The 115343-nt window shown below is 71.5% G+C and carries 85 protein-coding genes (2 of these 85 running past the window's edge); 46 read left to right on the forward strand and 39 right to left on the reverse strand.

The features are described 5' to 3' along the window. From R3E98_08725 to R3E98_08815, 19 genes are all read left to right on the forward strand, one after another. Positions 1 to 1774 carry the end of a 2-oxoacid:acceptor oxidoreductase family protein gene (locus R3E98_08725; GenBank protein ID MEZ4423479.1) on the forward strand. Its footprint begins 3335 nt before the window's first position, so only the last 1774 of its 5109 coding nucleotides appear in the window; its start codon lies off the left edge, out of view; its stop codon occupies positions 1772 to 1774. A gap of 90 nt (positions 1775 to 1864) precedes the next feature. After that, complete coding sequence (rsxC, locus tag R3E98_08730; protein ID MEZ4423480.1) at positions 1865 to 3193, forward strand: electron transport complex subunit RsxC; 1329 nt, start codon at positions 1865 to 1867, stop codon at positions 3191 to 3193. Beyond that, positions 3190 to 4191 carry an RnfABCDGE type electron transport complex subunit D gene (locus R3E98_08735; GenBank protein MEZ4423481.1) on the forward strand — a complete coding sequence of 334 codons (1002 nt, stop codon included), beginning with the start codon at positions 3190 to 3192 and terminating at the stop codon, positions 4189 to 4191. Before rsxC ends, R3E98_08735 begins: the two co-directional genes overlap by 4 nt. Continuing rightward, on the forward strand, positions 4188 to 4949 hold the full coding sequence (locus tag R3E98_08740; GenBank protein ID MEZ4423482.1) for an FMN-binding protein: 762 nt from the start codon (positions 4188 to 4190) through the stop codon (positions 4947 to 4949). The genes R3E98_08735 and R3E98_08740 overlap by 4 nt, the downstream gene beginning before the upstream one ends. Continuing rightward, complete coding sequence (gene rsxE / locus R3E98_08745) at positions 4946 to 5614, forward strand: electron transport complex subunit RsxE (GenBank protein ID MEZ4423483.1); 669 nt, start codon at positions 4946 to 4948, stop codon at positions 5612 to 5614. Before R3E98_08740 ends, rsxE begins: the two co-directional genes overlap by 4 nt. After that, complete coding sequence (locus R3E98_08750; GenBank protein ID MEZ4423484.1) at positions 5614 to 6189, forward strand: Rnf-Nqr domain containing protein; 576 nt, start codon at positions 5614 to 5616, stop codon at positions 6187 to 6189. The genes rsxE and R3E98_08750 overlap by 1 nt, the downstream gene beginning before the upstream one ends. A 16-nt stretch (positions 6190 to 6205) precedes the next feature. After that, the gene (locus R3E98_08755; GenBank protein ID MEZ4423485.1) at positions 6206 to 6334 is read left to right on the forward strand and encodes a hypothetical protein; all 129 of its coding nucleotides are present in this window, start codon (positions 6206 to 6208) and stop codon (positions 6332 to 6334) included. Then, positions 6327 to 7322: an FAD:protein FMN transferase gene (locus R3E98_08760; GenBank protein ID MEZ4423486.1), complete on the forward strand. Its 996-nt coding sequence runs from the start codon at positions 6327 to 6329 to the stop codon at positions 7320 to 7322. The genes R3E98_08755 and R3E98_08760 overlap by 8 nt, the downstream gene beginning before the upstream one ends. 9 nt (positions 7323 to 7331) lie before the next feature. Continuing rightward, entirely contained in the window at positions 7332 to 7532 is a 201-nt protein-coding gene (locus R3E98_08765) for a hypothetical protein (GenBank protein MEZ4423487.1), read from the forward strand. Next, on the forward strand, positions 7529 to 7924 hold the full coding sequence (locus R3E98_08770; protein ID MEZ4423488.1) for a hypothetical protein: 396 nt from the start codon (positions 7529 to 7531) through the stop codon (positions 7922 to 7924). The genes R3E98_08765 and R3E98_08770 overlap by 4 nt, the downstream gene beginning before the upstream one ends. A gap of 282 nt (positions 7925 to 8206) precedes the next feature. Continuing rightward, positions 8207 to 8758: a hypothetical protein gene (locus R3E98_08775; GenBank protein MEZ4423489.1), complete on the forward strand. Its 552-nt coding sequence runs from the start codon at positions 8207 to 8209 to the stop codon at positions 8756 to 8758. Between the two features lie 150 nt (positions 8759 to 8908). After that, complete coding sequence (locus R3E98_08780) at positions 8909 to 9634, forward strand: sigma-70 family RNA polymerase sigma factor (protein ID MEZ4423490.1); 726 nt, start codon at positions 8909 to 8911, stop codon at positions 9632 to 9634. Between the two features lie 2 nt (positions 9635 to 9636). Then, on the forward strand, positions 9637 to 12231 hold the full coding sequence (locus R3E98_08785; GenBank protein ID MEZ4423491.1) for a serine/threonine-protein kinase: 2595 nt from the start codon (positions 9637 to 9639) through the stop codon (positions 12229 to 12231). 358 nt (positions 12232 to 12589) lie between these two features. Beyond that, positions 12590 to 13546, forward strand: a complete 957-nt coding sequence (locus tag R3E98_08790; GenBank protein ID MEZ4423492.1) for a hypothetical protein — start codon at positions 12590 to 12592, stop codon at positions 13544 to 13546. A gap of 183 nt (positions 13547 to 13729) precedes the next feature. After that, positions 13730 to 14326: a hypothetical protein gene (locus R3E98_08795; GenBank protein ID MEZ4423493.1), complete on the forward strand. Its 597-nt coding sequence runs from the start codon at positions 13730 to 13732 to the stop codon at positions 14324 to 14326. Between the two features lie 190 nt (positions 14327 to 14516). After that, entirely contained in the window at positions 14517 to 14765 is a 249-nt protein-coding gene (locus tag R3E98_08800; GenBank protein ID MEZ4423494.1) for a hypothetical protein, read from the forward strand. A 535-nt stretch (positions 14766 to 15300) separates the two neighbouring features. Then, entirely contained in the window at positions 15301 to 18357 is a 3057-nt protein-coding gene (locus R3E98_08805) for a glycosyl hydrolase (protein MEZ4423495.1), read from the forward strand. A 14-nt stretch (positions 18358 to 18371) separates the two neighbouring features. Continuing rightward, on the forward strand, positions 18372 to 18962 hold the full coding sequence (locus R3E98_08810; protein ID MEZ4423496.1) for a hypothetical protein: 591 nt from the start codon (positions 18372 to 18374) through the stop codon (positions 18960 to 18962). Positions 18963 to 19262: 300 nt separating this feature from the next. After that, positions 19263 to 19631, forward strand: coding sequence for a hypothetical protein (locus R3E98_08815; GenBank protein MEZ4423497.1), 369 nt, complete (start codon positions 19263 to 19265; stop codon positions 19629 to 19631). A gap of 63 nt (positions 19632 to 19694) precedes the next feature. Here R3E98_08815 and R3E98_08820 read toward each other — a convergent pair whose 3' ends face one another. The 4 genes from R3E98_08820 to R3E98_08835 form a co-directional block, all read right to left on the reverse strand. Then, a complete protein-coding gene (locus tag R3E98_08820; GenBank protein MEZ4423498.1) occupies positions 19695 to 21449 on the reverse strand; it encodes an amidohydrolase family protein in 1755 nt (584 codons plus the stop codon). Positions 21450 to 21569: 120 nt separating this feature from the next. Further along, complete coding sequence (locus tag R3E98_08825; protein MEZ4423499.1) at positions 21570 to 22631, reverse strand: HEAT repeat domain-containing protein; 1062 nt, start codon at positions 22629 to 22631, stop codon at positions 21570 to 21572. Position 22632: 1 nt separating this feature from the next. Beyond that, complete coding sequence (locus tag R3E98_08830; protein MEZ4423500.1) at positions 22633 to 23379, reverse strand: hypothetical protein; 747 nt, start codon at positions 23377 to 23379, stop codon at positions 22633 to 22635. Positions 23380 to 23386: 7 nt separating this feature from the next. Continuing rightward, positions 23387 to 24856: a hypothetical protein gene (locus tag R3E98_08835; GenBank protein MEZ4423501.1), complete on the reverse strand. Its 1470-nt coding sequence runs from the start codon at positions 24854 to 24856 to the stop codon at positions 23387 to 23389. A gap of 213 nt (positions 24857 to 25069) precedes the next feature. Here R3E98_08835 and R3E98_08840 point away from each other — a divergent pair, with 213 nt between their 5' ends. Next, the gene (locus tag R3E98_08840) at positions 25070 to 26257 is read left to right on the forward strand and encodes a membrane dipeptidase (protein ID MEZ4423502.1); all 1188 of its coding nucleotides are present in this window, start codon (positions 25070 to 25072) and stop codon (positions 26255 to 26257) included. 125 nt (positions 26258 to 26382) lie between these two features. Beyond that, on the forward strand, positions 26383 to 28089 hold the full coding sequence (locus R3E98_08845; protein ID MEZ4423503.1) for a D-aminoacylase: 1707 nt from the start codon (positions 26383 to 26385) through the stop codon (positions 28087 to 28089). A 74-nt stretch (positions 28090 to 28163) separates the two neighbouring features. On the opposite strand, the gene R3E98_08850 is transcribed toward R3E98_08845, so the two are convergent. Both R3E98_08850 and R3E98_08855 read right to left on the reverse strand, forming a co-directional pair. Further along, positions 28164 to 30851, reverse strand: a complete 2688-nt coding sequence (locus R3E98_08850) for an ADOP family duplicated permease (GenBank protein MEZ4423504.1) — start codon at positions 30849 to 30851, stop codon at positions 28164 to 28166. After that, the gene (locus R3E98_08855; GenBank protein MEZ4423505.1) at positions 30848 to 31177 is read right to left on the reverse strand and encodes a helix-turn-helix transcriptional regulator; all 330 of its coding nucleotides are present in this window, start codon (positions 31175 to 31177) and stop codon (positions 30848 to 30850) included. Before R3E98_08855 ends, R3E98_08850 begins: the two co-directional genes overlap by 4 nt. A gap of 279 nt (positions 31178 to 31456) precedes the next feature. Between R3E98_08855 and R3E98_08860 the strand changes: the two genes are divergently transcribed. Both R3E98_08860 and R3E98_08865 read left to right on the forward strand, forming a co-directional pair. Continuing rightward, the gene (locus tag R3E98_08860; GenBank protein MEZ4423506.1) at positions 31457 to 33160 is read left to right on the forward strand and encodes a SulP family inorganic anion transporter; all 1704 of its coding nucleotides are present in this window, start codon (positions 31457 to 31459) and stop codon (positions 33158 to 33160) included. 48 nt (positions 33161 to 33208) lie between these two features. Beyond that, a complete protein-coding gene (locus R3E98_08865) occupies positions 33209 to 33571 on the forward strand; it encodes a DMT family protein (protein ID MEZ4423507.1) in 363 nt (120 codons plus the stop codon). Between the two features lie 39 nt (positions 33572 to 33610). Here R3E98_08865 and R3E98_08870 read toward each other — a convergent pair whose 3' ends face one another. The 3 genes from R3E98_08870 to R3E98_08880 form a co-directional block, all read right to left on the reverse strand. After that, complete coding sequence (locus tag R3E98_08870) at positions 33611 to 33991, reverse strand: co-chaperone GroES family protein (protein MEZ4423508.1); 381 nt, start codon at positions 33989 to 33991, stop codon at positions 33611 to 33613. A 110-nt stretch (positions 33992 to 34101) separates the two neighbouring features. Then, positions 34102 to 36246 (reverse strand): sulfatase, encoded by a 2145-nt coding sequence (locus R3E98_08875; GenBank protein ID MEZ4423509.1) that lies wholly within the window; start codon positions 36244 to 36246, stop codon positions 34102 to 34104. Between the two features lie 130 nt (positions 36247 to 36376). Further along, positions 36377 to 37726 (reverse strand): hypothetical protein, encoded by a 1350-nt coding sequence (locus tag R3E98_08880; protein MEZ4423510.1) that lies wholly within the window; start codon positions 37724 to 37726, stop codon positions 36377 to 36379. Between the two features lie 165 nt (positions 37727 to 37891). On the opposite strand from R3E98_08880, the gene R3E98_08885 reads away from it, so the two are divergent. The 4 genes from R3E98_08885 (at position 37892) to R3E98_08900 (ending at position 45590) form a co-directional block, all read left to right on the forward strand. Continuing rightward, positions 37892 to 40366, forward strand: a complete 2475-nt coding sequence (locus R3E98_08885; GenBank protein ID MEZ4423511.1) for an ABC transporter permease — start codon at positions 37892 to 37894, stop codon at positions 40364 to 40366. 129 nt (positions 40367 to 40495) lie between these two features. Continuing rightward, the gene (locus tag R3E98_08890) at positions 40496 to 43834 is read left to right on the forward strand and encodes an amidohydrolase family protein (GenBank protein ID MEZ4423512.1); all 3339 of its coding nucleotides are present in this window, start codon (positions 40496 to 40498) and stop codon (positions 43832 to 43834) included. A 2-nt stretch (positions 43835 to 43836) separates the two neighbouring features. Continuing rightward, positions 43837 to 44478 carry a hypothetical protein gene (locus R3E98_08895; protein ID MEZ4423513.1) on the forward strand — a complete coding sequence of 214 codons (642 nt, stop codon included), beginning with the start codon at positions 43837 to 43839 and terminating at the stop codon, positions 44476 to 44478. A 176-nt stretch (positions 44479 to 44654) separates the two neighbouring features. Beyond that, positions 44655 to 45590 (forward strand): TerC family protein, encoded by a 936-nt coding sequence (locus tag R3E98_08900; protein MEZ4423514.1) that lies wholly within the window; start codon positions 44655 to 44657, stop codon positions 45588 to 45590. An 11-nt stretch (positions 45591 to 45601) separates the two neighbouring features. Here R3E98_08900 and R3E98_08905 read toward each other — a convergent pair whose 3' ends face one another. The 4 genes from R3E98_08905 to R3E98_08920 form a co-directional block, all read right to left on the reverse strand. Beyond that, entirely contained in the window at positions 45602 to 45964 is a 363-nt protein-coding gene (locus R3E98_08905) for an STAS/SEC14 domain-containing protein (protein ID MEZ4423515.1), read from the reverse strand. Beyond that, positions 45945 to 46355: a DUF378 domain-containing protein gene (locus tag R3E98_08910; GenBank protein MEZ4423516.1), complete on the reverse strand. Its 411-nt coding sequence runs from the start codon at positions 46353 to 46355 to the stop codon at positions 45945 to 45947. The genes R3E98_08905 and R3E98_08910 overlap by 20 nt, the downstream gene beginning before the upstream one ends. Positions 46356 to 46680: 325 nt before the next feature. Then, positions 46681 to 46923, reverse strand: coding sequence for a phosphopantetheine-binding protein (locus R3E98_08915; GenBank protein MEZ4423517.1), 243 nt, complete (start codon positions 46921 to 46923; stop codon positions 46681 to 46683). Continuing rightward, positions 46920 to 48506 (reverse strand): amino acid adenylation domain-containing protein, encoded by a 1587-nt coding sequence (locus tag R3E98_08920; protein MEZ4423518.1) that lies wholly within the window; start codon positions 48504 to 48506, stop codon positions 46920 to 46922. Before R3E98_08920 ends, R3E98_08915 begins: the two co-directional genes overlap by 4 nt. A gap of 235 nt (positions 48507 to 48741) precedes the next feature. Here R3E98_08920 and R3E98_08925 point away from each other — a divergent pair, with 235 nt between their 5' ends. From R3E98_08925 to R3E98_08940, 4 genes are read left to right on the forward strand one after another with little or no spacing between them, the layout of a single operon-like run. Then, positions 48742 to 49614 carry a hypothetical protein gene (locus R3E98_08925; GenBank protein ID MEZ4423519.1) on the forward strand — a complete coding sequence of 291 codons (873 nt, stop codon included), beginning with the start codon at positions 48742 to 48744 and terminating at the stop codon, positions 49612 to 49614. A 24-nt stretch (positions 49615 to 49638) separates the two neighbouring features. Further along, positions 49639 to 52518: a protein kinase gene (locus tag R3E98_08930; GenBank protein ID MEZ4423520.1), complete on the forward strand. Its 2880-nt coding sequence runs from the start codon at positions 49639 to 49641 to the stop codon at positions 52516 to 52518. Positions 52519 to 52560: 42 nt separating this feature from the next. Further along, entirely contained in the window at positions 52561 to 52854 is a 294-nt protein-coding gene (locus R3E98_08935) for a prevent-host-death protein (protein ID MEZ4423521.1), read from the forward strand. A gap of 3 nt (positions 52855 to 52857) precedes the next feature. Further along, a complete protein-coding gene (locus tag R3E98_08940; GenBank protein ID MEZ4423522.1) occupies positions 52858 to 53256 on the forward strand; it encodes a type II toxin-antitoxin system VapC family toxin in 399 nt (132 codons plus the stop codon). Positions 53257 to 53319: 63 nt separating this feature from the next. Here the strand turns inward: R3E98_08940 and R3E98_08945 are convergent, their stop codons facing one another. The 4 genes from R3E98_08945 to R3E98_08960 all read right to left on the reverse strand — a co-directional run bounded on the left by R3E98_08945 (position 53320) and on the right by R3E98_08960 (position 57309). Continuing rightward, entirely contained in the window at positions 53320 to 53961 is a 642-nt protein-coding gene (locus R3E98_08945) for a hypothetical protein (GenBank protein MEZ4423523.1), read from the reverse strand. A gap of 84 nt (positions 53962 to 54045) precedes the next feature. After that, complete coding sequence (locus R3E98_08950; GenBank protein ID MEZ4423524.1) at positions 54046 to 55194, reverse strand: acyl-CoA dehydrogenase family protein; 1149 nt, start codon at positions 55192 to 55194, stop codon at positions 54046 to 54048. Between the two features lie 5 nt (positions 55195 to 55199). After that, a complete protein-coding gene (locus tag R3E98_08955; GenBank protein ID MEZ4423525.1) occupies positions 55200 to 56525 on the reverse strand; it encodes a HupE/UreJ family protein in 1326 nt (441 codons plus the stop codon). A 46-nt stretch (positions 56526 to 56571) separates the two neighbouring features. Continuing rightward, positions 56572 to 57309: a 4'-phosphopantetheinyl transferase superfamily protein gene (locus tag R3E98_08960; protein ID MEZ4423526.1), complete on the reverse strand. Its 738-nt coding sequence runs from the start codon at positions 57307 to 57309 to the stop codon at positions 56572 to 56574. Between the two features lie 54 nt (positions 57310 to 57363). Between R3E98_08960 and R3E98_08965 the strand changes: the two genes are divergently transcribed. The 8 genes from R3E98_08965 (at position 57364) to R3E98_09000 (ending at position 75735) form a co-directional block, all read left to right on the forward strand. Next, entirely contained in the window at positions 57364 to 59148 is a 1785-nt protein-coding gene (locus R3E98_08965) for an ABC transporter ATP-binding protein (GenBank protein MEZ4423527.1), read from the forward strand. A 149-nt stretch (positions 59149 to 59297) separates the two neighbouring features. Beyond that, positions 59298 to 63485, forward strand: a complete 4188-nt coding sequence (locus tag R3E98_08970) for an amino acid adenylation domain-containing protein (GenBank protein MEZ4423528.1) — start codon at positions 59298 to 59300, stop codon at positions 63483 to 63485. Positions 63486 to 63489: 4 nt separating this feature from the next. Beyond that, positions 63490 to 66219 (forward strand): amino acid adenylation domain-containing protein, encoded by a 2730-nt coding sequence (locus R3E98_08975; protein MEZ4423529.1) that lies wholly within the window; start codon positions 63490 to 63492, stop codon positions 66217 to 66219. After that, entirely contained in the window at positions 66216 to 67004 is a 789-nt protein-coding gene (locus R3E98_08980; GenBank protein MEZ4423530.1) for a class I SAM-dependent methyltransferase, read from the forward strand. Before R3E98_08975 ends, R3E98_08980 begins: the two co-directional genes overlap by 4 nt. After that, entirely contained in the window at positions 67001 to 68968 is a 1968-nt protein-coding gene (locus R3E98_08985; GenBank protein ID MEZ4423531.1) for a condensation domain-containing protein, read from the forward strand. The genes R3E98_08980 and R3E98_08985 overlap by 4 nt, the downstream gene beginning before the upstream one ends. A gap of 3 nt (positions 68969 to 68971) precedes the next feature. Continuing rightward, on the forward strand, positions 68972 to 71407 hold the full coding sequence (locus tag R3E98_08990) for a condensation domain-containing protein (GenBank protein MEZ4423532.1): 2436 nt from the start codon (positions 68972 to 68974) through the stop codon (positions 71405 to 71407). Beyond that, positions 71404 to 73020 carry a hypothetical protein gene (locus R3E98_08995; protein MEZ4423533.1) on the forward strand — a complete coding sequence of 539 codons (1617 nt, stop codon included), beginning with the start codon at positions 71404 to 71406 and terminating at the stop codon, positions 73018 to 73020. The genes R3E98_08990 and R3E98_08995 overlap by 4 nt, the downstream gene beginning before the upstream one ends. Before the next feature lie 171 nt (positions 73021 to 73191). Continuing rightward, complete coding sequence (locus tag R3E98_09000; protein ID MEZ4423534.1) at positions 73192 to 75735, forward strand: zinc-dependent metalloprotease; 2544 nt, start codon at positions 73192 to 73194, stop codon at positions 75733 to 75735. A gap of 145 nt (positions 75736 to 75880) precedes the next feature. Here the strand turns inward: R3E98_09000 and R3E98_09005 are convergent, their stop codons facing one another. From R3E98_09005 to R3E98_09020, 4 genes are all read right to left on the reverse strand, one after another. Beyond that, complete coding sequence (locus R3E98_09005) at positions 75881 to 76963, reverse strand: hypothetical protein (GenBank protein MEZ4423535.1); 1083 nt, start codon at positions 76961 to 76963, stop codon at positions 75881 to 75883. A 129-nt stretch (positions 76964 to 77092) separates the two neighbouring features. Next, positions 77093 to 77497 (reverse strand): gamma-glutamylcyclotransferase family protein, encoded by a 405-nt coding sequence (locus R3E98_09010; GenBank protein ID MEZ4423536.1) that lies wholly within the window; start codon positions 77495 to 77497, stop codon positions 77093 to 77095. Positions 77498 to 77510: 13 nt separating this feature from the next. Beyond that, positions 77511 to 78614: a serine hydrolase gene (locus tag R3E98_09015; GenBank protein ID MEZ4423537.1), complete on the reverse strand. Its 1104-nt coding sequence runs from the start codon at positions 78612 to 78614 to the stop codon at positions 77511 to 77513. Between the two features lie 112 nt (positions 78615 to 78726). Further along, positions 78727 to 79827, reverse strand: coding sequence for an NAD(P)H-dependent oxidoreductase (locus R3E98_09020; GenBank protein MEZ4423538.1), 1101 nt, complete (start codon positions 79825 to 79827; stop codon positions 78727 to 78729). A gap of 1772 nt (positions 79828 to 81599) precedes the next feature. On the opposite strand from R3E98_09020, the gene R3E98_09025 reads away from it, so the two are divergent. Beyond that, positions 81600 to 82637 carry a hypothetical protein gene (locus R3E98_09025; protein ID MEZ4423539.1) on the forward strand — a complete coding sequence of 346 codons (1038 nt, stop codon included), beginning with the start codon at positions 81600 to 81602 and terminating at the stop codon, positions 82635 to 82637. Between the two features lie 195 nt (positions 82638 to 82832). Here the strand turns inward: R3E98_09025 and R3E98_09030 are convergent, their stop codons facing one another. After that, on the reverse strand, positions 82833 to 83600 hold the full coding sequence (locus tag R3E98_09030) for a TonB-dependent receptor plug domain-containing protein (protein ID MEZ4423540.1): 768 nt from the start codon (positions 83598 to 83600) through the stop codon (positions 82833 to 82835). A gap of 285 nt (positions 83601 to 83885) precedes the next feature. Here R3E98_09030 and R3E98_09035 point away from each other — a divergent pair, with 285 nt between their 5' ends. Continuing rightward, positions 83886 to 86246: a choice-of-anchor B family protein gene (locus tag R3E98_09035; GenBank protein MEZ4423541.1), complete on the forward strand. Its 2361-nt coding sequence runs from the start codon at positions 83886 to 83888 to the stop codon at positions 86244 to 86246. Between the two features lie 108 nt (positions 86247 to 86354). On the opposite strand, the gene R3E98_09040 is transcribed toward R3E98_09035, so the two are convergent. From R3E98_09040 to R3E98_09110, 15 genes are all read right to left on the reverse strand, one after another. After that, the gene (locus R3E98_09040; GenBank protein ID MEZ4423542.1) at positions 86355 to 86504 is read right to left on the reverse strand and encodes a hypothetical protein; all 150 of its coding nucleotides are present in this window, start codon (positions 86502 to 86504) and stop codon (positions 86355 to 86357) included. A gap of 161 nt (positions 86505 to 86665) precedes the next feature. Further along, complete coding sequence (locus tag R3E98_09045) at positions 86666 to 87706, reverse strand: glycosyltransferase family 2 protein (protein MEZ4423543.1); 1041 nt, start codon at positions 87704 to 87706, stop codon at positions 86666 to 86668. 3 nt (positions 87707 to 87709) lie between these two features. After that, positions 87710 to 89653 (reverse strand): asparagine synthase (glutamine-hydrolyzing), encoded by a 1944-nt coding sequence (gene asnB, locus R3E98_09050; protein ID MEZ4423544.1) that lies wholly within the window; start codon positions 89651 to 89653, stop codon positions 87710 to 87712. A 1-nt stretch (position 89654) separates the two neighbouring features. Then, positions 89655 to 91040 carry a Coenzyme F420 hydrogenase/dehydrogenase, beta subunit C-terminal domain gene (locus tag R3E98_09055; protein ID MEZ4423545.1) on the reverse strand — a complete coding sequence of 462 codons (1386 nt, stop codon included), beginning with the start codon at positions 91038 to 91040 and terminating at the stop codon, positions 89655 to 89657. Further along, positions 91037 to 92809 carry a hypothetical protein gene (locus R3E98_09060; protein ID MEZ4423546.1) on the reverse strand — a complete coding sequence of 591 codons (1773 nt, stop codon included), beginning with the start codon at positions 92807 to 92809 and terminating at the stop codon, positions 91037 to 91039. The genes R3E98_09055 and R3E98_09060 overlap by 4 nt, the downstream gene beginning before the upstream one ends. Further along, positions 92802 to 95054, reverse strand: a complete 2253-nt coding sequence (locus R3E98_09065) for a bi-domain-containing oxidoreductase (GenBank protein MEZ4423547.1) — start codon at positions 95052 to 95054, stop codon at positions 92802 to 92804. Before R3E98_09065 ends, R3E98_09060 begins: the two co-directional genes overlap by 8 nt. Positions 95055 to 95199: 145 nt before the next feature. After that, complete coding sequence (locus R3E98_09070) at positions 95200 to 96042, reverse strand: polysaccharide deacetylase family protein (protein ID MEZ4423548.1); 843 nt, start codon at positions 96040 to 96042, stop codon at positions 95200 to 95202. Continuing rightward, a complete protein-coding gene (locus R3E98_09075) occupies positions 96039 to 97124 on the reverse strand; it encodes a GNAT family N-acetyltransferase (protein MEZ4423549.1) in 1086 nt (361 codons plus the stop codon). The genes R3E98_09070 and R3E98_09075 overlap by 4 nt, the downstream gene beginning before the upstream one ends. After that, positions 97121 to 98140, reverse strand: a complete 1020-nt coding sequence (locus R3E98_09080; protein MEZ4423550.1) for a lysylphosphatidylglycerol synthase transmembrane domain-containing protein — start codon at positions 98138 to 98140, stop codon at positions 97121 to 97123. Before R3E98_09080 ends, R3E98_09075 begins: the two co-directional genes overlap by 4 nt. 348 nt (positions 98141 to 98488) lie before the next feature. Continuing rightward, positions 98489 to 99541 carry a PA0069 family radical SAM protein gene (locus R3E98_09085; protein MEZ4423551.1) on the reverse strand — a complete coding sequence of 351 codons (1053 nt, stop codon included), beginning with the start codon at positions 99539 to 99541 and terminating at the stop codon, positions 98489 to 98491. 124 nt (positions 99542 to 99665) lie between these two features. After that, positions 99666 to 100133, reverse strand: a complete 468-nt coding sequence (locus R3E98_09090) for a hypothetical protein (GenBank protein ID MEZ4423552.1) — start codon at positions 100131 to 100133, stop codon at positions 99666 to 99668. 22 nt (positions 100134 to 100155) lie between these two features. Then, complete coding sequence (locus R3E98_09095) at positions 100156 to 100695, reverse strand: nuclear transport factor 2 family protein (GenBank protein ID MEZ4423553.1); 540 nt, start codon at positions 100693 to 100695, stop codon at positions 100156 to 100158. Beyond that, positions 100692 to 102353, reverse strand: a complete 1662-nt coding sequence (locus tag R3E98_09100; protein MEZ4423554.1) for a M28 family metallopeptidase — start codon at positions 102351 to 102353, stop codon at positions 100692 to 100694. The genes R3E98_09095 and R3E98_09100 overlap by 4 nt, the downstream gene beginning before the upstream one ends. 149 nt (positions 102354 to 102502) lie before the next feature. Next, positions 102503 to 103828 (reverse strand): oligosaccharide flippase family protein, encoded by a 1326-nt coding sequence (locus R3E98_09105; GenBank protein ID MEZ4423555.1) that lies wholly within the window; start codon positions 103826 to 103828, stop codon positions 102503 to 102505. After that, on the reverse strand, positions 103825 to 104460 hold the full coding sequence (locus R3E98_09110) for a DNA-3-methyladenine glycosylase 2 family protein (protein ID MEZ4423556.1): 636 nt from the start codon (positions 104458 to 104460) through the stop codon (positions 103825 to 103827). The genes R3E98_09105 and R3E98_09110 overlap by 4 nt, the downstream gene beginning before the upstream one ends. Positions 104461 to 104590: 130 nt before the next feature. Between R3E98_09110 and R3E98_09115 the strand changes: the two genes are divergently transcribed. The 5 genes from R3E98_09115 (at position 104591) to R3E98_09135 (ending at position 110949) form a co-directional block, all read left to right on the forward strand. After that, complete coding sequence (locus R3E98_09115; protein MEZ4423557.1) at positions 104591 to 106504, forward strand: cation:proton antiporter; 1914 nt, start codon at positions 104591 to 104593, stop codon at positions 106502 to 106504. Between the two features lie 122 nt (positions 106505 to 106626). Then, positions 106627 to 107100, forward strand: a complete 474-nt coding sequence (locus R3E98_09120; protein ID MEZ4423558.1) for a hypothetical protein — start codon at positions 106627 to 106629, stop codon at positions 107098 to 107100. A 228-nt stretch (positions 107101 to 107328) separates the two neighbouring features. After that, complete coding sequence (locus R3E98_09125) at positions 107329 to 108270, forward strand: DUF5996 family protein (GenBank protein MEZ4423559.1); 942 nt, start codon at positions 107329 to 107331, stop codon at positions 108268 to 108270. Positions 108271 to 108493: 223 nt separating this feature from the next. Next, positions 108494 to 108667 carry a DUF1328 family protein gene (locus tag R3E98_09130; protein ID MEZ4423560.1) on the forward strand — a complete coding sequence of 58 codons (174 nt, stop codon included), beginning with the start codon at positions 108494 to 108496 and terminating at the stop codon, positions 108665 to 108667. 128 nt (positions 108668 to 108795) lie between these two features. After that, positions 108796 to 110949, forward strand: a complete 2154-nt coding sequence (locus tag R3E98_09135; protein MEZ4423561.1) for a transferrin receptor-like dimerization domain-containing protein — start codon at positions 108796 to 108798, stop codon at positions 110947 to 110949. 78 nt (positions 110950 to 111027) lie between these two features. Here the strand turns inward: R3E98_09135 and R3E98_09140 are convergent, their stop codons facing one another. Both R3E98_09140 and R3E98_09145 read right to left on the reverse strand, forming a co-directional pair. Beyond that, entirely contained in the window at positions 111028 to 112842 is a 1815-nt protein-coding gene (locus tag R3E98_09140; GenBank protein ID MEZ4423562.1) for an ABC transporter ATP-binding protein, read from the reverse strand. Positions 112843 to 112900: 58 nt separating this feature from the next. Beyond that, positions 112901 to 115343: the 3' portion of a sialidase gene (locus R3E98_09145; protein ID MEZ4423563.1), read on the reverse strand. Its footprint extends 731 nt past the window's final position; 2443 of the gene's 3174 nt are visible here — the last part of the coding sequence; its start codon lies beyond the right edge, outside the window; it ends in the stop codon at positions 112901 to 112903.

The following is a 115343-nucleotide window of genomic DNA, read 5'->3' on the forward strand; positions in this document are numbered from 1 at the left end:
CTCCACCGGCTGTTCGTCCGTGTGGGGCAGCACCTATCCCTACAACCCGTATCCCTTCCCCTGGGTGAACCACCTCTTCCAGGACGCGCCGTCGGTGGCCATCGGCATCTTCGAGGGCCAGATGCGGAAGATGGCGGACAACTTCATCGAGGTCCGGCGCGCGGAGGGGTTGGTCGCCGACACCTACGACGCCGAACGGGACGAGGCGTTCTTCGAGGCCTTCTCGTGGAAGGACTTCTCGGACGCCGAGTTCCACCTGTGCCCGCCGGTGCTCGCCATGGGTGGGGATGGGGCCATGCTGGACATCGGCTTCCAGAACCTTTCCCGGCTGCTCGCGTCCGGGAAGCCGATCCGCGTGGTGGTGCTGGACACCCAGGTCTACTCGAACACGGGGGGGCAATCCTGCACCTCCGGGTTCACCGGCCAGGTGGCCGACATGGCCGGCTACGGGAAGGCGCAGCACGGAAAGACCGAGACCCGCAAGGAGCTCGCGCTCATCGCGCTGGCGCATCGGGGCGCCTACGTGCTGCAGACCTCCCAGGCGGCGCCTTCGCACATGATGCAGGGCATCCTGCGCGGCCTGAACGCGCGGCGCCCCGCCGTCTTCAACATCTATACGCCCTGTCCGGTCGAGCACGGGGTCGCCGACGAGTGGGCGCCCCACTCGGCGCGCCTCGCGCTCGAGAGCCGGGCCTTCCCGTTCCTGGTGTACGACCCGGACGCCGGGCCCAGCGTGGCGGAGTGCCTCACCCTCGACGGCAACCCGTCGGTGGAGGACGTGTGGCCCACGTACACGTTGCGCTACCAGGAGGACGGGGAGGAGCGCACGCTGGAGGTGCCGCTCACGATCGCCGACTGGGCCGCGACGGAAGGACGCTTCAAGAAGCACTTCAAGCCCTTGAAGCCGAGCGAGTGGGAGGGTTCGCATCTCGTGCCCTTCGCCGAGCTGGTGGCCACGGCGCCCGAGGACCGGGTGGGGAAGACGCCGTGGATCCATACGCTCGGGCCCGACGGGCGGCTGGAACGCCTGGCCACGACGCACGAGATGGTCGCGCTCGCCGACGACCGCCTGCGCTTCTGGGATCAGCTGAAGGAGTTGGCGGGGCTCGAGGTGTCGAGTCGGGTGCGCCAGGGCGTCAGCCGGGCGTTGGAGCAGGAGTTCGACGCGCGCCTGCAGGCGCTGACGGCCGACTACGAGACCCGCCTGGCGGAGCTCAAGGCCAGCTACCCCCGGGTGGTGGCGCGGCGGCTGGCGGAAGGGCTGCTGGCGGGCGGACCCGACCGGACGGTGGCGGAGCTGCTGGACGCGGCCGCGAACGCCGTGCCGGTCGGACCCGTCGCATTCGCGGACGATGCGCTGAACGGCGGGTTCGCGGGTGGACCCGTCGGAGGTGTCGCGGCGCCGGTGCCCGCGCCGGCGGAGTCGATGCCCGTCCCTGCCGCGCCATCCGCCGCCCCTGTGCCGTCGACACCGGCCGCTCCACCAACCCCGACGGCGCCGGCCGAGGAGGAGGACGACGAGCTCACCATGGGTCCCTACATCGAGACGGACCTGTGCACGAGCTGCAACGAGTGCATCAACATCAACAAGCGGATGTTCGGCTACAACGACACCAAGCAGGCGTTCATCCAGGATCCGAAGGCCGGGACGTTCGCCGAGCTGGTGCGGGCCGCCGAGCAGTGCCCGGCCGGCATCATCCATCCGGGCACGCCGCTGGACCCGAACGAGCCCGACCTGGACAAGTGGCGCGCGCGCGCGGAGCCGTTCCTGTGAGCGGCTGCGCGGGAAGGCGCCACTCCGTGCGCCGTCGGCACGTAACGCTGCCCGATCCACCCTCGCACGCGGCCCCGGAGGCGCGCTGACGTGTTCTCCCGCGCCACCTTCCGCCACGGCGTCCACCCGCCCGACTCCAAGTCGCTCACCGAGCGGCTGCCGGTGCGTCGCCTGCGCTTCCCTGAGGAGGTGGTGCTGCCCGTCCGTCAGCACGCCGGCCGGCCCGCGCGGCCGCTGGTGCAGAAGGGCGACCGGGTGGAGCGAGGAGACAAGGTGGCCGAGGCGGACGGCTACGTCTCGGTGCCCATCCACGCCTCGGTGGCCGGCACGGTGACGGACGTCGGCTGGTGGCCGCATCCGGATGGGACGGTGGACACGGCGGTGCGGATCCGCTCCGACCGCTTCTCCCCCCAGATCCCCCGACCCCGCCTGGTGCCCCACTGGGAAGGCCTGACCCCACAGGAGGTGGTGCAGGCCGTGCAGAACGCCGGTGTGGTCGGGCTCGGCGGTGCGGCGTTTCCCACGCACGTGAAGCTGCTCCCGCCCGACGGCCTGAAGGTGGAGCTGCTCCTGGTGAATGGCGCGGAGTGCGAGCCCTATCTCACCACCGACCACCGCACCATGGTGGAGTATCCCGAGCGCGTGCACTTCGGCATCCGGATCATGCTGCACACCCTCGGTGCGCCGCGCGCGGTGATCGGCGTCGAACGCAACAAGCCGGACGCCATCGAGCGCCTGCGTGCCACGCAGCCGGCGGACCTGGACATCGAGATCCTCCCTCTGACCGTCAAGTATCCGCAAGGCGCGGAGAAGATGCTCATCAAGACCGTGACGGGAAGGGAGGTGCCGTCCGGCAAGCTGCCCGCGCACGTGGGCACGGTCGTGCAGAACGTGGGATCCATCGCGGCCATCGCGGAGATCTTCGAGACCGGGCTGCCGTTGATCGAGCGCGTCGTGACCGTGACGGGTCCGGGCGTGGTGGAACCGCACAACCTGATCGTGCCGGTGGGCACGAAGCTGCGGGACCTGCTCGACCAGTGCGGGGGCCTCACCCCGGACGCGGCCGAGATCGTCTTCGGCGGCCCCATGATGGGGACCTGTCAGCCCGACCTGGACGTCCCGCTGCTCAAGGGCACGACCGGTGTGGTCGTCCTCACCGAGCGGGAGGTCAAGCCCAAGCGCACGTATCCCTGCATCCGCTGCGGGCACTGCCTCGACGCCTGCCCGGTGTTCCTGAATCCGCAGCGGCTGGGATCGCTGGCGCAGGCGGCACGGTGGGAGGAGATGGAGCAGGCGCACCTGCTCGACTGCATGCTGTGCGGCTGCTGCTCCTACGTGTGCCCGAGCAACATCCCGCTCTCGCAGATGTTCTCGCTCGCCAAGACCGGCCTGAAGAAGCGCAAGGCGAGGTCCGCATGAGTGACCTGCGACTGGAGCTCACGGCCGCGCCCCACCTCAAGGCGCCCGATTCCACGGCCCGCATCATGTGGCACGTGGTGGGCAGCCTGGTGCCCGTGCTGGCCGTGGCCGTGTGGTACTTCGGACCGAGCGCGCTGCTCGTCGTCGCGGCCGCCACCCTGGGCGCCGTCGGCACCGAGCGCGTGTTCGGCCGCGGCGGCACCCTGGCGGACGGCTCCGCCGCCATCACCGGGCTGTTGCTGGGCCTCACGCTGCCCCCGGGCCTTCCGCTGTGGATGGCCTTCCTGGGCGGTGCGTTCGGGATCGGCTTCGGCAAGCTCATCTTCGGCGGGCTGGGCCAGAACGTCTTCAATCCGGCTCTGCTGGGTCGCGCGTTCCTGCAGGCCGCCTTCCCGATCGCCATCACCACCTGGCCGGCGCAGCCGGAGTCCTGGTGGGCGCTGCGCGGCCCCACGTTCGCGCTCCCGCTCTTCACCGGCGCCACGCCCGATCTGATCACGGAAGCCACGCCGTTGGGTGCGTTCAAGTTCGAGCGGGCGGGAACGGCGCTGCCGGACCTGATGCTCGGCAGCACGGGTGGCTCGCTGGGCGAGACCGCCGGCGTGGTCATCCTGGTCTGCGGCGCGTACCTGGCGCTCCGCAACTATCTGAACTGGCGCATCCCCGCGGGGATCTTCCTCACGGTGGGTCTGCTCTCCGGTGCGCTCCACCTCGTGGATGCCGCCCGCTACCCCGATCCGCTCTTCATGCTCTTCAGCGGCGGCCTGATCCTGGGTGCGGTCTACATGGCCACCGACATGGTGACGTCCCCCGTCACGAATGCGGGCGCCTGGATCTTCGCCGCGGGCATCGGCGCGCTCGTGGTGCTCATCCGCACGTGGGGAGGCCTCCCGGAAGGTGTGATGTACGCCATCCTGCTGATGAATGCGCTCGTACCGTTCATCAACCGGGCCACACAACCGCGGGTGTTCGGGCACGCGCATCGGGGGGCCGCATGAGCGGGTCACGCTCCCTGCCGATGGCGTCGGGCGACGCGGACGCGAAGCCCGCCTCTCCGGTCTCCGGCACCACGGAGGACGGGTCGCATGCGGCCGCGTCGGAGCCTCCCGCGCGTGAGGCCCCGCCGTCCTGGCGTCTCCTGGGCACGCTGGCCTTCGCGGGCATGCTCTCCGGCCTGCTGCTCGTCCTGGTCTTCCAGGCCACCCAACCGCGCATCCTGGCGCACCAGGCCCGCGTGCTGCGCGAGGCCGTGGAGGAGGTGCTGGGAGGGCCGGAGCGGTATGAGACGCTGTTCGTGGTGGACGGCGCGTTGGACGCCGCACCCGCGCGGGCCGACACGGCCGGGATGGACCGGGTCTATCTGGGCTTCGATGGGGCCGGGCGTCCGGTCGGCTACGCGGTCGAAGGAGGCGAGCCCGGCTTCCAGGACGTGGTGCGGCTGATCTTCGGCTACGACCCGGCGGCCCAGCAGGTGCTGGGGATGACCGTCCTGGAGAGCAAGGAGACGCCGGGTCTCGGGGACAAGATCGAGAAGGACACGCTCTTCGTGCGCGAGTTCGCCGGCGTGCTGGCGCCGCTCGCCGGCGTCAAGCGCGGCGCCGGAAGCGGCGACGCGCACGAAGTGGACATGATCACGGGCGCGACCATCTCCTCGCGCACCGTGATCGACATCATCAACCACCGCCTGGAGGCGCTGGCTCCGCTGTTGGCGCGCCACTGGGCCACCCTGGCCCCGGCCGCGGAGGCCACACCATGAGGGAGACCACCGCCCGACAGGATCTCGCGCGCGGGTTCTGGCAGGAGAACCCGGTCTTCGTGCAGCTCCTGGGGCTCTGTCCCGCGCTCGCGGTGACCAACTCGGTGGCCAACGCACTGGCCATGGGCCTGGCCACGTTCTTCGTGCTGCTGGGCTCGAGCCTGCTCGTGTCCCTGCTCAAGCGCTGGATCCCGCACGAGGTCCGCATCTCCGCGTACATCCTGATCATCGCCACGTTCGTCACCATCGCCGACATGGCGCTGGCCGCGCTGGTGCCCGACATCCACAAGGCGCTGGGCGCGTTCATCGCGCTGATCGTGGTGAACTGCATGATCCTCGGCCGCCAGGAGGCCTTCGCGTCCAGGCGCCCGGTGGGACGCTCGCTGCTCGATGCCGCCGGCACCGGCACGGGCTTCCTGGTGGCGCTGGTCGCGCTCGGGCTGGTGCGCGAGGTGCTGGGGAACGGCTCGGTCCTGGGGATCGCGGTCTTCGGGAGCGGCTTCGAGCCGTGGGTCATCATGATCCTGCCGCCCGGCGGGTTCTTCACGCTGGGTGTCTTCCTGCTGGGCTTCGCCTGGTGGGCGGAGCGGCGGCAGGCCGAGCGGCCACGCCTGCGCGAGTGGCCGCACGGCGTGGTGAGCAGCACGCGGAAGGAGGCGGCCTGATGACCGAGCTGCTGTGGATCGGGGTCTCCGCCATGCTCGTGAACAACTTCACGCTGGTGCTGTTCCTGGGTCTGTGTCCCTTCCTGGGCGTCTCCGGCCGGGTGGCCACCGCACTGCGCATGGGCGCGGCCAACCTGTTCGTCCTGGTGCTCACCTCGCTCACGGCCTGGGTGCTCAACACGTGGGTGCTGGTGCATGCGCCGTACCTGCGCATCATCTCCTTCATCGTGGTCATCGCCTCGCTGGTGCAGATCGTGGAGATGGCCATCAAGCGCTTCAGCCCCACGCTCTTCCGCGAGCTGGGGATCTTCCTGCCGCTGATCACCACCAACTGCGCCATCCTCGGTCTGGCCATCTTCCAGACCAACCGGGGCTATGGCCTCCTGGAGGGGTTGTCCTTCGCGGTGGGTGCCGGACTCGGTCTGACGCTCGCGCTGGTCCTGATGGCGTCCATCCGCGAGCAGACCGAGCTGTCCAGCGTTCCGGCCGTGGCCCGCAACATGGGTCTGGTGCTCATCCTGGCGGGCAGCCTGTCGATGGCCTTCATGGGCTTCGCCGGGCTGTTCAGCTCATGAGGGAGGAGAGGCTCGCATGACGGTCGTGGCGATCGTGCTGACCGGGGTGTTGTTCGCCGTCCTGGGCCGGGTGCGGCTGGGTGGCTGTGAAGGCGGGTGTGGCGCATGTGGCGCCACCTGCGAACGAAGGGGGGACCATGGGTGATCGGCAGCGTGCCGGAAGCGGCCCCGGACGCAGGGAGTTCGTGGCGCTGGGTCTCGGCGCGTTCGCGGTCGCGGCGTGGCCGCTCACGCGCGGACGTCGGCGTCGCCTGGTGCGCCGGCGCCTGCCGTTGATGGGCACCGTGGCGGAGGTGGGCGTGGTCCATACGGACCCGGCCTGGGCCTGGTCGGCGGCGGGCGCGGCGCTCGACGCCCTGTCCGCGTGCGAGGCCCGCCTGACGCGCTTCCGCGACGATTCCGACGTGGGCCGGGTGAACGCCTCCGCGGCAGGCGCAGCGGTGGAGGTCGGGCCCTGGACCGCCGATGTGCTCCGGACCGGCCTCCGCATCGCACATGAGAGCGGCGGACGCTTCGACCCGTGCCTGGGCCAGGCCGTCCGTGCCTGGGACGTCGCGCATCGCACCACACCGCTGACGGAGGCTGAGCGGCTCGACCTGGCGGGGCGCCATCCCTTCCAGGCGCTGACCCTCGAATCGACCGCGGAAGGTGGACGCATCCTGCGTCGGACCCCCGACGTGGTGCTCGACCTCGGCGGCATCGGGAAAGGCTACGGCGTCGACCGGGCCGTGGACGCGCTGCGCGCCTGGGGGGTCCAGGACGGCCTCGTCAACGTCGGCGGGGACCTGTACGCGCTGGGTTTCTCCCCGGACGGAGATCCGTGGGTCGTGGGTGTGCGCGCTCCCGACGACCCCGAACGGATGCTGGCGGAGCTGCCGCTCTCCGAGGGTGCCGTCGCCACCTCCGGCGACTATCAGCAAGGCTTCGACCACGAGGGACGGCGCTACGCGCACATCCTCGATCCTGCCACGGGCGCCCCGGTGCGTTCCTCCTTCCACACGGTCACGGTCGGTGCTCCGACCTGCGTGGAGGCGGATGCCTGGGCCACGGCGGTCTTCGGTCTCGATCCTGCGCGCGCGGAGGCTCTGCTCCGCCGCGCTTCCCCCACCCTGCGGCTGGTCCATGTCGCGTAGGAGGCTTCGATGAAGGCACGGATGGCGTATTGCTCCGCGTGCGACAAGCAGGTGGAGGTGATGGTCCGACCGGATCTGCCGGCCGGCCAGGAAGCCACGGCGGAGGATCTCGTCTGCCTCGCCCACGGCGAGACGTGCACGGGGGACCTCTGCCCCGTCTTCACGGTCCCGACCGAGGAGATGAAGAGGCGGCTGGAGGACAACCGATGAAGACGCGCAGCGTGTACTGCAGTCACTGTGACAAGCAGGTGGACGTGGGCGTGACACCGATGGCGCTGTCGGGAGGACAGGCGACGCTCCCCGACGGCGGCGAGCTCATCTGCCTGGATTTCGGTGCCGGCTGTCGCAACGGGAAATGCCCGATCTCGGGTCTGCCCGCCGTGGTCATGGGCTTCCGGCTCGCCCGTTCGGGCGAGGAGAAGCACGGGGCCTGGCCGCTCGTGAGCGCCGTCTGCGAGGCGTGTGGCGAGCGCAGCGACATGGAGGTGCTGGACGAGACGCACGCCTTCTGCACCCACTGCCGCAGCACGAATACGTTGGTCCTGCTGCGCATGGACGACGACAGCTACGTGGCGGTGGCGGGGCGGGCGGAGCCGATGTAGCGGCTGGGAGGCGGGTCTCGAGCCCCACGTTCCGCCGCAGGGCTCCAGGCGCCCGCGGCTACCGTCCGTACTTCCCCGAAGTCCGTGGGGTAGGGAGTCGCAACGCATCGAGGCGAGGGAGGGGATCCGGGCGAGGGAGGGGAGGTGGCGATGGGACCAGCGCGAGCAGTCGCCCGGTGGACATTCGTCCTCGCGTCCCTGCCCCTGTGGGGCGCACCCGCATCGGCACAAGAGCTCGCGTCGGCAACCTCGTGCTGGCGTCCGGCCGCCCCCTGCGAGCGGGTGTGGCTCACCGAGCTGAGCGTCGTGACCGCGCTGGCCGCGAGCACGCGCACGGTGGATCCGCAGACCGCCCCGGTGGAGGTCTACCGGGCGTTCGGCAGCCACCTGTCGTGGGCCGTGGGGCACCTCTGGCGGGTCCGCTCCGGCTGGTGGGTCGGGGCGGACGTGCACGCCGGGTACTTCGGGCCCGCCGAGCGCTTCGCCGTACGCCTGCGTGGACGACGCTTCCTCGGGGAGACGCACGCGCTCGATCTGGCGGTGGGACCGCTGTGGGCCGTGGTTGAAGGTTCCGGCCAGGCGCGGGGGCCGGGATGGACGGCGGATGCGCGTTTGGCGCTCGACGAGCGCGTGGCCCTGACGCTCCGCTTCGATCGGGTGGTTCCGGACGAGGACCCGGATCCGGGCCCCTTTCCTGTCACGTTCCCGGTGGCCCAGGCCGTATACGGTGGAGTCACGCTGGGGACCACCGCGGCGCTCTGGGGCACTGCGGCCGTCGGCGGCGTGGGTCTGCTCTACGTGCTCGCGTACGCAGTGCTGGGACCGGATTCGTGAGGCGTTCGGCATGCCGCGGCGCAGTGTCGGGAAGCCTGCGGGCCGGGGTGGGGCAGCACTTCTTCCCGTAGCGGTCGCGTGACTGGCGGAGCGTCCGCGCGCTCCCAAGATTGCGGATTGGCCCTCTCGCTGAGCCCAAGGAGACGCGCCGTGACCCCAGCCGCAGCCTCCGAGGCGGACCCCCCGGGCCCGCCGGAGGAGCGCGACCCGCCCCATCCCCACGCCGAGGCCCCTCTCCGATCCGCGCTGGCGGACCGGCCCACGGGAGAGGTCGATACGCTCGTGCGGGTCGGCGACGGTGAGTGGGTCCCGATCGGGGTGCCTCTGGCCGCGATGATCGGTGACCTCAAGCGCGCTGCGCACTTCGTGCGGATCCGGTACGGACGCGGAGAGACGCTGCAGACCACCGACTACTTCGACGAGGGGTTTGCGCGGGTTCTGGGCGGACGTCGCCGCGAATGGAACGACGATCCCCACTTCCGTCACTACCTCGAGAAGGCGATCGAGAGCGCCGGCCGCGACCTCAGGGACCGGTATTCCGCGCTCAAGCGCGGCGCGGGAGCGGGGTCCGTGCCACTCGATGGGGTCGAGGGCGATCCGGCGCTCTGGATCGACTCCTTCGAGGCGCAGGTGCTGGCGGTGGTGGATGCCCATCGCTACCTCGGCGACCTCGCGCAGGCGGATCCCGACGCCCACCCCGTGTTCGTGCTGCACTTCGCGGAAGGGGTCCCGCTGGCCGAGGTGGCCGAGCTGATCGGGATCACCTACCGACAAGCCAAACGTCGCTGGCAGCACGCGAAGGCCTACCTACGGATGCGGGTCGCACAGGCCACAGACCGAGACGCCGACGGCGCCTCGGTGGACGCCGGCCCGTGAGGATGCCGTCTCCCGAGGAGTGGCTGCGCATCAAGTCAGTGCTCGAGCAGCTACCCGAGGGGATGTGCTCCGACGACCCGGCCGTCGCGGAGCGGTGCGGCGGTGACGGAGACCTGCTGCGCTGGGTGCGGTCGGCATTGGCGGAGCCCGCCGTAACGGATGACCCGTTCGAACGGTCGGGTGGACCGCCCCTCGAGGCGCTGTCGGAGGTGCTCGCCGGGCCTGCCGGAGGACCGCGTGGACTCGAGGAAGGAAGCCGGATCGGACGCTACCGGATCCTCCGTCTGCTGGCCACCGGCGGCATGGGGATCACGTATCTGGCCGAGCGCGCCGACGGTGCGTTCGACCGCACCGTGGCCCTGAAGGTCGGACGCCGGCTCTTCGGCCCCGAAGGCCGGGAACGTCAGCTCCGCGAGGTGTCGATCCTGGCTCGACTGCATCATCCGCACATCGTGCCCCTGATGGACGCCGGGCTGACACCCGAGGGCTATCCGTATCTGGTCATGGAGTTCATCGACGGAGTGCCGCTCACGACCTACTGCGACGCCCGCCACCTGGGTGTCTCCGAGCGGCTGCACCTGTTCGACGACCTCCTGGCGGCCCTGGAGCATGCCCACCGCAATCTCGTCGTGCACCAGGACATCAAGCCCTCCAACATCCTGGTCACCGAGGAGGGGATCCTCCGCCTGCTCGACTTCGGTATTGCCCGCGTGCTAACGCCCACCGGCGCGGTTGGGGGTGGCGGGAGCGCGTATACTCCTGCCTACGCTGCGCCCGAGCAGGTGCGGGGGGAGCCGGTGACCACGGCCACGGACGTCTTCGGATGCGGTGTGCTGCTCCATGAGCTGCTGACGGGACGTCGACCGCTTTCCCGCCGGGGCTCGCGTCCCGCCGCCGGTGGGAGGGCGGTCCCGGATGCCGCTGCCGACCGGCCCGCGAATCGTTTGTCGGCGGACGCTGATCGCCACGCGGGACCTGCGCCACGCCACGTCCCAGCGGATCTGCTTGCGGTGGTCGAGCGGGCGCTCGCGCCCGAGCCCGATGCGCGGTATCCCTCGGTCGAGGCCCTGCGATCCGACCTGACCGCCTGGCGTCGGGGTCGACCGGTGTCGGTCTACGCAGAGCGGAGGGGCTATCGCGCCGGCAAGTTCGTACGGCGCAACGCCCGGGTCGTGGGTGCGATCGCCCTCGCGGTCGTCACGCTCCTGGGAGGTCTGGGGGCCACGGTCTGGCAGGCACGGCAGGCGGCGGCCGAGGCTGCGCGAGCCGAAGCGGTGACCGCTTTCGTCCTCACGCTCTTCGAGTCGACCGACCCCGATCGCTCCGGCACCAGCGAGGTACGCGCGCAGGATCTGCTGCGGCGGAGCGTCCCGCGGATCGATCAGGAGCTGGCTGGCCAGCCGCTCTTGCAGGCCGAGCTGTGGATGGTCGTGGCCGATGCGTTCCAGCGACTCGGCAACTACCAGGACGCCCTGCCGCTGGTGGAGCGCGCACTCGAGCGACGGCGTGCGCTCCAGGGTCCAGTGCACGCAGACATCGCCGAGTCGCTCAGTCGGCTGTCGCGTCTCTACTATCTGCGCTCGGACTTCACCGCTGCCGAGGCCCCCCTGCTCGATGCCCTGGCCATGCAGTCTACGCTGTTCGGCACCCGTCATCCCGCGGTGGCGACCTCGCAGGACAATCTCGCCGAGCTGCGACGCGTCGAGGGTGAGCTCGACATCGCCGACTCCATGGCCACGATGGCGCTCGCCACCCGCCGTGCGTTGCTGGGACCCGTCCATACCGAGATCGGGTGGTCGCTCAACAACCTGGCCGTGATCCGTCGCGCCCAGGGGCGACTCGAAGACGCGCGCGCGTTGTTCGAGGAATCCCTGGCGATGAAGCGCCAGCTGTTCGGCCCGGCCCACTCCGAGATCCTCATCACCACGAACAATCTGGGGAACGTGCTTCGCCTGCAGGGCTCCTTCGACGAGGCCGTCGAGGTGTACCGCGCGGTGGTCGACACGGTGCTCGAGGTCTTCGGAGAGGGCCACCCTACCACCACCACCACGCTGAACAACCTCGCGGTGACGTTGTTCCAGGCCGGCCGCGCCGAGGAGGCGCAGTCCATGTTCCGACGCACGCTTGCGTCCTGGGAGGCACGCGGGGAGCTGGAGCACACGAACGCGGTTGCGACGCGCAACAACCTCGCCTCCGTCCTGCTTTCCCTGGGTCACACCGAAGAAGCCATCGCCACCGCCCGGCAGGCGGCGGAGTCCTGGGCGCGACTCCATGGCCCCACGGACCGGCGCGTCGGCGTGGCGTTGGTGACGCTCGCGTTGGCCCTGGAGGAGAAGGGGGATTCCGGGGAAGCGATGGGCGCGCTGTCCCGCGCGACCGAGATCGCGGAGACGCTGCCGTTCTCCGACCCCGCGCGCGCCCGCGTGGCGGGGGCCCTGGCGGCGCACTACGCCAAGGACGGCCGTTGCGACGAGGCGCGCTCCAGGGTGGCCGAGCTCCTCGTCGACCCGAAGTCGTCCCCGGCCGACGATCCCGTACACACGGTGCTCGCCGCCGCAGGATGCGCTTCCGGGGGCCCGACGTCGGCGACTCCCTGAGCCCGGGGGGCCCGAGCCCGGCGGTTTCCCGTTGTAGGAGATAGGGGCCCCCAAGGACCGGGAGGGCCGCTCGTTCACGGGAGGAAGGCCGTTGCACTGGCTTCGGGCGATCCGGGATGGGTCGGGGCTGCGCGCGTTGGGTTGCATGGAACCCCTGCGGCAGGACTGGTGGTGCCGGTCGGTCGCAGGTCTGCGTGCGGGCCTCCCCATCGCGCTCTGCGTGGCAATCGCCGCCTGTGCCGGCGACACGGGCACCGAAGTGACGCCTCCTCCGGCCGACACGATCCCGTCGCCGCCTCCACCGCCTCCCACGCCACAACCGCCGTCCCAGGGACCGTCGGCACCCGGCGTCGGGGAGGTGACCGCCACGTCGCTGGTGCTGTCGTGGACGGACGGGAACGGCGACGGACGGATCGTCCTGGCCCGCGAGGGCGGGGATCCCACCGCGACTCCCCTGGACGGGACGTCGTATGCACCGGACTCCCGCTTCGGTGCCGGGAGCGAGATCGGCTCGGAGAACTTCGTCGTGTTCGAAGGGGATTCCAGCGCGGTGCGCGTCACGGACCTCACACCCGGCGCGGACTACCACTTTGCGATCTTCGAGTACAGCGGGAACGGTGCAGACCGACGCTACCAACGCGGCGATCGGGCGCAGGCGGATCAGCCCACGGACCGACGGGCGGCGTCCCTGATCGGCAGTTGGCTCCAGGGGACCGCGGGTGAACGGCGGAGCGCCGTCTTCACGGCGCTGGACGAATCCGCGTTCCTGGTCGCCGACGATGGATTCGCCGATGGAGGAGGCCAGCCCGGGATCGATCGGGGCGCGTACCAATGGGACAGCATCACCGGTGTGATCCTGACCCAGCCCACCACCGACACCAGCGGTGACTGGGGCCTCTCCCACGTCTCAGGCGGCACCGTGACCGTGGCGGGCGACACCCTCACGCTCCGCATCGGGCCGGATGTCGAGGTGGCGCGTCGGGTGGTCCCCTCGCCGACGAACCCGCTGGTCGGGGGGTGGGCGCACCGCGACCCGTCGGACCCGGACTACCTCCTCGTGGTCACGTTTCTCGACGACCAGCACTGGATGCTCGGAGTGGACGACGCGTCTCCTCAGGGCGGCCCCGGCATGGAGCAGGGCACCTACACCTGGGACCGGAGCTCGGGCGCCTTCGCGGCCACCGCCACGTCGGACACGAGCGGCGATACGGGCCTGAGTCCGCTGAACGCCGCCGGACACCTCGCGGTCCGCGCCAACCTCCTGATCTACTCCCGGCCCGGAGCGGCGCCCGACACGCTGACCCGCGTGCACTGATCCACTCACATGTCCTGCTTCCTTCAGCCCTCGACCCGCCAGCACCCAGGAGATCCGATGCCGTCCACCCCGCACCCCTTCCGATCCTCGGCCCGATCCTGCCGCGGCGGCCTCGAGCACTGGACGGAAGCCCTCGGGCTCCGGGGCCACGTTCGCGCAGCAGCGCGGAGGCTCGCACCTGGCGTGGTCGGAGCGATTCCCGTCCTGGCGGCGCTGTCGATGCTCCAGCTTCCGGCAGACCCGGTGTCGGCCCAATCCGCCGACGCGGCACCGCTCCAGGTGCAGAGCACGTACTTCAGCGGCATGAAGTTCACGCTCAACGGCAGTGAGCCGCAGCGCGCGATGAACGCGTTCGGCATCGGCCTCTCTCCCGAGTTCGACGCCGTGATGTCCCGCCACCCGGACGCGCGTGCCGAGATCATGCGCGGACGCCCGTGGGGGATCGTCGCGCTGGTGGGTGCGGCCGGCTTCGTGGTGGTCGGGGCGATCGACCTGGCCGACGCGATCTCCGACCGGGACAAGGTCAACCAGGGCAACCTGGACATTGACGGCGGAGGCGCCGGCGTGCTCGACTACGTGATCACGGGGGCCGTCATGCTCACGGGAGCGATCGTGTCCAGGCGGCACTTCGACAACGGCATCCGGATGTTCAACGAGGCCGAGGGATATCGGGCGGCGACAGGATCCACGGCGCACGCCGGCGTGCGGCTCGACGTGCCTCGCCTGCGAGCCACTGGGGACGGTCACGCGGTCGCGTTCGGAGTCCGGTTCGTGCCCTGAGCGGGGAGGGAGGGTGTGGCCTCCGCTCTCTTCTGGATCCGCTTTCATGGTTTGCGGGGTCGGGCCACGACCGAGCGCCCGGAGGCGTGCGCGGCATCGGCACGGCCCGTGCTCCTACGGTCGGCAAACTCTCTTCGGAACGGCATTCGATCCGAATCGCATCAACCGACCGCAGGAGGCCTCCGTGGGCATCATCGGATTTCTCGTTTTCGGCCTCGTCGTCGGAGCGCTTGCGCGCCTCTTCAAGCCCGGCCGACAGAACCTCAGCGTCGGGATGACGCTGCTCCTCGGCGTCGTGGGCTCCATCATTGGCGGAGTCGTGGCCAATCTGCTCGGGACCGGCACGATCATGGAGCTCAACGTGATCGGCGCCACCGTCGCCATCATCGCGGCGGTCATGCTGATCGGCGCGGCCGAAGGGATGTCCGCCAGGACATAGCCCCGGGTGGCGGGTCGGGGAATTCCCCCGGAAGCCGACGCGTCGGTCGCCCTCCACGCGGGAACCGGCGGCGCGATCGTGTTTCACCCGTGCCCAACTCCGAATCCCGGGGAGGCCGACCGGGCCAACGGTCCCCGCCGGAATCGGTCGACGGCGGAACGCTCGTCCGCCCTCGAGTCCCTTCCCGCGGTCCTTCCACGGTCCCGCACGTAGATCGAGGCCGCGGTCTCCTCCGTGTGGACGATCCCCGAGAAGGCGACGGACGGTGGTCCTGTCTCGCGTGAGGGACCGACCGACCCTTGTCCCACTTCCGCTGCGCCCCCTACCGTGCGACCGGATCGGTCGGAGCCCGCGTACGGGGTCTCGGCCGACCCCGCGCCGCCGACCATCGCACCCGACCGGAGTCAGTCCCCTGAAGACGTCCATCCGCCTTCGCCCCGCCCGCCCGTCCATTGCGATCCTCGCGGTCGCCGCGGTCCTGTCCGCCTTCCCGGGTGGAGCCGCCGCCCAGGTCGATCCGGCCCTGTTCTCCTCCATGTCCTACCGGGGCATTGGCCCCTTCCGCGGCGGCCGCGTCACCACGGTGGCCGGCGTGCCCGGGCAGCCGTTCCTGTACTACATGGGGGCCACGGGGGGCGGCGTGTGGAAGACCACCGACGCCGGGACGACCTGGGAGAACATCTCGGATGGCTACTTCAACACGACCGGGATCGGCGACATCACCGTGGCGCCCTCGGATCCGAACGTGATCTACGTGGGCACAGGGGAGTCGCCCGTGCGCGGCGTGAAGACGTCCCACGGGGACGGCGTCTACAAGTCCACCGATGCGGGAGAGACCTGGACGCACCTGGGCCTCGAGGCCACGCGCCACATCAGCGACATCTACGTCCATCCCGAGGACCCCGACATCGTCTACCTCGGCGCGCAGGGGAATCCGTGGGGCCCCAACGAGGAGCGCGGCCTCTACAAGTCGATCGACGGCGGCCGCACGTGGGAGAAGATCCTCTACGTCAACGAGGATTCTGGCATCGTCGACCTGAGCGTGGACGCGTCCAATCCGCGCTTCATGATGGCGACGTCCTGGGACTTCCGGCGCCAGCCCTGGGTGGTCAAGAGCGGCGGGCCGGGCAGTCGGGTCTACAAGACCACGGACGGCGGGGAGACCTGGCGGCAGATCACGCGCGGGCTGCCCGACCTGGTGGGCAAGATGGGCGTGGCCATCAGTCCCGCGAACCCCGACGTGGTCTACCTGGCCATCGAGGCGCTGCCGGGTGAGGGCGGCGTCTATCGCTCCGACGACGGCGGCGAATCGTTCCGGCAGGTCAGCGACGACGCCAGCACGTACGCGCGGGCCTGGTACTACATGCACATCATCGCCGATCCCCAGGACGAGGACGAGGTCTGGGTGATGAACAGCGGCGCGATGAAATCGATCGACGGCGGGCGAACCTACACGCGCATGCCGGACAGCCACGTCGACCACCACGACCTGTGGATCAATCCCGAGAACTCGGACATCATGATCAACGGGAACGACGGAGGCGCGTCGGTGACGTTCAACGGCGGGCAGACCTGGTCCACACTGCTGAACCAGCCCACCGCGCAGATGTACCGGGTGATGACGGACAACCGCTTTCCCTACCGCGTGTACTCGGGGCAGCAGGACGCCAGCGGCATCGTGATCGACAGCCGGACCCTGGGCGACGGCATCGGGCAGACGCACTGGACCACCATCCGCTCCGGAGAGTCGGCCACGGTGGGGCTCGATCCCGAGAACCCGCGCTACGTCTACACGACCTTCTTCGCCAGCTTCCTGGGCGAATGGGACGCGGTGACCCACAACTACCGCATGATCCGGCCCTACCCGGAGCGGGTCACCGGGGAGCAGCCCAAGAACCTGAAGTACCGTGCCAACTGGAACGGACCCGTGCTGGTGTCGCCCCACGATCCGGACGTCATCTACTACGGGTCCCAGTACCTGATGAAGTCCACGGACCGGGGCACGAGTTGGGAGGTGCTGAGCCCGGACCTGACGCGGAACGACACCACGAAGCAAGGGATGGGCGGCTATCCCATCTCCAACGAGCAGATCACGGCGGAGAGCTACAACAACGTCTTCAACATCGAAGAGTCCCCTCTGGTCGAGGGCGTGATCTGGATCGGCTCCGACGACGGACTGGTGCACGTGACGCGGGACGGCGGTCGCACGTTCCAGAACGTGACCCCCGCGGACCTGCCGGAGAGCATCGTGAACGTGGTGGAGCCCTCACCCCACGATGCCGCCACGGCCTACTTTGCGGCGACCGCCTACAAGTTGAACGACTTCACCCCCTACATCTACAAGACCACCGACTACGGCCAGACCTGGACGAAGATCGTAACCGGGATCCCCGGCAACACGTTCGCGCGGTCCGTGCGCGAGGACCCGGACCGACGTGGCCTGCTCTACGCCGGCACGGAAACCGGGATGTTCGTCTCCTTCGACGACGGCGCGCGCTGGCAGCCGCTGCAGCTCGACCTGCCCGAGGTCCCCATCACGGATCTGCGGGTGCGCCAGAAGGACCTGGTGGTCTCCACGCAGGGACGCTCCCTCTGGATCCTCGATGACCTGACTCCGCTGCACCAGATCGGGGAGGCCGTGGCGGCCGACCGCTACCACCTCTACGACCCGCGCGACCCGTATCGTGAGATCACGAAGGGCTACTACGCCGAGGGTGGTCCGGGCGAGAACCCGCCCGAGGGGCTCCAGGTGAACTACGTGCTGAAGGAGGCGGTCGGGGCGGGCACGCCGATGGCCATGGAGATCCTCGACGGCCGTGGGCGGGTCGTGCACGCCGAGTACGCGCCCGACACCCGGCCGGACTGTGAGGCGCGTCCGCGTCGGCGTTCCCTGAGCCGCGCCGCCGGTGCGCACCGCTGGAGCTGGGACCTGCAGGTGGGGCGGTTCGCCTGTCTGGAGGAGCTCACCCGCACCCAGGGGGACCTGAGCGCCTACACGGCCGCTCCCGGATCGTACACGGTCCGGATGACCATCGGCGAGGGGCCGGACGCGGTGGTCCGCAGCCAGGCGTTCGAGATCCTGATCGACCCCCGCCTGGACGAGGTCATCGCCGACCAGGGCATCGACGCCCGCGCCCAGTACGCCGAGCTGGACCGCCTGTCGGAGTCGCTCTACCAGGCCGCATCCGAGATGGCCGAAGGCGTCGCCGAGCTGCGCCGCATCCGCCAACAGGTGGACTTCGCCATGGACGTCTCGTCCGCGTCCGACATCGACGAGCAGGGTGAGGCGCTGAATGCCACCATGGACGCGTGGATCGAGGAGATCCTGCAGAAGGAGCTCAAGACCGGCCAGAACAACTACATGTTCGAGGCGCGGCAGCTCGTGCGCTTCAAGGACCTGCTGGGACGCATGGCGGGCGGCAACCTCCCGCTGACCGACGGCGTACGAGAAGTGACCGGGGACTATCTGCAGATCTGGACCGACCTGGAACTGCAGCTCCAGACGATCCTGAACGAGGATGTACCGGCGTTCAATCAATTGCTCCGGCGGGCGGGGCTACCGGAGATCTACGTGCCGCGGCCGGTGTCCTGAGGCAGGAGGGACGCATGTACCGATCCCCGTGGGTGCTGCTCACGTTTGCGCTTATCCTCCCCGGCGACGGACTGGTCGGGCAGGTGCCGGACGGGGGCGGACTCTCCACCTTCGTTGGCGTGCACTTTCCGGACGAGGCGGCGGGCTTCCACGTCACACAGGCGACCCGCTATCCGGATCCGATCCTCGGGATCGGGCTCACGTACGGTTCGGAGCGCGCGCGGATGGACATAACCGTGTACGTCTATCCCGTGAGCCCGGGGGAGCCCGAGGATCTCGCCGGTGCCGAGTTCGACCGGGGGTGGCAGGAACTCCAGGAGTACACTGCCTCCCAGCGCGAAGGCGTGGAGTTGGAGTTGGGCGACGTCGAGCCCTGGGAGGTGACCACGCCGGATGGAACGCGCTTCGCGGGTCGCCGCGGCGAGGGAACTCTGCGCATGGGTGCAACCGCCCTCAGCACGTGGCTGTATGTCTTCGTGAAGGGAGACTCCTACATCAAGTACCGAGTCACGTTGGAGCGTGCGTCACGCCGCCTGCTTGCCCCGGACCTCGAGGCGTTCGTCGCCCGCACGTTGGAGCGGATCGAAGGGCCGGCGCGGCCGTAGGTGGGGCGGTGGGTTCACTTCGGTCCAAGGGACGGGCACGGAGGCAAGAGGATGGGCACGAGGGGAGCGTGCATCGCCGGGCTCGCGCTGGCTCTCGGGGTGGCATGCAAGGAGGGTCGTGTCCCCGCGTCGCGAACGGACGCCGGGGCGCCGGAGCCGCCACCGACTGCGGCATCCCCAAAGGCCGCCGTGGTCCGTCCCGCACGGCCCGTACCGCTGTCCGCGTCCGAGCGCCAGGTACTGACTGCGGTGCTGGCGGCGAAGATCGAGGAGGTGCGGAGCGCGCATCCCCGAGGCCCGTTGAGCAGCGTATGCCTCTCGTCCTACACCACCGACGACGACGAATGGCTCCGCCAGGATGCGCTGGCCGAGCTGAGGGACGACTTGCAGGCGACCATCGGGTTACCGGTGACGTTGCTCGGCGAGGAGTGCCTCCTGGGCCCCGACGCCTCACCGGTCGATATGCGTGGCGGCTTCCTGATCGACCGGAAGACCGGGCTACCCGCCGCGTCCGTATCGGTGACAAGACCCGTCCGGGACGCGGATGGGGTCCGGCGGTTCAGCGGCAGCATCGCGCTCGGAGGGCTCTGGGGTCATGGGTTCCGGTGCGATCTCGTGATCCCCGGCTTCGAGCCGAAGCGACACTGCCGGATGACGTGGATCAGCTGAGCACGATCGGGCCGCCCCGACCGACGCGGCAGACCACGACGGTCGGGCCGGCTCGCGTCCGGCCTACCCGCCCGAAGTGCCTTCGTAGACCACCACGCCTCCGACTACCGTCAGCAGGATGCGGCCCTCGAGGATGGACTCGGGCTGCTCGCTGCGCAGCACGCGGAAGGGGTCCACGTCCATGACCGTGAGGTCGGCCCAGCGGCCGACGGCCACGACGCCCGTCACGGAATCCAGATGGGCGGCCCACGCGGCGCCGGTCGTGTAGGCCCGCACAGCCTCCTCGGGCGTGACAGCCTGCTCGGGGTACCATCCGCCGTACGGCTGGAGGTCGGGCGTGCGGCGGGTCACGGCCGAGTGGAGACCGTAGAACGGTGAGTGGTCCGACCCGGGGTTGTCGGCGTTGAACACGAGGGGCACGCCCCGTTCGAGGAACGTCCTCCAGGCGTAGGCCCCGCCGATGCGTTGCGGGCCGATTCGCGCCTCGGCCCAGGGCATGTCTTCGACGGCGTGCGGCGGCTGCATCGAGGCGACGAGGCCCAGCTCCGCGAAGCGGGAGAAGTCGTCCGGGTGGACCACCTGGGCGTGTTCGATCCGGTTACGTGCGTTCCGCGCCTCGGGGTATCGAGCGTAGACCCCTTCCAGGAAGTCGAGGGACTCCCGGTTGCCGGCGTCGCCAATCGCGTGGATCCCGACCTGGAACCCGGCGCGCAGCATCGCGGCGACGCTGTCCTGGTTGAATCCGTAGCCGGCTCCCGACACCCCGCGATGCCCAGCCTGGTCGGAATAATCCTCCAACATCCGGGCGCCTCGGACCCCCAATGAGCCATCGTAGTAGGCCTTCACCGAGCGGACGAAGAGCCGTGGGTCGGACTCGCCGGCCCGGGTGGAGGGTCCCCGGCGCAGCCAATCCGCGAGAAGTGCCGGGTCGCGACCGCTGAGCATGGCGTAGAACCGCAGTGGCAGAAGGCCCTTGGCGTCGAGGCGTTCGAGCGCCGCCAGGCTCTCGGCGTCCGTCCCGGCTTCGTGGACCGCCACGTAGCCGGACCTCGCCATCTCGGCCAGGGCCGCCAGGATCTCTCGTTCTCGCTCGGCGGGCCCGGGCTCCGGGATCACGTCGTCGATGAGCGTGACGGCCCGGTTCAGCAGCAGGCCGTTGAGCGCTCCATCGGGTGCGCGGCCGATCTCGCCGCCCACAGGGGCCTGCGTCTCCGGCCCTACGCCAGCCGCCTCGAACGCCCTGCGGTTCGCCCATCCTGCGAATCCGTGCAACCCCCGAAGCCACACGGGATGGTCGGGCACCGCCTCGTTCAGGGCGTCCCACGATGGGTAGCGGTCTGCCCAGGCCCCTTCGTCCCATCCGGCACCGACGATCCAGGAGCCTGCGGGCACCTCGGCAGCGCGCGCCCGCGCGCGGGCGATGGCCTCTTCCTCCGTCTCGACGCCGACGAGGTCGATGCGGGACAGATTGCGACCGAGCTCGGCGATGTGGGCGTGGGAGTCGACGAGACCAGGCAGCACCACCGCACCCTCGAGGTCGATGACACGAGTGCCTTCTCCCACGTGCGCGGCTGCGCCGTCATCGCCTCCCACGAAGACGATGCGGTTGCCCGTCAGCGCCACCGCGGTCGCGTCCGGGCGCCACCCCTCCGTGACCTCGTAGGGCGCATCCGCCGCCGGCAGCCCACCGGGACCCGGAGCCGTCCACGCCAGCGAGTAGACGCGCCCGCCCACCAGGACCAGATCGGCCGGAGGCGCCTCCGGTCCGCACCCTGCGGCGAGGAATGCAGCAGCGCCGGTCAGAAAAAGAGATCGCATGGCTGCAAATAAACGCCGGGGTGGGCCCCGGAACAGCCCGGCCGCGCCTGCCCTCCCGGCGCGGCCCCGGTGCGCGCGGTGGGGCGGCCGCCCGCTCAGCGCGACGCCCCGTACCGCGCCCTACCGCCTCGCCTTGATCTGCCGCGGCCGCTTGGCCGGCGGCTGCGAGCGGGCAGGCTGCGTGGCGACGCGCGCTTCGTCGACGCGGACCTCCAACGAACCGGGCTCGATCCGGCCGTGCAGCTCGATCGGCAGGGAGTACCGCGTCTTCAGGGCCTCGACGGTGAACCGGGCCTCGCCGTCGGACTCCAGCGTGAGCTCCCCCGCGTACGTCACCACCCCCGAGCCCTTCATCACGAAGAGCCGCACCGTGCGCCCGGGCCCGGGGTGGGTGAGGAGATAGGCGGCCAGGAACCACTGGTCGTCGATCCGGTCGTGCTCCAGCAGGGCTCCCATCACCGCATTCGCCTCACCCAGTCGGGACAGCCCGCCTCGCTTGGCCAGGTCGCGGTGGAACACCACCCGGTAGCGGTGCCGTCCACAGTCCAACTCCAGGGCGCCGGTTCTGGCCACGGGAAGGGCCGGAACCTCCTGGGCGAGCCGGGGGCCCATCTCCTCCACCGCCTCCGGTCCGAGCGCGCGAACCTCGAGCGGCTGCGCACGCATCGTCGCCACCAGAGGCACGCGGGCGCTCGGGTCCGGCGGCGACAGCCGTCCGGCCTTCGCGTCCAGCCGGTAGGCCAGCACCGTCTTGGCCGTCTCCAAGGCGTCCTTCACCACCGGATCACGCGGGCGCAAGGCCTTCAGCTTCTGGAAGGCCTCCTCGCCTCCGATGCGGCCCAGTCCTTCCGCAGCGCGACGCACGACCTGCGGGTCGTCCGCCTCGAGCAGCGCCAGCAGGGCGCGCCGAGCTCCCGCGGTGGAGGTGCGACCGAGCGCCACCGCCGCCGTGGTCCGGAGCGACGTCTGCTGCTCCGGCTCCTTCGCGATCCGGCCCAGCAGGGCCGGGGGGGCCGCGCCTCGCCCCACGAGCGCGCGGAGCGCCGCGGCGGGTGCGATGTCGTCCACCTGGCCTTCCACCGCCTGCTTCAGCGTGGCATCGGTGGGAACCGGGGGCACAGCGGACTTGCCGGACCGCTTCCCGCCACCCGCCTTCCCGGTGCTCTTCTTCCTGGCGGCCATCTCAGCACCCGCTCCTCACGATGCAATGGGAACGGGCGTCGCTCCCCTCACCGCTGGTCAAGTTCACGGAGGTTCGCACGCTGATCGCACAGCCGGTCTGCGCCATCAGCCGGTTCCGGCCTGCGGTCGTCGTCGGGCAGTTGTTGTTCCCGTGGTTGTGCTCGAGGCTCAGGTAGTGTCCGATCTCGTGCGCGAACGTCCGACTCAGCCCGTCGAAGGTGCGGTTGAGGTCACCCCCCCACAGGCCGTCGTCGTTGCCATCCTTGTCACAGTCGCCGTCCACGGGCGAGCGGCCCAGGATGGGCGAGCTGTTCGCGCGGGTCACGAACACGTCGATCCCGTTGTTGTCGACGTCGAAAGATTGCCAGAGGTCCTGGGCCTCGTCCCGGCTGCCGATGTCGTCGAAGCCCTGCGCTTCGGCGGAGACGACCTCGAAGTGCAGCACCCGGCCCACCCCCAGGCTGCGGGTGCGGTAGATGGCGCGGGTGCGGTAGACGCAGTAGTCGAGCATCTCCCACGCACCATCCAGGTCCGTCACCAGGTCGAACCCCACCTGGATCACGTTGAGGTGCACGTGCCGGCCCTGGACGCCGCGCACCTGATCCAGGAGCGACACCTCGGCGGTCACCGTGGTGTCGGGATCCGTGGGCACCCGGGCGCGGAGGAAGCCGAAGAAGTCGCGGAGCACGGAGGAGCTGCCCGACGTGTCCGCGCCGATGCACTGCATGAGGGAACGCACGCTGGCCATGGGGCTCCTACCGCATCGAGATGAGGAGGTTCACGAAGCCTTCGCCGGCCGCGAGCGGGGTCAGCGCCTTGCCGATGACCGCGCCGAAGGCCTGCGACCGATCGGACACGGCCATGGCGGCGCCCGTCGTCGGGGACGTGGTCAGCAGGTCACCCACCCGGATCGCCCCGTGCCGCGCGTCCGCCTTCACGGAGACCTTGCCCATCATCGAGATCGGCACGCGGGGCTCGCTCGGGTGCTCCTGCCGATCCATGATGAGGCCGGGCCGGTAGTCGCCGGCACCGGCGACCACACCGACAACCCGCGCGTCGTAGGCCGAGGCGCTGGGCGCGATGCGTCCGTCGTCGTCCAGCACCATCACGGTCCCGGGCTCGACGCCGTCCGCCCAGGACGGGTGCAGCGTGAAGTCCTCCGCCGCGTCCGCGTTGCGCAGGATGATGTCGCCGGTCTGCCCGTTCAGGTGGATCGTGTCGTTGCCGGCGTCGTCGCGGACGATCACGTCCCCTTCGTTGCCCGCAGCGCCCACGTACAGCGCGGCATAGTTGGCGTCGAAGTGCAGCACGCGGCGGTCGGAGGCATCGTGGACGGCCAGGTCGCCTTCGTTGCCGGTGGTGCCGATGCGCAACCAGGCGTTGTTGCCGTCCATGTGGAAGACCTCACGGTTGGAGGCGTCCCGGACGATGATGTCGCCTTCGTTGCCCTGCGCCCCCACGTACAGCACCGCGTTGTTGCCGTCCGCGTGGATCACGTCGCGCCCCGCCGAGTCGCGCACGATCACGTCGCCTTCGTTGCCTTCCGCGCCCACGTACACCGCGGCGTTGCTCCCGTTGGCGTGGAAGACCTGCCGCCCCTGGTCGTCGCGGACGATGACGTCGCCTTCGTTCCCCGCCGCACCCACGTACAGCGCCGCGTTCTGGCCGTCCATGTGGAAGACGGAGCGGTTGGCCTGGTCGCGGACCACGAGGTCGCCCTCGTTGCCGTCCGCACCGACCTCCAACCAGGCGCTGCTGCCGTTGAAGTTGAAGACGCGCCGTCCCTGACCGTCGTAGACCTGCAGGTCGCCTTCGTTGCCGTTCGCACCGACGCGGAGCAGGCCGGTGGAGGCATCGAAGAAGAGGACCTCGCGGCCCTGGGCGTCCAGGACACGGAGGTCGCCGTGGACCCGCAGGGTCCCTTGCTGCTGCGGGTTCGCGACCGTGACCTGGCGCGTGGATCCGACGACCTCGAGCGCGTTCTGGCTGGCGTTGTCGCGCACGTGGAGCAGCCCGGGGGCGGAGTCGGCCGGGTTGCCGAGCTCGAGGTGGGCGTCCGATGCGCTGAGCAGCATGCGCGGAATCCCCCCGGCGTTCAGGCCGACCACCAAGGCGTCCTGACCGTGACCACCGATCATGACGTCGGCGGTGGTGGCGTCCAGGTTGATCGTGGTGTTGCCGGAGCCGTCGAGGATGGAGACGGAGAGATCGTGGGTGTCGGGCATCGGGAGACTCGTGGGGCTGGAGTAGCGTCCGGGCGGGGGTACCTGGAGAGGCGCAGGGAAGCCTGATCAGCGGACAGGGGCGCGGCGGTGCCGGGCACCCCGACCGCGCGAGGCACGCGGTGGACCGACGATGGAGGTAGAACGGACCCTTCTCGCCTCCGGCGGTTGCGCGCCCTAGCTTCGCCGGTCGGTCCCCTACCGCCGGAGACACCCGTGACCGATCCGACTCGATCGCCGCAGCCCACGCGCCGCCAGATGCTCCAGTGGGCGGCCAGCGCCGTGGGCGCCCAGGTGGCGGCCCCGTTCCTGAACCGCGGCCGCTACCGGCTCTCCGCCCAGTCCGCCCGGGAATACTCCGCGCGCTGTGTGGACCTGGTCCGGGGCTCGCTGGTCATCGACATGCTCTGCCCGCTCACGCTCTCGGGGGAGCGACAGGAGCGCTGGGGCCCGGACGGGGCCGGCTTCACCAGCGCCGACTTCGAGGAGTTCCGGAGCTCCGAGATCGACGTCATGCACATCGCCACCGGCGTGGGCGGGCGGGATACGGAGCAGGCGCACGTGAACGTGCTGCGCTTCGTGTCCGGCTACCTGTCGCTGATCGCGAACCGACCGGACGTGTTCCTGCGCATCGACGAGGTCGCGGACTTCGACCGGGTGCGCGAGCAGGAGCGCGTGGGGATCCTGATCGGACTCCAGAACTCCGAGCACTTCCGGACGCCCGACGATGTGGCCCTCTTCCACGCCCTGGGCCAGAGGGTCTCCCAGCTCACCTACAATGCCCGCAACCGGATCGGCAACGGATCGACCGAGCGCGTGGACGGCGGCATCAGCGACTTCGGCGTGGCCGTGATCGGGAAGATGAACGAGGTGGGCATGGCGGTCGACGTCTCCCACTGCGGCGACCGCACCACGCTGGATGCGTTCGAGATCTCGTCGAAGCCGGTCCTGATCACGCACTCCAACTGCCGGGCCCTGGCGCCCGGCCACCCGCGCTGCAAGACGGACGAGGCCATCCGGGCGGTGGGCCGGGCCGGCAGCGTCATGGGCATCACGAACGTGCGCATGTTCGTCAAGAACGACGAGCCCACCACGATCGAACACCTGCTGGACCACTTCGACCACGTGCGCGACCTGATCGGGCCGGAGCACCTCGGCGTGGGCAGCGACATCGACCTGCACGGCTACGACGACATGCCGGCCGAGCAGAACGCCCAGCTCCGCGCGGGCTACAAGGGCAGCTACGGCTTCCGCGACAAGATCGACATCGAAGGGGTGGACCATCCGCAGCGGATGTTCGACCTCACCGAAGGCCTGATCCGCCGGGGCTACACCGACGACCACATCCGGGGCATCCTGGGCGGCAACTTCCGTCGGGTGCTCGGTGAGATCTGGACGGTCTGAGCGCCCGGATGCCGCACTGCCCGGGGTGGGTCCTCCAGCGGTGGGGCCCCGACCGCGCGCCTGCGCCGACTGGACGCCCCGAAGGACCGAGCTGGTTCGTGCACTCCATCCCGCGAAGGAGACCCATGAGACGCGCGCTCCTCTTCTGCACCGGCCTGCTGGCCGCCGCCTGCGCTCCCACGCCCGACGCCGACGCCGTGCCTGCCTCCCAGGACGGGGCCTACGACGTGGTGCTGACCGGAGGCCGCGTCATCGACGGCACCGGTGCCGCGTGGTTCTACGGCGACGTGGGCATCCGGGGTGACCGCATTGCCGCCATCACGCCCGCCGGCGTGCTGCGCGACGCGCCGGCCACCACCCGCATCGACGCCACGGGGCACGTGGTCGCGCCCGGCTTCATCGACATCCAGAGCCACTCGCGCAGCGCCTTCCTGGACGGCGATGGCCGCGTGCTGGGGAAGATCACGCAGGGCATCACCACCGAGATCCTGGGCGAGGGATGGACCAACGCGCCGGTGAACGATCGCACGCGGGCGGCGGAGGACGCGCTGGATCCCGAGGCCGCGGCCGCCGGGCACGACTTCTCCGGCGAGCACGGCTTCGACGCCTGGCTGCGCGCCATGGAGGCGAACGGGATCTCGCCGAACGTGGGCTCCTTCGTGGGCGCCTCCACCATCCGGATCTATGGGAAGGGCATGGACGCGGGCCCGGCGAACGAGACCGAGCTGGAGGAGATGCGCACCGCCGTGCGGCAGGCCATGGCGGACGGCGCCTTCGGGGTCGCCAGCGCGTTGATCTACCCGCCCGGCAACTACGCGTCCACCGACGAGCTGGCCGAGATCGTCGCGGCGTCCGCGCCCTATGGGGGCGTCTACATCACGCACATGCGCTCCGAGGCGGACCGCTACCTCGAGGCCATCGACGAGGCGATCGAGATCGGTCGGCGCGCCGGCGTCCCGGTGGAGATCTACCACCTCAAGGCGGCCGGTCGTCGCAACTTCGGAAAGGGCCCGGCCGCCATCGCCAAGATCGACTCCGCGCGCGCGGCCGGGATGGACGTGCAGGCCAACATGTACCCCTACATCGCGGGGGGCACGGGCCTGGCGGCCCTGTTGCCACCGTGGGCCTCGGAAGGCGGGCGGCTCCTCGACAACCTGCGGGATCCCGCCACCCGGACGCGCATCCACGACGAGGTGCTCGGGGACGACGTCGAGTGGGAGAACCTGGGGGCGCTCTCGACCCCGGAGGGCGTGCTGGTGGTCGAGGCACCGGGCGCGCCCGAGCACGTCGGCAAGCGGCTGGCGGACATCGCGCGCGAGATGGGCGTGGACTGGGTGGACGCCGCCATCGAGCTGACGCTCGCCACACAGGGGCAGGCGGGCATGGTGGTCTTCATGATGAGCGAGCCCAACGTGGCGCTGCAGATGCAGCAGCCCTGGATCAAGTTCGGCACGGACGCGGGCGGGATGGACCCCGACTCGGTCACGTCCATGGCCCATCCGCGCTCGTATGGCACGTTCCCGCGCATCCTGGGCCGTTACGTGCGCGAGCAGGGCGTGATGCCGCTGGAGGATGCGGTGCGCAAGATGAGCGCGGCCGTGGCCACCCGTCTGTCGATCGGGGACCGGGGCGTCCTGCGCGAGGGCCTCATGGCGGACATCGTGGTCTTCGACCCCGAGACCGTGATCGACGTGGCCACCTTCGAGCAGCCCCACCAGCTTTCGGTCGGCGTGCGCGACGTGTTCGTCAACGGCGTGGCCGTGGTGCGGGACGGAGCGCACACGGGCGCCAAGCCCGGCCGCATCGTGCGCGGTCCGGGCTGGCAGCGGTAGGAGCGCGAAGGCGCCGAGGCACGCCGCGCCGGGCGTGCCTCGGTCCGCGCGGGGGTCGCCGCTCCCGTCTGCGGCTACTCGCCCCGCAGCACCGTCGCGGGATCCAGGCGCACGGCGCGTAGTGCGGGGACGAGCGTGGCGACCAGCGACACGAGCAGCAGGAGCGCGCCGGCCGCGCCGAGCGCCAACGGATCCGCGGGCGAGACCCCATAGAGGAGCCCGGTCAGCCCACGCGTGATCAGCAGGGTGGCGAGCGCACCCACCGCCAGCCCGGTCAGCGCCACCTGGAGTCCCTCGCGCAGCGTCACGCCCAGCACGGTGCCGGGTTGACCCCCGAGCGCGAGGCGCACGGCGATGTCGCCCCGCCGGCGCTGCACGGCGTTGGCGGTGACGCCGTAGATCCCCACCACCGACAGGATCAGCGCCACCCCCGCGAAGACCGCGGCGAGCAGCGTCAGGTGCCGGGGGCGCGCGAGCGAGCCCTGCAGCAACGCGGGACCGCTGGCGACGTCGCTCACGGGCAGGGTGGGATCGAGGCGGCGTAGCGCGTCCTGTACCGCGGCCGCGACGGCGTCCGCATCGCCGCTGGCCCGCACGAGCAGGAACGCGTCGCCGAACCCGTTGTCGGTGGGCGCGTAGAGGGCGCCCAGGTCGCTGGCCCCGATGCCCTGATAGGGCACGCTTGCGACCACGCCCACGACCGATGCGCGCGGGCCCGACGTCTGACCTCCGGTGTACAGCCGCCGGCCCAGCGCCGTCTCGCCGGCGTAGTTCCGGCGCGCCCACGCCTCGTCCGCCACGAGCACCGGGGGTGCATCGTCCGTCCGATCCGCGGATGTGAAGGACCGCCCTTCGCGCAGCGGGATGCCCATCGTCTCGAAGAACCCCGGCCCCACGCCCACCCAGGCCGCCAGGCGCGCGGGCTCGCCGGGCGCCGTGGGCCGATCCTCCAGGTCGAAGTTGTTGATGTCGTTGACGTCGTCCGGCGGTCGCTCGCTGGCGAGCGCCACCCGCTCGACGCCCGGCAGGGCTTCGAGTCGGACCAGCGCCGCATCCCAGAACCGCTGGCGGTCCAGCCGGTCGGGATAGGCCGTGGGGGACAGCGACACCTGCATCGACACCAGACGCTCCACGTCGAAGCCGGGATCGACCCGCTCGAGCGCGACGAACGTGCGCAGCAGGAGGACGGCGCTGGCGAGGAGCGGCATGACGAGCGCGACCTGGGCCGCGACCAGCAGGCGTTGCACACGTTGCTGCGCACGGCGCTCCGTGCCGCCGCGGCCGCCGGCCCTCAGGTCCAGGACCCATCGGCGTCCCCGCCGGTCGTGCACCGCGGGCACGAGCACGAAGACGAGCGCGCTCAGCGCGCTGAGCCCCAGCGCGAACAGCACGGCGTTGGCGGACAGCGTCGCGTCTTCCGCTCCCTGCACGTAGCGGGAGGCGATCAGCGGAAGCACGGCGATGGCCGCCCGCGCGGCGACCAGCCCCACCAGCACGCCCCCCGCCGCCAACAGCAGGCTCTCGGTGAAGAGGTGGGCGCGGATCCGTGCCGGAGTGGCGCCCAGCGCGGCGCGCACGGCGAGCTCGGCCGCGCGCGTCCGTTGCCGCGCCACCAGCAGGTTGGCCGCGTTGGCCAGTGCGATCAGCAGCACGGTGCCGACGGCGGCCAGCACCAGCGCGAGCAGCCGGCCCACGTCACCGCGGATCGAATGCGCGATCGGCATGAGACCCCAGGAGGCGCTCTGGTCCGTGTACGAGTCCGCCCACAGCGGGAAGAGCTGTGCGTTCAAGACCCGCAGCTCGGCGGCCGCGGTCGCGGGCGAGACGCCTTCACGCAGGCGTCCGAACGGACGCAGGAAGAACGGCCCCTTCCGCGTAGGAGGCTCGAGCCGCAGCGTGGGCAGCACCTGGACCTCCCGCGCGAGGGGTCCCAGCGCGTCTGGAAGCACGCCCAGCACCTGCCAGGTCTCCCCGTCCAGGACCAGCGAAGCACCGACGGCGTCCACGCCGGTCCGGCCCAGCACCCGCCGGGCGAATCCGTCCGTCACCATCACCGTCGGGGCCGCACCGGGCTGCCCGTCCACCTCGCCCGGCAGGCGGCCGGCGAGCGGCGCCAGCCCCAGCACGTCCAGCAACCCCGGGGTGACCTCCACGGTCGCGATCGATTCGGCGCCCGCGTCCGTGATCAAGGTGCGGCGGCTCCGTCCGTAGGCGCCCACCGCCGCGAACGAGGTCTGTCCGGCCTCGAGCGCCTGCAGGTCCACGACCGAGAACGGGAAACGATTGGGTGGCGCATCCGTGAAGAGGGCCATGACGCGGTCGGCGTCCGGGTAGGGCAGGGGCCGCAGATACAGCGCGTCGATCAGGCTGAAGATGGCCGTGCACCCGGCGATCCCGAGCCCCACCGTCGCGACGATGGTACCGGTGAGCAGCGGGGCCCGCGCCAGGGAGCGGGCGCTTTGCCGGAGCGCGGTGGGGGTCGGCCACGGCCGGGTCCCTCCGGATGCTCGCCGCGCATCCGCCGACCCACCCCGCAGGCGCGCCCACAGGAGGCGAGCGGGATAGCCGCGCCACTGCCGCAGCACACGGCGTCGGGCCTCCACCGCCCCATGGCGCGCGGTGGTGAGCGCATACAGCTCCTCCAGCTCGGAGCGGATGAGGTGGATCTCCTCCTTCGGGAGCAGACAGGACAGCGCGACCCGCACCCAACGAGGCGGCGGCGGAGCGGAAGGGCCGGTGCCTCCGGCGTGCGGCGTGCTCACGCCTGCTCCAGCGTGTCGTCCAGCCCCGCCCAGAAGCGGTCCATGGTCGCGCGCGCGTCCCGGACCAGCTCCACCCCCTCGGGCAGCACGCGGAAGTAGCGGCGCTCGCGACCGGTCCCCGAGTCCGCGGCGTCCTCCATGCGCGAGGCGAGCAGACCCTTGTCCTCCAGCCGCCGCAGGGCGATGTAGACCGCCGCCTGCGAGACCGGGCGACCCGATCGCTCCTCCATCTCCAGCACCAGGGGGATCGAGTAGGCCTCCCCTCCCAGGTGCAGCAGCGTCAGCACCACCTGCTGCTCGAACTCGCCCAGACCCCGTCGCGTCATCCCCCCCTCCTCGACTAGCGTTGCTAGTAAGGCTGGAGGTCCCTCCCGGCGATGTCAATAGCAGCGCTAGTGAGAAGCCAGGGGGCCGTGGTCTCGGGTCGCCGGAGTTCGGCGGGGGGGCGGGGGATGGGCGGGGAACGAGGCCATCCCGGGTCACGCGAGCCAGGTGCGGACCTCCCGGCCGTGCCCCATTGATCGCGCCCCGCCACCCCCTAGCTTTCGGGCGCTCCGGCCCCCGGACGGCTCCTTCGGCCTTCCGACCGGCTCACCTTGTGGCGGATGTCGCACGAGTTCGAGCCCAAGCTGGTCACGGTCCTCAAGGAGGGCCTTCCCCGCGCGCAGCTGGCGCGCGACGTGGGGGCCGGTGTCCTCGTCGGGATCGTGGCGCTGCCGCTCGCGATCGCGTTCGCCATCGCGTCCGGCGTGGGTCCCGAGCAGGGCCTCTACACGGCCATCGTCGCCGGCTTCCTGATCTCGGCCCTGAGCGGCAGCCGCGTCCAGATCGGCGGACCCACGGGCGCGTTCGTCGTGCTCGTGTACGGCATCGTGCAGACCCACGGCTACGACGGGCTGGCCGTCGCCACGCTGATGGCCGGTGTGCTGCTGATCACGATGGGCCTGGCCCGCTTCGGCACGTTGATCCAGTTCGTGCCCTATCCCGTGACGGTGGGCTTCACGGCGGGCATCGCGCTCGTGATCGCGTCCACCCAGGTGCGGGATGCGCTGGGTCTCCCCCTGGACACCGTGCCCGCGGGCTTCGTCGCGCAGTGGCGCGCGTTCCTCCCGGTGCTCCCGCAGCCCGACCCGTGGGCCGTCGGGCTCGCCGGCCTCACCGTGCTGCTGCTGCTCGGAGGCGCGCGGTTCGCTCCGCGCGTCCCGACCTCCCTGCTGGCGCTGCTCGTCACCACGGGGCTGGTGCAGGCGCTGGATCTGCCGGTGGCCACCATCGGGAGCCGCTTCGGCTCCGTGGCGGCAGGGTTGCCGACGTTCCGGCTCCCGCGCGTGCCGCTCGAGCAGGTGCCCGACCTGCTGTCCCCCGCCGTCGCGATCGCGCTGCTCGCCGGCATCGAGAGCCTGCTCTCGGCGGTCGTCGCGGACGGCATGACCGGACGCCGTCATCGCTCCAACATGGAGCTGATCGGTCAGGGCGTCGCCAACGTGGCGTCCCCGCTGTTCGGCGGCATCCCCGCCACCGGCGCCATCGCGCGCACCGCCACCAACATCAAGAACGGCGGGCGCACCCCGATCGCCGGGATGGTGCACGCGCTCACGCTGCTCGTGATCCTGCTGGTGGCGGGCCGCTGGGCCGCGCTCATCCCCATGGCCACCCTGGCCGGGATCCTCCTGGTGGTGGCCTGGAACATGAGCGAGGCGCGGCTCTTCCTGCGCGTGCTGACGGCCAGCACGCGCGCCGACGCGCTGGTGCTGCTGGTCACGTTCGGTCTGACCGTCTTCGTGGACCTCACCGCGGCCATCCAGGTGGGGGTGGTGCTGGCCGCGCTCCTGTTCATGAAGCGCATGACCGAGGTGACCGAGATGCGCACGCTCGAGTCCATGCTCGATGAAGAGGACACGACCGATCCGGACGCGGCGGTGCTGGCCACCGTGCCTGCGGGTGTCGAGGTCTTCGAGGTGAGCGGCCCCTTCTTCTTCGGCGCCGCGCACAAGTTCAAGTCCACGCTGGGCACCGTGCGGCGCCGCCCTCCGGTGTTGATCCTGCGCCTGCGGCAGGTGCCGGTGCTGGACGCGACCGGACTCCGGGCGCTGGAGGAACTGGCGGCGCAGGCGGAGCGCGATGGCACGCGTCTGGTCCTCTCCGGGGTGCAGCCGCAGCCGCTGGCGCTCCTGGAGCGCTCAGGGTTCGTGACGCGGGTGGGCGCGGAGAACGTGACGCGCGGACTGCCGGAGGCGGTGGCGCGCACGCGCGCGCTGCTCCACCTGGCGCCGCACGATCCCGTCGAGGACGCGTCGGTGTCCGCCTGACGCCCGAGTCCACTCCCTCCGCCTGAACCCGATCCCGGAGTCCGACCCATGCCCTCGGCGACAGTGCGTACGGTCGTGCTGCTCGTGTGCTCGAACGTCTTCATGACGTTCGCCTGGTATGCACACCTGAAGAACATGGACCGGCGCGCCTGGTGGGTGGCCGCGTTGGCGAGCTGGGGCATCGCGCTCTTCGAGTACCTGTTGCAGGTACCGGCCAACCGCATCGGCTACACCGTCCTGCGGCTCGATCAGCTGAAGGTGCTGCAGGAGGTGATCGCGCTGGCGGTGTTCGTGCCGTTCTCGCTCCTCTACATGCGGAAGCCGCTGTCCTGGGACTACCTGTGGGCTGCGCTGTGCCTGCTCGCGGCTGCCTGGTTCATGTTCCGGCCGCAGGCGGGAACCACCCCATAGGCGCGGTCGGAGCGCTCGCTCCGCGCGACCCGCGGCGGGTCAGAACAGCGGCTCGCGACCGGTCTCCTCGCGCACCAGCGTGAGGATGGCCGCCTGTGGGACCACCAGGTAGCGCGTGCCCTCGAACGTGATCTCCACCGCGGCCTTGCGGAAGAAGAGGGCGTAGTCGCCCACCTGCGCCTGCACGGGCAGGTAGCGCGCTTCGCCGGCGCCGATCTTCCAGGGCTCCTGGTCCAGCTCCGTGGGGGCGCCGATGGGCGTGCCGGGCCCGGTCGCCAGCACCGTTCCCCCCTGGATGGCCTGGCTGTCGACCGCCGTCGGCGGCAGGTAGAGCCCCACCCGTGTGCGCTCCTCCCCTTCCTCCGGGGAGACCAGCACCCGGTCACCCACCACGATCAACCGCTTCTTCGGCTCCGCCATGGTCGCTCGCTCCCGATGTGTGCGCGGCTCGGCTCCGGGGGGAAGCTCGGCCACGGTCGCGCGCGTAGAGTATGCAACGAAGGAGGGGCGAGCGGCACCCGGGGTGTTCCTCAGGACCCGCCCGGCGCGTCCTCGGTCGGCGCGAGGTGACCCTCGAGCGGCGTGAAGTGCCCGCTCACGGTGGCGTCGCGCAGGTCGGCCCGCAGTCCCGGGAGCGCCTGCGCCCCCCGCGGGGTGCCGATCAGGTCGGAGAGTTGCCAGGGATCGGACACGAGGTCGTAGAGCTCCTCGACGCCGTCGCCGTTGCGGATGTAGTACAGGTCGCCACTCGCCACCGCCTTCATGGGTCCGCGCACCACCGGCCCGTCGAAATCCGAGAGCGGATAGGGATCGACCTCGGTCAGCGCGGCGGCGCGCGCGCTCCATCCCGACTCTGGATCCCAGGTGCGGCGCAGCGTCGTGCCGGCGAACGGCGCGGGCCCGGCAAGCCCCAGGACGTCGGCGATCGTGGAGGGGACGTCGCGGATGGACACCGTCTCGTGCACGCGCAGCCCGGCGGGCACGCGGCCCGGCAACACCATCAGCAGAGGCACGCGCGTCAGCATCTGGTACAGGCTGTTGGAGTGCCCCTCGAGGCCGTGCTCGAAGAACTGGTCGCCGTGATCCGCCGTGACCACGATCAACGTCTCGTCCAGCAGTCCGCGAGTCTCCAACGCGTCCAGCAACCCGCCGATGGCGTCGTCCAGGTAGCGGATCGATCCGTCGTAGCGATCGACGGCCTCCCGCTCCTCGCGGGTCAGCGCCCGCGTCTGGCCCGGAGCCGTGGCGATGGAGTCGCGCGGCACCTCGCGGATCTGGCTGAGCTGGGGCTCGAAGCGCTCGTAGGGCTCGTGCGCGTCGAAGTAGTTGAGGAAGCCGAAGAACGGCCGCCCGTCCAACCCGTCCACCCACGTGAGGAACTCGTCGTTGACGTCCGTGGCCAGCTTGCGCTCGAACAGCAGCCAGCCGCCGGGGACGAGCGCGCGCAGGCGGTTCATCGCCTTCTGCACGGCCGCCGCGGAGTAGATCCACGTCTCGAACGTGCGTTGGTGATCGCGGTAGGTGCGGAAGCCGCGGTCCAGGCCCGTGATGCGGGTCGTGTAGAGCAGGTTGGCGACGAACCCACCGGTCTCGTAGCCGTGTCCCGACAGGAACTCCGCCAGCGTGGGATAGCGCGTGTCGAGCGGCTCTAGCCAGTTCGCCGACATCTCGTGGTGCCAACGGCCCGTGAACAGGCTCGAATGCGAGGGCAGCGTCCACGGCGCGGTGGAGAAGGCCCGATCGAAGACCACGCCCCGTTCGGCGAACGCCTCCAGGCGCGGGGTGGTGGGACGCGGATAGCCGTACAGACCGAGGCTCTGGGCCCGCACGGTGTCGAGCACGAGCAGCAGGACATTGGGGACGGCGCGGCCGGAGGCCGCAGCGCTGCCCTGCGGCCCCACCGCGGAGCCCGGCCGCAGCCCCACCATCCCGCCGAGCGACAGCACACCCACGAGGGCGCCCGCGACCCCGAGCTGACGCGCCGAGCGTGCGGGTGCGCGGGCGAAGGCCTTGGCGGCCTGGACCCCCAGGCCCAGCGCCAGGACGCCCGACGCCAGCGAGTGGATCCCGAGCTGCTTCATCGAGATCAGGATGCCCCACCCGCCGATCGCCACGAGGACCGCCAGCAGCGGCTGGATGGAGACGCGGCGTGCCGGCCACGCGGTCACGAGCAGGTAGCCCACCGCCAGCGCCGCGAAGAAGGCCGCCTGGGAGGTGGGGATCATCCAGACCAGGTCCGGATTGGACCACTCGAAGAACACGCGGTCGTAGCGGTACTTGAGCGTCCGCAGGACGACCTCGACCGCGCCCAGGACCGCGCCCACGGCCGCCGCCTGCAGCACGGCACCGGCCCACGATACGGTGGGCTCCGCCTGGAACCAGGCGCGGCGGAGCGCCGCGACCCGGTCGCCGAAGCGCACCAGCAGGACCGCGGCGAGCCCCAGGACCCCGGCGGCGACCGTCCCGCGCAGGGCCAGCCCCGACCAGAAGGCCTGGTAGCGCTCCAGCGGGGTCCGGCTCCGCCCCTGGAACAGGTCGTTCAGGAAGGGGACGCTGTCGCCCGAATAGGCCGAACGGATCAGGCGGGGCGCGAGACCGTACGCGAAGACGATCCACAGGAGCAGGAGCACAGCGGCCCCCACGCCGACGCGGATCGCCGTCTTCCTCCTGTCCATGGACCTCCGCCTGGGGGTGGGCTGGGCAGGTCGCTGTACGGGCGGCGCTCCGCGGTCGGAGCGCCACGGCCCCGACCTGCGGGGGCCCAATGATCGCCGCGCGGCGCCCGAGGCAGCAAGGATGGGGCCCTCAGGCGCCGGCGGCCCCGGGGTCCGCGCCGCGCTCCACCCGGAAGCGCACGACCCGCTCCACCTCAAGCGCGTCGGTGACCACCGCCCACACCGAGTCCCCGCGGATCACCGGGAGGGGATGGGTCTGGAAGCCGTCGGGCGCCTCCACCCGGCCCAGGTAGCGCCCGTCCCGGTCGAACACGTCGAAGCGGACGGGCTCGGTCCAGACGGTCGGTGCGTCGGGCTCGCCCGGGCCTGCCTCCCACGCCGGCTCGCCGGTGTCCGTGCCGGGACCGTGCAGCAGCACCCAGAGGTGTCCTTCCGCCGTGGGCGTGAAGCCGCGGTAGGCCGGCTTCACGTCCGGGATGGGAGGGCCATTCCAGCTCCAGGCCGGATCCACGCGGCGCAGGTTGCGGGTGACCTGCGCTTCGCGGGCGCTGCGCTCGGCGGCGGAGACCGGCACCGGCGTGTGCGGGGCGGTGATGCGCAGCACGGACCCGTCGCGGTGGAGGACATCGACGCGGTACGCGGACGAGATGCCGTGCACGAAGTCGCCATAGCGCGTGAACGCGAACTGCTGGGTGGGTGCGAACGGCACGCCGGTCCGGCTCACGCTCCCCTCGCGACTCGCTTCCACCACCTCGGCCTCGAAGGGCGGGATCGGCGGTTCGAATGCATCCAGCGAATCGCCCTCGGGTGAGTAGTGGACGAGACCGCGCTTCCACTGCGCGACGCCCTCGGCCAGGTTGAGCACCGTGGACGTGAAGACGTGGTCCGCCGTATCCACGACCAGAGGCGACGACGTCATGAACGACCCCATCAGCGGCCAGGTGGCGGTGGGACTCCCGTCCGCCCCGAACACCTGGATGCGCGCGTTTCCCGGATCCCGCACGAGCACGTGCCCGTCCGACAGGACGCCGAGCCCCGCGTCGGGTCCCTTCAGCTCGCCGGGACCGCTCCCCGGTCGCCCGTAGGACCGCACGTACGTCCCGTCGGGAGCGTACTCGCGCAATGACGGCACCTGGCTGTCCAGCACCAGCACGGAGCCGTCCGCCGTCACCGCCAGCGCCTCCACGCTGCCCAGCAGCGTCTCCTCCGGACCCTCCAGGCTGCCGATGGACACCTCCGACACCAGACGCGCCGGTGCACCCCACACGCTGCCCGATAGTGTCTGCACCTGGATCGTGTCGCCGAGGGTGTCGACGCGGGCGGTCCAGGCGTTGGAGTCGTCGGCGACCTCCCCGCCGCACGCGGCGAGCAGCAGGGTCAGCGGGCCCAGGTGCCTCAGCCCGGCAGCGGCGAGGCAGGGGCGGATCGCGTCCGCGGCGCGAGGCCGGAGCACCCGGTCCTCCGTGCGGGAACGGCTCATCGGGGCCTCCGCTGGATGGGTTCGTGGGCTTGGACGGCGGGTCGCGCACGGGCGTTGCCCCCCGGGTCCCCAGGAAACCGTCGCTCCTCGAAGCCCGTAGGGCCAGCCCGAGGGGACTCCGCACGCGGAGTCGTCCGCCCGTCTCGTCGCTCCCCGGGAGTCCACATGGACGCGCTGCTCCGGCATCTCCGCCTCTCCGTCCGCACGCTCGCGCGGGCGCCGCTGTTCACCGTGACGGCCGTGGCTACGCTGGCGCTCGGGATCGGAGCCAACACGGCCATCTTCAGCGTCGTGCACGGCGTGCTGCTGGAGCCGCTGCCCTACGCGAACGAGGACCGTCTGCTCGGGCTGTGGAACGAGGCGCCGGGCCTGGGCTTCGATCTGCTCAACCAGTCCCCGGCGAACTACTTCGTGTACCGCGAGGACGCCACCACGCTGGAGGAGGTGGCGCTCTGGGCCGACCGCACCGCGCAGATCAGCGGGCTCGATCAACCGGAGGAGCTGCGCGGCCTGATGGTCACGGACGGCTTCTTCCCCGTGCTCGGCGTCCAGGCCGCGCTGGGGCGCACCTTCACCGCCGCCGACGACCAGCCCGGTGCCGCGCGCACGGTGATGTTGACGCACCCCTACTGGCAGCGGGCCTTCGGCGGCGATCCGGGCGTGATCGGCCGGACGCTCACCATCAACGGCAATCCGCACGAGATCGTGGGCGTCACCCCGGACGGCTTCCGCTTCCTCGACTCCGACGCGGAGCTGTTCACCACGGCGCGGTTCGATCCGGCCGAGGTGATCATGGGCAACTTCAGCTATCAGCTCATCGCCCGGCGTACGCCCGATGCCAGCATCGAACAGGTGCAGGCCGAGCTGTCGCGTCTCATCCCCGTGGCCGTCGAGCGTTTCCCCGGGCCCGTGACCATGAGCATGCTCGAGCAGGCCGCCTTCAAGCCGGTCACACGCCCGCTCAAGGAGGACCTGGTCGGCGACGTGCGTCCGGTGTTGTGGGTGCTGCTCGGCACCGTGGGCATGGTCCTGCTGATCGCCTGCGCCAACGTGGCCAACCTGCTGCTCGTGCGCGCCGAGGGCCGCTCGCGCGACGTCGCCGTGCGCACCGCGCTCGGCGCCGGGCGCCGTGCCATCGCCGGCGGCTTCCTGTCGGAGAGCGTGGTGCTGGGCCTGGTGGGCGGCGCGCTCGGGATCGGCCTGGCGGCGGGCGGGCTCCGTCTGTTGCGGGCGCTGGGACCGGGCGAGCTGCCGCGGCTGTCCAGCGTCGGCATCGACGGCACGGTCCTGCTGTTCACGCTCGCCGTCTCCGTCCTGGCCGGGCTCCTCTTCGGTCTGTTCCCGGTGCTGCGCTACGGCAAGGCCGATCTGGCCCCGGCCCTCAAGGAGGGCGGGCGCAGCGGCACCGCGGGACGCGAGAAGCACCGGGCCCGCAACGCGCTGGCGGTCGGGCAGGTGGCCCTGGCGCTGGTGCTGCTCGTGGGCTCGGGGTTGATGATCCGCAGCTTCCAGGCGTTGCGCGACGTGGACCCGGGGTTCAGCGCGCCGGAGGAGGTGTTCACGTTCCGGGTGACGCTGCCGAGCGCGGTGATCGAAGAGCCCGTGGCGGTGCTCAACGCCTACGAGCAGATGGTGCGCGGACTGGAGGCGCTCCCGGGTGTGCGCGCGGTCTCCGCCGCGACCGCCGTCCCGATGAGTGGCTCGCAGTCGAACGATCCCATCTATCGCGAGGAGGCGCCGACGCCTCCGGGACAGATCCCGCCCATCCGCCGTTTCGTCTTCATGGTGCCGGGGTGGTTCCAGACGCTGGGCGTGCCGCTGGTCGCTGGACGGGACCTGGAGTGGTCCGACCTGCGTGACCTGCGTCACGTGGTCGTGGTCTCCGAGAGCTTCGCGCGCGAGAACTACGGCGATGCGCGCAGCGCGCTCGGGCGCCGCGTCTCCACGATCGCCCTGGATGACTCCGAGCCGGTCTGGCAGGAGATCGTGGGCGTCGTCGGCGACGTCCACCACGACGGGCTCGACCAGGAGGCGCCGGCCACCATGTACTGGCCGATGCTGCAGGAGAACATGTACGGCGTGGGCACCGAGGTGCAGCGCTCGCTGGTCTTCACGGTGCGGGCGGACGCGTCCGCGCGTCCCACGTTGCTGGAGCGGTCGCGCCAGGTCGTCTGGTCGGTGGCGCCGAGCGCGCCGCTGGCCCAGGTGCGCACGCTGCAGGACCTGGTGCAGGGTTCGCTGGCGCGCACGTCCTTCACGCTGGTCATGCTGGGCATCGCCGCCCTGGTGGCGCTGCTGCTGGGCGCCATCGGCCTGTACGGCGTGATCTCCTACGGCGTCTCCCAGCGCACCAAGGAGATGGGCCTGCGCATCGCGCTGGGGGCCGAGCCATCCGCCGTGACGGCCATGGTCGTGCGGCAGGGGGTACGGCTCTCCGTCCTGGGGGTCGCCGCGGGCCTGATCGCCGCGTTCGGGCTGGCCCGACTCATGGACTCGCTGCTGTTCGGCGTCGAGCCCGTGGACCTGCCCACCTACGCGGTGGTGTCCGTCGTCCTGGCCGGCGTCGCGGTGCTGGCGAGCTGGCTGCCCGCCCGTCGCGCCGCGGGCGTCGATCCCGCCACCGCGCTCCGCGCGGAGTAGCGGCCGGGCCGCTCCGCGCGGGCGTCCTCCGGGTCGGCGGGCTCGCGGCGCCTCCGTCCTTCCCTCATCTTGCCGGGGATTCGTGGGCTTTCGTGGCCCCGAGGCACCCACGGCAGCGAGGTCTGGCGGATGAGGACGAGGACGCGGGGCGGGACCTGGGGGAGGGGCCTGCTGATCGCGGGAGCGCTCGGGATGGGGGTCGCTCCGGCGGCCCGGGCCCAGGACGCCCCGGCGGACAGCAGCGCAAAGAACCCGGAGCAGGAGGGTCTGCCCCTCGAGCCCGGTCGCCGCATCCGCATGACGGTGGACCGGGGATCGTGGATGTCGGTGGACGTGAGCCCCGACGGGGCGACGCTCGTCTTCGACCTGCTGGGCGATCTCTACACGCTGCCGATCGGCGGCGGTCGGGCCACTCCGCTCACGCACGGGATGGCCTTCGACGCCCAGCCGCGCTTCAGCCCGGACGGCAGCCGCATCGTCTTCGTGTCCGACCGCAGTGGCGGCGACAACCTCTGGATCATGGCGCTGGACGGCTCCGACACCGTGCAGGTCACCAAGGGGGACGACAACGGTTACCTGTCCCCCGAGTGGACGCCGGACGGCGACTACGTCGTGGCCAGCAAGAGCCCGGGTCCCGGCGTCGAGAAGCTGTGGATGTACCACGTGGACGGCGGCTCCGGCGTGGGCTTGGTGCAGGAGCCGGCCAACCTGCGCATGGTGGGCGCGGCCTTCGGCCCCGACGAGCGCTACGTGTGGCATGCGCAGCGCCGCGGGAGCTGGCAGTACAACTCGGGCTTCGGCGAGTGGGACCTGGCGGTCTACGACCGCGAGACGGGCGAGACGGCGGTGCGCACGGCGCGCTACGGCGGGGGCGTGCGGCCCACGCTCTCCCCGGACGGTCGGTGGCTGGTCTACGGCACGCGGCACGTGGCCGAGACCGGCCTGCGCATCCGCGATCTCCAGACCGGCGAGGAACGCTGGCTGGCGTACCCGGTGCAGCGGGACGAGATGGAGTCACGCGCCTCGCGTGACGTGCTGCCCGGGATGTCCTTCACGCCGGACTCGCGCGCGCTGGTCGTCTCCTACGGGGGCCGGCTCTGGAGCGTCCCGGCGGACGGGGGTGCGCCTTCCGAGATCCCGTTCACGGTGGACGTGGACCTGCCGATCGGACCGCTGGTGGACTTCGACTATCCCGTCGAGGACACGCCCACCTTCGTGGCCAAGCAGATCCGCGATGCGACGCCTTCGCCGGACGGATCGCGATTGGCCTTCGCGGTGCTGGGCGACCTGTACGTGATGGACTGGCCGGACGGGACGCCGCGCCGCCTCACCCGGATGGACGCGCAGGAGGCCCACCCGGTGTGGTCTCCCGATGGCCGCTGGATCGCCTTCACGACCTGGTCGGGCGCGGAGGACGACGGGGCCCTCTACCGCGTCCGCGCCGACGGGCGCGGCACGCCCGAGCGCGTGACCACCGAGCCCGGCTACTACACGGATCCGGTGTGGTCGCCGGACGGCGCCCGCATCGTGGCGCTCCGCACGCAGGGACGCGCCTACGACGAGGCCCTGGCGCGCGGCATCCCGGGCGGCCTGCAGGACCTGCTCTGGGTGCCGGCGACCGGCGGCCCGTCCACCCTCATCGCGCCCGTGGACGGCTTCGGCGCTCCCCACTTCACCCGGGACGCCGAACGGATCTGGGTGAGCGGCTCCGACGGGCTCGTCTCCATGCGCTGGGACGGCACGGACCGCAAGACGCATGTGCAGGTGCGCGGCCGTTCGCAGGGCAGCGGACCCGGCATCCCCGCCTCCGCGATCTGGATGGCCCCCGAAGGCGACCAGGCCCTCGCGCAGGTGGTCAACGACCTCTACCTGGTGACCGTCCCGCGGGTGGGCGGCGAGGTGCCCACCATCTCCGTCGCCAATCCCGACAACGCCGCCTTCCCGGCGAAGCGGCTCACCGACATCGGCGCGCAGTTCCCGGTGTGGGGCGCCGACGCGCGCACCGTGCACTGGTCCATCGGCAACGCGCACTTCGTGCACGACGTCGCGGCCGCGCAGGCGTTCGCGGACTCGGTCGAAGCCGCCACGCCCGACTCCGCCCAGGGCCGTCGCAACGGCGAAGAGCGCCCGCGCTACCAGCCCCAGGAGCGCCGCGTGCGCGTGGAGGTCGAGCGCGACCTCCCGGACGGCGTGGCGGTGCTGCGCGGCGCCCGGGTGATCACCATGCGGGGTGACGAGATCCTGGAGCGCGGCGACATCGTGATCCGCGGCAACCGGATCGAGGCCGTGGGCGCGCAGGGCTCGGTGACGGTGCCGGACGGCGCGGAGATCATCGACGTGTCGGGCAAGACGATCGTGCCGGGCTTCGTGGACACCCACGCGCACCTGCGGGCCCAGATCGACCTGCTGCGCGACCAGCCCTGGTCGTACGCGGCCAATCTGGCCTACGGCGTGACCACCACCCGCGACCCGCAGACCGGCACCACCGACGTGCTCAGCTACGAGGACTTCGTGCGCGCCGGCCGCATGCGCTCGCCACGGATCTACTCCACCGGACCGGGCGTCTTCAGCTCGGAGGGCATCAGCAGCTTGAAGGAGGCGCGCGACGTGCTGCGCCGCTACTCCGACTACTACGACACCAAGACCATCAAGATGTACGGCGCCGGCAACCGCGAGGTGCGGCAGTGGATCATCCAGGCCGCGCGCGAGCAGCGGCTGATGCCCACGACCGAAGGGTCGTTGGACCTGGCGCTGAACCTGACGATGGGGATCGACGGGTACTCCGGCATGGAGCACAACATGCCCGGATTCCCGCTGTACGAGGACGTGGTGCAGCTCGTCGCGGAGTCCAGGATGGCGTACACGCCCACGATCATCGTCACGTACGGGGGGCCGTGGGGTGAGAACTATTTCTATGCCACCGAAGACGTCTTCGGCAACGAGAAGCTCCGGCGCTGGACGCCGTTCGAGGAGCTGCAGCAGAAGGCGCTGCGGCGGCCCGGTCCGACCTCTCCGGGAGGCTCCAACGGCTGGTTCCATCCGCTGGTGCAGACCTTCGACCGGGTGGCCGCGTTCGCGAAGGACGTGTTGCGGGCCGGGGGCCGCGTGGGTGTGGGCAGCCACGGACAGCTCCAGGGCCTGGGCTACCACTGGGAGCTGTGGATGATGCAGTCGGGCGGCATGACCGAGCACGAAGCGTTGCGCGTCGCCACCCTCGTGGGGGCCGAGTCGCTGGGACTCGACCGGGACCTGGGATCGATCGAGGCGGGGAAGCTGGCCGACCTGCTCGTCCTGGACCGCAATCCCCTGGACGACATCCGGGCCAGCGACAGCATCGACCGGGTGATGATGAACGGACGGCTCTACGACGCGATGTCTCTGGACGAGGTGTGGCCGCGGCAGCAGGCGGCCGGTCCGTTCTACTGGCAGGAGCCGCCGATGCCGGACGTCCCGGCCGGGGTGCGCTGACCGTGCGGCGGCTGCCGCTGTTCGCGATGCCGGTGTTGTTGGCGCTCGGGGTGCTCCTCATCCCCGTGGTGGACGACTATGCCGACCACGGCCTGTCGGCCGCGGCCTCGCTGGCGTCCGGCCGCTGGTTCCTGGGACACCTGCTGAGCGCGCTGGCCTTCGCGTCCGCCATCCTGGCCGGCGCGGTCATCGCGCTGCGGCTCGAGCGCAGCGAGCCGCTGGCGTGGGTGGGGCTGGCGCTCCTGGTGCCGGGCGCGGCGCTGCACGTCTTCGGGCTGGGCGCCGATGGCCTGGCGCCGCTGGCCATCCGGTACGGCGGAGGCGCGCCCGAGCTGTACTTCGATGGCGGCTATTGGGTCACCGGTGTGTTCATCGCGGGCGCCGCACTGTTCGGGGCGGGGACGCTCCTGCTGGTGCTCGCCCTGATGCGGGCGAACATCCTGACCGGTGGGGCGCGCTACCTGGTCTTCGCGGCGGCGCTGGCCTTCCCGGCGGCCGAGGCGGTGCCCTACGCCTGGGCCCTGTTCCTGGTGGCCTGTCTGGCCTTCTGCGTCTGGATGCCGATCGGTGTGGCCCTGAACGCCGACGCGCGGCGCCGGCCCGTGGAGTCCGCTCCCCCGCTCGAACGGTCGGGCGCGGTGTAGAACAGTCTTGACCGGCCGTCGGGCCGGTGTAGATACAGAACCGGATCCGGGCCCCTCTGGCGGTCGAGGCGTTGACCGCGATGTCGGATCGAGCCATCTCGGCGCGGACGCGGCGCAACGGGATCCGTTCCTTGGCGGGCTATCTGGCTGAACCGTTCCTGGGCAAACCGGCGTGGATGTGGCTGTTCTTCGCCGGGGTGGTCCTCGTCCTGCTGGTCCTGGATCTCGGTCTCTTCCATCGCAAGGATCACGAGATCGGCGTGCGGGAGAGCCTCTCGCTCTCCGCGTTCTACATCGCGCTGGGGGTGGGCTTCGGGGGCTGGGTGTGGTGGGAGCTGGGCCGCGAATCCGGCGTCGAGTATCTCACCGGATTCGTGGTCGAGAAGAGCCTGGCGATGGACAACGTGTTCGTCATCGCCATGATCTTCGGGTACTTCCAGGTGCCCCGCATGTACCAGCACCGGGTGCTGTTCTGGGGGATCCTGGGGGTGATCCTCCTGCGCGGCGCCATGATCGCGGGGGGAGCCGCGCTGGTGGAGCGCTACGACTGGGTGCTCTACGTCTTCGCCGGCTTCCTGGTCCTGACGGGGCTGCGCATGCTGCGCGAGGCGGACCGGGAGTACGACATCCGCGCCAATCCGGTCCTCAGGTTCGTGCGCAAGCACCTGCGGGTCACGGACGAGCTGCACGGCCACGCGTTCTTCGTGCGCCTGCCGGACCCGGCCACGGGCCACCGCCGGGTCTGGATGACTCCGCTGTTCCTCGCGCTGATGGCCATCGAGACGGCGGACGTGATCTTCGCGGTGGATTCGGTCCCCGCGATCTTCGCCATCACGACCGATCCCTACCTGGTCTTCACGTCCAACATCTTCGCCATCCTGGGGTTGCGCGCGCTCTACTTCGCCCTGGCCGCCATCCTGTACCGCTTCCAGTACCTCAAGTACGCGCTGTCCGTGCTGCTGATCTTCATCGGCAGCAAGGTCTTCGTCGCGCCGGCCCTCGGCTTGGAGAAGTTCCCGGCCTCGTGGTCGCTCAGCGGGACGGCGATCATCCTGGGGTCCGGGATCCTCTACTCCTGGGCGCGCACGCGCACGGGGCGCTCGGCCGCCTAGGGGCGCTCCGGTCAGCCCTTCCCCCGCACCCACAGCCAGGCCTCGGCCAGGAAGGGCGGATCGAACTGGCGGACGTCGGCGTCGCGGAACAGACGCCCCAGGGCCTCCGGCGACGGAACGCGCCGCTCGTCGCCGACCACGGCCACCCGCTCCACGCCGTCCCGCCGGCCCAGGCCGCGCTCCAGGTCGGCGCCGACCTCCTCGACCCGCTCGGTGCCGAGTCCGGGGAACTCCACCAGCAGGTGGATCGTGCCCTGGGCGGCCACGGCGGAGCTGAGGAACTCGCCCATCTCCCGCAGCTCGTCCGGCTCCAGCGGATCGCGGAGGCGGAGCCCGACGGCGTTTCCCTCTGGCTCACTGACGATTTCGTACATGGCGGGTGCTCGGGTGGGTGGTGGGGTCGGCGTCGTCCCGCTCGCCTCCGTGGCCGGGCGGCAGCGCGTCCCCCGGCAGGCCGTCGAAATCGTGGGTGCCGGAGGAGTCGTGGACCACCGCTCCTGCACCGGCCTCCGGTCCCCGCTCGGCGCCGTCCTGACGACCGACCCGTCCCGGGTACGGCGCGCGTTGGACGCTCCGGTGCAGCGCCGCGCTCGTGAAGACCAGGGCGAGCCCCGCCGCTCCGAAGAGCACGTAGATCGCCTGGGTGAGGCGGGAGCTCCAGCCCAGCAGGCCGGCGACGGCATCGTACTGGAAGAGCCCCACCGACCCCCAGTTGAGGGCGCCCAGCACCACGATCGTGAGGACCACGACGTGGAGGATCTTCATGGGCGGTCTCCTGCAGGCGGGTCGACGGTACGGGCGGGTCGGCCCAGGGAGGCAACGATCGCTCCACGTCCGCTCCGGCCGAACCGCCCCGGACCGCCGCACGCGTCGGGTCCCCGGCGCACGGGCGGAGCCGACATCCCCGGCCTTCCGCCACTCCGGCTGTGGAGATCGGCGTGGAACTGTGCGGATTGTTTCGCTCGCGAACGGGATGACCTGCGCGTGCACGATGGACCGGCCCCCGCGCTCAGCGCGGACGGAGAGCACCGGTGTCAGGACCACCCGAGGGAGTCGGCCCGCATCGGGTGCGCCGATCCGGCACGCGCGTTCAGCCCGCGCGACGGCCCTTCAGGTAGGCGTCGATGGCGTCGATGGAGACGAAGTTCTCGAGGGTCACGTCCTCGGGAGGGACCTCCACGCCGGTGTGTTGCTCGATGTGGAAGACCAGGGACATCACCCCGAGCGAGTCCAGCAGGCCACTGCCCAGCAGGTCGGTGTCGGGCGCGACGGACTCCCCGTCCGGGAGGTCCAGCAGCTCACGGGCGATCCAATCGGACAGGTGATCCTTCATGCAGGTGCGTCCTTGCGGGAGGAGCGGGCGGCCCCGGCCAGGGCCAGACGGTCGATCTTGCCGGACGAGGTGCGCGGAAGCGCGGGCAGCACCTCGATGCGCTCGGGCAGCGCGTACGGCGGCAGCAGCGACGCGAGATGCGTGCGCAGCGCGGTCAGGTCGAAGCCCTCGGTGGGCGTCAGGGCGGCCTCGATCCGCTTGGAGCCGTGGTCCCCCTCCACCGCGAAGACCGCCCCGGCCTCGACCGCGGGGAAGGACAGCAGCGCCGCCTCCACTTCGTCCAGCTCCACCCGGTGGCCCCGGGCCTTGATCTGGCGGTCCTTGCGCCCCAGGAAGTCCAGCAGACCGTCCGGTCGCCGACGTACCAGGTCGCCGGTGCGGTAGAAGATCCGCTCCCCCGCCGGTCCGGCCCGGCGCAGGAAGGCGCGGGCGTCCAGGTCGGGGCGGTTCCAGTAGCCCCGCATGCGCGTGGGCGTGTCCACCACCAGCTCGCCTTCGACGCCGTCCGGGACCGACCGGTCGTGCTCGTCCACGAGGTCGGGCACGACCCCGTCGTAGGTCTGCCCGATCGGGATGGGCGTGTCGTCCCCTTCCGGCAGCGGAGGGACGATCCAGTACGTGACGCCGTTCACCTCGGTGGGCCCGTACACGTTGCTGAAGCGCGCGTGGGGCAGGGCCTGCATGAGCGCGCGCAGGTGCCGCGGCGGGAACGGCTCCCCCCCGAAGAGCACCCAGCGCACGGACGACAGGTCGCGCTTGTCGAGGGCGCCGTGGAGCAGCATGTGCACCAGCGCCAACGGCACGGCGTAGAGCACGGTGAGCCGCTCGGCCTCCACCAGGGACGTGAAGCTGGCGGGCAGCTTGGTGTAAGGCTCGGGGACTACCACCGTGGTGGCACCCGCGCAGGCGGCGCCGAAGTAGTCCAGCGTGGACAGGTCGAAGTGCAGCGGGGCGTGGTTGCTCAGCCGGTCCTCGGGCTGGAGGCCATACGTGCGGGCCGCAACCCGCGCAAAGGCGAGCGCGCTCGCATGCGTGTGCACGACGCCCTTGGGGGTGCCGGTGGAGCCGGAGGTATACAGCACGTAGGCGAGATCGTCGTCCGTGACGTCCGGGAGCGCCTCCTCGGCCGGTTCGCCGTCCACGTCTGCCCAGCCGATGCGGGTGGGTGCGCGTTCATCCGCGCGTGCCGGGTCGATCCCCACGACCGTCTCGACCGGCGTGTCCTCGGCCAGCAGGGCTTCGAGCGCGCGGGCCCGCCCGGGCTCGGTGACCAGGTGGCGGATCCCACAGTCGCGCAGGATGAACGCCTGCCGCTGAGGGGGCGCCGATGGATCGAGCGGCACGTAGGCCGCCCCCGCCCGCATGGCGCCGTACAGTCCCACCGTGGCGGCCAGGCCCTTGCCGGCGTGGATGGCCACCCGGTCTCCCCGCTCGACCCCGTGCGCCCGCAGCACGTGCGCCAGGCGGCGGGAGCGATCCGCGAGCGCTCCATACGTCAGCGTCTCCCCGGCGCAGCGTACGGCCGCGTGGTCGGGGGCGCGCTCGGCGCGCAGGTCCACGGCGCGGAACAAGGGGAACGGCATGGGATCCGAAGGCGGGGAGGCGAGGCGGAGCCTTGACGGCGGGGGTCCGGCGTGCTTGACGCTACCCTGGCCGGCCGGACGCCACAACCCGTCTGGAGGCGGATGGGAGGGGTGTGGCACGGACCCGGACGCAAGAACCTGTGCGAGGCCGCGGCTGGACACCGCGGGCAGGGGTGCCCACCTCCCTCGCGCCGCCTACGTTCAGGGGCCCCGCACACCGGATGAGGCTGAGGCCATGACCCCCGACCGCGATCCCCCTCCCGTCTCCCGTGACGCGCTCCGCCCGGGCGACGTGCTCCTCATGTACGGCGACGCCGCCGTCAGCGACCTGATCCGGGACCTGGCGGGCGGGGACTACAGCCACGCGGGCTTCTGGAGCGCGGGGAGCGGGGGAGACGGCGGTGACATCATCGACGCCGGGCCCGCGGGCGTGCTGCACGTGCCCCTCGACGAGCGGCTCTACAGCGAGCGTTACGTGGACGTGTGGCGCTGGCGCAGCAAGGACGGCCATGGCATCGGCGAGCCGGGTTGGCCGGAGTCCGACGTGGAGCAGTCGTTCGCCCGCTACCTGAACTCGGCCACCGGCGGGACGCGCTTTGCCTATCACCGCATGTTCATGGTTGCGCTGCTGTTCATCGCCAAGGCGGGCACCGAGCACGTTCCGGGCAAGCGGATCGTGCGCCTCCTCCTGGAGTGGGCGCTCGAGGTGATGGACCAGTGGCTCTCGAAGGGCACCACCGCGGTCACCTGTTCGGGGTTGGTCTACCGTGGCTTCGACGAGGCCCTGCACGGGGGCCATCCCCACCGCTACCAGATTGCGGTGGACAACCCGTACGTCCTGCCCGCTCCGGTCGGCGCGGTGGGAGATGCGCAGCGGGCGGAGACCACGGCCCGCCTGGAGACGGCGCTCGACCGCCTCGACGACGGCGCCGACCTGGCGCGCACCTTCCTGCTGCGCTACGCGGCCTCGACCGGCTTCGACACGGTCGGGGAGGACGTGGCCGCCGCGGCCGCCCACGTCTACGCGGACTTCGTCACGCCCGCGGACCTGCAGCGCAGCCCCAACCTCACGCTCGTGGGCCGGCTGGTGCGGGAGTACGACGGCTGATCCGCCGCCCGACGGCCTGAACCCGTGGACACCGAGCGCTTCCAGCGTCTGGAGCGGCTGTTCCTGGAGGCGTCGGAGCTTCCGCCGGAGGCGCGGGCCGCGCTCCTCCAGCGGGTGGGTGCGGACGATCCGCGGCTGCGGGTCGAGCTCGAGGCGCTGCTCGCATCCGACGAGGCCAGCGCGGGCTTCCTCGATTCCCCCGTGGAGAAGGGACTGCTGGCGGCCGTGGCCGGGAAGGAGGCGGCGGCCGGCGTGCGGATCGGACCCTACCGGGTGCTGGGCGAGCTCGGCCGCGGCGGCATGGGCACCGTGGTCCTGGCCGAGCGCGCGGACGGCGAGTACGAGGCGAGCGTGGCCATCAAGCTCGTGCAGAGCGGCATCCCCGGCGACGAGCTGAGCCGGCGCTTCCGCGCCGAGCGCCAGATCCTGGCGCGCCTGGTCCACCCGCACATCGCGCGGCTGCTGGACGGCGGCACGACCGAACGCGGCGTGCCGTACGTGGTCATGGAGTACGTCGAAGGTCATCCGATCGACGCGTACGCCGACCAGCTCCGGCTCGGCCTGCGCGAGCGCGTGCAACTCTTCCTGGGCGTGTGTGCGGCGGTGCAGCACGCGCACGAGCAGGGCGTGGTGCACCGGGACCTCAAGCCCGCCAACATCCTGGTGGACGCGAGCGGTGCGCCCAAGCTGCTCGACTTCGGGATCGCCAAGGTGCTGGACGACGCCGAGGGTGGCGATGTCACCCGCACGGTCGCCCGCCGGCTCACGCCGGAGTACGCGAGCCCCGAGCAGGTCCGGGGCGAGTCGGTGGGCCCCGCGACCGACGTGTACGGGCTGGGGGCGGTCCTCTATCGACTGCTCACCGGGGCTGCGCCGCGCGCCGGCGTGGGGACGTCCCTGCTGGAGCTCGAACGCGCCTGGGAGTCCGGGCCCCCGCCCAGCCCCAGCCAGCGGGCCGCGACCCGCGCACCTGCCGACGTGCCGACGGGCGATCCTGAACGCTGGCGGCGCGCGCTGACCGGCGATCTCGACAACATCGCCCTCATGGCGCTGCGCACGGAGCCCGAGCGACGCTACCCGTCCGCCGCGGCGCTGGCGGACGACCTGGAGCGCTGGCTGCAGGGCCGTCCCGTGCTCGCGCGCGGGGACGCGCCGCTGTACCGCGTGGGCAAGTTCCTGAGGCGGCACCGGGCGCAGGTGGCCGTGGCGGGCATCGCCGCCTCCGCAGCCGCGCTCCTGGTCACGTTGCGGGAGCCGGTCGCGACCGAGCCGGTATCTCCGCCTCCGCTGGACGACGACCGCGTCGCCGTCGAGGTGTTCGCCAATCGCACCGGCGATCCCGCGCTGGATCCGCTCGGCGCCATGGCCATGGACTGGACCGTGGAGGGCCTGGCCCAGACCGGCCTGGTGGAAGTCGTGCCGGGGACGGTCGCTCTGGCCCAGCAGGCGGATTCCAGCCCGGACGGGGAGCCCAGCGCGCTGCGTCTGGCGCGTTGGAACGGAGCCGCGACCGTGGTGACCGGCGCCATCGATGCGGTCGGCGATTCGCTCGTGGCGCGTGCGACGATCCTCGACGCGCGCAGCGGCACGCTGCTGCTGTCGGTGACGCCGGTGCGCGCGCCGGTGGACGATGCCCGCGCGCTGCTGCAGCCCCTGCGGCAGCGCGTGGCGGGCGCGCTCGCCAGCGTGCTGGAGCCGTTGCTGAACGATCACGTCCGGTTGCTGGACGATCCGCCGGGGTACGCGCCCTACGCGGAGTTCATCGCCGGCGTCGAGGCCTACATGCGCCTGGACGACACGCTCGCGCTCACGCACCTGCAGCGCGCCATGGCGCTCGACTCCACCTACACGGCGGCGCAGCTCACCGCGGTGCTGCCGCTCGTCAACCTGGGCCGGTTCGTGGAAGCCGATTCGCTGGCCGAACACGTGGAGGACACCGCGGGTCCCGACCTCGCACCGTTCGAGCGGATGGCGCTCGACTTCCTGCTGGCGTTCCTGGACGGGAATCGCGCCGAGGCCGCCATCCACAGCGCGCGGGGTGCCGAGCTGGCGCCCACGTCCATCCTGGCCTACCAGGCCGCGCGCGACGCACTCGACCTGGGCCGGCCCGCGGAGGCCATCACGCGCCTGACGGCCATCGCGCCCGACCGCGGCTTCATGGCGGGTTGGCTCCCCTACTGGAGCGTGCTCACGCAGGCGTACCACATGGTCGGCGATCACCGGGGGGAGCTGGCCGCGGCGCGCCGCGGCCGCGCGCAGCATCCGGCTTCGCTCCGGATCCTGGTCTCCGAGATCGAGGCCCAGGCGGCCCGCGGTCGCCTGCTGGCGCTGCGCTCGCTCCTGACCGAGGCGCGCGGTCTGGACCCGCAGCTCGGCTGGACCGCCGAGCGGGCGGGGCTGGTGGCGGTGCGGGAGCTGAGGGCGCACGGCCACACGCGCGACCTGGCGCTCGCCCTGCGCGAGGTCCGTCGCGCGCTGGCGGAGGCCCCCGCACCCAGCTCCGCGGACGAGGCCCTGGGCCTGGCGCTGGCGCACTACGAAGCCGAGGAGTGGGCCAGCGCGGGGCGCATCCTCCGGACCGCCCCCGTCGACACCACGCAGCTCGGCCGCCTGCGCCATGACGCGCTCTCCGCCCTGGTGGACGTGCGGCTGGGTGTGAGCGACGGCCGGGCCGCCGCAGCGCGCCTCGAGGCCGACCGCGCGCCTTACCGGATGGGCGAGCCGCGGTTCTGGGCCGCGCGCCTGCACGCGGTGGCGGGGCGACCGGAGGAGGCGCTGGCGGCGTTGACCGCGGCATTCGGCGAGGGGTTCCCCCGCTCGATCGAGCTGCACCGCGAGCAGGATCTGACGCGCCTCGCCGAGGTGCCGGGATGGGAGGGGTTGCTGCGGCCCGGTGGGGGGTGAGGCCAGGGTTGTCCTGGTAGCTACCGGTGGCTACCGTACGACATGAAGGCCGTCGGGATCAAGGTCCTCAAGAACCGCCTGAGCCACTACGTACGCCTGGCCCAAGCGGGCGAAACCGTGCTCGTCACGGACCGGGACGAGGTCGTCGCCGAATTGCGCCCACCGACGCCGGGCCGCGCGCGCGATCTCCACGACGCCCGCCTGGCCGAGATGGTGCGTTCGGGGGTGTTGCGACCCGCGAGCGCGCCCCGGGAGGGAGGACCCCCGCAGATCGCGCGGCTCCCCCTGCGCGAAGTGCTCGAAGGCCTTTCCCAGGATCGGGCGGATCGCGGGTAGCGAATGGTCTACCTCGACACCTCGGTGGTGCTGGCCCAGCTCCTGGCCGAGGACGTCCGGCCGCCGGCCGCGCTGTGGGACCAGCCCTTGGTGGCCAGCCGCCTGACCGAATACGAGCTGATCACGCGCCTGAGGGCGCTCGACCTGTCCGGGACGGAGGAGGCGCTGGCGTCGTTTCGTGCCCAGGTGTCGCTCATCGACCTCAGCGATGCCCTGGTGCGCGAGTCCTTCGAGTCGCTGCCCAAGGGCCTGCGCACGCTCGACGCCCTCCACCTGGCGTCGGCGCTCTTCCTGCGGGATCAGGGAGTCGACGTCCGCATCGCGACGTACGATGGCCGCCTGGCCGCGGCGGCGTCGGAGATGGGCTTCGGGCTGTATCCGCTGGACCTGCCGCCAGGCTGACACGCGCGGCCGGCGCACCGATGCGCTCACGCGCCCGCGCACAGGCTCCACACGTCTGCGACCCTACCGCGCCCACGACCCCAGCGGCCCCGCCAGCAGGCTGAGCGAGACCACGAACTGGTTGAGGCCGGCCACCCGTTCGAGCGAGACGTCGGCGGCACCCAACAGGCTCGACGTCAGCCCGTACAGCAGACCCGTGCGCAGGGCCAGCCCCGCGGCCGTGCGCGGGTCGGCGGATCCCTGGGTGAAGCTGGAGCGGTCCACGACCAGACCCGCCTGGATGCGGGGATGCACCGTCCGGTAGAGTGGCCCACTCCCCAGGATCAGGCCGGCCATCGCGTTCAGGGTCCAGTAGTTCCGCAGCTCCGTCCCGGTCCGGCCTCCGATGACCGAGAGCATGAGCACCTGACCCAGGGCCTGCGGGTTGATCACCATCTCCCAGGCGATGGCCAGCCGCATGGCCTCCAGCTCCATGTTGCGCGCCACGATGGGCGCGATGGCCCAGTAGAGCGGGCCGGCCTCGGTGGGGACCTGGTCCGGAGCGGCTCGGTGGACCGCGTCGAACGCGGCGAACGTCTGGGGCAGCAACGGTCCGGATATGGTGCCGTCCGGCGTCCGGACGGACGAGGGTTCCTGCGCACCGAGGGCCGGCGCGACGAGCAGGGTGGAGAGGATCAGGACGGCGGCCCGGGCGAGCGCGTGCATAGCGGTTCTCCTTGCGGGGTGGACGACGTGCGCCCTACCACGCCGGATTCCACCGGGAGACCGGTCACGCGGCCGGTGCGGCCCTCACAGCCCCAGCAGCCGCGCCACGATGGCGCGCTGGATATCCGACGTCCCCGCATACAGCACGCCGCCCACGGCGTCGCGCAGGTCGCGCTCCACGCCGGTCTCGCTCAGGTAGCCCACGCCGCCGTGGATGCGCACCGCGTCCAGGCCGGACTCCACGAACGCCTCGCTCAGGTGCAGCTTGAGCAGGGCCGCCTCCAGCATGGCCGGGCGGCCGGCTTCCACCAGCCAGGCCACCTTGTACAGCAGCAGCCGCGCCGTCTCCAGCCGCAGGCGCATGTCGGCGATGCGGTTCGACACCGACTGGAACTTGCCGATCGCCTGTCCGAACTGCCGGCGGCTCTTCGCGTACGCGATGGCGCCGGCGAGCTGGCGCTCCATGGCGCCGAGCTGGCTGGCCAGGATGCAGCAGCGCTCCACCTCCAGCGAGTGGTTGGAGATGCTGACGCCTGCGCCTTCCGGGCCGAGGCGATGCGCCTCCGGTACGAAGCAGCCGTCCAGCACGATCTCGCCGATGGGCACGGTGCGCAGCCCCATCTTGTGCTGCATGGGGCCGGCGGAGTAGCCCTCCGCGCCGCGCTCCACCAGGAAGGCGGTGATGCCCCACCGCCCTTTCTCCGGATCCACCGTGGCGAACACCAGCGCCACGTCCGCGAGCGGCGCCAGCGTGACCAGGCGCTTGCGTCCCGTCAGTCGGTAGCCGCCGTCCACGCGTTCGGCCCGCATCGTGAGCGCATATGCGTCCGAGCCCGACCCGGGCTCCGTCAGCGCGTGGGCACCCAGCAGCGTGCCCGCACAGAGGCCAGGCAGGAAGCGCTGCTTCTGTGCCTCGCTGCCGAAGCGCACGATGGGCAGCTGCACGGTCCAGATCTGCGCGTTCAGCGCGAAGGTGAGCCCGTTGTCGGGGCAGCCCTCCCCGAGCGCCTCCATGACGCGGACCGCCGTGGAGAGCTCCGTGGCGGTCCCGCCGTAGTCCTCCGGCACCGAGAGGCCCAGGATCCCGGCCCGCGCGCACCTCATCCAAAGCTCGCGCGAGAACGTGCCCTCGCGGTCGCGTTGTTCGAGCGCGGGGTCGGCCAGCTCCGTGCGCGCGAACGCCAGCGCTTCGCGGTAGCGCGCCTCCTGCGCCTCGGTCCAGCCGAAGTCCATGGACGTCAGAGCCCCGGCAGCCAGGAGACGAGATTCCGGGCGATGGTGCGGAGCGGGATGTTGAACCCGAAGGTGCGCTCGGCCGCCCAGAGCAGCGCCACGGCGATGAGGAAGAGCGAACCGCCCCTGAGGATCCACATGTACAGCCGGGTGCGGCGCAGCAGGAACAACACCGGGAAGATCAGGGCGATCACCGCCACCTGCCCGATCTCCACCCCCAGGTTGAACCCGAGCAGGGACAGCACCAGGTAGTTGTTGTCCAGCCCGACGTCGCCCAGGACGCTCGCGAAGCCGAAGCCGTGGAAGAGGCCGAAGGCGAACGCGATGGTGGCTTCGCGCACCCGGATGGCGGGAAACAGGTTGTGCAGCGCGGCCGCGGCGATGGACAGCGCGATCACCGTCTCCACGAAGGTGGACGGCAGGCGGATGACGTCCAGGGCGGCCAGGCTGAGCGTGACGCTGTGCGCGATCGTGAAGAACGTCACGATGGCGACGATGTTCCAGAGCGCGCTCCGGAAGCTCGACACCGGCTCCCACCTCCCCTCGCGGCGCGTGAGGACGGACGGGAGCACCAGGGCCACCAGGAACAGGATGTGGTCGATCCCGATCCAGATGTGCCACACACCGGACTTGATGAAGGCCCAGAAGCCCAGCCACACGGACGAACGGGTGAGATCGAGCGTCTGCGTGGGGTCGCGCGGCGAGAAGATGAGGGAGACGTTGCCTTCGTTGTTGAACGTGCCGGTGCGGAAGTTGTGCTCGATCACCAGCATGTTGCGGTGTTGAGGCCGTACCTCGAACATCGGCGTGTACGTGAACTCGAGCAGCTCGGGCGTGGGGCTGATCTCCACGAGGTACTCGAGCAGTACGTATTCGCCGAAGTCCACGGCGCGCTGACCGAAGAACTGGTAGACCGGCTCCAGGGTCTGCCCGCCCGCGGCCATCCGGAAGTGGCCCTCCGCGTAGGCCCGGATGCGAGGCAGCGCCGCCTCGATGCGCGCGTCCGTGAGCGGCTGCTCCACGTCCCATCCCAGGCCGAGCACCTGGTCCAGGTCCGCCTCCAGGATCTCCAGGCGCACGACGATGGAGTCGTCGTGGACGCGCAGGAAAACGTAGCTCTGGCCGGGCTCGTGGGCGGCCGCGAGGACCGCGGCGGACAGCGCGGTTTCCCCGATGCCCTCGATCGCAGCGGGCGCGGATCCGGCGCTGGCGGTCTCGAATGCGCGGGTCCGCGGGGGAGGGGCGTCCGCCTCGCCGGCATGCGCGGGAGCGGGCAGGCCCAGGAGGAGGAACAGGCCGGTGGCCAGGGCGAGGCGGGTGGGGAGCGTCATCGCGGCCGGGGGCGCGGGTGGAAGACGGGGCGGGCCCGGGGGCCCGCTACGGCAGGGTGGTGTGCCAGACAAGGTGCCAGCCCCGGCCCTCCGCGGCCAGACAGGCCTGGTGGCCGGGCACGGCGGCCAGGTCCAGGAGGCGCCAACGAGCGGCTTCGGTCGGATCGCCATCCAGCTCCAGCAGACGCGCCTCCCCCTCCACGGTGGCCGTGAACCGCGGAAAGGCCGCGAGCCCCTCGCCGAGCGCCTTGGCCAGGGCCTCCTTGCGGGCCCAGACCCGGAGGAAGCGGGCGGGTCGCTCGGACGGCGGCGCGGCCGCCAGGGCCTCCCGCTCGGCCGGTGTGAACGAGACGCGCGCCAGGCCGTCCGGGTCCTTCAAGGGCCGTTCCGCCTCCAGGTCCACCCCCACCCGGCGCCCCCGGGCCACCGCCAGCAGGAGCCACTCCCGCGTGTGGGAGAGGTTGAACTCGAGCCCCGACCCCGGCAGCGACGGCTTGCCGCGGGGCCCGATCTCGAAGTCCAGGCCGGTCGGTGCGGTGCCCGACAGCGTCCCCAGGACCCATCGCACCGCCCCGCGGGCCCATCCCCGGCGCCGGGCGTCCTCGGGCCGCCGGAAGCGCGCCAGGTCGGCCCGGTCCGCCTCCGTGAGCACGCCCTGCAGCGCGGCACCCCAGCGGGCGTCGGGCGCCAGAGGGAGGCGCCACAGGTGGATCTCGTCCTCCGGCAGCGACCATCCCGGCCCCAGGACGCGGGGGTTTCCGCCCGGGACGGGCGCGTCTACCATGTGCCGCGGCCCGGGATCCGACCCCTCGCCGCTCCGCTCCCGTCCGGCACGCCGTTGACCCTCCTCCGCTCCGTCCTGTCCCTGCTTGAGCGCCGTGAGCGTCTGCAACTGGGCGTGCTGGCCGCCGGGCTCGTGATCATGGGCCTCCTGGAGATGGTGGGGGTCGCGTCCATCCTGCCCTTCATGCGCCTGGTGGCGGATCCGGGCGTGCTCGAGCGCAGCGGGTGGCTGGCGGATCTGCACGCACGGCTGGGATCGCCCGAGCCCGGGCGCTTCCTCTTCCAGGCCGGGCTGTTCCTGCTCGGGATCATCGCGCTCAACAACCTCTTCAACGCCGTCACGTCCTGGTACCTGTTCCGCTTCGCCTGGGCGCAGAACCACCGGCTCTCGCTGCGCCTGCTCTCGCGCTACCTGGGCCAACCCTACGCGTTCTTCCTGGACCGCAACACGTCCGAGCTGAGCCAGAAGCTGCTCCAGGAGGTCAACTCCGTCGTCTCGGGCGTCCTGCTGCCGATGCTGCAGGTCGCGGCCCGGGGTGTCTCGGTGGTGCTGCTGGTCGTGCTGCTGGCGGTCGTGGATCTCCGCATGGCTCTGCTGGTCGCGCTGATCTTCGGCGGCTCCTACGGGCTGGTCTACCTGCTGCTGCGGCGGCGTCAGTACCACCTGGGCGTCGAGCGCTTCACGCAGAATACCGCCCGGTTCTCGGTGTCGCGCGAGGTCCTGGTGGGCATCAAGGACGTCAAGTCGCTCGGTCGCGAAGCGGAGTTCCTGCGCCGCTTCGCGGAGCCCTCCTGGCGCTATTCGCTCGGCACCGCCCAGAACCAGATCGTGGGCCGTCTGCCGCGGTATGCGCTGGAGACGATCGCCTTCGGCACGGTGATCGTCATCATCCTGGCGCGGCTGCGCCAGGGCGGAGACTTCGCGACCCTGTTGCCGGTGCTCAGCGTGTATGTCTTCGCCGGCTACCGGCTCATGCCGGCGCTGAACGAGCTGTTCTCGAGCGTGGTGACCATGCGCTTCAACACCGCCGCGCTCGATCGTCTGCTCGACGACCTCTCCGGTCCCGACCCGGACGAAGGGCTCCGTCCCGAGGCCCGCGGCGAGATCGCCTTCCGCGAATCGATCGAGCTGGACGGCGTCCAGTTCCGGTATCCGGACACGCGCGGCTTCGCGCTGCGCGATGTCGACCTGCGGATCGAGGCCAATCAGGTCGTGGGCTTCGTCGGCACCACCGGTTCGGGCAAGACCACGCTCGTGGATCTGCTGCTGGGTCTGCTCGCGCCCACGGAGGGCTCGCTCCGCGTGGACGGCGTGCCGCTGGACGCACGCACGCGTCTGGCCTGGCGTCGACACTGCGGCTACGTGCCCCAGGACGTCTTCCTGTCGGACGACACGATCACCGCCAACATCGCCTTCGGCCTGCCCCCGGCCGAGGTGGACCCCGCAGCCGTCGAACGCGCGGCGCGCATCGCCCAGCTCCACGACTTCGTGCAGGAGCTGCCGGACGGGTATGCGACGGTCGTGGGGGAGCGCGGCATCCGATTGAGCGGCGGACAGCGCCAACGCATCGGGATCGCGCGTGCGCTCTACCACGATCCCGACGTCCTGGTCCTGGACGAGGCCACGAGCGCGCTGGACGGCGCCACCGAGGCGGCGGTGTTGGATACGATCCACACGCTGGCCCACACCAAGACCCTGCTCGTCATCGCGCACCGGCTCACCACCGTCCGGCCGTGTGACGTCATCCACGTGGTGGAGGCAGGGCGGGTGGTGGCGTCGGGGTCCTGGGACGACCTGGTGGCATCCAGCGAGCGGTTCCAGGCGCTGGGGGGCCGGTAGGCGGGACGGGGACGGGCCGCACCCCCCGCAGGTCCCCCCCTCCGAGGGGTGGCGGGCCCGGCGCCGAAGCGCCATGGTGGCTGGGACGTGGGCGGTTCCGCCCGCGAAACCCCCCTGTCCCTCCGTCCTTCGATTCGCGCCGGTTCCAGGTGTCCACCCACGCCCCGCCACCGCACGATGCTCCGGCCGGCCCCGCGCCTGGCCTGACCGCGTCCGAGCGCCGGATCTGGACCGGCCAGCGCCTGGATCCGGCCGCGCCGCTGTACAACATGGCGCTGGCGATCACCATCGAAGGCGCGCTGGACGTCCCGCGCTTCCAGCGCGCGTTCGCGCGGCTGGTGGAGGAGACCGACGCGCTGCGCACGACCTTCCCGGAGCGGAATGGTCAGCCGGAGCGGCAGGTGCACGCGTCGCCGAGCGGGACGCTCGACATCGAGCACTGGCCACTGGCCCAGGTGGACGACGACGCCGTCGCGCAGCGGCTGGCGGCACGCACGCGCCGCCTCTTCGACGTGGCCACGGGTCCGCTGTTCGACAGCGTCCTCGTGCGACGGGCGCCCGATCTCCACGTGTGGTATCTGAACCAGCACCACCTGATCACGGATGCCTGGTCCGTGGGCGTGCTGCACCGCCGGCTCGGCGCGCTCTACGAGGCCGACGGCGCCCCGCTGCCGGACGCACCGCCGTTCGCCGACTTCGTCCAGCACGAGCGCGGTCTGCGCGACGCGCCGCCGCTGCTTCGGGCTCGCGCGCACTGGGGCGACCGGGCGGCGCCGCGCGCGCTCGGGCTCTACGGGGACACCCGTCCCGGCTCCGGGCGCACGCGTCGGGTGCGGGTGCCGCTGGGCGCCGAGCGCGCGGCGCATCTCACGCGTCTGGCCGCGTCGCCGCCGTTCCGCGCGCTGTCGCCCGAGCAGTCGCGCTTCCTGGTGGTGGCCACGGTCCTGACCGCCTGGATCCACCGCGTGGCCGATACCCGCGACGTGGCGCTGGGCACGCCCTGGCACAATCGGATCACCCCGCGACAGCGGGAGACGGCGGGGCTCTTCATCGAGCTGTACCCGGTGCGGGTGCATGTGGAGGAGGGCGAGACCTTCACATCCCTCGCGCGCACGCTGGGCGCGTCCACGCTCGAGACGCTCCGGCACGTCGTGCCCGGCGCGAGCGCCGCGCCCGGTGCCCACGACTTCGCGGTGGTGCTCAACGCCATCACCGCCCGGATGGGGCCGTTCGCGGGGCGACCGACCCGTGCGGAATGGATCCACGCGGGCGCGGGCGATCCCGCCCACCGCTTGCGCGTCCAGGTGCACGACTTCGACGCGCAAGGTGAGCCCGTCATCGACTTCGATCTGGACGAGCGCACCTTCGGCCCCCGCGAGCGGGAGTGGGCCGTGCGCCACTTCCTCGCGCTGTTCGACGCGCTCGCCGCGGACGACACCGCACTCGTGGCGGCCGTGCCCCTGGTCAGCGCGGACGAGGAGGCCGTATTCGCCGCGCCGGTCGTCGAGACCGAGCCCGCGCCCACGGTCCCCGCGCAGATCGCCGAGCAGATACGCGCACGGCCGCACGCCGTCGCGGTGCGCGATGGCGACGTGCGCCTCACCTACGGGACGCTGGCGGAGCGCGCGCGGGCGCTGGGCGCCGCGCTCCAGGCCGCCGGCGTGGAGCCGGGGGACGTGGTGGGCGTCTGCCTGGAGCGCTCGGCGGCGCTGATCGTGGCGCTGCTGGGCGTGTGGGAGGCGGGCGCGGCGTGGCTCCCGCTGGATCCCGCACACCCGGAGCCGCGACGGGCGGCGCTCCTGGAGGACGCCCGGGCGCGGGCGGTCGTGACGGCGGACGTGCTGGCCCCGTCCCTCCGCGCACTGGACCGACCCGTCCTCACCGTGGACCGGGAGGGGCGGACGGACGCACCCGGCGGCGCATCACAGCCGGGTGCGCCCGCGCCGGGTCGCGCGCACCTGGCGTACGTGCTCTACACGTCGGGCTCGACCGGCACCCCCAAGGGGGTGGAGGTGGAGCACGGCGCGCTGGCCGACTACGTCCGCTGGGCCCGGGACGTCTACACGGACGGAGAGCCGCTCGCCTTCGCGCTGTTCACGTCCCCCGCGTTCGATCTGACGCTCACCTCGATCTTCACGCCGCTGGTGGCGGGGGGCGCGGTGGTGGTGTACCGCGATGCGGTCCACAGTGGTCTGCTCGTCCGCCGGGTGCTCGAGGACGACGCCGTGGACGTGGTGAAGCTCACGCCCTCCCACCTGGCCCTCCTGCGCGATCTCGACCTGCGCACCGCGCGGGTGCGGCGACTGATCCTGGGCGGCGAAGACCTGAAAGGTCCCCTGGCGGCGGCCGTGCACGACGCGTTCGGGGGCGCGGTCGAGATCCTGAACGAGTACGGGCCCACCGAGGCCACCGTGGGCTGCATGCTGCACCGCTTCGATCGCGAGCGGGATGCGCGGGGCTCGGTCCCGATCGGACGGCCGGCCCCAGACGTGCGCCTGCGCGTGCTCGATGCGTGGGGACGGCCCGTGCCGCGCGGCGTGATCGGCGAGCTCTGGATCGGGGGGCGGCGTCTGGCGCGTGGATACCGCGGCGATGCTGCCCGCACGGCCGAGCGCTTCGTCGCCGACGCCTCGGAACCGAAGCTCCGCTTCTATCGCACGGGGGACCGCGCCCGCTGGCGGCCGGACGGCGCGCTCGACTTCCTGGGCCGGAACGACGACCAGCTCAAGGTGCGGGGTGTGCGCATCGAGCGCGCGGAGGTGGAGGCCGCGCTGCTCGGGCACCCGGATGTGCACGAGGCGGTGGCCCACCTGGTCCGGAGCGGCCCGTCCGATGTGACGTGCGTGCGCTGTGGCCTGGAAGCCGCCCATCCCGAGGCGCTGCTGGACGACCAGCAGGTCTGCGCCGTCTGCCGCCGCTTCGAGCGGGAGCGCGCGCAGGTGGCGGGCTACTTCGGGACCCTGGACGACCTGCGCGGCCTCCTGGCCGAGGCGCGGGCCGCGACCGAGGGACCGCACGACTGCCTCATGCTCTACAGCGGCGGCAAGGACAGCACCTACGCGCTGTGCCGCGTCGTGGAGATGGGGGCGCGCCCGCTGGTGTTCCTCCTGGACAACGGCTTCATCTCCGACCAGGCCAAGGCGAACGTGCGGCGTGTGGTGGACCTGCTCGGGCTGGAGCTGGTGGTGGGCTCCACGCCGGCCATGCCCGCCATCTTCGCCGACAGCCTCGCCCGCCACAGCAACGTCTGCAACGGCTGCTTCAAGACCATCTACACGCTGGCCCTGCAGCTCGCGCACGAGCGCGGACTCCGTCACATCGTGACCGGGCTGTCCCGGGGCCAGATCTTCGAGACCCGCCTGCACGATCTCTTCCGCCGTGGGATCTACGCGCCCGCGGACGTGGATCACACCATCCTGGAGGCCCGCAAGGCCTACCACCGCATGGACGACGCCGTACGGCGCGAGCTGGACGTGGGGATCTTCGAGACGGACGAGGTGCTGGAGCAGGTGCGCTTCGTGGACTTCTACCGCTACTGCGACGATACGCTGGAACAGATCCTGGCGTACGTGGCCGAGCACACGCCGTGGATCCGCCCCTCCGACACGGGCCGCTCCACCAACTGCCTGATCAACGAAGCGGGCATCTGGGTGCACAAGACCGAGCGCGGCTTCCACAACTACGCCATGCCGTACAGCTGGGACGTACGGCTCGGGCACAAGGAGCGCGAGGCGGCGCTGGAGGAGCTGGACGACGACCTGGATCCGGGCCGGGTGCGCGAGATGCTGGACGCCGTCGGCTACCGGGTCCGCCCGCCCGCAGAGGCGGAGGCGCGCCTGGTGGCCTACTACACGGCGGCGCAGCCGCTCCCCGCGGACGTGCTCCGCGACTTCCTGGAGCGGACCCTGCCCGGGGAGATGGTCCCCTCCGCGTTCGTGCGTCTCGACCGCCTGCCGCTCACGCCCAACGGGAAGGTGGATCTGGATGCGCTGCCCCGGCCGGATGCGCAGCGGCCCGTGCTGGACGGCGTCTATGTCGCGCCGCGCACGGAGGTCGAACACACCGTGTGCGCCATCTGGCAGGACGTGCTGGGCCTGGAGGCGATCGGGGTCCACGACGACTTCTTTGCCCTGGGTGGGGATTCGATGCAGTGCATCCAGATCGTGGCGGCGGCGCGGCGCGCCGGTCTGGAGCTGCAGCCCCATCACGTGTTCGAGCACCCCACGGTGGCCGCACTGGCGGGTCTCGCCGCCCGGAGCACGCACGGCCCCCAGCCCACGGTGGCCCGCGCCGGCGCCGACGAGCTGGCCGAGCTGCTGGACGAGTTCGGGGAGTAGGCGCATGGCGACCGGCACCATCGAGACGGCGTTCGGGCTCACCCCCTTGCAGGAGGGGATGCTCTACCATTCGATCCGGGAGCCCGGGGCCGGCGTCTACCACAGCCAGTACTGCGTGGCGCTCTCGGGGCCCGTCCAGCCCGACCTGCTCGTGCAGGCGTGGCGGCGCGCCACGGAGCGCTACCCCGTCCTGCGCACCTTCTTCGCCTGGGAGCGCCGCGAGCGTCCGCTCCAGGTGGTCCGCTCGACCGTGGATCTGGACTTCGAGCACGAGGACTGGCGCGACGCGTCCGACGTCGAGGCGCGCTGGGCGGCGCTCCTGGAGCGCGACCGCGCGCGCGGGATCGACCTGGGGGTCGCCCCCGTGATGCGCTGGGTGCTCGTGGCCCTCGGAGCCGAACGCTGGCGCCTTCTCTGGAGCGTGCATCACACCGTGCTGGACGGATGGTCCGGACGGATGGTGCTGCGGGAGGTGCTGGCCGACCACGAGCGCCTGCGCGCCGGTGTGGACCACCCACTGCCGGCCACCATCGGCTTCGACCATTTCGTGGGGTGGCTCGAGACGCAGCTTCCGTCGGAAGCGGAGTCGTTCTGGCGGAGCGCGCTCACCGGCGCGCACCTGCCCACGCCGCTTCCGTGGGACGGGGGTGTCTCCACGCAGGCGCGTCTGCGGACGGAGACGTTCCTGGACGCGGCCGCCACCGACGCCGTGCGGACGGGCGCGGCCCGACTACGGGTGACGCCGGCGACCCTGGTGGTCGGCGCGTGGGCCCTGCTGCTGGGTCGTCTGAGCGGACGCGACGACGTGGTGGTGGGTGCCACCGTCTCCGAGCGACCGGCCGAGATCGACGGCGTGGAGGAGGCGGCCGGGCTGTACCTGTCCACGCTGCCGCTGCGCGTACAGTGCGATGCGGCCGACGCCGGTGGCTGGTTGCGCGCGCTGCACGGCACCCTGGCCCAGGCGCGCGCGCGCGCCACGCCCGGACTCACCCGGATCCAACGCTGGGCGGAGGTGCCCGGTCGGTTGTTCGACTCCGTGATCGTGTACGAGAGCTTCCCCACGACGCTGGACCGCACCGACCTGGGCGCGGTGCGCATCGCCGACGAGCACCTGCTGGAGCACTCGGACCTGCCGCTCGCCCTGCTGGTCTTTCCGGGCGAGCGTCTGCGCCTCCAGCTCGTGCACGACCCGGGACGCGTGTCCGCGTCGGCGGCAGACGCGTTGCTGCAGCAGACCGCGGGCCTGCTTCGGGCGCTGGCGGGAGCGGACGCCGACTCCACATCCGCGCTGCCCACCCTGGAGCCCGGAGTGGCGGAGCGGCGGCTCGCGGAGTGGTCCGGAGCCGCCGCGCCGGCACCTGCGGTCGAGGACGTGGTGGCACGGGTGCAGCGGCACGTGGCCGCGGCGCCGGACGCGCCGGCGCTGATCACGTCCGAGCGGACCTGGTCCTACGACGCGCTGGATCAGGCCGCCAGCGCGGTGGCCGATACCCTGCTGCGCGCCGGGCTCGCACCGGGAGCGCGGGTGGCCGTGTGGGCCGCGCGTGCGCCGGAGACCGTGATCGCGGAGCTGGGCGTGCTCAAGGCGGGTTGTGCGTTCCTGCTGTGCGACCCGGCCGCGCCCCCCGAGCGGACCGCACACCTGCTGACGTACGCCGATGCCGTGTGGGCCGGCCCCGAGGTGCCCGACACCTTTGCGGCTCCCGGTCGCCCGCGCCTGACGCCGACGACCGGTTCGGCCTCGCCGCGTGTGGAGCGGCCCGTCGCGCCGGACACGCCGGCCTACGTGGTCTTCACCTCCGGCTCCACCGGAGTGCCCAAGGGCGTGGTCGTCGAGCGCGGTCACCTGGCCTGGTCCACGGGCGCGCGCTCCGTCTGCTATCCCGAGCCGCCCGCGCGCTTCCTGCTCCTGTCCCCGATGTCCGTGGATTCCTCCCTGGCCGGGATCTGGTGGACGCTCTGCGCGGGCGGCGCGCTCGTGGTCCCGGACGCGCGCGCCGAGCAGGATCCCGAGCGCCTGACCACCACGATGGCCGAGGCCGGCGTCACCCACACGCTGCTGGTACCATCGCTGTGGCGGGAGCTGCTGGCCCACGCCGATCCCGCCGGCCTGGGAAGCCTGCGCCGGGTGATCGTGGCCGGCGAGGCCTGTCCGGCGTCGGTCGTGCGGGCGCACCGCGCCGCGCTGCCCGGCGTGCCGCTCCACAACGAGTACGGGCCGAGCGAGACCACCGTCTGGGCCACCGTGGACGAGCTGACCGGCCACGCGGAGGGGCCGGTCGCCATCGGTCGCCCGGTCCCGGGTGCGCGGGCCTACGTGCTGGACGACTCCGGCGTCCCCGTCACTCCGGGCGCACCCGGCGCGCTGGTGGTCGGTGGGGAAGGGGTCGCGCGCGGCTATCTGGACGGCTCGGCGGCGGACCAGGCACGCTTCGCGCCGGATCCGTTCCGCTCCGGTGGGCGCGTCTACCACACCGGGGACCGCGTGCGCTTCCTGCCCGACGGCCGTCTCGAGTTCCTCGGCCGCCTCGATGACCAGATCAAGGTGCGTGGGTTCCGGGTCGAGCCTGCCGAGATCGAGCGCATCCTCGGGCGGCATCCCGCCGTGCGGGAGGCGGTGGTGGTGCTGCACCGTGCCGTTCCGGCGCCCGACGTGGACGCGCTCGTCACCGCCCTGTCGTCGCTCCCGGAGGCGGAGCGCGAAGCCCTCCTGACCGGCGTGGAGCGGGGATGACCCGGAAGATCAAGCGCACGCGCGCGTTCGAGCTCACGCTCGAGATCAAGGACGACGCGTTCGTGCGCCCGCCGACGGACGCACAGCGCAACTGGCTGCTCAACCGCACGCTCCGGGAAGCGGCCGACGATCTCGAGGCCCTGGACGCCGTCGCGCGCCGGTTCGTGCCCGGCGGTACCCGCTCGCTCCCGTCCGACCTGCGCAGTGCGGATCTCACCGACGCACAGATCATGGAGGACTGGCAGCTCCCGCTCATGCGGGCCATGGCCGACATCGCGGGTCGGACCCGCGGGGACATCCTCGAGGTGGGATTCGGGCGGGGCATCTCCGCCGAGCTGATCCAGGCGTGGGCGCCGCGCTCCCACACCCTCATCGAATGCAACCCGGCCATCGTGGAGTGCTTCCACGTCTGGCGGGAGGGCAAGCCCGACCGTGACATCCGCATGGTGGAGGGGCTCTGGCAGGACGTGCTGGACGGCCTGGGTCGCTTCGACGCGATCTTCTTCCACACCTACGCGCTGGACGAGGACGAGGCGATCGATCTCCTGTCCTCTTCCGTCACCTTCGCCGAGCACTTCTTCGCGCCGGCCGCCGCGCACCTCGTGGAAGGTGGAGTCTTCACCTATCTGACCAACGAGATCGATTCGCTGTCGCGGGCGCACCAGCGACGTCTCTTCGAGCACTTCACGTCGTTCCGCGTGCACGTGGTGCCGCTGCAGATGCCGCCGGACGTCCAGGACGCGTGGTGGGCGCCCTCGATGGCGGTCATCGAGGTCCACAGGTGAGCCCGGACGGACGCGCCGCGCTGCGGACGCGGCTCGCGGCGCTGGATCCCGCCGCGTTGGCTCGGCTGGCCCAGGCGCTGGGGGAGCGCCGTCCAGAGCGACTCACGGCCTTCGTGGTGGCGGAGGGCACGGTCACCCCGGAGGAGCTCGGGCGGGTGCTGCGCAGCGCATTGCCCGACGCGCTCGTGCCCGCCGTGACGCTCTGCGCCGAGCTGCCGCGCACGGCGGCCGGCAAGGTGGACCGGGCTGCGCTGGCCCGTCGCGCTCCGGAGCCGCCGTCCGCTCCGGCGAGCGATGCGCCCACCGGCCCGCGCTCCGCGACCGAGGAGACGCTCCTGGGCATCTGGAGGGACGTGCTGGGCACCGACGAGATCGGGGTGCACGACGACTTCTTCGAGATCGGAGGGGACTCGCTGTTGAGCATCCGCGTCCTGGCCCGCGCCGGCCGCGCGGGGCTGCGCCTGGAGCCGGAGACGTTCTTCCGCCGGCCCACCATCGCGGCGCTGGCGGAGGCGTTGGCGCCCGACGTGCACGGAGCGGGGAGCACGGATCCGGACGAGGACCGCGCCGACCCCGGACGGGCGCCGCTCACGCCCATCCAGCACTGGTTCCTCGAGCGGATCCCGCGCGGACGCGACCGCTGGAACCAGGCCGTGGCGGTGGACGTGGACGAGCCCGTCGACGGGGCAACGCTGGGCCGCGTGGTGGCGGCGCTCGTGGAGCGGCACGACGCGCTGCGCCTCCGGCTGGTGGAGCAGGACGGCGCGTGGCAGCAGGACGTGGCGACCGCGCTCGTTGAACCTCCGGTGCAGCAGGTGGGGATCGACGCCTCCGCTCGCGACGACGCGGTGGCCGCCGCGCTGGACGCGGCCCAGGACGGGCTCCGGATCGATCGTGCGCCGTTGTTCCGGGTGCTCGAGGTCCGCGACGGCGACGCACAGCGCCTGGTCCTGGTCGCCCATCACCTGCTCGTGGATGCCGTCTCGTGGGGTGTGCTCCTCGAGGACCTGGCCACGCTGCTCGGGCAGGCGCGCGCGGGTGAGCCCCTCGCCCTCGCGCCCCGCACGGCCTCCCTGCGCCGCTGGGCCTCGGCCCTGACGGAGCGGGTCGCGCATCCGGACGTGCGGGCCACCCTGCCGCGTTGGGAAGAGGGGACGCCCACCGAGGCGCCGGCATCGGCCGGCGATACGGCCCGTGCTTCCGCGGCCCTCGCGCGTGATGGGGACGATTGCGCGGCGGATGCCCTGCAGGTCCACGTGCACCTGGACGCGCAGGAGACGACCCACCTGCTGCGCACCCAGGCCGCGCGACTGGACGCGACCCCGCTGGAGTTGCTGCTCGCGGCGTTGGTGCACGCCTGGCGGGCGTGGACGGGGGCCGACACGCTCGCGCTCGAGCTGGAGACACACGGTCGCGACGCCGTGGAGGGCCTGGACGTATCGCGAACGGTCGGGTGGTTCACCAGCACCTATCCCGTGCGCCTGCACGCCCCCCGGGACCAGCGAACGCCGGTGCTCGACGCGGTGCGCTCCGCCATGCGCGCGCTGCCTCCGCTGGCCTCGTACGGCCTGCTGCGGTTCCTCCATCCCGATCCGGCGACCCGTCGACGACTGGCCGGCGCGACGGACGCCCGTCTGTTGTTCAACTTCCTGGGCAACACCGACGGCGACCCCCCGGGGCTGCGCCGTGTGTCGCTCCCGGATGTCGCCTTGCGCAGCGCGAGCGCTCCACGCGCGTACGCCATCGAGATCAATGCCTGGATCGATGCGGGCGCCCTGCACGTGGCCCTGGAGATGTCGCAGCGACTGCACGGCGCCGAAGCCGCCCATGCGTTCGCGGGTGCGTGGAGGACCGCGCTCGACGCGCTGGCCACCCTCGACCCCGACCCGTTCGCGGGACGACCGCTGGCCCAGGCCGACCTCGCGACGATCGGGGATCTGCTGGCGGAGCTGGACGAGGAGTAGCCGATGGCGGCGCCCAACGTCGAAGACCTGGTTCCGCTGACTCCGATGCAGCAGCTGATGCTGCTGCACGCCCTCTCCGGGGGGGACGACGGGCTGGTCAACCAGGTCGTCTACGACGTGGGGGGACCCGTGGACGGCAGCGCCTTCGCGCTGGCCTGGACCGCGCTGGTGGCCCGACACGCAGCGTTGCGGACGGGCTTCCTCTGGGAGGACCTGGAGCGGCCGGTGCAGGTGGTGCGCACGGCGGTGGACGCGCAGCCGGCGCGCGTGGACCTCACGACGGAACAGGACCCGGACGCGGCGGCGGACGCCTGGGTGCAGCAGGATCGTGCGGCGGGCTTCGACCCCCGGCGCCCGCCTCTCGTGCGCGCGGCGCTCGTGCATCTCGCCGCCGACCGGCACCGCCTCGTCTGCACCGTGCACCACCTGGTGGCCGATCGCTGGAGCTACGATGTGCTGATCTCGGAGCTGGGCGTGCTGTACGGGGCGGCGCGCGCCGGGAGCGCGGCGGGTGCAGACCTGCCGGCCGCGCCGCGCTTCCGCGACTACGTGGCCTGGATGCAGGCACGCGACCAGGACGGGGCGGTTGCCTACTGGCGCGAGTCGCTCGATGGGGTCGCCGCTGAGGCGGGCGCCAACCGGACCTCCACCGGCCCTCGCGCGACGCAGGAGCGCACCGTATCCGCCGGTGTGCTCGACTCGCTGCGCGAGCGCGCCCGTGCCACACGCACCTCGCTCGGCGTGTGGGTGCAGCTCTCCCTGGCCCTCGGGCTCGCGCGCCGCATGGGTCGCGAGGACGTCGTGTTCGGGCTGACGGTGTCGGGTCGGCCCCCCCAGCTCCCCGACGCGGAGCGTACGGTGGGGTCGTTCGTGAACAACGTGCCGGTACGCGTGCGCTTGCAGGGCCTGGAGACGCCTGGCGCGGCGGCGCAGTGGCTGCACGCCGAGCAGGTCCGACGTCAGCGCCACGAACATCTGGCGCCGCCCACCATCGCTGCCGCGGCCGGCATCCCGGCGGGGCGAGCCCTGTACGACGTCCTGTGCGTCCTCAACCTCGACGACGCTGCGCTGCCCCGCTGGAGCGGACTCGACATCCGCATCCACTCGGCTACGCTGGATGCTGCGGTGCCGTTCCTGTTCGCGGTGGGACGCGAAGAGAACGGCCTGACCCTGCGACTGCTGTACGACGAAGCACGCGAGGATGAGGCCGCGCGTCTGCTCACGGACGTGGAGGACGCGCTCGCCCGGCTGGCCGCGCTGGACCCGGGGTCTGCGTGGATCCGGGACTGGATCGCATCCGGTGCAGCCGTACCGGGCACACCGGCGACGTCGGCCACCGTGGGCGGAGCGCCCGCGTCGCCCGGGAATGCGACGACCCACGCGGACGGCGGCTCGCTGGAGGGGCGGGGTGCGGAGACGGTGCTGCTGGCGCTCTGGCGTGAGGTGCTCGGGGATCCCGCGGTGGGACTCGACGACGACTTCTTCGCGCTCGGGGGCACGTCGCTCCAGGCCGCCCATCTCTTCGCCGGCATCGAGCGACGCCTGGGACGGACGCTTCCGCTGTCGACCCTTCTCCGCTCCGGCAGCGTGCGGGCGTTGCTGCGCGAGCTCGATCAGCCCGTGTCGCACGCCTCCCCCGTGGTCCGGCTGCGTTCGGGCGGGACCCTCGCGCCGCTGTACGTCGTGCCCGGGATCGGGGGTCACGTCGTGGGCCTGGCCGCGCTCGCGCGCGCGCTCGGCGCCGATCAGCCCTTCTACGGCCTCGAGTCCCGGGGTCTGCACGGCGAGCGCGCGCCACTGGAGTCCATCGAGGCCATCGCGGAGGACTTCGCCACCGAGGTGGCGGCCACCGGGGACGGGCCCGTGGATCTGCTGGGACTGTGCTGGGGCGCCGCCGTCGCGTTCGAGATGACGGAGAGGGTGCGGGCCAGGGGGCGGCCGGTCCGGACGCTGGCGCTCCTCGATCCCGCCGTGCTGCTGCGTGCGGAGGAAGAGGAGCCGGGGACGCCCGATGGCAGCTTCCTCAAGCGCCGCCTGGAGCTCTACTGGGACGAGCTGAAGGGCTCGGACTGGCGAGGCCGCGGGCGCTTCCTGGTGGACAAGGCGCGCAGGGCCGCGAGCGCCGTCCGCGGAGACGCGCAGGCGCAGGAGAGTCGCCTGGAGCGCGACCGCTACCGCGTGCGCGAGGCCAACCGGCGGGCCGTCACCCGCTACGATCCGCAGCCGCTCTCCGTGCGTGCCTGCATCTTCCTGACCCCGGAGCGCGATCTCGGGGGCGAGGTCGATCCTCGGCTGGAGTGGCGGACGTTGATCGACCCCGAGCCCCCGGTCGTGCACGTGCCGGGCTCGAACTCGGGCGACGCGATCTCCGCGGCGCATGCGGCCTCCTTCGCCTCGGCGCTGCGCGCCTGGCTGCGCGAGGCGCGCCCACCGCGATGAGCGCGCAGCGGACCGGTCACGATCTCGTCGGCTTCGGCCTGCGCGTGCTGGTCCAGGTGGCGCTCTTCCGCGTGCTGGAGCCCACGGTGCGGGCCCTCGGTCGGCTGCCCGCCGCGGCGTACGAAGGTCGCGTCTTCCTGGACGCCGTTCCGCTCCGCATCTACGAGCTGGTGCGGTCCCATCCCGCTGCCGCCGCCGCCGGGCTCGTGGGGTTGGTCGCCTGTGCGCTGGTGCCCCGGCTGCGCGCGGACACCGCGCGCCTCTTCGACGGATGGCGCTCCGTGGAGGACGGACCCGCCGTGCGGGCGCTCGTGGGCGTGCTCACGGCCGTCCCGACCTGGGCGTGGAGCACCTATGCCACCAACGCCTGGTTCGGACAGGCCCACGTGCTGGACCGGCTGATGCTCGTGGGTCTGTGGGCTCTGGCCTTGTGGCGTCCGCTCTTCCTGCTGCCGTGGGCGGTGGCGTTGGCGGCGGTGCTGAGCCAGTTCGATCTACCGCTGGCTCAGTTCTCGTGGACCGAGGCCGACCTGCTGGTGCGCATCCCGATCCTCGTGACCGCGTACTGGGTCGTCCGCGCCTTCGGTCGCGAACGCGGTGCCCACACGCTCGTGTTCCTGCTGTGCTGCCTGCTCGCCACCACGTACTGGTGGTCCGGGGTGGGGAAGCTGCGCATCGACTGGCTCGCGCATCCCCATATCCACCTGTTGATCTTCGGCGCCTACGCCAACGGCTGGCTGTCCTTCCTGGAGCCCGCGACGATCGCGCGCATCTCCGCCACGCTGGCGCCCTTCACCGTGCCGTTGATGCTGTTCACGCTGCTCGTGGAGCTGGGCGCGCTGCTGCTCCTGGCGCGCCGATCCTTCCTGCAGGGCTTCCTGGTGCTGGCGCTGGTGTTCCACACGGGCGTCTTCCTCTTCAGCGGCATCTGCTTCTGGAAGTGGATGGCGGTCGAGGTGGCCCTGCTGGTCTTCCTGCGCACCGGGGATCGTATCGAACGCCTCCCGTTCTTCACGCCGGCCCACGCGGTGCTGTCCATCCTGCTGATCGGCGGCGCCACGCTCTGGGTGAGGCCGGGCAACCTGACCTGGTACGACACCCCGCTGACGTACTCCCTCCGGCTGGAGGGCGTCACGACGACCGGACGCACGGTACCGCTGGATGCGGGATCCTTCGCGCCCTATCGGGAGATGTTCGTGCTGGGCCTCTTCCCGTACCTGTCGCCCGACGTGCAGCTCACGGGGACCATGGGCGCGGCGACGGACCCCGCCCGGGCGGACGCGTTGGTGCGCGCTCCCACGGTGGAGACCGTACGGGCCCTGGAGGCGGCGGTCGGAGCGGGCCGGTACGATGCCGCGCAGGCGCAGGCGTTCGAGGCATTGGTGGCGCGCTATGCCCGGCGGCTCAACGCACGCGGGCCGGACCGATTCGGGATCACCGACCTGCTGCGGGCACCCCCGCATCTGTGGAGCTCGCCCCGGTCTCCGCGCTGGGAGGGCCAAAGCCCGCTGCAGCACGTGCGGGTCATCGAGTCCACCCGGCTCTTCGACGGGGTGCTCCCCCACGAGATCCGCCGCCGCGTGCTGGCGGTCGTCGAGGTGGGAGCGCGGTAGGGTGGTCGCGGGGGTCGCTTGGGTCCGGACCCTTCCTCCCCGCCCCTCCCTCCGGGCTTCCCGGCGACCGTCATACGGTTCGGGTGCGGGTCACCTGCCGTTTCCCTTTCCGTGACCGGACCCGTATTCTGCGCCCGCCGCCCCGTACGGCCACCCTGAACCCCGATCGCCATGAACGTCCGAACCGCCCTCCGGACCGTCCTCCCGGCGCCGCTCCTGACCACGGCGCTCCTGCTCCTGGCCTCGTGTACCGCTGCCCGTCCGGGTCCGGCCCCCTCGCCCGGCGCCCAGCCCGATTCGGGTGCCGCCGAAGGCGCCCGCCGTCCCGGTGGAGGCCGGGGTGGCAACGGCGCGGGAGGGGGTGGACCCCAGCCGTACGCATCCGTCATCACCGATGAGGCGATCAGCCAGGACGGCCTGTTCCGCACCCACCGGATGGCGGACAAGCTGTACTTCGAGATCCCCGGTTCGGCCCTCGAGCGCGAGATGCTGCTCCTGGCCCGCCCGGTCGAGAACTCGGCCCAGCGGCCCGAGGGCTTCTTCGGCGGTGGGGGCTCGCGCATCGTGCAGTGGGAGCGCCAAGGTCATCGCGTCATCCTGCGCGAGAAGCGCTACACGGTCTTCGCCGACGACACCGCCGCCATCGCCCGGCAGGTGGATGGCATGCGGAAGGGTCCGGTCATCGCTGCGTTCGACGTGGAGGCGTACGGGCCCGACAGCGCGGCGGTCGTGGAGGTGACGTCCCTCTACACCACGCCCAACGACCTGATGGAGAGCATCGACGGGCTCCAGCGGGACAAGAGCTGGATCGAGGACGCGTGGTCGTTCCCGCGCAACGTGGAGGTGGAAGCCACCCAGACCGGGAACGTGCGACCGCAGACGCCCGGCTTCGGCGGACCGGGCGGTGGGGGCGGTGGCGCCAACAACCAGCCGCGGCCCGAGACCCAGCGGATGCACTGGAGCATGCTGCTCCTGCCGGACGATCCGATGATGGCCCGGCTGCACGACGAGCGGGTGGGCTTCAATTCCTTCCGGGTGATCGACTTCGGCCGCCACGAGCATCGCTCGGAGGAGCGGCGCATCATCCGCCGGTTCCGGCTGGAGAAGCAGAACCCGAACGCGCCGGTGTCCGATCCGGTCGAGCCCATCGTCTACTGGATCGACCCCGCGACGCCGGACTGGCTGAAGCCCTGGGTCGTGCAGGGCGTGGACGCCTGGCAGGAGGCGTTCGAGGAGGCCGGCTTCTCCAACGCGATCTTCGGACGGGTGGCCCCGACGCCGGAGGAGGATCCGTCGTGGTCCCTCTACGACGCCCGCCACTCGGTGATCTACTGGCGTCCGTCCAGCGTGCCCAACGCGACCGGTGGCCAGATCTGGGATCCGCGCAGCGGCGAGATCCTGAAGGGCGAGGTCAACATGTACCACAACGTGCTGAACCTCCTGCGCAACTGGTACTTCATCCAGGCGAGCCCGCTGGACGCGCGGGCGCAGAGCCTGCCGCTTCCGGATTCGCTCATGGGGCGGATGTTGCAGTACGTCGTCACCCACGAGATCGGTCATTCCATCGGCTTCCCCCACAACATGAAGGCGAGCGCGCAATATCCGGCGGATTCGATCCGCAGCCGCGCGTTCCTGGAGCGCATGGGTGGGCACGTGGCGACACTGATGGACTACTCGCGCTTCAACTACGTGGCGCAGCCGGAGGACAACATCCCTCCCCACCTGCTGATCCCGAACATCGGACCCTACGACCGGTTCGCGGTGAAGTGGGGATACGCACCCATCCCGGGCGCCCGCACGCCGGACGCGGAGCGCCCGACGCTCGATCAGTGGGCGCGTGCGCAGGACACGATCCCGTGGCTGCGCTTCAGCACGGCGGACGCGACCAACGACCCCGAGGACCAGACAGAGGCCGTCGGCGACGCGGACGCGGTCAAGTCCACGACGTTGGCCTTGAAGAACCTGGAGCGCGTGGCGCAATCGCTGATCCCGGTCGCGGAACGTCCGGGACAGAGCTACGACCTGCTGGAGGAGCTGTACGACAACACGGTACAGCAGTGGGGGCGCTACATGGCGCACGTGGCCTCGCTCGTCGGAGGCGCCATCACCCAGGAGAAGTACGGGACGGGCCCGCGCTTCGAGCCGGTGTCGCGGGAGCGGCAGGCGGAAGCGGTGCGCTTCCTGAACCAGAACGCCTTCCGCACGCCCGACATGCTCATCGATCCCGACCTGCTGCTCCGGATCGAATCCGAGGGTGTCGTACCGCGGATCCGTACGGCACAGTCGCGGGTGCTGCGAGCGCTCCTGAGCGGGCCGCGCCTGAACCGCCTGGTGGAGTACGAAGGCCTCCTGGACGGCACCGCGCGCACCTACACGGTGGCCGAGCTCCTCGGGGACGTGCGCAGTGGCGTCTGGGGCGAGCTGAGCGCCGGCTCGGTGCGGATCGACGTGTACCGACGCAACCTCCAGCGGGCCTACCTGGAGGCGGTGGACGCGGAGCTGAACCCACCCGAACGGCCCGCGGGGGCCGGGGGTGGATTCGGCCAACCGGCCACGCAGCGCTACAACTCGGACGCGCGAGCCGCGCTGCGCGGCGAGCTGGTGGAGTTGGATCGCCTCATCCAGGATGCGACCGGCCGCGCCGGCAACCGCTCCACGCGCCTCCACCTGCGTGATCTGCACATGGAGATCGAGCGGATCCTCGACCCCTCCTGAGGACGGCCTGCCGCGGTCGGAACGCCCCGGGTGGCCCTGCCGGCACCCGGGGCTCGATCGTCTCCGGCGTCGGGCGGCGGCAGCTTCGCGTCGGGGTACCCGGCAGCCGCCGGCGCCAGACGGTGACTCGACGGCGGTCGACGGCTCAGCGCCGTGACGCGGCTCCCGTGCTTGCGAGCGTGGGTGCCTCCGCCACCACCGCGTGGAGCGCATCCTCGAAGCTTCGCTCTCCGTACAGCCAGGGCCGCCACTCGCGCGCCAGCACCTCGCGGAACCGTCGTGCCCGCTCGTTCTGCTCCCAGATGCCGTAGGCGCGGGCATAGCCGGGATGGCCCGGCACTGCGCGCCAGACCAGCTCGCCCGCCGTGTAGAAGAGCAGCAGGTGCGCCAGCTCCTGCGGCACGGCGCGACCCTGGCGGTCGCCCGCCGTGGCGAGCGCGTCGGACAGGCGCTGGGGCGCCACGTGCCCGGCCTCGTGCAGGAGACCTTCGAGTCCCATGAGACCGCGGTTGCCCACAGCGGTCGTCGCCATGGTGATGTGCGGAGCTTCCGCCACCGAGTAGGCGCCGTACCAGCTCGCGTAGACGCTCGCGTCCACGGGGATCGGGTCGTCGGCCCACACCGTACCGAGCGCGGTGGCCAGCCTCGGTCCCAGACAGGCCTCGTAGCGGTCCAGCAGGCTCTGCATCTCGGCGATCCAGCCCGCATTGTGCGCTTCGTGCCGCGGCCACCACACGGCGAGGTAGACCGGCAGCGCCGCCTCGAGCGTTGCGCGTAGCGCGGGGTCGAGCGTGGACGGCAGCGCACCACTCCCCGCGCCGGCGATGCGTTCGTTCACGTCCAGCACCGGGTTGGACATGCCCGTGTGGGGCAGGACCCGGTCGACGTACGTGGCGACCGCGGTGTCCCAGATCGCGCGTTCCTCACGCGAGAGCGTGCGGAGGGCCAACGCCTCGGCATCCGTGCCCGGCGCGGCCGCGGCGCTCTCGTCGTGGATGCCGCGGGCGCGCTTGGCCTGGAGGAACAGGAAGTTGTGCAGGTTCAGCCAGACGCCGTTCCGGAAGCGGAAGCGGGAGGGCGTGTCCGCGGGCGCGCACACGATGCGGTCGTCCACCGCGTGGCCGGGTGTCGGACCGGCCGCCTCCGGCGTTCCGCCGCAGGCGACGAGCGCCGCCGCGGCGGCGTGCACCGCGAGGATGCCCGCGTGCTTCCCCGTCTTCCGTCCCATCCGCTCCCCCCCGTGCGACGCGCCGGCCATCCGCTCAGGCCGTACCGGTCGGGATCGGCCGCGGTTCCCTGGACGGGGGGGAGCCGACGTCGCTGCGCGGTCGCGTCCCCCCGGATGCGCCGAACGTCCTCAGGTGCCCGGCCGCTCCCGGGCCACGTAGGCCTGGCCGTCCAGCACCTCCCCCGTGTCGCAGTAGAAGGGGATCGTCACACGGGCGTAGGCGGGTCCTTCGAAGGCGTCCAGCTCCCGCCACAGGTCGACCAGCTCGGCCGACTCGAACAGGTCGGCCTCCACGGAGGGACCGTCCTCGCGCGGGATGAGCGCGGGATAGCCGTAGGTCAGGCCCCACCCCACGGGCGAGTAGTCGCCGCGGACGTGACCGTGACGCCACACGCCCTCGAACGCGGCCACGATGTGGTGGTTGGCGCCCCCCGGACGGAGGGTGCCGTAGGCGATCAGGCGCGGCGGCCCGGACGAAGCGGTCGGGCGCCGGTGCGGCTCGGGGGCGGGCGCATCGCCTCCGGGGACCGTCATCGCGCGGGTCCGACTACCGCCACGGGAAGGGTCCGTCCATGGAGACCCCGTGCGCATCGAAGAGCAGCTCGATCATGCGCTCCCACGACGCCCAGCTCGTGGTGCGTTGATAGACGGAGTTGGTCTTGAGCGCGATCACGAGGTCGAGCGCAGGCAGCACGGTGATCCACTGGCCCACGGCGCCGCGACCGGTGTACGCGCCGGCGAACGGCCCCACGGCGCGCGGGCCGTCGAAGACCCACCACATGTAGCCGTACCCGAGATAGCCGTCGCGGCGCCGCACGGGGTTCATCTCTGCGAGCGGCGTCACCGGGCGCACGATCTCCCGGGCCCACGCGCGCGGGATGAGCTGCCGGTCCTCCCAGCGTCCTTCGTTGAGCATCAGATGTCCGACGCGCGCCATGTCACGGGTGGACAGCCAGAAATGGTAGGCCGGATTCACCGAGACGGAGAGGTCGCCGCCCTTGCGTTGGGCCGTGCGGTCCCAGTCCTCCATGTGCACCGGGACGGCCACCTGTGCCTGGAACTCGTCGTAGAGATCGCGCCCGGTCAGGCGCTCGAACGCGGCCCCGGCGGCGTTGAAGTCCCAGTTGCTGTAGAGCATGTACGTGCCGGGCCGCTGGGAGCCGCGCGCGGGCGCGGACGCGAGGTCGTCGCCCCCGTTGGACGCCGCATGGTAGACGCCCGAGCGGGCCGTGATCAGGTCCTGCACGCGGGCCTGCTTCTCGATGGGCAGCAGCCCGCCCACGTCGTCCATGCCGAGGTCGGCCACGGTGGCGTCCAGGTCGATCACGCCCTTCTCCACCCACGTGCCGTAGAGCATCGCGAGCAAGCTCTTGCGGACGGAGGCCAGATAGGAGAGCTCCTCGACGTCCCCGAACGTGAAGACCACCCGGCCTTCGTGCGCGACCACCACGCCGGTCGCGACGGAGCTGTCGGCGAGGAAACGGCCGACCTCGCGGAGCTTGTCCGCATCCCACCCGTGCCGGGCCAGCTCGGGACCGCGCAGCGTCTCCCAGGTCTCTCCCGGGAAGACGCACGCGTCGCACTGGGCGGCCAGGGGCGCGCCTCCGAAACACAGCGCCAGCAGGGCGAGGAGCAGGGAACGCGGGCGCATCGGGCCTCCTGGTGCGGGGATGGGCGAATCTACCGGCGCGGCGGCCGGGCGAGCCAGCGGGGTCCGCGGTGGCCCCGACGCCCGGGCCGGCGCCCCGGCGTTCCGCTCGCGCTCAGCCGGCCGGACGCAAGGACGCACCCTTGCGTCCGCCGCGGACCAGCTTCTGCCGGTCCACGTGCCCGGCGATCATCAGCTCGGCCATCTCCACGCAGCGCTCCACCAGACCGCGCGCGCCTTCGCGCAGCGCCTCGCTCTCCTGGACATGGCGCACGTTGTTCTCCATGTCCTCGGCGCTCCAGCCGCGCGAGTGGGCGATGTAGGGGAACTGGGGGAACTGGCAGCCGAGCTCCGCGAAGAACCCGAGCATCTGGCCGGCCAGCCCCTGCACGTTGTCCTGGCCGCCCGTGATGATCAGCCCCACGACCTTGTTCCGGAGCAGGTGGCGGCCCGCGATGGTCTCCTGGTTCTGGATGCAGTTCATGCGCTCCACCATCCGGTAGTAGAGCGAGCTCGCCGCACCCCACCGGATGGGTGTCGCCAGCAGGATCACGTCCGCGCCGTGCACGAAGGCTTCGTAGACGCGGTCCATCTGGTCGGTCGGGTCCATCTGCGTGATGGAGCACGGCCAGGTGCAGGCATGCGCCGACTTGGAGTAGAAGCCCTCGCACGGTCGGAAGGCGAGGTCGCGGAGCCGGATGCGCTGCACGCGGCTGCCCTGCGCCTCGGCGTGGTCCAGCGCGTGGTCGAGCAGCGCCTCCGAGGTGCTGTAGCGCGGGTAGGTTGCCGGCATCATGGTGGTGGAGATCCCCACCACGCGCACCGGGCCTTCATCCCGGTGCACGTCGCGCGCGAGCGGATGGGGTGCGTGCGGGGCCTTCGCGCGCCGGGTGGCGGCGACGCGGTTCACGTAGACGCGACCGTCCCGCACCTCCACCGCGTACGTCGGGACCCGGTCCGCCTCGTAGCCCGGCTCGCCTTCGCCCGTCTCATGGTGGAATTTCCAGAAGTGCCAGGGGCAGACCACGTATTCGCCGTCGAGCACCCCCTCGCCCAGCGGGCCGCCCACGTGGTTGCAGGCGCCCGAGATCGCCGTGAAGCGGCCGTTCCGGTGCACCAGGGCCAGCTTCAGCCCGCGCGCGTCCACCGGCTGGATCTCCCGCTGCGCCAGGTCCTCCACGGGTCCGAGGTCGCACCAGTCCTCACGGTCGCTCATGGCTCCTCGGGGGCGGGAGGGAAGGGAGGGGAAGGTGTGGAGTGAGCCAGCAAGGTGATCGCCGGACAGCTTGCCACTGAGGACGGCGAGCCAGCCGTGCTAACCGAGGTCGGTTGAGACATTTCGCGAAGTCACCCATCAACCATCGGGAGAGAAACGGCGATGACCACCGTCCAAGCAGAGAAGGTAGCATTGCGGGAGCGGTCCCTGCTACAGACTGGCCCAGGAGCTGGGAAAACGTCTCGAAGGCCTGCAAGGATCGTCGGCTACAGTCTTTGCTACGGGATCCGGCACAACGTCCCGACGTTCGGCGTCGAGGGCCGCTCGATCGGATGCCGGGGCCGGGGGCCCGCACCGATGCGCTGCCGCTGCGGGGGATCCAGGTCAGCTCGGGAGGGGCCGGGGTGAGCTTCTGATGTGCGCGTAATCCCTCTTGACATACACTCCCCGCCTGCGTAGTCTCCAAGAAAGTCTTCCCCCTCCCCCCGCGAGCTTTTCTACTCCGACGACCACATTCGTGTCGTCTGTGGGGGGTGTTATGGACCGTGTCTTCTCCAGCGCTTTCATCACCTGCATCTGCCTGATATGCTGGCCGACCCCCGGCACGGCCCAGTTTGGGTGTCCCGGCCAATTGCCAGAGGGTGAGGCGCCGCGCGCCTACACTTCACCGCCGATCCTCCGTGATCCTGGCGGAACTAAGCTCCTCATCGACGACTCGTATCCGCCCGCTCTGCGCAGAAACGGCGTTCACGGTCTAGTGCGGGTCTGGGCGTTGATCAATAGGGTAGGGTTGGTTGACACAACCTTCGTCTCCGAATCAAGCGGTATCCCCGCTCTGGATAGCGCCGCGGTCGAGGTCGCCTCTGCCCTCGCGTTTCACCCTGCGTATCTGGATCGAGATCCGATCTGTAAATGGGTCAAGTTCCCAATCATCTACGAGCCCATCTCCCCCCGTTCACGAAGCAGCAACCTGCACGGAGGTGTTTGATGCGGAACGCAATCTGGACTCTGGCCATCGCGTTGCTGGCCGCTGGCAACGCGTACCTCGCGCTCACTCCTGAGCCCGTTTCGGCGAACGAGATGTCCCGTGCGTGCGGCTGCATGGACGGAAGTGGCGAGCAGCCGGTCGATGACAACCTGACGCCGATCTGTTGGCCGTGGTACTTCCAAGAGTGTTCGTTCAGCACGAGTTGCAGCTGTTAGAGAGTAGACGTTGCCTTGTGGGCGCTCCCACAGGGAGCGCCCACAGCGGAGGAACAGGTGAGTGACTCAACTAGACTGATCGTCGTAGCCGGTTTGGGCATACTGCTAGCGTTCCAATGGGCGACGCGACGCGATGATAGATTGACGACGCAGTCGGATCCTTTGCGACTCCTATCTGGCGACAATCTAGGCCAGATAGCGGAGGGTCGCCTTGGCGCTTGGCTTCGGAAGGATTGCGTCGCAGTCTACTTCATTGATCCCAACTGCCCTGGTTGCCTGGCCCTAGCAGACCGTTGGTCAAGCACGCTTCCGGAACGACGTGCGCCAGCGCTTTGGATCGTCGAGGGCAGCGATGATCGTGCGCTACCCTTCTTGAGTCGATTCTCGATCTCCGATCAGGACGTAGTCCGACTGGCGGCAGTGTTTTCGGAAGACGCCGACCTAGCTGTGCTCGGCGTGCACGCCACACCGACGGTGGCGTATCTTCAGACCGACGGCGAACTGGACCGAATTCGTGTGCAGGTTGCACCCCTCCAGAAGGAAGACGTAGTCGCGCGGTGCCGGCCGAAATGAGACGTCGTCTCGCCTGCGGCTGGGGAGTGGTTGCAGCAGGTGTGTTGGGCTGCGACGGCAATGGTGTGCCAGACGCGTTTGATCAGTGGGGTCGCGAGATTACTTCGGCCTGGGACACGATCTGGGTTGTCGGAAGCGACAACCCAGCCGATACGACCTTGCTCGACCCGGAACGCGTTCTTGTCTGGAATGAGCTCGTACTCACGTTGGACATCACCCATCAGAATGTCCGAGCTCTGAGTCGCACCGACGGAGCGCTCCTGTGGTCGCTCGGGCGGGTGGGCAAGGGGCCAGGTGAGTTTACGAATGTCGTCGACGTGCTCGTCGGCCCCGACTCAACGCCTTGGGTGGTAGACGCGGAGAATCGGCGAGTCTCAGTGCTGACTGCCGATGGTCGGGTCGAGCGAGAGATCTCGCTGCAGCATCTGCCACCGTCGGCGATGTACCTAACCTCGACGCCGGATGCAGTCTTCGCCAGCTCCCACGATACGGAGTACGGCATGCTTGAGTTGGGAGTCGACTCGTTGGAGATTCGACACGTACTCCGCTTGCCTTGGCAACACGATCCTGCAAGTCCGTTCGAGTACGATGTGAGGATGGTTCACGCCACCGGAGGGGCTGCGCGACCGTTGCGCGTCGCCGCGCTACAACTGGGCCCCGGGTTCCTTGTCTTCACAAGTCGAGAGGGCTTTCAGAAACACCTCTACATCCAACCGATCCCCTTCGCTTTTCGTCCTGGTCCCAAGATACGAGCGGCTGGGGCGGACACCGCGAGATGGGGAGCGAGAGACGCGGCGGTAGTGGATGACGAGATCTTCTTCTTGTTTGGGGGACGACCAAAACGCCAGTCACATCCGGAAGGTGAAGAGACTCGCCTCATTGATGTGTACGGTAGGGACGGGACGTACCGTAGATCATATCGACTTCCCGGAACGGCAAAGGCCATGTCCACCATCGATGGCGAGACCTTCTACATCTTGGGCGAGTCGGATTTGGGCGTGCCCACCCTCTCCGCGCTACGCGTTGGCCAGTAGCGGGAGAGAGAGCTGGACGGCACAACATCAAGTGAACGGTAGCTGTCTCCCGGAGCGCCAGCGGACAGTGCGGTGCCACGGTTCGACCCGGCTGGTGAGGGGGGCGAGCTCTCTGGTCATGGTCGTCTCTGCGCCGGGCGAGGCGTCACTCTCTGTCCGGATGGAGAGCCCGCGCCTCTTCGGGAGCTGATCGGTCTATCGCCGGTGGGCGGTCGTCCACACCAGGATGACGCCGCACTGGGTCAAGCCGCCGAACTGGGCGGGCATCTCCGCCGGGCTGCGGTAGACCTCCACCGCCGCGACGTCCTGGGCCGGCACCAGCTGATCGAAGCTCTGGGCGGGGACGTTGCCGCTCCCTCCGATCTCGACCACCTGGCCGTCCACGTAGACCCGGGGGAAGCAGGGCGGGGTGCCGCCTCCCGGGCCTTCGGTCCAGAACCGCCCGCGCAGCGCGAAGGACATCAGCGGGAAGGAGGGCACGCCGGCCGTGCCCGATCCCAGCAGCTGGACGCCGGGCACGCCGCGGAAGACGTCGCTGGAGCGCACGGGCGGACGCGCCTGGAGGCGTTCGGGCCCGACGAAGAACCCGAGCCCGTCACGGGCCCGCTCGTAGTAGCCCACGGCTTCCAGGCGGACCGACCGGCGCTCCGCCGTGACCTCCAGTCCCTCGAGCTCGATGGGGCGGGCCTGGACGTGGAAGGTGACGAACGTGTTGTGGAGCGTGGAGAGCGCGAGCGGTCCGTCGACCGTCGCGAACGCGGCCGGGTGCTCGACGTGCACCGAGAAGGCGCCGTCGGTCGGCACGAAGATCTGGAAGCGACCGTCGGGTCGGGTGAGCTCCGCGGCCACGACCACGCCGTCCCCATCGAGCAGGCGTACCGCCGCCAGGGCGACCGGGGCGTCGTCGGAGGCGTACAGGACCACCCCGTGCAGGATCTGGCCCCGGGCCTCGCCCGTCAGCAACGCAAGCGCGGCGAAGGCCGACGCCCCCCACCTGGGGGCGCACCTTCGACGGCGCGTCGCGGGGCTGCCCGGTCTCCCTACGCCGTCGGCCGGGCGTTCGTGGGTCCTCACCGCTCCTCCAGGTCACGGCCGCCCCCGAGCGCGCGTATGGACCTCCACGCCGCGTCGGGCCTACCATCGGTACGGCGCTCCCGGCCCTGGTGCAACTTCCCGGGCGCCGATCCCGTCCTATCCCGGGGGTCCCCCGGCCCCGATCGACCTGCGAACCCTCACGTGGTACGGAGCATGGTGAACCTACGATTCTCGGGCGTCCTCGCCCTCGGGCTCGGCCTTGCCGCCGCGCCTGCCCTCCAGGCCCAGGGCTTCGGAGCCTCCCTCGCGCTCGGAGACGACGCGGTCTTCGTGGGCGAAGGCCTGAACGTCCGGGAGCCCGGCTACGTCTACGTCTTCGCGCGCAACGCCCAGGGCGCCTGGGAGCGCACCCAGAAGCTCGAGGCGTCCGACGCGGAACCCAACGATCACTTCGGACGCTCGCTCGCCTATGCCGGCGGATCCCTGCTCGTGGGCACGACGGTGCGGAACGAGTCCACCGGCGCCGTCTACGTCTTCGAGCGGGACGCGTCCGGGCAGTGGAGCGAGCGCGCCATCCTGACCGCGCCGGACGGCGCGGCCGGGGACGCGTTGGGTCGGGTCATGGCCACGGACGGACAGACGGTCCTCGCGTCCACCTGGGCCCACCAGGACAGCCGCGGCGCCGTCTACGTCTACGAGCGTGATGGCTCGGGGACCTGGACCCAGACGGCCAAGCTCATGGGCAGCGACATCGGGCCCGAGGGGCTGTTCGGAATGAGCCTGGCCGTGAACGGCGACCGCATCCTGGTCGGCGCGCCGACCCAGGGCGACAACACCGGGGTCGTCTACGCCTTCCACCGCGAGAACGGCACCTGGACGGAGACGGGGAAGCTCCAGCCGGCCGCCGTCGGTCCCAACAGCCGCTTCGGCACCGGGGTGGCGCTCCGTGACGGGGAAGCGCTCATCGGTGCGCAGACCCACAACCAGTTCCGGGGCACGGCCTTCCGCTTCACGCTGGACGAGGCCACGGGTCAGTGGAGCGAGGCCGAGGCCGTGCCGCCTTTCGACGGGGGGGATCCGGGCCTGCAGTACGGCGTGACCGTCGCCTACAACGGGGACGAGCAGTGGATCGCAGCGCCCGGGGTGAACGGCTTCGCGGGGGGTGCGTACATCCTGCGGTCCTCCGACACCATCAAGCTCGTGGCGCCGGACGGTCAGCCCCAGGAGGGCTTCGCCAACACCTTCGACGTGCGCGGCGATCGCGCGCTCGTCGGGCTGCCGGGAGACGACTTCGGGCTGGGCGCCGTGATGGTCTTCGAGCGCAGCGGGGGTGCGTGGACCGCGGCCAGCGACCGTCTGGTCGGGGACGAGCCCGCGGGTCTGGACGCCATCACCGGCGACCAGGTGGACTGCGGCACCGACGGCAAGGCGGCGATCTTCGACTGCCAGCAGGTGGACATCCTGTCCTTCCTGCCCGTGCAGCAGATCGGCGGGAGCCGGGGCGTGGAGGTCAACGACGTCTGGGGCTGGACCGATCCCGAGAGTGGCCGCGAGTACGCGCTCGTGGGCCGCTACGACGGCACGTCCTTCATCGACATCACCAACCCGGGTGCGCCGCGCTACCTCGGGAACCTGGCCCTGCACGAGGGCGCCAATCCGAACGTGTGGCGTGACATCAAGGTCTACCAGGACCATGCCTTCATCGTGTCGGATGGCGCGGGCCCGCACGGGATGCAGGTGTTCGACCTCACGCGTCTGCGCGACGTCGGCAGCGAGCCCGTGGAGTTCACCGAGGACGCGCACTACGACCGCATCGCCAGCGCGCACAACATCGTGATCAACGAGAACACCGGCTTCGCCTATGCCGTGGGCGTCAACAGTGGCGGCGAGACCTGCGGCGGCGGGCTGCACATGATCGACATCCGCCAGCCGACCGAGCCGCAGTTCGTGGGGTGCTTCCAGGACATGGAGACCGGCAACCAGCGCACGGGCTACAGCCACGACGCGCAGTGCGTGGTCTACCACGGCCCCGACACCGAGCATCAGGGCAAGGAGATCTGCCTGGGGTCCAACGAGACGGCGCTGTCCATCGCGGACGTGTCGGACAAGGACAACCCGATCGCGCTGTCGCACGCCAGCTACCCCAACGTAGCCTACACCCACCAGGGATGGCTGGACGACCAGCACGAGTACTTCTACATGAACGACGAGGGGGACGAGCAGTCCGGTCTGGTGGACCACACCCGCACGCTGGTGTGGGACGTGAAGGATCTGGACGATCCCATCCTCGTGAACGAGTACCTGGGACCGAGCCGCTCCATCGATCACAACCTGTACGTCAAGGGCGACCTGATGTACCAGTCGAACTACGTGAGCGGGCTGCGCATCGTGGACATCAGCGACCGCGCCAACCCGCGCGAGGTCGGCTTCTTCGACACGGTGCCCTGGAGTGACGATCCCGTCTTCGACGGCTCCTGGAGCAACTATCCGTTCTTCGAGAGCGGCACGCTCGTGGTCACGAGCGGCAAGGAAGGCGTCTTCCTGCTGAAAAAGCGGGACCGGCCGATCTCGTAGCGAGCCCGGAGTGGCCGCCGGCCGTCCGTGGCCGGCGGAGAGAACACGAGAGGGGGGAGGCGGATCTGCTCGCCTCCCCCCTCTTCGCGTTCGGTGCTACCGTCCCGCCTACTCGCTCGAGCCGCCCTTGCCCGTGATCATGCGGACACCGGCCCGGAAGACGCCGACCACGCGCCGCCAGGTCATGAGCAGGAAGCCGCCGACCGCCGCGAGCGCGGACGCGACCGGCACCAGGGTCTCGGGTCCCAGATACAGCATGTGTTCCTCCTGAGCGTGCCCCGCCGGGGGGCCTGGGGGTTCATAAGTGTGGCGCCGGAACGCCGCCCGTCAATCAGGCGGTGCCGCCGCGGGTGTCGCGTCACTGCTACATGTCGTGCAAGTCGTTGTCTGCGTGTGCGTAAGGGGGCGTGCTCCGGCCGTCACCGGCCCGTCACGGGCGCGGGCTCGCGCTCGGGAGCGGCGGCCGGTGCGGCGACGGCGGCCGGAGGCGGCGGTGCCGCGCGCCGCTCCAGGATCTGTTGCCGCTGCAGCAGCCACAGCTCCCGCTGCACCGTGTTGCCCTGCTGGAGCACCAGTCCGATCACGAACAGCAGGATGCCCAGGATCACCATCGAGACGCTGAGCAGCGCGGAGAAGGCCGACACCTGCCCGGTGATCAGCAGGAAGATGGCCCAGAGCAGGAAGAGGAAGCCGATCGTGAGCGAGGCGATGGCCATCCCCCACACGTAGCGCACGGGATTGGCGAACAGGCTGAACGCCGTGTGCGACAGGATCAGCTTCTGGATCTTGGAGCTGCTCTTGCGCTTCACCCGCTGGCCGCGGTGCTTGTACTCCTTCCACTCCAGCAGGGAAGGGATCTCCCGCACCCGGTATCCGAGCGCGGCGGCCTTCAGGATCACCTCCAGGTGGAACTCCTTCCCGTCCTCGTGCAGCGGGAGCGACTGGATGATCTCGCGGCGGTACGCCCGCGTCATCCCGGTGTTCATGGTGGCGGCGCCCGCCATGCAGGCCCGGATCACCAGGTTCCCGAACTTGCTCAGGAAGACGCGCTTGGCCGGGACGTTCTTGTAGCCGCCGCCCTCCAGGTGGGGGCTCGCCACCACCAGGTCCGCGTCCGGCCACTCCTCCATCGCCGCCACCAGACGGTGGACGATGTCCTCGCCCCACGAGAGATCGATCTCGGTCGTGACGATGATGTCGCCCCGGGCGGCGTTGATGCCGGTGCGCAGCCCGTGGCCGCGTCCGCGGTTGCGGGGGTAGCCCAGCACCCGCAGCTCCGGGTGGTCCTCCATCAGGGGTTCCACCACCGCGCGGGAGCCGTCCTTGGAGCCGTCGTCCACGACGATCAGCTCCCAGGTCCGGCCCAGCGTGGACAGACGCTCCAGGAGCGTCCGCACCGCGTGCTCGATGATCTGCGATTCGTTGTAGAACGGGCAGACCACACTCACCTGGATCGACATGCGTCAGCTCCCAACGTGGGCGGGGGTTCCCAGCGTCGCCCGGGTATCGACGGCCATCTGCAGCCACAGCTCCAGCACGACCAGGGCGAAGACCTGCTTCACGTACATGAACTCCCCTGTCCGGAACCGCTCCCGCAAGGCCCGCACCGCCTCCGGCCTGAAGATTCCGCGCTGTTTCAGGCGCTCATCGGACAGGGCGTCGTCGATCATGGCCTGGAAGGCCGGGTGCCCGGCGTAGCGCTCCAGGGGGATGTAGAACGGCATCTTGGGCCGCTTGATCACCTCGGGAGGGAGCATCCGCTCCCCCAGGCGTCGCAACAGGTACTTGGACGTCAGGCCCCGGATCTTCTGCCGGGGCGGCAGCCCGAGTCCGAACTCCACCAGCTCGTGGTCCAGGAACGGGACGCGCGCCTCGACGGCGCTGGCCATGGACGTCTTGTCCTGCTTGGTCAGGATGTCGTCCGCCAGCCAGTGGGCGAACTGCAGGTGCAGGATCCGGTTCAGGAAGGGCGCCCGGCTGTGGGCGGCCTCCTCCCACTCCGGCCACGTGCTGTCCGCGCCGAGGGAGGCCCGGAAGTCGGGCGTGTACAGATCCACGAGATCGCGGTCGTCGAACAACGAGATCAGGTGGCGGTACGCGGCCGGCAGCTGCTGCGGGGCCAGATACCCCAGGAAGTCCACCAGCTTCTGCTTGCCGCGCCGGCCCAGGTCGGCCGGATAGCTGAAGGCCAGGTTGAGCAGGCCGCTCGGCAGGGCCGACAGCGCCGGGCGCACCAGCCCGTTGCGGACCGGCCCGGGGGCGACGCGCGCGAACCGGTGTGCGAACAGCAGCGCCTTGTGGAACAGGTACCCGCCGAAGACCTCGTCGGCGCCCTCGCCGGAGAGCACCACGGTGACGGACTGCTTCGCCACCCGTGCGAGCTGGTACATCGGGATCACGATCGGGTCGCCCAGCGGCTCGTCCAGGTGCCACACCAGCTTGGGCAACAGCTCGATGTCGTCCGCCGTGCACGGGATCTCGGTGTGGTCGCATCCGAGCAGCTTCGCGGTGGCGGCGGCCGCCTCCAGCTCGTCGTGCTCGTAGTCGAAGCCCACCGAGAACGTCTTGATCGGCCGCGAGGAGCCGCGGGCCATCGCGGCGACGATGATCGAGGAATCCAGCCCACCGCTCAGATAGGCCCCCAACGGCACGTCCGAGATCAGACGTCGGTCGATGCTGGTCTGGAAGCGCTGCTCCAGCTCCTCCAGCAGCTCCGGCTCCGAGCGCGTGTCGGACGTCTCGTGCAGGGTGGGCGCCCAGTAGGGCTCGAGCCGGAGCCGGCCGTCGCGGTAGAGGCCCCAGTGCCCGGCGGGCAGCTTCTGGATCTCGGCGAACATGCCGCCGGGTCCGGGCACGTAGCGCAGCGCCAGGTAGTCGTGGACGGCCTGGGGCACCAGCGTGGTGTCGAGGCCGCCATAGCGCAGCAGCGCCTTCATCTCGGACGCGAAGAGCAGGCGGCCCCCGCTCAGCTCCGCATAGTAGAGCGGCTTGATGCCCAGCCGGTCGCGCCCCAGGAACAGGTGGCCGCGGCGCCGGTCGTAGATCGCGAACGCGTACATGCCCAGGATGCGGCGCATCAGGTCGGGGCCGTGGTCCTCGTAGAGGTGCAGCAGCACCTCGGAGTCGCTGTGCGTGCGGAAGCGGTGGCCCCGGGCCAGGAGCTGCTCGCGCAGCTCGCGGTAGTTGTAGATCTCGCCGTTGGCGATCAGCACCAGCGAGCCGTCCTCGTTCTCGATGGGCTGCTGGCCGCCGTCCACGTCGATGATGCTCAGGCGCCGATGGCCGAGCCCCACCCCGTTCTCACGGAAGTATCCGGCGCTGTCCGGGCCCCGGTGCTCCAGGGTCCGGGTCATGGCCTCCAGGAGACCGTCCTCGTGGATCCCGGCGAAGCCGCAGATGCCGCACATCTCAGGCCTGCCCCGGACGCTCGATGACGTCGTAGGTCTGGAGCGTGCCGCTGCGGCCGGGCCGGGTCTGCTTGCGCCAGCGCTTGCGGACGGCCGCGAATGCCTTGCCCGTGAATTCCAGCGGCAGGAGGTTCATCAGGAAGCGCGCCCAGCGCGTCTGCCCCACCTCGTAGACCAGGGCGATGGCGGCGCCGACCACCCGCGAGCGCGTGGTCACCACCGCGCGGTAGTGGTAGTCCGGGGCGGGTCGACCCAGCAGCTCGCGCAGGTCCAGCCGGGACCAGACCGCGATCTTCTTGTTGAACAGGCCGTGCGAGTGCATGACCAGCGCGTCGGCGCGGTCCGTCTCCTCCAGCTCGATGACGCCCGCGGCCCGCGAGGTCTCGAGCGCACGCCGCCCCGCCTCCGTGCGGGTGATGACCAGCGAGAAGCCCTCGTGGCGGCTCTCGTAGCGCGGTGCCCAGGCGTCCCCGGCGGAGATGTCCGCCAGCTCGTTGCTCAGGTCCACGCAGAAGAGCGAGCGCTCCACCACGTAGAAGAGGTTCATGTAGTTGGCGTAGAACTTGGCCAGCTCCAGGCGCCGTCCGTCCTTCAACGTCACCCGCATGGTGCCGGGCCAGGCGCCGGCCCGGTACTCGATGCGCTCGATCTGGTCCAGGTCCTCGACGCCGTGCTTGCGCACGAATTCGCGGACGGACGAGAAGTGGTTCACCGCGCCGCAGAACGAGCCCACGATCAGCTTGATGTGGGCGACCGACGGGTGGCCGGCCACCTGCAGCTTGCGGATGGACTGCACCTGGTCGGGCAGGCCCACGAACGCGACGGGCTTCCCGAACGCGGCGATCTCCGCGAGCACGGTGTTGACCGGCGTGAGCGTGTACTTGCTCTGCTGCGCCGCGCGCAGCGTCTCCACGTCCGTCGCGATCACCGGGCGCGGCAGCAGGGGCCGGTCGGGATCGTCGATCAGGCAGGCCACCCCCGCGATCTCCCCGCTCTGGAGCAGGTGCTCGAGCACCGCGGTGATGACGCCTCCGCTGGCCGCGCCGGCCCGGATCTCCGGGTCCGTGGCGTGACCGACGTGGAAGGCCGTGGTGTGTCCGAGCAGGTAGTCCTGCGGGGGCCCGCCGAACAGCCAGCGGTTGAGCTCCGGGAAGTCCACGTCCGCGCCCGGGCAGCCGGTCAGGCAGGGGGCGTCGCAGTCCACGCAGGCGGCCTCGTCGGCCACCGGCAGGCAGAGGCCCAGCGGATCCTCGAAACGGACCGCGTCCTTGGGGCACACGCCCACGCAGGTCCCACAGCGGGTGCACAGCCCAGGCTCGACCACATCGCGGCGCAGCGTGGCGAAGCCCGCGCCGGCGGTCACGCGCTCGGCGACCCCCGGACTCATACGTGGCCCTCGCCGGCTGGCGCGGGCTCGGAGGCGCTCCATCCGTCCGCCGCCAGCGTCCGGCGCAGCGTGAGCGGGCCCGAGGCGGCGGTCTCCGCGGGCAGGGACGTGACCTGCTCGACCTCGGAGGGATGGAAGAAGCCCGCCGACGCGAACGAGAACGCGCGCTCGGTCAGCGCGGCGCTGCGCACGCGGAAGCGGCCGGTGGGCAGGTCGAGCCGGTCCTCCACGAAGATCTGCCTGCAGGAGGCGTCGATGGTCCGCACGGTGTTCGCGAGCGGTGCGCCGGCGCTGACGGCCCGGCCGCGCAGCGCGTCGAGCACCCAGCGCCGCAGTCGAGCCGGAACGGCCAGGTTCCACGTCTTGAACAGCACCACCTTGACCGGGGAGACCGTGATGGGGCGCAGGCGCATGAGCGGCGCCTCGACGGTGGCGCGGCTGATGTCCAGGTGGGCCGCCCGCGCGGGCTGCAGGGCCTGGGTGGTGTGGACCGTTCCATCGTCCGACGTGACGAACAGGCCGCTGTCCTGGAAGCTGGGGCCGTCATGGAAGTCGCAGCGCAGCACGCCACCCTTCCGCAGGTTGGCCACGAGGTGGTACCACTCGGTGGCCCGCGACCACAGACCGGCTTCCGGGAAGAAGCGGTCGTGCATCCGGGTGCAGGGAAGGCGCAGGTCGGACACGGCCCGCGGCGCCGCGTCCGCCGCGGCTTGCAGGAAGAACCCGGAGAGATAGCACAGGTAGCGATCGTCCAGCCGTGCCAGGACGGACCGTTCGGGGTGCTCGGCCAGCGAACGCAGCAGCAGCGTGGACAGCTCACGGGAGGGGGCGTGGTCCGGAGCCAGCAGCTCGAGCCCGTGTGGGATCAGGTACTCCGTGTTGCGGCTGCCGTGCACGCCGCCGGCGGTTCCGTCCCGGTGCACGAAGTACTGCAGGAACTCCACGAGACGCACGGCCATGGCCCCGGCGTCCTCCCACCCGGTCCGTCTCCACACCCGCGCCAGGTAGTCCACCGTGAGGCTGCTGTAGCCGATGTCGGCACCACCGTATTCGTTGAACCAGCCCTCGGTGCTCTGCGCCTCCGCGAGCGTGTCGATGGCCTGGCGCGCCACCGCTTCGTAGCGGGCCTCGCCCGTCAGGCGCGCCGTGTTCAGCGCTGCGCCGGCCGCGCCCGCCACCTGGTTGCAGGCCAGCTCCTCCTGCGTGGCGCCCAGCCAGTCGACCGCGCGCCGTGCAGCTTGCGTCACCGCGGTGACCACGTCGGGAGCCAACCGGTCGCGCAGCAGCAGCGCGGCCTCCGTGGAGCAGTAGGTGCTGAACGCGGTGGCGGCGTACGAGTCCTGTCCGCGGTAGACCTCGTCGAAGCAGCCGGACGGTCGCTGGATCCGCGTCCAGTACAGGAGCACGGCTTCGATCCAGCGCAGCAACTGGGGTGAGCCCGCCCAGGGATTCCAGTCGCGCTCGAGCGCGTACGCGCCCGCCAGCGTCAGCACGACCTCCTGCAACTGGCTGTTCGGGATGTCCTCGATGCGGTAGTGCCAGAAGTTGCGGCAGCAGCATCCGTAGGTGGGCGAGGCGGGGTTGCGGTCGATCTGCGACAGCATGCGCGGCAGGTGCGCGAGCACGGCGCGGCCGTAGATCGCGCCGGGGTCGGTCTCCAGCAGCGCCTGCGTGCTCGGCTGGAGGACGAGCGGCGGCGGCCCTTCCGTGCTGGAGCGGCTGCTTCCGTCCGCGACCGGCAGACCCGTCAGCGCATCCACGTCAGACACGCGAGACGGGGTCCTGCACGGGAGAGGAGGGCTCGACGACGGGCGCGGGGGCGCCGGGACGGACGGCCGCGCCCGTCCGGAGCGATTCCCGCACGGCGAAGACGGTGCGCATGCTGGCGACGGCGGCCGGCCAATCGAACGTGAGCGGACCGCCGCGCACGGCGGCCACGAAGTCTTCGAGCTCGCGCTTGCGGCCCTTCTCCGCCTTCAGCAGCGCCCGCCGCTTCTCCTGTACGATCGGTCCCACGATGCGGTGGCCACGGAAGTTGTCCATGGTCATCACGTGACCGCCGCAGAAGATCTCGGCGCGCTCCTTGGGCACGGTCACCTCGCCGTTGGCCAGATAGCGCACGGTCGCCACCGTACCGTCCGGGAAGGTCAACAGCGCCACGACGGTGTCGGGGTCGGCGGCACCGGTGGCCGCCGCGCCGGTGGCACGCGCGAACACCTCCGTGGGTTCGGCGCCCACGATGAACTGCACCAGGTCGATGGAGTGGCACATCTCGCCTACGATGCGGCCCCCGCCGACGGACGGGTCGTGCACCCAGCTGTCGGCCGGCGCCGCGCCCGCGTTGACCCGGTAGTCGATCACGGCCGGCGCGCCCACCCGCCGCAGCAGGTCGCGGGCGGCGAGCCCGGCGGGGGAGTAGCGCCGGTTGAGCCCCACCATCACCACGAGAGGATCGGAGGCGCGGCGGGCCTGCGCGTCGGCCACGGCGCGCTCGACCCGGTCCAGCTCCTCCGGCGTGAGCGCGATCGGCTTCTCCACGAACACGTGCTTCCCGGCCGCGATGGCCTCCATGAGGATCGGGGCGTGCAGGTCGTGGCGGGTCGCGATCAACACGGCGTCGACGTCCGGAGACGCGACGATGTCGCGGTAGTCGGAGGTGCAGAAAGCGGCGCCGTTCTTCTCCGCCACGGGGCGGGCGGTGGTGCCGCTGCCGGTGGCGATGGCGGCGATCGTGGCGCCGTCGATCCCGCGCAGGCGGGGGAGAAGCACGCCCTGGGCGAACTGCCCCGCGCCGATCACCCCGATGCGGGCCGTGCGCTCGCCGCCGGCGCGGCGCGCCGGCGCCGGCTCGGACAGCACCACGGTGGCCGGCTGCTCCTTGGTGGTGTCGTACTCGAGCAGGATGCCGACGTACGGCTCGTCGCTCCTGGTGAGGAACAGGCCGTAGGCCTTCTCCGCGTCCTCGATGCCGTAGCGGTGCGTGATGAGCGCCGCCGCGTCCACCTTGCGCGCGCCGACCAGATCCAGGAACGACTCCATGTTCCGGTTCTCGGTCCAGCGCACATAGCCGATGGGGTAGTCCTGCCCGCGCTCCTCGTAGAAGGCGTCGTAGCGGCCCGGTCCGTAGGAGCGCGCCAGGCGCACCTCCAGCTCCTTCTTGTAGTACTTCCAGCGCGGCACATCCATGCGGGCGTCGCCCACCACCACCACACGCGCGCGGTCGCGCGCCAGCTCGGCCGACAGCTCGATGGGATGGTTGCTGGACGTCCCGGCCGTGATGAGGATGGCGTCCGCGCCGCGGCCGCGCGTGAACTGGAGGACGCGCGCGATGACGTCCTCGTCGTTGCCGGCCAGCACCGCGCCCGCGTCCATGCCGTGCCGGAGCGCCAGGTCCACCTTGTCGGCCTCGAGGTCCAGCCCGAAGACGCGGCACCCGGCCGCGGCGCAGATCTGGGCCGTCAGCTGGCCCAGCAATCCGAGGCCGATGATCACCACCGATTCGCCGAACGCCACGTCCGCCTGGCGCACACCCTGGACGGAGATGGCGCCCACGGTGACGAAGGAGGCCTCCTCGAAGGAGACGCCGTCGGGGATGGGGACGGTCAGGTTGCGCGGGACGTACACCACGTCGGCGTGGTTGGCGTAGCCGTATCCGCCGCAGGCGACCCGCTGCCCGACCTGCAGGTCGGTGACCCGGTCGCCCACTGCCTCGACCACACCGGCGCAGGAATACCCGAGCGGGAGGGGCGCGCTGACCAGGTTCATGACGGTCTGCGCGGTCTCCAGCAGCCCCTCCTGGCCCGCCCGGTTCAGCACCTTCTTCACCAGGTCCGGCCGGGTCCTGGCCTTCTGGAGCGGGTTCATGCGCGCCAGCTCGATGGCCGCCTTCTCGGTCCCGGCGCTGATGAGCGAGGCCGCGTTGCGGACCAGCACCCCCCCGTCCTTGAGCACCGGGGGCGGCACGTCCGACACGCTCAGATCTCCCGTGCGGAAGTTCTGCAGTACGGCCTTCATGATCCTCTCATCTCGGGGGTCCTTCCGTGGCTCGGGCGTGCACTCCGCTCCCACAATAACCCGGACTGCTGCGCCCGAGCATCACTTCCGGGCGGCCCCGCCGCAGGCGTACGAGCCCCGGTCCCCGGCACCGGCCGTTCCCGCGTCAGGCAGCGCGCTCCGGGAGCAGCTCGGCGGTGGTGACGATCCGGTGTCGGGCGCGCACGCTCGCGAGCATCGAGTCCAACCGGGCGATCTTGGCGGAGCGACTCAGGAACGAGAGCGTGAACACCTGTTGTAGCAGGCCACGTGCCGCCGGGTCCGGATCGGCGAAGTCGGTGAGGTGGAAGAGCATGACCAGCGGGGCCGCGCCCCGCCGCGCCAGACCCAGGCCCGCCCGGAACCAGGGCCGGCCCAGCACCAGCGCATAACTCGGATGCCAGGGCACGGGCAGGGGCCGGAAAGGCGGCAGCGGGAGCTCGAGCGTCTGCGCGGCCTCCGCCAGCCGGAAGGGCCGGCGCGGGGTTTCGCCCCCCAGCGGGTTGGGCCCTCCCCCGAACAGGGACGAGTCCCACCCGTAGCCGGCCTCGGTCACCGCCCGCAGGGCGGCGGCGTCCAGGGCGAAGCCGGGAGCCCGGAAGCCGGTGACCGGCACACCCAGCGCGTCCTCCAGGGCGCGGCGGCTGTCGGCGATCTCCCGCGCGCGCTCGCCCGCGGGCACCGACGTCAGCTTGCGATGCGTCCACGTGTGCGAGGCGATCTCGTGTCCCGCGTCCACCGCGGCGCGCAGGAGCGCGCGCTTGGCCGGGTCGTCCAGGTCCTCGGCGATCGCGAACAGCGTCGCCCGCACGCCCTGCCGCGCGAAGAATGCGAGCGCCGACTCCATGCCGCTCGCGAACAGCCGGTCCGGGCCGGTGCCGTACGACCAGCCGTGCGCGGCGAAGATGGGGCGGGCCCCGTCCAGGTCCACGTGCAGGACCGCCGGCGGGCGCGGATCGGAGGCGCTCATGCGAACCAGCGGTTGAGGAGATGGCCGAGCGGCGGCGTCAGCGCGCGCGGCAGGCGGCGCCACATGCGCTTGGGCAGCGTGTCCGGGTCGTAGTAGTCCTCGAGCGCGGTCACGGTGCCCTCCAGCGCCACGGTGCAGCGCAGCACCGTGTGGGTGCTCGCGCCCCAGCGCTCCTTGAAGCCCACCAGGCCCTGATCGTCCGGAGCGGAGGTGCCGTAGCTGAGCCAATCGATCCCCTCGGCGACGCACCAGTCCAGCACGTGTCCGTACAGCGCAGGGAAGACGCCCAGCGACATGGCCGACGGCAGGACCGCGGCGATCTTGTTGACGGCGCGGCTGCCCAGACGGAACAGGAGGTAGCCGCCCACGGTGCGGCCCTCGTGCTCGGCCAGGAAGAGCTGGACCTCGCGGCCCGGAAGCAGGCGTCGGTGCGCCTCGCGGTAGTAGCGCGCCGCATAGGGCGGCGTCCCGAAGGCGTGGAAGGACGTCAGGTACACCTGGTAGTAGGCGTCGAAGTCCGCGGCGGTCGTGCCCGCGCGCACCGTCACCCCGGCGCGCGCCGCCTTGCGCATCTTGCCCACCTGGTCGCGACCGACGCGCTTCCAGACGCCCTCACCGTCGGAGAGGTCGACCTCCGAGTGGAAGACGGAGCCGGCCACGTCGAAGCCCGCGCCGCGCAGCGCCGGGGCGTCCTGCAGCAGCCTGAGCTCCACATGGCGGGCCCGCTCGGCGCGGGCGGCGTCGACCAGCGCATCGAGCAGCGCCCGCTCCACGTCCGCGTCGTCGGCCAACGGGCCGCCCGAGCCCGCCTCGTAGGGCAGCGAGACCACCTTGGTGCCCAGCACGGGGAAGCGGATGCGGAAGGCCGGCAGCACGCCCACGATGCGCTCGCCCCGGCGGGCGCGCAGGAAGACGGGCGCATGCCCGAAGACGTCGGCGATCAGATCCCGCCACTGCAGCGTGTGGTAGAGGTTCGCGCTGCCGTGCGCGGAGACGTATGCCTGCCAGTCCGCCTGTGCCGGCGTGGGCGCGTCCCGGTCGAAGACGCCCGCCTCGAGCCGATCGACGGTGAGCCCGCTCACGTGCGCGCCTCGCGCGTGATGCCGGACAGGCCGCTCGCGTACACCGCGAAGCCGGTCAGGGCGATCGGGATCATCCCGACCCGCCAGGCCACCATGAGGAACGCCCCCCCGCTCGCGCCGACCAGGTGGAAGAGCCGCTCGAACGCCACCTCCCCCACCCCCAGCCCGCCCGGGGTGACGGGAATGGCGTTGGCGAGCATGCCCAGCAGGGCGAGCAGACCCACGGTGGCCGCCGGGACGTCGGGCACGACCACCCTGCCCAGCAGCACGAAGACCCAGACCAGCAGGAGGTGCCCCACCACACACAGCCCCATCGCGCCGAAGATCGCGGAGGGACGCGCGCCGAAGGCCAGGATGGCGTCGCCCAGGCGGGCCAGGTGGCGGTGCAGGGGAGCGCGCGTGGTGACCCAGGCGTAGAGCCGGGTGGCGCGCAGCCGCTGCGACGTGGAGAGGAGCGCGAGCCCGGCCAGGGCCACCGTGCCGAAGGCGCTGCCGGCCACGAGGAGCTGCAGCACCGGCTGGCCCGCCACGGTGCCGGGGTCGAGGGCGGCCAGCCCCAGGATCACGAGCAGCAGCGTGAACAGCGCCGTGGCCCGGTCGGCGAGGAGCGCGGTCGCCGTCTCGATGAGCCGGCCGCGGTGCTCGCGTCCCACGTAGTAGAGCTTCATCACGTCGCCGCCCGTGCCCCCCGGGATGGCGTAGTTGAACAGCGAGGCCACCGCCACGACGCCACAGGTCGGGAGGAGGCGGAGGCGGATGCCCAGCGCGTCCACAAGCACGACCAGCCGCGCCGCCTCCAGCACGTTGCCGAGGAAGGGCAGCGTGAACAGCACCACGAGCACGAACGGGGCGCCCAGGAGACGGCCCAGGGCGTCTCCGGCGGCGGCGCCGCTCCGGGACAGCACGAACGCCACCAGCGCGCCGCCCAGCACCACGCGGAGCGCCGCGACCCAGGGGCGGGTGCGGGGGCGGGGGACGGCCGCCTCGGGGGCGGGCAGGGGATGCGGAGCGTTCAAGCCGGTGCCGACGCGCGCCGTCGTGCCCGGTGCGCGGCGCGCGCATCGGCGCGGCGCGGCCCGATCCTGCCTGTTCGATCCATCCCCGACCTCCGAACCGTCGTCTGCATCCGAATGGCGAAAGCTAGGACGCGCGCGGGACGTCCAGCCACCGCGGTGTCGCGCGGGACGCCACACCTGTCGGAGGGGCTCGCCAGGGTGGGAGCCCCCGGGTGTGGGGCCGGGCGCGTCCGGGACGCATCCCGCCCGTCGGGCGGCACGTCCGCGGCGCATGCCGAGGCAAGGGCGGTGCCGGTGTGGCGACGGGGGCCGGCAAGGACACCGGCGGACGACCGGTGGCCGGGGAGATCAGGCGAAGAGCGTCAGCTGCTCGCCGGCGGGGCGTTGGAAGGCGTCGGTCCGCAGCGCGGGCGGGGGCGTCTCCAACCCGGCCTTGCGACGGGAGACGCGGAACAGCCGCTCGATGTGCTCGGCCACCGGCCCTTCACCCCGGCCGCGGGTCCCGAAGTCCGCGTCGTAGAGGCGGCCGCCCCGCGTGGAGCGGATCCGGTTCAGCACCTTGGCGGCGCGGTCGGGGAACGTCCGCTCCAGCCATTCCCGGAACAGGTCCTTCACCCCCCAGGGCAGCCGGAGGAGCACCCAGCTGGCGTGTCGGGCCCCGGCCTGGGCGGCCGCCTCCAGGATCGACGGGATCTCGTGCTCGGTCAGGCCCGGGATGACCGGCGCGACCATCACCCCGGCCGGCACGCCCGCCTCGGACAGGAGCCGGATCGCGTCCAGACGGCGCTCCGGGGTGCTGGTGCGCGGCTCCATGACCCGCTGGAGCCCGCGGTCCAGCGTGGTGATGGACACGAACACCGTGCAGGCGCCGTGGGAGGCGAGCTCGGCGAGCAGGTCCACGTCGCGCGTGACCAGGTGGTTCTTGGTGACGATCACGACCGGATTGCGGAATTCGGCGAGCACCTCGAGACAGGCCCGGGTGACCCCCCAGCGCCGCTCGCCCGGCTGGTAGGGGTCCGTGACGCCGCTCAGGGCCAGCGGCCGGGGCACCCAGCGCGGCGAGGAGAGCTCCTCCCGCAGCCGCAGCGCCGCCCCCTCCTTGACCAGGATCCGGGTCTCGAAGTCGAGCCCGGCGGAGAAGCCCAGGTACTCGTGGGTGGGCCGGGCATAGCAGTAGGCGCAGCCGTGCTCACAGCCGCGGTAGGGGTTCAGGCTGGCATCGAAGCCCAGATCCGGGCTCTGGTTGCGCGCGATGAGCGTGCGGGACCGGTCGGGGAGCCAGACCGTGGACGTGGACGGCTGGTCGTGCTCCGCCCCCTCGTCGAGCACCGTCTCGTGGCGCTCGAAGCGGTTGCGCGGGTTGGCGGCGCTGCCGCGTCCGTGGTTGCGGGGGCGGTCCATGAGGCGGGTGTACCCGCCCAGCGCGGCGATGTTTCGGTTTTTGTTCGGGCTCCTGCGCACCCGGCGGTCCGGCGCGGCGCCTCCGCGTCCACCCCTGCCCGGGCGGCTCGTTCGGGGGATCCGCTCAGCGCGTCGTCGCGCCCCCGTTGCCCAGGGCCGCCCGTGCGCGGTCGTGGAGCGCGGGGTCCTCCACGTGGAGGGACACCGTGGTGCTCTCCCGCGGGCCGGTCTCCCCGTCGTCCCCCCAGAAGCCCAGGCCCAGGATGTACCCGAACAGCGTGCCCACCCCGGCCCCGCCCACACCGCCCTTGAGCGCGGCCAGGACGGGGGTGGGGCCGGCCAGGAAGGCGAGCAGCGGGTCGTCCAGCCCGCCCACGGTGACGACCAGGCCCGCCGCGATGCCCAGCGCGGTCCCCACCAGCCCGGAGATCAAGGCGGCCCGATGGGCTCCGGTCACCTTCACCAGGGGGGTGGGGGTACCGTCGCGGCTCTCCACCCGGATCGCGGCACGGGGCACGCCGGCCGCCACCAGGCGGTCCACCGCCCGCTGCGCGTCCGCTTCCGTCCTGAATCCTGCCAGCGGCTCCGTCACGCCCTCTCCTCGGGTCCCTGGTCTACCGGTCCAGCGAAGGCGGCAACGCCTGGGGCGGCCCCTCCAGGCTGAAGAACTGGCTGCGGATGCTCCACGTGCGTTGTCGGTTGAGCAGGATCGTCAGGTACCGGCCGGAGATCCGCTCCATGGTGCCGTCCGGCCGCCGACGATCCAGCTGGAAGGGGCCGTACAGGTAGGCCATCCGCCCGCTCGCGTCGAAGTCGGTCAGGGAGGTCTGGATCTCCCCCAGGCGGGGCAGCTCGGCGACGAAGAAGGCCCGGATGGCCGCTTCGCCGTCGATGGTCGGGGCGTCCGAGAAGACGATCTGCGCGTCCTCGAGGTACAGCTCGCTCAAGGCCCGCAGGTCGTCCTCCCGCCAGGCGCGCCGCCACTCCGTGGTCAGCTCCTCCGCCCGCTCCAGCACCTCCGCGTAGTACTCCGCCAGGAATCCGCCCGCACCGCGCCCGTCGCCGCCCGGCGCACCGGGATGCCGGCTCTGCGCCACCAGCGGCCGGGTGATCAGGCTGGTCGCCAGCACGAACGCGGTGAACACGGACCTCACCGGGCTGTGTCCGCCCCAGCCCGGTCCGCGTCGCGGATGGCCTTGAACTCGCTGCCCTCCTTCCAGCGGGGCCAGTTGCCCTGGTGGGCGATCTCGTGCCCCACCCAGAACAGCAGCTGCACGTCCTCGACGGCGCCGCTCAGGTCCCAGCCCGGATCGAACTCGTCCGAGGGTTTGTGGTAGCGGTTCGCGGTGTAGTCGGCCCGGCGGGCCAGGGTCCACTCCGTTCCGTGCTCCACGCTCTCGACGCCCGCGTCCGTGTACAGCGCCGGGATCCCGACCTTCGCGAAGTTGAAGTGGTCGGAGCGGTAGTAGAAGCCTTTCTCCGGCTCCGGATCGGGCCGCACGGTGCGGCCCTGCAGGTCGGCGCCGAAGGCGAGCGCGTCGTCGAGCGTGGAGGCACCGTAGCCCACCACGGTGATGTCGCGCGTGGGCCCGTCCACGTTCAGGCCGTCGATGTTGATCACGGCCGCCGTCTGTGCCGTGGGGAAGACGGGATGCTCGGCGTAGTAGCGGGAGCCCAGCAGGCCTTGCTCCTCGGCGGTCACGGCCAGGAAGACGATGGAGCGATCCGGCGGGGGTTGCTGCTGCAGGAACGCCTTGGCGATCTCCAGCAGGGCCGCGACGCCCGTCGCGTTGTCCACCGCACCGTTGTAGATCGCGTCGGGCAGGCTGTCCGGGCCGGTGCCCAGATGATCCCAGTGCGCGGTGTAGAGCACGTACTCCTGCGGCACCACGGCGCCCGGCACCACGGCGATCACGTTCGACGACTCCGAGCGCTCCACGCGGTTCTCGAGCGTGAGGTCGGCCTGGAGCGCCAGCGGAACGGCGCGGAATCCCGGACGGGCGGCGGCCGCGTGCAGTGAATCGAAATCGTGGCCCGATTGTTCGAAGAGCCTACGCGCCACGTCCTCCCGCACCCAGCCTTCCACTTCCACCCGGCGCGCGTTGCCTCCATCCGTGGGCAGATCGAACTGTGGACCGGTGAATCCCGTCTGCACGACCTCCCACGGATATCCGGCGGGGCCGGTCTCGTGCACGATGAGGGCGCCGCGCGCGCCCTGGCGGGCCGCCTCCTCGTACTTGTAGGTCCAGCGGCCATAGTAGGTCATGGCCCGACCCCGGAACGTGGTGCTGTCCTCCGTGGCGTACCCCGGGTCGTTGACGAGCATCACGACCGTCTTCCCCGCGACGTCGAGGCCTTCGTAGTCGTTCCAGCCGTATTCGGGGGCCACGATCCCGTAGCCCACGAACACCAGCTCGGAGTCCTCGAGCCGGGCCCGTTCGACGGTCCGCTTGGTGGAGGCCACGAACTCCGATCCCCAGGCCAGACGGCGGAGCGGACCGGATCCGGAGACCTGCAGGGTGGGCGAGCCCAACGCGGTGATCTGCACGAGCGGCACCGCCTGCGTATAGCTGTCCCCGTGTCCGGGCTGCAGCCCCAGCTCGCGGAAACGGTCCACCAGCCATCCGACCGTCCGGGCCTCGCCGGGCGTCGCGGGGGCGCGACCCTCGAACTCGTCCGAGGAGAGCGTCTGGATGGACCCGGCCAGCCCCTCGGCCGTGATGGCGGTCCGGCCGGCGACGAAGTCGTCGCAGGCCGCGGTCGCCAGCAACGCGAGCAGCGCCGGCAGGGCGCGCGGGGGGAGGGCCTTCATGGTTGCTTCATCCTGGTCCTTCGGATGCCGGGGGGCGCGCCCGCGGTGGAGGCGGAGCCGCCCTCGTCAGGGGGTGTGGCGATCTAGGGTAACCGTCCAGGGGTGGCAACTTCGGACGCCACTCGCCCTTGAATACGTCCGGGGCCCGCTCATGTGCCCGGTGGCGCGTTCCGGATCAGGGCTCCTCGCGTGGAGGCGAGGAGCAGAGCGCCGCGCACCGCGGCGAAGGCCGCGAAGGCCCACCCGGCCACGACCGGGTCGCCGCCGGGCAGCGCGACCGCCAGCACCCCCACCTGGACCCCGAGCGGGAGCGCGAAGCTCCAGAACACGGGACGCAGCTGGCGTCGGGCCAACAGGAGGGCGTGCCCGAACTGGGTGGCCGCCGCAAAGGCCACGCCGGCGGCCATCCAGCGCAGCACGGGGACCGCGTCCAGGAAGGCCGGCCCGGCCGTCCAGCGCACCAGCGGACCGGCGACCAGGGCGACGCCCACTCCCACCCCCACGGCGGCGAGGGCGCCCCCGACCAGCAGCCGCCGGTAGAGGCGGGCGAGCGCGGGGCCGTCCCCCTGGGCATGCAGCCGCACCAGCTCCGGGTAGGAGGCCTGGAAGAGCGGGTTCAGGGGAAACGACACGGCCTGCGAGAGGTTCTTGGCGATCCGGAAGACGCCCGCCGCGGCCGGCCCGAGGAACGAGCCCACCAGCAGCGTGTCGATGCTCTGGTGCACCCCCTTCAACACGGCGAAGAGGTTCGACGAGGCCCAGAAGCCCGCCACCTCGCGCAGCTGATCGCGCGCGTCCGCGAGCGGGGCCCGGAGCCAGCCGCGGAAGCCCAGCTCGGCCGCCGCCTTCTCCAGCAGCCAGAGGGCCCCCACCGTCCGCAGGCCGGCGGCGGCCACGAAGGCCCACATGAGCGCCGTGAGGCTGCCCCCGGACACCACCGTGCCCACCGTCAGGGCGAGCTCCGCGAGGGCGGCCAGGACCTGGAAGCCCGACATCCACGTGTAGCGATCCGCGATGCGCAGAAGACCGAGCGCCATCCCGAACGGGGCCAGGCCCAGCACGGTGAGGGCATAGATCCGGACCAGGCCGGCGGCGGCGGGATCCTGCACGAACAGGCGCGCCGCCAAGGGCGCCGCCGCCACGAGCGCGGCGCAGGTCAGCAGGGCCGAGACCAGGTCCACCGCCAGCAGCCCCTTGAGGACGGCGCGGCCGCGGCCGGAATCGCCCCGCTCCGCGTAGTCCGTGAGGTACTTCACGGCGGTCTCCCACGAGCGCGCGTCGAAGAACCGGCTGAGCAGCGCGGCGAACGCCAGCACGAGTCCCACGATGCCGTATCCGGACGGGCCGAGCAGGCGCGCGAGCAGCACGCCCTGGATCAGGGCCAGCCCCGTGGCCAGGGTCTGCCCTCCGAGCAGCCATCCCGAGCCCAGCAGCACGCGCCGGCCGGCGCCTCCGCGGGCCGCGCCGCCGCTCATCGCTCGTCGCAGAGTCGCCAGAGCACCCAGCTGGCCACCGTGCGGAGCGGCCGCCAGGGCTCGGCGCGCTCCAGCACCTCGGAGGGCGTGGGCCGCTCCGTCCGCTCTTCCAGGCGACGCAGGCCCTCGCGGATGCCGAGGTCCGTGCCGGGCATCACGTCCAGCCGGCCCAGCTTGAACATCAGGTACATCTGGGCGCTCCACTCCCCGATGCCCCACACCGTGGTCAGCCGCGCCACGACCTCGTCGTCGGGCAGGCGGGACAGGCCGGCCAACCGGAGCGTACCCGCCTCGACCTGCGCGGCCAGCTCGGTGATGGACCGGCGCTTGGCGGCGGAGAGTCCGGCGGCGCGCAGCGCCTCCTCGGGCAGCGCCAGGATCTCGCGGGGCGAGGGGAAGCCCGGGCCCGGCGTGAGGCGGCAGACGCGCCCGTAGATGGTCCGGGCGGCCGCTCCCGCGAGCTGTTGATAGACGATGGCGCGTGCGAGGTACGCGAAGGTCGACATCCGCCGGGTGGCGGGGACGACGCCCGGGTAGCGGGGCACGCGCGCCAGGGCCGCACCCAGCCGCGGATCCCGCGCCTTCAAGGCGCGGATCTCGGCCGGGGACGGGGCTCGGATGGCGCTGCTCACGTCGGCTCCGTGCGGGGGCTCGCTTGCCGGGACGCCCCGGTTCCGGCCAAACTACCCTCTCCCCCGTCGGTCGGGGCAGGGGTCCCTCCGCCTCGTATCTCGTCTCTCGTCCCGCGACCAGGAGCCGTCCATGGGCCATGGGCTCTCCGATCCGGCACTGACGTTCGCCGTCGCGCTCGCCGCCGGGGTCATCGCGCAAGCGATCGCCCACCACCTGCGGCTGCCCGGCATCGTCGTCTTCCTGCTCGCCGGGGTCCTGCTGGGCCCCGACGTCGCCAACGTCATCCGTCCCGAGACCATGGGCCACGGGCTGGAGATGCTGGTGGGGCTGGCCGTGGCCGTGATCCTCTTCGAGGGGGGCCTCAACCTCAACATCGATCGCCTGCGCCGCGAGGCGACCACGATCCGCCGGCTCATCACCGTGGGCGCGGTCGTGACGGCCGTCGGTGGCGCGTTGGTCTCGCACCTGTTCATGGGCTGGGAGTGGCGCCTGTCGGTGCTGTTCGGCACGCTCGTGATCGTGACCGGCCCCACGGTGATCACGCCGTTGCTGCGCCGGATCCGCGTCAAGAAGTCCGTGCAGACGGTCCTGGAGGCGGAAGGCGTCCTCATCGACGCGGTGGGCGCCATCATCGCGGTCGTGGCGCTGGAGGTGGTCGTGGCCCGCAGCGGCACCGAGGCCGCGCAGGGGCTGCTCGGCATCCCGTCCCGCCTGCTGGTGGGGGCGGTGGTGGGAGCGGTGGGTGGGTTCTTCCTCGGTCTGTTGCTCCGCTATGAGCGCCTGGTCCCGGACGGGATCCAGAACATCTTCACGCTGGCCCTGGTGCTGGTGCTCTTCGAGGTCAGCAACTGGGTGGTGGCCGAGAGCGGCATCATGACCGTGGCCGTGGCGGGGCTGATCGTCGGCAACATGAACACCACCGTGGACCGCGAGCTGCGCGAGTTCAAGGAGCAGCTGACCGTCATGCTGGTCGGGCTGTTGTTCGTGCTCCTGGCCGCCGACGTCCGCATCCGCGAGGTCCTGGACATCGGCTGGCGCGGCGTGTGGACCATCCTGGCCCTGATGCTGGTGGTGCGACCCATCAACGTCTGGATCTGCTCCGCCGGCTCCGCCCTGACCCGTCCCGAACGGATGTTCATCAGCTGGCTGTCCCCCCGCGGCATCGTGGCCGCCGCGGTCGCCTCGCTGTTCGCGCAACGCCTGACGGACGAGGGCTTCGCAGGCGGCACGCAGCTCCAGGCGCTCGTGTTCATGGTGATCGCGATCACCGTGCTGGTGCAGGGGCTGAGCGGCGGGTGGGTGGCGAGCCGCCTGGGTGTGCGGCGCCCGAGCCACCAGGGGACCGTGATCGTGGGCGCCAACGCCGTGGGGCGGGCGCTGGCCCGCGCCCTCACGCGTGCCAACCACGAGGTGCTGCTGGTGGATTCCAACGCGCGCGAGGCCCGTCTGGCCGAGGAGGACGGGCTCACGGTGCTGTTCGCGAACGCCATGGAGGAGCGCACGCTGCAGCGCGCGGATGTGGAAGGCCGCCGGGCCATCGCCGCGGTGACCCCCAATCCGGACGCGAACCTGCTGATCGCGAACCAGGTGCGGGAGGCGACGCGGGGTCCCAAGACGTATGTGACCCTCGGGCGCGGCAAGGCCGGCGCGCGCGCGCGCCGCATCCGCAGGGACGGGCACGACATCCTGTTCGGACGCGAGATCGAGATGGGGCAGTGGAACCACTACCTCGAGCAGGGCACGGCCGAGATCGAGACGTGGCGCTACCGCGGGCCGTCCGAGGACGACGAGGTCGAGGTGGCCGTGCTGTCGGGACTGGGTCATGGCCCGCACCTGATCCCCCTGACGGTCGTGCGGGGCACGCGCGCGGAGCTGGTGGACCAGGAGACGGAGGTGCGCGTGGACGACGAGGTGACGTTCATGGTGCACCACGAAGCGGACACGGACGTCGAGAACCTGCTCAAGGTGGCCGGTTGGGAGCGCGTGGACGCGCCCGATCCGCAGCCGGAGACCACCGAAGGCGTGGGGGTGGGCCCGGCCTGAGCTTGGCGCGTTGGCCGTCGGGCCTGGCGGTGGCGCGGGCCCCGAAGGAGGGCGCCGGGGTGTCCCGACCCGCCGGTCCGGATCGTTCCCGTGAAGGGTGGGCTCCCGAACGGAGGACGCGCATGAGACGGACGAGGCGGGGCTGGAGCGCGGTGTGGGTCTTCGCGCTCTTCGGCGGCTGCACGGACCCGGGCACGGATCCCGATGCCCTGTTCAGCGCCGATGCGCGCACGCTCGCCAGCATCGAGGGGTCCCTGCTCGAGACCACGCTCCGGATCCACAACGACCGCGCCGAGACGCGCACGTTCGTGTGGGGCGGATGCTGGAGCGGCCGGGTGTTGCGCCTGTACGAGCCCACCCGGCCCGCGCGCCCGGTGTGGGACGGTGCGGTTCCTCCAGGCGCGGCGTGCTCCGCCGTGCGCATCGAGCTGCCCGTTCCGCCTGGAGGCACGGAAGCCGTGGTCCGGCAGGACCGGGTCCAGGAGCTGTTGGGGGACTCGCTGGCCCCCGGTCCCTACCGCGTCACGCTGGCTCCTTCGTTCCAGGGCTTCAGCGGACCGGAGATCGACCTCGGGGTGTTCCGGCTGGACCCGTAGGAGGCCACGGTGCGCCTCCGGGATCTGCGTCCTCGTGACCGGATCCCCTCTCGAACGCGACCTTGGGCGTTGCGAGGACGGGGTGCGCGCAGCGACTGTGGGCGGACGCGGTCGAGAGCCGGAGGTGATCGCGTACCGGTGCGGGCACACCGCGCCGACCGCCGCCGTCCAGGGACCGTCGCTCCGCGGGTCCCGCACACCCCCGACCCGAACGCGAGGACGCCCACCATGCCCGCATCCGCCTGGCCCGAGCTCCGCTGGGACGACTGGAAGGACACCTGCACGACGCTGCACCTCTATACGCAGATCGTGGGCAAGGTGCGCGTAGCGCGCACGCCGTGGGTCAACCACTCCTGGCACGTCGCGCTGCACCCGACCCCACGCGGCCTCACCACAACGCCCATCCCCGACGGTCAACGCACGTTCGCGATCGACCTGGACTTCATCGACCATCAACTCAACGTCCTGACCTCGGACGGAGCAGTCGCGGAGATGGAGCTGGTCCCGCGTTCAGTCGCCGAGTTCCACGCCCGGCTGATGACGCTCCTGGACGGGATGGGTCTGACCACCCGCATCCACGGGACCCCCAACGAGATCCCGGACCCGATCCCGTTCGCGGAGGACGAGGTGCATGGCGCCTATGATGCGCAGGCGGTGGCGCGCTTCCACCGGGCCCTGGACTCGGCGACGCGGGTCCTGGAGGACTTCCGGGCCCGGTTCCTGGGGAAGGTGAGCCCCGTCCACTTCTTCTGGGGCAGCTTCGACCTGGCGGTGACCCGCTTCTCCGGGCGCAGAGCGCCAGCCCATCCCGGCGGGATCCCGCATCTGCCCGATGCGGTCACGCGGGAGTCCTATTCGCACGAGGTGAGCAGCGCGGGGTGGTGGCCCGGGGGAGCGATGCTGCCGGAAGCCATCTTCTACAGCTACGCCTACCCCACGCCCGCCGGCTTCGCGGAGGCGGCGATGCCCGACGGCGCGCGTTGGCTGCCCGAGCTCGGCGAGTTCATCCTCCCGTACGAGAACGTGCGGACCAGCGCGGATCCGGATGGGTCCATCCTGACGTTCCTCGAAGCCACCTATGCGGCAGCCGCGGAGGCCGCGCAGTGGGACCGGGACGCGCTCGAGTGGTCGGGTCGCGGCGCGACACCGATCGGGGTGCCGCCCTCCTGAGCGAACGACCGGACGGGAGCGTCTGGCACGGCCCACCGTCCGGAGCCGCACGACCGCTCCCGACCCTGCTTCCGTCGTGCGGCCCGATCGCGACCGATACACGAACGCACGGCAGCCGCCCCCGAGAAACGGGCAGCCTTGAACGGCATGTGCGTTGCGCCTCCTCCGTCCCGAGGCCGAGGGGCGGGTCGCCGCTCGGTGCCCGGATCCCAAGGAGGAAGGCATGCTGGAAATCGCGATCGGTGCGCTCATCATCTCCGTCATCGCCGGCGGACTCGGCTTCAGCGGGATCTCGGCCGGCGCAGCGAAGATCGCCAAGATCGCGTTCGGCGTGTTCCTGGTGATTGCGATCCTGGCCTTCCTGTTCGCGCTCGGTGTGGGGGCGCTGATCTTCTGACGCGCACCCGCGCCGGGAGGTACCGGCGCGGAGCGTCGGGGCGACCCCTCGAGGGTTGACCCCCGGGCCGACCCGTGGACAAGATGGCGCGTCCCCTGTGATCCCCCGCGCGCGAGACGCTCGAGCGAATGCGGACACGACGGTACCGCCGGCTCGGCCCGGTGGCCCTGCTGCTCCTGGCGGCGTGCGACTCCCCGCCACCCCGGCTGCCCGGCTTCTCGAGCGCGACGGCGGAGCGGCAGGCCGCGATCGAACGGCGTCTCCTCGGGACCCCGGACGGTCGCCGGATGCGCGAGGATCACGCGCGCCTCGCGGCGGCGCCCCACGCGGCCGGGACCCCCGCGAACACGGAGCTCGCCGATCGGTTCGCGGAGCGGCTGCGGGAGTTGGGCTTCGACTCCATCCTGTATGCCCGCTACGACGTCCTGCTCCCGCGTCCCGTCGAGCGCAGCCTCACCGTGGTCTTCCCCGATACGGTCCCGCTCCGGCTCGACGAGCCACCGCTGCCGGACGACCCCGATCCGACCCCCACGGACCTGCTGCCGCCCTTCAACGCCTTCTCGGCGGACGGAGACGTCACGGCGGAGGTCGTCTACGTCGGGTGGGGCCTGCCGCAGGACTACCGGACCCTCGATTCGCTCGGGATCTCGGTGGCGGGCAAGATCGTGCTCGCGCGCTACGGCCGGAGCTGGCGTGGCATCAAGCCGCGTCTGGCCGCCGAGCGGGGAGCCGTGGGCGCGCTGCTCTTCTCGGATCCGGCCGACGACGGGTTCAGCCAGGGGCCGGTGATGCCGGAGGGCAGGTGGCGGCCGGAGCACGGCGTGCAGTCGGGCTCGGTGCTCGACATGCCGCGCCATCCCGGGGATCCGCAGACGCCCGGCACGCCTTCGCGAGCCGGGGCCGAGCGGATTCCGCTGGAGGAGGCCACGACGGTGCTCCCGATCCCGGTCCAGCCGATCTCCTACGCCGCGGCGCGTCCGCTCCTCGAGCGCATCGGCGGGCGGCGCGCTCCCGACGCGTGGCAGGGCGGGCTGCCGCTGGAGTACCGGATCGGGCCGGGACCGGGCGTGGCCCACCTGCGTCTCCGGTTCGACTGGTCCGTGCGACCGATCGTGAACGTCGTGGGCCTGCTGGTGGGGGTCGAGGAGCCCGACCGTTGGGTGCTCGTGGGCGGGCATCGCGACGCGTGGAGCTACGGAGGTCGGGATCCCGTCAGCGGCACCGTGTCGCTGCTGGAATCGGCCCGCGCGCTGGCCGGGGCCGCCCGGCGCTCACCGCTGCGACGCACGGTCGCGGTCGCGAGCTGGGACGCGGAGGAGTACGGCCTCATCGGGTCCACGGAGTTCGGTGAGGAGTTCGCGGACGTGCTTCCCGGCCGCGTCGTCGCCTACCTGAATCGCGAGAGCTACACCCAGGGCGCGTTCAGCGCCGCGGGCTCCCACGCCCTCCAACCCCTGGTCAACGACGTCGCCCGGCGCGTGGCGATGCCGGGTGCGGAGGGGCCCTCCGTGCAGGAGGCCTGGAGCGAAGCGAGCGCACCCGAAGCGCGCGTGAGCCACGGCGGTTGGACCGACGTCCGCCTCGACGCGCTCGGGTCGGGGAGCGACTACACCGTCTTCCTCGATCACCTCGGCATCCCGTCGCTGGACGTCGGGTTCTCCTCTCCCAACGGCGTGTACCATTCGCGCTACGACACACACGCGTTCTTCGTCGAGCACGGGGATCCGGGATTCGAGACCGGTGAGCGGCTGGCCGAGGTCGTCGCGCTGCTCGTGGCCCGGCTCGCCAACGCGGACGTGCTTCCGCTCGACTACACGGCCACGGCCGAGACGGTCGAGCGCTACCTGGACGAGGTGGATGCGGAAGCCGAGGCGCGCGGCCTGCGCCTCGACCTTTCGGGCGTGCGCCGCGCCAACGACCGGCTCGCGTTCGCGGCAGCCGGCTTCAATGCGGCGGTCGACCGGGTGCTGGCCCTGCCGCCGGAGGAGCTGGAGGCGCGCGCCCCCCTGGTCCGGGAGCTCAACGACCTGCTCCTGGCGGTCGAGCGCGACTTCCTGCATTCCGAGGGGCTGCCACGCCGTCCCTGGTACCGCCATCTGCTCTATGCGCCGGGCTACGACACCGGATATGGCGTGAAGACCCTGCCCGGCGTGCGGGAGGCGGTGGAGCGGGGAGCGCTGCCGGAGGCGCGCATGATGGCCGACGCGTTGGAGGCAGCGCTGCTCCGTGCGGTGGAGCGCCTGAGCGCGGGGTTGGAGCGCACGAAGGGCCTCGACTCCTGAGCGGTGCGGTAGACGATCGATCCCGAGGCACAGGGTAGCACCGGCGCCGGCCCTGCATCGACGGGACGCCGTCCGGTGCTACCGCTCGGCCACCTCCGCCAGCTCCTCGCCCGGATTGACGAAGCGGTTCATCTCGAACCGGAACTGCCGGTCGTGCAGCTCCTTGTAGCGACCCCCCAGGGCCATCAGCTCCTCGTGGGCTCCGCGTTCGAGGATGCGGCCCTCTTCGATCACCAGGATCTGATCCGCGCTACGGATGGTGGAGAGCCGGTGCGCGATCACGAAGGTGGTGCGGCCCTGTCGCAACGAGCGTAGACCGTCCTGGATCAACGCCTCGCTCTCCGAATCCAGGCTGGACGTGGCTTCGTCCAGCACCAGGATGCGCGGATCCGCCAGGATGGCACGCGCGATGGCGATGCGCTGACGCTGCCCGCCGGACAGCTTCACGCCGCGCTCGCCGATGACGGTGTCGTAGCCCTGCGGGAACTCCTCGATGAACCCGGCGCAGTGGGCGAGCCGCGCCACCGTGCGCACCTCTTCGTCGGTCGCGCCGCGGGCGCCGTAGCGGATGTTCGCGGCGATGGTGTCGTCGAAGAGGAAGTTGTCCTGGAGCACCACGCCGGTGAGCGCGCGATAGTCCGTCAGCCGGAACTCCTCCAGGGGTCGGCCGTCGATCCGGATGGCACCCGCGGTGGGGTGGTTGAACGCCAGCACCAGGCTGACCAGCGTGCTCTTGCCGGAGCCGCTCGAGCCCACCAGCGCGGTCGTGCTGCCGGCGGGTGCCTCGAAGGAGATGCCGCGGAGCACGGGCCGACCTTCCTCGTACTCGAACCAGACGTCGTCGAAATCGACCTGGCCCGCGACGTCGCGCAAGGGGAGCCGCCCCTCGTCCAGCTCGGCTTCGGTGGCCAGCGAGCGGATCTCCCGGATCCGGTCGAGGCCCGCGAACGCCTCGGTGATCTGCGTGCCGATGTTGGCCATCTGCACGAGCGGATTGATCATCAGGCCGGTGAAGAACAGGTACATCACGAAGTCGCCCAGCGTCATGGAGCCGTCCAGGATGGCGGGTCCGCCGATCAGCACCATCCCCACCCCGATGAGCCCCGTGATCACACCGGTGAACGACGTGACGGCGGAGACCCCGGTCACGGCACCCGCCACGTTGCGGAAGAGCCGGTGGGCGCCCTTGGCGAACACGCGGTTCTCGCTGCGCTCGGACGTGTACGCCTTGACGATGCGGATGCCGCCCAGCGTCTCCCCCAGACGGCCGGTCACCTCGGCGTTGATCTTTCCGCGCTCCCGGAACAGCGGTCGCAGGCGCTTGAAGGCGGTGGACATGGCGCCGCCGAAGACGACCAGCACGACGACCGTGTAGAGGGTGAGCACCCAGTTGAGCCAGAGCAGGACGCCCAGCGCGATCAGCGCGGTGAGCACCCCGCCGGTCAGCTGCACCAGCCCGGTGCCCACCAGGTTGCGGATCCCTTCCGCGTCGGTCATCACGCGCGAGATCAGCACCCCGCTTTTGGTGGAGTCGAAGAAGCCGATGGGCAGGCGTGTCACGTGCGCCTCGACCGACTTGCGCATCTCGGTGATGGCGCGCTGGGCCGCGACACCCAGGATCTGCGACAGCGCGAAGGAGCTGGCACCCTGCACCAGAGCGGCCACCCCCACCGCCGCGGCCAGCCAGGGGAGCAGATCGGACTGCCCCTGGGCCAGCACGTTGTCGATCAGGAACTTCGACGACGCCGGGGCGACCAGTCCCGCGAGGCGCGAGATCACCATCACCCCGAGCCCCAGGGCGATCCGTCGCCGGTAGCTCCAGATCAGCGCCCGGGCCTCCGCCCAGGCGCGCCCGTAGTCGACCTTCTTCTTCGTGTTCGGGATCTCGGACATGGCCTGGTGGGTGGAGGCGGGGGGAAGCCTGGAATCTAGCAGGGCCGCGGCGTGAGGCTCATCCCACCGGTGCGCGACCCGCGGCCACGAGCGCCGCGTTCAGCCGCGCCAGGGCCCCCGTGCGGATGGTGTCCATCCGCGCCTGGGCGTCGGCCAGCCACTGCTGATAGAGCGCGAAGACCTCCAGCGTGGCATCGGTCGGCGGCTGATCCGTCCCGCTGGCGTACCCGGCCAGGCTCATCAGCTTGGCGTAGAGCTGCCGTGGCCAGCGCAGCGAGTCCTGACCGGCGTTGCCGCCGGTCAGGCGCAGATCGATCAGGCCCATCTCCAGGTCGATGAGCTCGCGGTCCAGGACGGCGGCCGTGCGCAACACGGCCTCCGCGCCGGCCGCGTCCGCCTCCAGCTCGTCCACGCGGGCGCGCAGGATCTCGATCTCGTCGATGAGATCCGCGACGGCGTTCGTGCGGTCGCGGATGTCGCGGATCAGGGCCACCTGCGCCTCGATGTCCGCCAGGCTCCCGGTGGCGGTGGGGTCCTTCCGTACCTCCAGCGGCGTCTCCAGCGTGCGACCGTCGATGCTCACCCGCACGGTGTAGCGTCCGGGCGGCGCGAGCGGGGCGACGCCTCCGCCCTCCGGCGCGGGACGCCAGCCGTCGGCGTTCAGCTCCACGTGCTCGTGCTCGAGCGGCTGCGTGCGCAGACGGGGCGTGCGCGAGGCGTCCTCCTCCAGATCCCAGTGCAGACGATTGATCCCCGCCCGCAGCCGGTTCAGCGGCGCGCGGCGGATCACCGTCCCGCTCGCGTCCACCACCTCCAGGCGCGCGTCCCGGGGCGTTTGCGCCACCCACAGGTTCAAGGAGGCGCCGTAGGTGGGATTGCGCCCGGCGGCCGGATCCTCCGGTTGGCTCTGGGGCGCCTCCTTCATGTGGAAGCGGTAGGCGGGTCGGGCCGCGAAGAGATGCGCGTCCCGCGCGAGTGCGGCGGTGTCGAGCTGCTGCAGGGCCGTGACGTCGTCCAGGATCCAGAACCCCCGACCGTACGTGGCCACGACCAGGTCGTTGAAGTGGGGCTGGATCTCCAGCCAGTGGACGGGCGCGCGCGGCAGGTTGGCCTGCAGCGGCGTCCAGGAGCCGCCGTCGTCGAAGGAGACGTACAGACCGTTCTCGGTCCCGAGGTAGAGCAGGCCCGGCCGCACCGGATCCTCCCGGACGACGTGGACGTAGCTGAACGTACCGACCGGGATGCCGTCCGCGATGGAGGTCCAGGTGCGGCCGTAGTCCGCGGTGCGATACACGTACGGACGGGTGTCGCCGAGCTGGTGCAGGTCCACGGTCACGTAGGCCGTTCCATCCGCGTGGCGGGACGGCTCGACGTTGGACACCGTGCCCAGCGGCGGCAGCCCTTCGAGACCGGCCGTGACGTCCGTCCAGGTGGCCCCATCGTCGCGGGTGACGTGCACCAGACCGTCGTTGGAGCCCGCCCAGATCACGCCGCGCTCGCGCGGCGACTCCGCGATGGCGAACAGCACCGACGCGTAGGTCGGGCTGACGTCGTCCGGGGTCAGGCCACCGCTCTTCTGCTGCAGCGTGGGATCGTCGGTCGTCAGGTCGGGGCTGATGACCTCCCAGGTCTGCCCGCCGTTGGTGGTGCGGTGCACGTGCTGGCTGCCCACGTACACGCGCGTGTGGTCGTGCGGGGAGATGGCGATGGGGAAGGTCCACTGGAAGCGGTACCGCAGCGGACCCGCCTCCCACCCTTCGGGATTGTCCGGCCACACGCTCACGGTGCGAGCCAGCCCGGTCCGGTGGTCGTAGCGTTGCAGGATGCCCTCGTAGCATCCGGACCAGACGACGTCGGGCTCGACCGGATCGGGCACGGCGAAGCCGGACTCGCAGCCGCCGACGGAATGCCATTCCCCGATCGGGATGGTTCCCCCCGTCAGCGAGTTGGACGGCCCGGCCATGGAGGGCCCGTCCTGGCGGTTGCCGTAGACGCCGTACGGAATGCGGCTGTCCGTGTAGACGTGGTACATCTGGGCGATGGGCAGCCGGGGGCGGGTCCACTGCCGCCCGCCGTCCACCGTGATGCTCACCCCGCCGTCGTGCCCGACGATCTGGCGGTCGGGATCGAGCGGATCGATCCACATGTCGTGATGGTCCCCACCGGGAGTGCCGCGCTGGAAGCTCTCCCCGCCGTCGCGGGAGACCAGGAAGCGGGTCGCGAGCGTGTAGACCACGTCGGCGTCCGTGGGCGAGGCCACGATCCGCGTGTAGTAGGCGGGCCGTTGGTTGAGCGCGTGCTCCCGGCTCACGATCCTCCACGTGCGGCCGCGATCGTCGCTGCGCCACAGCACACCGTGCTGGGGATCCACGTCGCCCACGGCCCGGTTGGCGTTCGTCTCGATGAGCGCGTAGAGCCGCGCCGGGTCGGCCGCCGACATCGCCAACCCGATCTTGCCCACGTGCTCCTCCGGCAGACCGTTGCCCTCGAGGCGGGTCCAC

It is taken from the genome of Gemmatimonadota bacterium (genome assembly GCA_041390125.1).
Classification (GTDB): domain Bacteria; phylum Gemmatimonadota; class Gemmatimonadetes; order Longimicrobiales; family Gaopeijiaceae; genus JAGQIF01.

Excerpts from the sequence above, each read along its gene's own strand:
- R3E98_08735 (MEZ4423481.1), top strand. The coding sequence starts at position 3,190 with ATGAGTGACCTGCGACTGGAGCTCACGGCCGCGCCCCACCTCAAGGCG.
- R3E98_08740 (MEZ4423482.1), top strand. The coding sequence starts at position 4,188 with ATGAGCGGGTCACGCTCCCTGCCGATGGCGTCGGGCGACGCGGACGCG.
- rsxE (MEZ4423483.1), top strand. The coding sequence starts at position 4,946 with ATGAGGGAGACCACCGCCCGACAGGATCTCGCGCGCGGGTTCTGGCAG.
- R3E98_08750 (MEZ4423484.1), top strand. The coding sequence starts at position 5,614 with ATGACCGAGCTGCTGTGGATCGGGGTCTCCGCCATGCTCGTGAACAAC.
- R3E98_08755 (MEZ4423485.1), top strand. The coding sequence starts at position 6,206 with ATGACGGTCGTGGCGATCGTGCTGACCGGGGTGTTGTTCGCCGTCCTG.
- R3E98_08760 (MEZ4423486.1), top strand. The coding sequence starts at position 6,327 with ATGGGTGATCGGCAGCGTGCCGGAAGCGGCCCCGGACGCAGGGAGTTC.
- R3E98_08765 (MEZ4423487.1), top strand. The coding sequence starts at position 7,332 with ATGAAGGCACGGATGGCGTATTGCTCCGCGTGCGACAAGCAGGTGGAG.
- R3E98_08770 (MEZ4423488.1), top strand. The coding sequence starts at position 7,529 with ATGAAGACGCGCAGCGTGTACTGCAGTCACTGTGACAAGCAGGTGGAC.
- R3E98_08785 (MEZ4423491.1), top strand. The coding sequence starts at position 9,637 with ATGCCGTCTCCCGAGGAGTGGCTGCGCATCAAGTCAGTGCTCGAGCAG.
- R3E98_08805 (MEZ4423495.1), top strand. The coding sequence starts at position 15,301 with ATGTCCTACCGGGGCATTGGCCCCTTCCGCGGCGGCCGCGTCACCACG.
- R3E98_08810 (MEZ4423496.1), top strand. The coding sequence starts at position 18,372 with ATGTACCGATCCCCGTGGGTGCTGCTCACGTTTGCGCTTATCCTCCCC.
- R3E98_08820 (MEZ4423498.1), bottom strand. The coding sequence starts at position 21,449 with ATGCGATCTCTTTTTCTGACCGGCGCTGCTGCATTCCTCGCCGCAGGG.
- R3E98_08825 (MEZ4423499.1), bottom strand. The coding sequence starts at position 22,631 with ATGGCCGCCAGGAAGAAGAGCACCGGGAAGGCGGGTGGCGGGAAGCGG.
- R3E98_08830 (MEZ4423500.1), bottom strand. The coding sequence starts at position 23,379 with ATGGCCAGCGTGCGTTCCCTCATGCAGTGCATCGGCGCGGACACGTCG.
- R3E98_08835 (MEZ4423501.1), bottom strand. The coding sequence starts at position 24,856 with ATGCCCGACACCCACGATCTCTCCGTCTCCATCCTCGACGGCTCCGGC.
- R3E98_08845 (MEZ4423503.1), top strand. The coding sequence starts at position 26,383 with ATGAGACGCGCGCTCCTCTTCTGCACCGGCCTGCTGGCCGCCGCCTGC.
- R3E98_08855 (MEZ4423505.1), bottom strand. The coding sequence starts at position 31,177 with ATGACGCGACGGGGTCTGGGCGAGTTCGAGCAGCAGGTGGTGCTGACG.
- R3E98_08860 (MEZ4423506.1), top strand. The coding sequence starts at position 31,457 with ATGTCGCACGAGTTCGAGCCCAAGCTGGTCACGGTCCTCAAGGAGGGC.
- R3E98_08865 (MEZ4423507.1), top strand. The coding sequence starts at position 33,209 with ATGCCCTCGGCGACAGTGCGTACGGTCGTGCTGCTCGTGTGCTCGAAC.
- R3E98_08870 (MEZ4423508.1), bottom strand. The coding sequence starts at position 33,991 with ATGGCGGAGCCGAAGAAGCGGTTGATCGTGGTGGGTGACCGGGTGCTG.
- R3E98_08875 (MEZ4423509.1), bottom strand. The coding sequence starts at position 36,246 with ATGGACAGGAGGAAGACGGCGATCCGCGTCGGCGTGGGGGCCGCTGTG.
- R3E98_08880 (MEZ4423510.1), bottom strand. The coding sequence starts at position 37,726 with ATGAGCCGTTCCCGCACGGAGGACCGGGTGCTCCGGCCTCGCGCCGCG.
- R3E98_08885 (MEZ4423511.1), top strand. The coding sequence starts at position 37,892 with ATGGACGCGCTGCTCCGGCATCTCCGCCTCTCCGTCCGCACGCTCGCG.
- R3E98_08890 (MEZ4423512.1), top strand. The coding sequence starts at position 40,496 with ATGAGGACGAGGACGCGGGGCGGGACCTGGGGGAGGGGCCTGCTGATC.
- R3E98_08900 (MEZ4423514.1), top strand. The coding sequence starts at position 44,655 with ATGTGGCTGTTCTTCGCCGGGGTGGTCCTCGTCCTGCTGGTCCTGGAT.
- R3E98_08905 (MEZ4423515.1), bottom strand. The coding sequence starts at position 45,964 with ATGTACGAAATCGTCAGTGAGCCAGAGGGAAACGCCGTCGGGCTCCGC.
- R3E98_08910 (MEZ4423516.1), bottom strand. The coding sequence starts at position 46,355 with ATGAAGATCCTCCACGTCGTGGTCCTCACGATCGTGGTGCTGGGCGCC.
- R3E98_08915 (MEZ4423517.1), bottom strand. The coding sequence starts at position 46,923 with ATGAAGGATCACCTGTCCGATTGGATCGCCCGTGAGCTGCTGGACCTC.
- R3E98_08920 (MEZ4423518.1), bottom strand. The coding sequence starts at position 48,506 with ATGCCGTTCCCCTTGTTCCGCGCCGTGGACCTGCGCGCCGAGCGCGCC.
- R3E98_08925 (MEZ4423519.1), top strand. The coding sequence starts at position 48,742 with ATGACCCCCGACCGCGATCCCCCTCCCGTCTCCCGTGACGCGCTCCGC.
- R3E98_08935 (MEZ4423521.1), top strand. The coding sequence starts at position 52,561 with ATGAAGGCCGTCGGGATCAAGGTCCTCAAGAACCGCCTGAGCCACTAC.
- R3E98_08940 (MEZ4423522.1), top strand. The coding sequence starts at position 52,858 with ATGGTCTACCTCGACACCTCGGTGGTGCTGGCCCAGCTCCTGGCCGAG.
- R3E98_08945 (MEZ4423523.1), bottom strand. The coding sequence starts at position 53,961 with ATGCACGCGCTCGCCCGGGCCGCCGTCCTGATCCTCTCCACCCTGCTC.
- R3E98_08950 (MEZ4423524.1), bottom strand. The coding sequence starts at position 55,194 with ATGGACTTCGGCTGGACCGAGGCGCAGGAGGCGCGCTACCGCGAAGCG.
- R3E98_08955 (MEZ4423525.1), bottom strand. The coding sequence starts at position 56,525 with ATGACGCTCCCCACCCGCCTCGCCCTGGCCACCGGCCTGTTCCTCCTC.
- R3E98_08960 (MEZ4423526.1), bottom strand. The coding sequence starts at position 57,309 with ATGGTAGACGCGCCCGTCCCGGGCGGAAACCCCCGCGTCCTGGGGCCG.
- R3E98_08975 (MEZ4423529.1), top strand. The coding sequence starts at position 63,490 with ATGGCGACCGGCACCATCGAGACGGCGTTCGGGCTCACCCCCTTGCAG.
- R3E98_08980 (MEZ4423530.1), top strand. The coding sequence starts at position 66,216 with ATGACCCGGAAGATCAAGCGCACGCGCGCGTTCGAGCTCACGCTCGAG.
- R3E98_08990 (MEZ4423532.1), top strand. The coding sequence starts at position 68,972 with ATGGCGGCGCCCAACGTCGAAGACCTGGTTCCGCTGACTCCGATGCAG.
- R3E98_08995 (MEZ4423533.1), top strand. The coding sequence starts at position 71,404 with ATGAGCGCGCAGCGGACCGGTCACGATCTCGTCGGCTTCGGCCTGCGC.
- R3E98_09000 (MEZ4423534.1), top strand. The coding sequence starts at position 73,192 with ATGAACGTCCGAACCGCCCTCCGGACCGTCCTCCCGGCGCCGCTCCTG.
- R3E98_09005 (MEZ4423535.1), bottom strand. The coding sequence starts at position 76,963 with ATGGGACGGAAGACGGGGAAGCACGCGGGCATCCTCGCGGTGCACGCC.
- R3E98_09010 (MEZ4423536.1), bottom strand. The coding sequence starts at position 77,497 with ATGACGGTCCCCGGAGGCGATGCGCCCGCCCCCGAGCCGCACCGGCGC.
- R3E98_09015 (MEZ4423537.1), bottom strand. The coding sequence starts at position 78,614 with ATGCGCCCGCGTTCCCTGCTCCTCGCCCTGCTGGCGCTGTGTTTCGGA.
- R3E98_09020 (MEZ4423538.1), bottom strand. The coding sequence starts at position 79,827 with ATGAGCGACCGTGAGGACTGGTGCGACCTCGGACCCGTGGAGGACCTG.
- R3E98_09025 (MEZ4423539.1), top strand. The coding sequence starts at position 81,600 with ATGAGACGTCGTCTCGCCTGCGGCTGGGGAGTGGTTGCAGCAGGTGTG.
- R3E98_09035 (MEZ4423541.1), top strand. The coding sequence starts at position 83,886 with ATGGTGAACCTACGATTCTCGGGCGTCCTCGCCCTCGGGCTCGGCCTT.
- R3E98_09040 (MEZ4423542.1), bottom strand. The coding sequence starts at position 86,504 with ATGCTGTATCTGGGACCCGAGACCCTGGTGCCGGTCGCGTCCGCGCTC.
- R3E98_09045 (MEZ4423543.1), bottom strand. The coding sequence starts at position 87,706 with ATGTCGATCCAGGTGAGTGTGGTCTGCCCGTTCTACAACGAATCGCAG.
- asnB (MEZ4423544.1), bottom strand. The coding sequence starts at position 89,653 with ATGTGCGGCATCTGCGGCTTCGCCGGGATCCACGAGGACGGTCTCCTG.
- R3E98_09055 (MEZ4423545.1), bottom strand. The coding sequence starts at position 91,040 with ATGAGTCCGGGGGTCGCCGAGCGCGTGACCGCCGGCGCGGGCTTCGCC.
- R3E98_09065 (MEZ4423547.1), bottom strand. The coding sequence starts at position 95,054 with ATGAAGGCCGTACTGCAGAACTTCCGCACGGGAGATCTGAGCGTGTCG.
- R3E98_09070 (MEZ4423548.1), bottom strand. The coding sequence starts at position 96,042 with ATGAGCGCCTCCGATCCGCGCCCGCCGGCGGTCCTGCACGTGGACCTG.
- R3E98_09085 (MEZ4423551.1), bottom strand. The coding sequence starts at position 99,541 with ATGGACCGCCCCCGCAACCACGGACGCGGCAGCGCCGCCAACCCGCGC.
- R3E98_09100 (MEZ4423554.1), bottom strand. The coding sequence starts at position 102,353 with ATGAAGGCCCTCCCCCCGCGCGCCCTGCCGGCGCTGCTCGCGTTGCTG.
- R3E98_09105 (MEZ4423555.1), bottom strand. The coding sequence starts at position 103,828 with ATGAGCGGCGGCGCGGCCCGCGGAGGCGCCGGCCGGCGCGTGCTGCTG.
- R3E98_09115 (MEZ4423557.1), top strand. The coding sequence starts at position 104,591 with ATGGGCCATGGGCTCTCCGATCCGGCACTGACGTTCGCCGTCGCGCTC.
- R3E98_09120 (MEZ4423558.1), top strand. The coding sequence starts at position 106,627 with ATGAGACGGACGAGGCGGGGCTGGAGCGCGGTGTGGGTCTTCGCGCTC.
- R3E98_09125 (MEZ4423559.1), top strand. The coding sequence starts at position 107,329 with ATGCCCGCATCCGCCTGGCCCGAGCTCCGCTGGGACGACTGGAAGGAC.
- R3E98_09130 (MEZ4423560.1), top strand. The coding sequence starts at position 108,494 with ATGCTGGAAATCGCGATCGGTGCGCTCATCATCTCCGTCATCGCCGGC.
- R3E98_09135 (MEZ4423561.1), top strand. The coding sequence starts at position 108,796 with ATGCGGACACGACGGTACCGCCGGCTCGGCCCGGTGGCCCTGCTGCTC.
- R3E98_09140 (MEZ4423562.1), bottom strand. The coding sequence starts at position 112,842 with ATGTCCGAGATCCCGAACACGAAGAAGAAGGTCGACTACGGGCGCGCC.